At 43.3% G+C, this 115,343-nt stretch carries 106 protein-coding genes and 1 tRNA gene (1 of these 107 running past the window's edge); 53 read left to right on the forward strand and 54 right to left on the reverse strand.

Annotated elements, in window-relative coordinates:
• From L0B18_RS03245 to L0B18_RS03260, 4 genes are all read left to right on the forward strand, one after another.
• Positions 1–910, forward strand: the 3' portion of a protein-coding gene (locus tag L0B18_RS03245) for an EboA domain-containing protein (RefSeq protein WP_234567819.1). Its footprint begins 5 nt before the window's first position; 910 of the gene's 915 nt are visible here — the last part of the coding sequence; its start codon lies beyond the left edge, outside the window; its stop codon occupies positions 908–910.
• A 119-nt stretch (positions 911–1,029) separates the two neighbouring features.
• Positions 1,030–1,953 (forward strand): TatD family hydrolase, encoded by a 924-nt coding sequence (locus L0B18_RS03250; RefSeq protein WP_370647523.1) that lies wholly within the window; start codon positions 1,030–1,032, stop codon positions 1,951–1,953.
• Between the two features lie 11 nt (positions 1,954–1,964).
• Entirely contained in the window at positions 1,965–2,891 is a 927-nt protein-coding gene (eboC, locus tag L0B18_RS03255) for a UbiA-like protein EboC (protein ID WP_234567824.1), read from the forward strand.
• A 277-nt stretch (positions 2,892–3,168) separates the two neighbouring features.
• Positions 3,169–3,777, forward strand: a complete 609-nt coding sequence (locus tag L0B18_RS03260) for a collagen-like protein (protein ID WP_234571412.1) — start codon at positions 3,169–3,171, stop codon at positions 3,775–3,777.
• Positions 3,778–3,865: 88 nt separating this feature from the next.
• On the opposite strand, the gene L0B18_RS03265 is transcribed toward L0B18_RS03260, so the two are convergent.
• From L0B18_RS03265 to L0B18_RS03275, 3 genes are read right to left on the reverse strand one after another with little or no spacing between them, the layout of a single operon-like run.
• Complete coding sequence (locus L0B18_RS03265) at positions 3,866–4,414, reverse strand: YfiT family bacillithiol transferase (protein ID WP_234567825.1); 549 nt, start codon at positions 4,412–4,414, stop codon at positions 3,866–3,868.
• The gene (locus L0B18_RS03270) at positions 4,407–4,811 is read right to left on the reverse strand and encodes a hypothetical protein (protein ID WP_234567827.1); all 405 of its coding nucleotides are present in this window, start codon (positions 4,809–4,811) and stop codon (positions 4,407–4,409) included. The genes L0B18_RS03265 and L0B18_RS03270 overlap by 8 nt, the downstream gene beginning before the upstream one ends.
• 39 nt (positions 4,812–4,850) lie before the next feature.
• Positions 4,851–5,777, reverse strand: coding sequence for a prenyltransferase/squalene oxidase repeat-containing protein (locus L0B18_RS03275; RefSeq protein ID WP_234567829.1), 927 nt, complete (start codon positions 5,775–5,777; stop codon positions 4,851–4,853).
• A 205-nt stretch (positions 5,778–5,982) separates the two neighbouring features.
• Between L0B18_RS03275 and L0B18_RS03280 the strand changes: the two genes are divergently transcribed.
• A complete protein-coding gene (locus L0B18_RS03280; RefSeq protein ID WP_234567830.1) occupies positions 5,983–9,417 on the forward strand; it encodes a HEAT repeat domain-containing protein in 3,435 nt (1,144 codons plus the stop codon).
• A gap of 173 nt (positions 9,418–9,590) precedes the next feature.
• Here the strand turns inward: L0B18_RS03280 and L0B18_RS03285 are convergent, their stop codons facing one another.
• From L0B18_RS03285 to L0B18_RS03300, 4 genes are all read right to left on the reverse strand, one after another.
• Positions 9,591–10,316 (reverse strand): hypothetical protein, encoded by a 726-nt coding sequence (locus L0B18_RS03285; protein ID WP_234567832.1) that lies wholly within the window; start codon positions 10,314–10,316, stop codon positions 9,591–9,593.
• Between the two features lie 65 nt (positions 10,317–10,381).
• Positions 10,382–11,173: a DUF4097 family beta strand repeat-containing protein gene (locus L0B18_RS03290; RefSeq protein WP_234567834.1), complete on the reverse strand. Its 792-nt coding sequence runs from the start codon at positions 11,171–11,173 to the stop codon at positions 10,382–10,384.
• Between the two features lie 159 nt (positions 11,174–11,332).
• Positions 11,333–12,172: a HEAT repeat domain-containing protein gene (locus tag L0B18_RS03295; RefSeq protein ID WP_234567836.1), complete on the reverse strand. Its 840-nt coding sequence runs from the start codon at positions 12,170–12,172 to the stop codon at positions 11,333–11,335.
• Entirely contained in the window at positions 12,153–12,677 is a 525-nt protein-coding gene (locus L0B18_RS03300) for an RNA polymerase sigma factor (RefSeq protein ID WP_234567838.1), read from the reverse strand. The genes L0B18_RS03295 and L0B18_RS03300 overlap by 20 nt, the downstream gene beginning before the upstream one ends.
• Before the next feature lie 310 nt (positions 12,678–12,987).
• On the opposite strand from L0B18_RS03300, the gene L0B18_RS03305 reads away from it, so the two are divergent.
• From L0B18_RS03305 to L0B18_RS03325, 5 genes are all read left to right on the forward strand, one after another.
• The gene (locus tag L0B18_RS03305; RefSeq protein ID WP_234567840.1) at positions 12,988–13,581 is read left to right on the forward strand and encodes an RNA polymerase sigma factor; all 594 of its coding nucleotides are present in this window, start codon (positions 12,988–12,990) and stop codon (positions 13,579–13,581) included.
• A complete protein-coding gene (locus L0B18_RS03310) occupies positions 13,578–14,378 on the forward strand; it encodes a HEAT repeat domain-containing protein (RefSeq protein ID WP_234567842.1) in 801 nt (266 codons plus the stop codon). The genes L0B18_RS03305 and L0B18_RS03310 overlap by 4 nt, the downstream gene beginning before the upstream one ends.
• A gap of 13 nt (positions 14,379–14,391) precedes the next feature.
• Positions 14,392–15,432: a DUF4097 family beta strand repeat-containing protein gene (locus L0B18_RS03315; RefSeq protein WP_234567846.1), complete on the forward strand. Its 1,041-nt coding sequence runs from the start codon at positions 14,392–14,394 to the stop codon at positions 15,430–15,432.
• 78 nt (positions 15,433–15,510) lie between these two features.
• Positions 15,511–16,308, forward strand: a complete 798-nt coding sequence (locus tag L0B18_RS03320) for a DUF4097 family beta strand repeat-containing protein (RefSeq protein ID WP_234567848.1) — start codon at positions 15,511–15,513, stop codon at positions 16,306–16,308.
• 150 nt (positions 16,309–16,458) lie between these two features.
• Positions 16,459–19,218 carry a DUF5916 domain-containing protein gene (locus L0B18_RS03325; RefSeq protein WP_234567850.1) on the forward strand — a complete coding sequence of 920 codons (2,760 nt, stop codon included), beginning with the start codon at positions 16,459–16,461 and terminating at the stop codon, positions 19,216–19,218.
• Between the two features lie 6 nt (positions 19,219–19,224).
• Here L0B18_RS03325 and L0B18_RS03330 read toward each other — a convergent pair whose 3' ends face one another.
• The 4 genes from L0B18_RS03330 to L0B18_RS03345 form a co-directional block, all read right to left on the reverse strand.
• Positions 19,225–19,860: a class I SAM-dependent methyltransferase gene (locus tag L0B18_RS03330; RefSeq protein ID WP_234567851.1), complete on the reverse strand. Its 636-nt coding sequence runs from the start codon at positions 19,858–19,860 to the stop codon at positions 19,225–19,227.
• Between the two features lie 76 nt (positions 19,861–19,936).
• Positions 19,937–21,235 carry a metal-dependent hydrolase family protein gene (locus tag L0B18_RS03335; RefSeq protein WP_234567852.1) on the reverse strand — a complete coding sequence of 433 codons (1,299 nt, stop codon included), beginning with the start codon at positions 21,233–21,235 and terminating at the stop codon, positions 19,937–19,939.
• Between the two features lie 78 nt (positions 21,236–21,313).
• On the reverse strand, positions 21,314–21,979 hold the full coding sequence (locus L0B18_RS03340) for an HAD family hydrolase (protein ID WP_234567854.1): 666 nt from the start codon (positions 21,977–21,979) through the stop codon (positions 21,314–21,316).
• A gap of 159 nt (positions 21,980–22,138) precedes the next feature.
• Positions 22,139–23,383: a DEAD/DEAH box helicase gene (locus tag L0B18_RS03345; protein WP_234567855.1), complete on the reverse strand. Its 1,245-nt coding sequence runs from the start codon at positions 23,381–23,383 to the stop codon at positions 22,139–22,141.
• Positions 23,384–23,581: 198 nt separating this feature from the next.
• On the opposite strand from L0B18_RS03345, the gene L0B18_RS03350 reads away from it, so the two are divergent.
• Both L0B18_RS03350 and L0B18_RS03355 read left to right on the forward strand, forming a co-directional pair.
• On the forward strand, positions 23,582–23,803 hold the full coding sequence (locus tag L0B18_RS03350; protein ID WP_234567856.1) for an AbrB/MazE/SpoVT family DNA-binding domain-containing protein: 222 nt from the start codon (positions 23,582–23,584) through the stop codon (positions 23,801–23,803).
• Complete coding sequence (locus L0B18_RS03355; RefSeq protein WP_234567858.1) at positions 23,800–24,186, forward strand: type II toxin-antitoxin system death-on-curing family toxin; 387 nt, start codon at positions 23,800–23,802, stop codon at positions 24,184–24,186. Before L0B18_RS03350 ends, L0B18_RS03355 begins: the two co-directional genes overlap by 4 nt.
• A gap of 37 nt (positions 24,187–24,223) precedes the next feature.
• Here L0B18_RS03355 and L0B18_RS03360 read toward each other — a convergent pair whose 3' ends face one another.
• The gene (locus L0B18_RS03360) at positions 24,224–24,763 is read right to left on the reverse strand and encodes a DUF6265 family protein (protein WP_234567859.1); all 540 of its coding nucleotides are present in this window, start codon (positions 24,761–24,763) and stop codon (positions 24,224–24,226) included.
• A gap of 213 nt (positions 24,764–24,976) precedes the next feature.
• Between L0B18_RS03360 and L0B18_RS03365 the strand changes: the two genes are divergently transcribed.
• Positions 24,977–25,504, forward strand: coding sequence for a hypothetical protein (locus L0B18_RS03365; RefSeq protein ID WP_234567860.1), 528 nt, complete (start codon positions 24,977–24,979; stop codon positions 25,502–25,504).
• Complete coding sequence (locus L0B18_RS03370; RefSeq protein ID WP_234567862.1) at positions 25,501–26,478, forward strand: IS1595 family transposase; 978 nt, start codon at positions 25,501–25,503, stop codon at positions 26,476–26,478. Before L0B18_RS03365 ends, L0B18_RS03370 begins: the two co-directional genes overlap by 4 nt.
• A gap of 105 nt (positions 26,479–26,583) precedes the next feature.
• On the opposite strand, the gene L0B18_RS03375 is transcribed toward L0B18_RS03370, so the two are convergent.
• The 7 genes from L0B18_RS03375 to L0B18_RS03405 form a co-directional block, all read right to left on the reverse strand.
• A complete protein-coding gene (locus L0B18_RS03375) occupies positions 26,584–27,582 on the reverse strand; it encodes an aldo/keto reductase (protein WP_234567863.1) in 999 nt (332 codons plus the stop codon).
• A 232-nt stretch (positions 27,583–27,814) separates the two neighbouring features.
• The gene (locus L0B18_RS03380) at positions 27,815–29,113 is read right to left on the reverse strand and encodes a PQQ-dependent sugar dehydrogenase (protein WP_234567865.1); all 1,299 of its coding nucleotides are present in this window, start codon (positions 29,111–29,113) and stop codon (positions 27,815–27,817) included.
• Positions 29,114–29,384: 271 nt separating this feature from the next.
• A complete protein-coding gene (locus L0B18_RS03385) occupies positions 29,385–29,726 on the reverse strand; it encodes an AtuA-related protein (RefSeq protein ID WP_234567866.1) in 342 nt (113 codons plus the stop codon).
• 105 nt (positions 29,727–29,831) lie between these two features.
• On the reverse strand, positions 29,832–30,695 hold the full coding sequence (lgt, locus tag L0B18_RS03390; RefSeq protein ID WP_234567868.1) for a prolipoprotein diacylglyceryl transferase: 864 nt from the start codon (positions 30,693–30,695) through the stop codon (positions 29,832–29,834).
• Positions 30,696–30,876: 181 nt separating this feature from the next.
• A complete protein-coding gene (locus L0B18_RS03395) occupies positions 30,877–31,596 on the reverse strand; it encodes an SIMPL domain-containing protein (protein ID WP_234567869.1) in 720 nt (239 codons plus the stop codon).
• Positions 31,597–31,872: 276 nt separating this feature from the next.
• Entirely contained in the window at positions 31,873–33,162 is a 1,290-nt protein-coding gene (locus tag L0B18_RS03400) for a prolyl oligopeptidase family serine peptidase (protein WP_234567871.1), read from the reverse strand.
• A gap of 127 nt (positions 33,163–33,289) precedes the next feature.
• Positions 33,290–33,925 carry a 2OG-Fe(II) oxygenase gene (locus L0B18_RS03405; protein WP_234567873.1) on the reverse strand — a complete coding sequence of 212 codons (636 nt, stop codon included), beginning with the start codon at positions 33,923–33,925 and terminating at the stop codon, positions 33,290–33,292.
• A 207-nt stretch (positions 33,926–34,132) separates the two neighbouring features.
• Here L0B18_RS03405 and L0B18_RS03410 point away from each other — a divergent pair, with 207 nt between their 5' ends.
• The 5 genes from L0B18_RS03410 (at position 34,133) to L0B18_RS03430 (ending at position 37,056) form a co-directional block, all read left to right on the forward strand.
• Positions 34,133–34,360 (forward strand): DUF3820 family protein, encoded by a 228-nt coding sequence (locus L0B18_RS03410; RefSeq protein ID WP_234567875.1) that lies wholly within the window; start codon positions 34,133–34,135, stop codon positions 34,358–34,360.
• A gap of 189 nt (positions 34,361–34,549) precedes the next feature.
• Positions 34,550–35,320 (forward strand): SDR family NAD(P)-dependent oxidoreductase, encoded by a 771-nt coding sequence (locus L0B18_RS03415; RefSeq protein ID WP_234567877.1) that lies wholly within the window; start codon positions 34,550–34,552, stop codon positions 35,318–35,320.
• A gap of 10 nt (positions 35,321–35,330) precedes the next feature.
• Positions 35,331–36,218 carry an SMP-30/gluconolactonase/LRE family protein gene (locus L0B18_RS03420; RefSeq protein ID WP_234567879.1) on the forward strand — a complete coding sequence of 296 codons (888 nt, stop codon included), beginning with the start codon at positions 35,331–35,333 and terminating at the stop codon, positions 36,216–36,218.
• Positions 36,219–36,394: 176 nt separating this feature from the next.
• On the forward strand, positions 36,395–36,844 hold the full coding sequence (locus L0B18_RS03425; protein WP_234567881.1) for a hypothetical protein: 450 nt from the start codon (positions 36,395–36,397) through the stop codon (positions 36,842–36,844).
• On the forward strand, positions 36,844–37,056 hold the full coding sequence (locus L0B18_RS03430) for a helix-turn-helix transcriptional regulator (RefSeq protein WP_255695547.1): 213 nt from the start codon (positions 36,844–36,846) through the stop codon (positions 37,054–37,056). The genes L0B18_RS03425 and L0B18_RS03430 overlap by 1 nt, the downstream gene beginning before the upstream one ends.
• Before the next feature lie 13 nt (positions 37,057–37,069).
• Here the strand turns inward: L0B18_RS03430 and L0B18_RS03435 are convergent, their stop codons facing one another.
• The 3 genes from L0B18_RS03435 to L0B18_RS03445 form a co-directional block, all read right to left on the reverse strand.
• The gene (locus L0B18_RS03435; RefSeq protein WP_234567882.1) at positions 37,070–38,161 is read right to left on the reverse strand and encodes a DUF2914 domain-containing protein; all 1,092 of its coding nucleotides are present in this window, start codon (positions 38,159–38,161) and stop codon (positions 37,070–37,072) included.
• A gap of 60 nt (positions 38,162–38,221) precedes the next feature.
• Positions 38,222–39,226, reverse strand: coding sequence for a phosphoribosylformylglycinamidine cyclo-ligase (gene purM, locus L0B18_RS03440; protein ID WP_234567884.1), 1,005 nt, complete (start codon positions 39,224–39,226; stop codon positions 38,222–38,224).
• A gap of 73 nt (positions 39,227–39,299) precedes the next feature.
• Positions 39,300–40,004, reverse strand: coding sequence for an endonuclease/exonuclease/phosphatase family protein (locus L0B18_RS03445; RefSeq protein ID WP_234567885.1), 705 nt, complete (start codon positions 40,002–40,004; stop codon positions 39,300–39,302).
• Between the two features lie 564 nt (positions 40,005–40,568).
• Between L0B18_RS03445 and dtd the strand changes: the two genes are divergently transcribed.
• Together dtd and L0B18_RS03455 are read left to right on the forward strand one after the other, a co-directional pair.
• On the forward strand, positions 40,569–41,009 hold the full coding sequence (gene dtd / locus L0B18_RS03450) for a D-aminoacyl-tRNA deacylase (protein ID WP_234567887.1): 441 nt from the start codon (positions 40,569–40,571) through the stop codon (positions 41,007–41,009).
• Positions 41,009–41,908 carry an alkaline phosphatase family protein gene (locus tag L0B18_RS03455; RefSeq protein ID WP_234567889.1) on the forward strand — a complete coding sequence of 300 codons (900 nt, stop codon included), beginning with the start codon at positions 41,009–41,011 and terminating at the stop codon, positions 41,906–41,908. Before dtd ends, L0B18_RS03455 begins: the two co-directional genes overlap by 1 nt.
• 13 nt (positions 41,909–41,921) lie before the next feature.
• On the opposite strand, the gene L0B18_RS03460 is transcribed toward L0B18_RS03455, so the two are convergent.
• From L0B18_RS03460 to ffh, 7 genes are read right to left on the reverse strand one after another with little or no spacing between them, the layout of a single operon-like run.
• Entirely contained in the window at positions 41,922–42,395 is a 474-nt protein-coding gene (locus L0B18_RS03460; RefSeq protein WP_234567891.1) for a hypothetical protein, read from the reverse strand.
• A 51-nt stretch (positions 42,396–42,446) separates the two neighbouring features.
• On the reverse strand, positions 42,447–43,001 hold the full coding sequence (locus L0B18_RS03465; RefSeq protein ID WP_234567893.1) for an adenylate kinase: 555 nt from the start codon (positions 42,999–43,001) through the stop codon (positions 42,447–42,449).
• Between the two features lie 59 nt (positions 43,002–43,060).
• A complete protein-coding gene (gene rplS, locus L0B18_RS03470; RefSeq protein ID WP_234567895.1) occupies positions 43,061–43,417 on the reverse strand; it encodes a 50S ribosomal protein L19 in 357 nt (118 codons plus the stop codon).
• 24 nt (positions 43,418–43,441) lie between these two features.
• A complete protein-coding gene (gene trmD, locus L0B18_RS03475) occupies positions 43,442–44,137 on the reverse strand; it encodes a tRNA (guanosine(37)-N1)-methyltransferase TrmD (RefSeq protein WP_234567897.1) in 696 nt (231 codons plus the stop codon).
• A gap of 2 nt (positions 44,138–44,139) precedes the next feature.
• Positions 44,140–44,679 carry a ribosome maturation factor RimM gene (rimM, locus tag L0B18_RS03480; protein ID WP_234567899.1) on the reverse strand — a complete coding sequence of 180 codons (540 nt, stop codon included), beginning with the start codon at positions 44,677–44,679 and terminating at the stop codon, positions 44,140–44,142.
• Between the two features lie 18 nt (positions 44,680–44,697).
• Positions 44,698–45,717 (reverse strand): 30S ribosomal protein S16, encoded by a 1,020-nt coding sequence (gene rpsP, locus L0B18_RS19810; protein WP_370647493.1) that lies wholly within the window; start codon positions 45,715–45,717, stop codon positions 44,698–44,700.
• A 43-nt stretch (positions 45,718–45,760) separates the two neighbouring features.
• Complete coding sequence (gene ffh / locus L0B18_RS03490; RefSeq protein ID WP_234567901.1) at positions 45,761–47,101, reverse strand: signal recognition particle protein; 1,341 nt, start codon at positions 47,099–47,101, stop codon at positions 45,761–45,763.
• A 412-nt stretch (positions 47,102–47,513) separates the two neighbouring features.
• Here ffh and L0B18_RS03495 point away from each other — a divergent pair, with 412 nt between their 5' ends.
• The 7 genes from L0B18_RS03495 (at position 47,514) to L0B18_RS03525 (ending at position 58,299) form a co-directional block, all read left to right on the forward strand.
• Entirely contained in the window at positions 47,514–48,242 is a 729-nt protein-coding gene (locus tag L0B18_RS03495; protein WP_234567903.1) for a ferritin-like domain-containing protein, read from the forward strand.
• 27 nt (positions 48,243–48,269) lie between these two features.
• On the forward strand, positions 48,270–49,082 hold the full coding sequence (locus L0B18_RS03500) for a ferritin-like domain-containing protein (protein ID WP_234567906.1): 813 nt from the start codon (positions 48,270–48,272) through the stop codon (positions 49,080–49,082).
• Positions 49,083–49,500: 418 nt separating this feature from the next.
• Positions 49,501–50,625, forward strand: a complete 1,125-nt coding sequence (locus tag L0B18_RS03505) for an aldose epimerase family protein (RefSeq protein ID WP_234567908.1) — start codon at positions 49,501–49,503, stop codon at positions 50,623–50,625.
• A 33-nt stretch (positions 50,626–50,658) separates the two neighbouring features.
• The gene (locus tag L0B18_RS03510) at positions 50,659–52,209 is read left to right on the forward strand and encodes an alpha-N-arabinofuranosidase (RefSeq protein ID WP_234567910.1); all 1,551 of its coding nucleotides are present in this window, start codon (positions 50,659–50,661) and stop codon (positions 52,207–52,209) included.
• 19 nt (positions 52,210–52,228) lie between these two features.
• Positions 52,229–52,945 (forward strand): NUDIX hydrolase, encoded by a 717-nt coding sequence (locus L0B18_RS03515; protein WP_234567912.1) that lies wholly within the window; start codon positions 52,229–52,231, stop codon positions 52,943–52,945.
• A gap of 425 nt (positions 52,946–53,370) precedes the next feature.
• On the forward strand, positions 53,371–56,490 hold the full coding sequence (locus L0B18_RS03520) for a SusC/RagA family TonB-linked outer membrane protein (protein ID WP_234567913.1): 3,120 nt from the start codon (positions 53,371–53,373) through the stop codon (positions 56,488–56,490).
• 27 nt (positions 56,491–56,517) lie between these two features.
• Complete coding sequence (locus L0B18_RS03525; protein ID WP_234567915.1) at positions 56,518–58,299, forward strand: RagB/SusD family nutrient uptake outer membrane protein; 1,782 nt, start codon at positions 56,518–56,520, stop codon at positions 58,297–58,299.
• Positions 58,300–58,751: 452 nt separating this feature from the next.
• On the opposite strand, the gene L0B18_RS03530 is transcribed toward L0B18_RS03525, so the two are convergent.
• A complete protein-coding gene (locus tag L0B18_RS03530) occupies positions 58,752–59,774 on the reverse strand; it encodes an arabinan endo-1,5-alpha-L-arabinosidase (RefSeq protein WP_234567916.1) in 1,023 nt (340 codons plus the stop codon).
• 531 nt (positions 59,775–60,305) lie between these two features.
• Between L0B18_RS03530 and L0B18_RS03535 the strand changes: the two genes are divergently transcribed.
• From L0B18_RS03535 to L0B18_RS03550, 4 genes are read left to right on the forward strand one after another with little or no spacing between them, the layout of a single operon-like run.
• Complete coding sequence (locus tag L0B18_RS03535; protein WP_234567917.1) at positions 60,306–62,000, forward strand: ribulokinase; 1,695 nt, start codon at positions 60,306–60,308, stop codon at positions 61,998–62,000.
• The gene (locus tag L0B18_RS03540; RefSeq protein WP_234567919.1) at positions 61,993–62,700 is read left to right on the forward strand and encodes an L-ribulose-5-phosphate 4-epimerase; all 708 of its coding nucleotides are present in this window, start codon (positions 61,993–61,995) and stop codon (positions 62,698–62,700) included. Before L0B18_RS03535 ends, L0B18_RS03540 begins: the two co-directional genes overlap by 8 nt.
• Positions 62,701–62,727: 27 nt before the next feature.
• Positions 62,728–64,128, forward strand: a complete 1,401-nt coding sequence (locus L0B18_RS03545) for an L-fucose/L-arabinose isomerase family protein (RefSeq protein WP_234567920.1) — start codon at positions 62,728–62,730, stop codon at positions 64,126–64,128.
• Positions 64,129–64,155: 27 nt separating this feature from the next.
• Positions 64,156–65,910 carry a sodium:solute symporter gene (locus tag L0B18_RS03550; RefSeq protein ID WP_234567922.1) on the forward strand — a complete coding sequence of 585 codons (1,755 nt, stop codon included), beginning with the start codon at positions 64,156–64,158 and terminating at the stop codon, positions 65,908–65,910.
• Here L0B18_RS03550 and L0B18_RS03555 read toward each other — a convergent pair whose 3' ends face one another.
• Positions 65,911–66,357 (reverse strand): MBOAT family O-acyltransferase, encoded by a 447-nt coding sequence (locus L0B18_RS03555; RefSeq protein WP_234567923.1) that lies wholly within the window; start codon positions 66,355–66,357, stop codon positions 65,911–65,913.
• Positions 66,358–66,393: 36 nt separating this feature from the next.
• On the reverse strand, positions 66,394–66,945 hold the full coding sequence (locus tag L0B18_RS03560) for a DUF7010 family protein (RefSeq protein ID WP_234567925.1): 552 nt from the start codon (positions 66,943–66,945) through the stop codon (positions 66,394–66,396).
• Between the two features lie 385 nt (positions 66,946–67,330).
• Here L0B18_RS03560 and L0B18_RS03565 point away from each other — a divergent pair, with 385 nt between their 5' ends.
• A complete protein-coding gene (locus tag L0B18_RS03565; protein WP_234567927.1) occupies positions 67,331–67,549 on the forward strand; it encodes a cold-shock protein in 219 nt (72 codons plus the stop codon).
• A gap of 272 nt (positions 67,550–67,821) precedes the next feature.
• Positions 67,822–68,040, forward strand: a complete 219-nt coding sequence (locus tag L0B18_RS03570) for a cold-shock protein (RefSeq protein ID WP_234567928.1) — start codon at positions 67,822–67,824, stop codon at positions 68,038–68,040.
• A 119-nt stretch (positions 68,041–68,159) separates the two neighbouring features.
• Here the strand turns inward: L0B18_RS03570 and L0B18_RS03575 are convergent, their stop codons facing one another.
• Positions 68,160–68,627 carry a hypothetical protein gene (locus L0B18_RS03575; RefSeq protein ID WP_234567930.1) on the reverse strand — a complete coding sequence of 156 codons (468 nt, stop codon included), beginning with the start codon at positions 68,625–68,627 and terminating at the stop codon, positions 68,160–68,162.
• Positions 68,628–68,734: 107 nt separating this feature from the next.
• On the opposite strand from L0B18_RS03575, the gene L0B18_RS03580 reads away from it, so the two are divergent.
• The 5 genes from L0B18_RS03580 to L0B18_RS03600 all read left to right on the forward strand — a co-directional run bounded on the left by L0B18_RS03580 (position 68,735) and on the right by L0B18_RS03600 (position 77,563).
• Entirely contained in the window at positions 68,735–72,472 is a 3,738-nt protein-coding gene (locus L0B18_RS03580) for a BamA/TamA family outer membrane protein (RefSeq protein ID WP_234567931.1), read from the forward strand.
• Positions 72,473–72,620: 148 nt separating this feature from the next.
• Positions 72,621–74,585, forward strand: a complete 1,965-nt coding sequence (locus L0B18_RS03585) for a tetratricopeptide repeat protein (RefSeq protein ID WP_234567933.1) — start codon at positions 72,621–72,623, stop codon at positions 74,583–74,585.
• A gap of 77 nt (positions 74,586–74,662) precedes the next feature.
• Entirely contained in the window at positions 74,663–75,301 is a 639-nt protein-coding gene (locus tag L0B18_RS03590; protein ID WP_234567934.1) for a Pycsar system effector family protein, read from the forward strand.
• A gap of 31 nt (positions 75,302–75,332) precedes the next feature.
• Positions 75,333–75,947, forward strand: coding sequence for an HD domain-containing protein (locus L0B18_RS03595; protein ID WP_234567935.1), 615 nt, complete (start codon positions 75,333–75,335; stop codon positions 75,945–75,947).
• Between the two features lie 68 nt (positions 75,948–76,015).
• A complete protein-coding gene (locus tag L0B18_RS03600; RefSeq protein ID WP_234567937.1) occupies positions 76,016–77,563 on the forward strand; it encodes a M20/M25/M40 family metallo-hydrolase in 1,548 nt (515 codons plus the stop codon).
• Between the two features lie 121 nt (positions 77,564–77,684).
• On the opposite strand, the gene L0B18_RS03605 is transcribed toward L0B18_RS03600, so the two are convergent.
• Positions 77,685–78,329, reverse strand: coding sequence for a hypothetical protein (locus L0B18_RS03605; RefSeq protein WP_234567939.1), 645 nt, complete (start codon positions 78,327–78,329; stop codon positions 77,685–77,687).
• Positions 78,330–78,603: 274 nt separating this feature from the next.
• Between L0B18_RS03605 and L0B18_RS03610 the strand changes: the two genes are divergently transcribed.
• Positions 78,604–78,801, forward strand: coding sequence for a type II toxin-antitoxin system VapB family antitoxin (locus L0B18_RS03610; RefSeq protein ID WP_234567941.1), 198 nt, complete (start codon positions 78,604–78,606; stop codon positions 78,799–78,801).
• Entirely contained in the window at positions 78,798–79,193 is a 396-nt protein-coding gene (gene vapC, locus L0B18_RS03615; protein ID WP_234567943.1) for a type II toxin-antitoxin system VapC family toxin, read from the forward strand. The genes L0B18_RS03610 and vapC overlap by 4 nt, the downstream gene beginning before the upstream one ends.
• Before the next feature lie 216 nt (positions 79,194–79,409).
• Here the strand turns inward: vapC and L0B18_RS03620 are convergent, their stop codons facing one another.
• The 6 genes from L0B18_RS03620 to L0B18_RS03645 all read right to left on the reverse strand — a co-directional run bounded on the left by L0B18_RS03620 (position 79,410) and on the right by L0B18_RS03645 (position 89,488).
• On the reverse strand, positions 79,410–80,402 hold the full coding sequence (locus tag L0B18_RS03620) for a hypothetical protein (protein ID WP_234567944.1): 993 nt from the start codon (positions 80,400–80,402) through the stop codon (positions 79,410–79,412).
• 207 nt (positions 80,403–80,609) lie between these two features.
• Positions 80,610–83,642, reverse strand: coding sequence for an efflux RND transporter permease subunit (locus tag L0B18_RS03625; protein ID WP_234567946.1), 3,033 nt, complete (start codon positions 83,640–83,642; stop codon positions 80,610–80,612).
• Positions 83,643–83,651: 9 nt separating this feature from the next.
• Entirely contained in the window at positions 83,652–86,933 is a 3,282-nt protein-coding gene (locus L0B18_RS03630; protein ID WP_234567948.1) for an efflux RND transporter permease subunit, read from the reverse strand.
• A 12-nt stretch (positions 86,934–86,945) separates the two neighbouring features.
• Positions 86,946–87,998: an efflux RND transporter periplasmic adaptor subunit gene (locus L0B18_RS03635; RefSeq protein WP_234567949.1), complete on the reverse strand. Its 1,053-nt coding sequence runs from the start codon at positions 87,996–87,998 to the stop codon at positions 86,946–86,948.
• An 84-nt stretch (positions 87,999–88,082) separates the two neighbouring features.
• Positions 88,083–88,877 (reverse strand): anti-sigma factor, encoded by a 795-nt coding sequence (locus L0B18_RS03640; RefSeq protein ID WP_234567951.1) that lies wholly within the window; start codon positions 88,875–88,877, stop codon positions 88,083–88,085.
• Entirely contained in the window at positions 88,877–89,488 is a 612-nt protein-coding gene (locus L0B18_RS03645; RefSeq protein WP_234567952.1) for a sigma-70 family RNA polymerase sigma factor, read from the reverse strand. The genes L0B18_RS03640 and L0B18_RS03645 overlap by 1 nt, the downstream gene beginning before the upstream one ends.
• Before the next feature lie 227 nt (positions 89,489–89,715).
• On the opposite strand from L0B18_RS03645, the gene L0B18_RS03650 reads away from it, so the two are divergent.
• The 6 genes from L0B18_RS03650 (at position 89,716) to L0B18_RS03675 (ending at position 94,927) form a co-directional block, all read left to right on the forward strand.
• A complete protein-coding gene (locus tag L0B18_RS03650) occupies positions 89,716–90,558 on the forward strand; it encodes an enoyl-ACP reductase FabI (RefSeq protein ID WP_234567954.1) in 843 nt (280 codons plus the stop codon).
• 90 nt (positions 90,559–90,648) lie between these two features.
• Positions 90,649–91,224 carry a crossover junction endodeoxyribonuclease RuvC gene (gene ruvC, locus L0B18_RS03655; protein WP_234567956.1) on the forward strand — a complete coding sequence of 192 codons (576 nt, stop codon included), beginning with the start codon at positions 90,649–90,651 and terminating at the stop codon, positions 91,222–91,224.
• A gap of 68 nt (positions 91,225–91,292) precedes the next feature.
• Entirely contained in the window at positions 91,293–91,883 is a 591-nt protein-coding gene (ruvA, locus tag L0B18_RS03660; RefSeq protein WP_234567958.1) for a Holliday junction branch migration protein RuvA, read from the forward strand.
• Positions 91,884–91,965: 82 nt separating this feature from the next.
• Positions 91,966–92,643: a response regulator transcription factor gene (locus L0B18_RS03665; RefSeq protein WP_234567959.1), complete on the forward strand. Its 678-nt coding sequence runs from the start codon at positions 91,966–91,968 to the stop codon at positions 92,641–92,643.
• Positions 92,640–93,722: a sensor histidine kinase gene (locus L0B18_RS03670; RefSeq protein ID WP_234567961.1), complete on the forward strand. Its 1,083-nt coding sequence runs from the start codon at positions 92,640–92,642 to the stop codon at positions 93,720–93,722. Before L0B18_RS03665 ends, L0B18_RS03670 begins: the two co-directional genes overlap by 4 nt.
• A gap of 128 nt (positions 93,723–93,850) precedes the next feature.
• Positions 93,851–94,927, forward strand: coding sequence for a mannose-1-phosphate guanylyltransferase (locus tag L0B18_RS03675; RefSeq protein WP_234567963.1), 1,077 nt, complete (start codon positions 93,851–93,853; stop codon positions 94,925–94,927).
• Between the two features lie 47 nt (positions 94,928–94,974).
• Here the strand turns inward: L0B18_RS03675 and L0B18_RS03680 are convergent, their stop codons facing one another.
• The 3 genes from L0B18_RS03680 to L0B18_RS03690 are packed head-to-tail and all read right to left on the reverse strand — an operon-like array spanning position 94,975 to position 96,772.
• A complete protein-coding gene (locus L0B18_RS03680; RefSeq protein ID WP_234567965.1) occupies positions 94,975–95,733 on the reverse strand; it encodes an MBL fold metallo-hydrolase in 759 nt (252 codons plus the stop codon).
• Positions 95,734–95,737: 4 nt separating this feature from the next.
• A complete protein-coding gene (locus L0B18_RS03685) occupies positions 95,738–96,025 on the reverse strand; it encodes a hypothetical protein (protein ID WP_234567967.1) in 288 nt (95 codons plus the stop codon).
• 6 nt (positions 96,026–96,031) lie between these two features.
• Entirely contained in the window at positions 96,032–96,772 is a 741-nt protein-coding gene (locus L0B18_RS03690; protein WP_234567968.1) for a hypothetical protein, read from the reverse strand.
• A 57-nt stretch (positions 96,773–96,829) separates the two neighbouring features.
• Here L0B18_RS03690 and L0B18_RS03695 point away from each other — a divergent pair, with 57 nt between their 5' ends.
• Together L0B18_RS03695 and L0B18_RS03700 are read left to right on the forward strand one after the other, a co-directional pair.
• Positions 96,830–97,372 carry a glutathione peroxidase gene (locus tag L0B18_RS03695; RefSeq protein ID WP_255695549.1) on the forward strand — a complete coding sequence of 181 codons (543 nt, stop codon included), beginning with the start codon at positions 96,830–96,832 and terminating at the stop codon, positions 97,370–97,372.
• A gap of 156 nt (positions 97,373–97,528) precedes the next feature.
• Positions 97,529–97,602 (forward strand) — tRNA-Asp (locus L0B18_RS03700).
• A gap of 574 nt (positions 97,603–98,176) precedes the next feature.
• Here the strand turns inward: L0B18_RS03700 and L0B18_RS03705 are convergent.
• The 7 genes from L0B18_RS03705 to L0B18_RS03735 form a co-directional block, all read right to left on the reverse strand.
• Complete coding sequence (locus L0B18_RS03705) at positions 98,177–98,506, reverse strand: hypothetical protein (protein WP_234567970.1); 330 nt, start codon at positions 98,504–98,506, stop codon at positions 98,177–98,179.
• An 11-nt stretch (positions 98,507–98,517) separates the two neighbouring features.
• Positions 98,518–98,835: a hypothetical protein gene (locus L0B18_RS03710; protein WP_234567972.1), complete on the reverse strand. Its 318-nt coding sequence runs from the start codon at positions 98,833–98,835 to the stop codon at positions 98,518–98,520.
• A 139-nt stretch (positions 98,836–98,974) separates the two neighbouring features.
• Entirely contained in the window at positions 98,975–99,142 is a 168-nt protein-coding gene (locus L0B18_RS03715; RefSeq protein ID WP_234567974.1) for a hypothetical protein, read from the reverse strand.
• A 31-nt stretch (positions 99,143–99,173) separates the two neighbouring features.
• Positions 99,174–99,929 carry a hypothetical protein gene (locus L0B18_RS03720; RefSeq protein ID WP_234567976.1) on the reverse strand — a complete coding sequence of 252 codons (756 nt, stop codon included), beginning with the start codon at positions 99,927–99,929 and terminating at the stop codon, positions 99,174–99,176.
• A 12-nt stretch (positions 99,930–99,941) separates the two neighbouring features.
• The gene (locus L0B18_RS03725) at positions 99,942–100,148 is read right to left on the reverse strand and encodes a helix-turn-helix transcriptional regulator (RefSeq protein WP_234567978.1); all 207 of its coding nucleotides are present in this window, start codon (positions 100,146–100,148) and stop codon (positions 99,942–99,944) included.
• 108 nt (positions 100,149–100,256) lie between these two features.
• Positions 100,257–101,033 (reverse strand): hypothetical protein, encoded by a 777-nt coding sequence (locus L0B18_RS03730; RefSeq protein WP_234567980.1) that lies wholly within the window; start codon positions 101,031–101,033, stop codon positions 100,257–100,259.
• A gap of 1 nt (position 101,034) precedes the next feature.
• Positions 101,035–102,261: a tyrosine-type recombinase/integrase gene (locus L0B18_RS03735; RefSeq protein WP_234567982.1), complete on the reverse strand. Its 1,227-nt coding sequence runs from the start codon at positions 102,259–102,261 to the stop codon at positions 101,035–101,037.
• A 290-nt stretch (positions 102,262–102,551) separates the two neighbouring features.
• Between L0B18_RS03735 and L0B18_RS03740 the strand changes: the two genes are divergently transcribed.
• The gene (locus tag L0B18_RS03740; RefSeq protein WP_234567984.1) at positions 102,552–102,824 is read left to right on the forward strand and encodes a GIY-YIG nuclease family protein; all 273 of its coding nucleotides are present in this window, start codon (positions 102,552–102,554) and stop codon (positions 102,822–102,824) included.
• 113 nt (positions 102,825–102,937) lie between these two features.
• Here the strand turns inward: L0B18_RS03740 and L0B18_RS03745 are convergent, their stop codons facing one another.
• Both L0B18_RS03745 and L0B18_RS03750 read right to left on the reverse strand, forming a co-directional pair.
• The gene (locus L0B18_RS03745; RefSeq protein ID WP_234567985.1) at positions 102,938–103,603 is read right to left on the reverse strand and encodes a C40 family peptidase; all 666 of its coding nucleotides are present in this window, start codon (positions 103,601–103,603) and stop codon (positions 102,938–102,940) included.
• Positions 103,604–103,701: 98 nt separating this feature from the next.
• Positions 103,702–106,131: an Ig-like domain-containing protein gene (locus L0B18_RS03750; RefSeq protein WP_234567987.1), complete on the reverse strand. Its 2,430-nt coding sequence runs from the start codon at positions 106,129–106,131 to the stop codon at positions 103,702–103,704.
• Positions 106,132–106,424: 293 nt separating this feature from the next.
• Between L0B18_RS03750 and mnmG the strand changes: the two genes are divergently transcribed.
• The 3 genes from mnmG (at position 106,425) to L0B18_RS03765 (ending at position 110,093) form a co-directional block, all read left to right on the forward strand.
• On the forward strand, positions 106,425–108,314 hold the full coding sequence (gene mnmG, locus L0B18_RS03755; RefSeq protein ID WP_234567989.1) for a tRNA uridine-5-carboxymethylaminomethyl(34) synthesis enzyme MnmG: 1,890 nt from the start codon (positions 106,425–106,427) through the stop codon (positions 108,312–108,314).
• Positions 108,315–108,321: 7 nt separating this feature from the next.
• Positions 108,322–108,960, forward strand: coding sequence for a 16S rRNA (guanine(527)-N(7))-methyltransferase RsmG (locus tag L0B18_RS03760; protein ID WP_234567990.1), 639 nt, complete (start codon positions 108,322–108,324; stop codon positions 108,958–108,960).
• A gap of 179 nt (positions 108,961–109,139) precedes the next feature.
• A complete protein-coding gene (locus tag L0B18_RS03765) occupies positions 109,140–110,093 on the forward strand; it encodes a helix-turn-helix transcriptional regulator (protein ID WP_234567992.1) in 954 nt (317 codons plus the stop codon).
• A 55-nt stretch (positions 110,094–110,148) separates the two neighbouring features.
• Here L0B18_RS03765 and gyrA read toward each other — a convergent pair whose 3' ends face one another.
• Complete coding sequence (gene gyrA / locus L0B18_RS03770) at positions 110,149–112,620, reverse strand: DNA gyrase subunit A (protein WP_234567995.1); 2,472 nt, start codon at positions 112,618–112,620, stop codon at positions 110,149–110,151.
• A 100-nt stretch (positions 112,621–112,720) separates the two neighbouring features.
• Entirely contained in the window at positions 112,721–114,658 is a 1,938-nt protein-coding gene (gene gyrB, locus L0B18_RS03775; protein ID WP_234567996.1) for a DNA topoisomerase (ATP-hydrolyzing) subunit B, read from the reverse strand.
• Positions 114,659–115,343: the final 685 nt, after the last annotated feature.

Genomic DNA, 115,343 nt, shown 5'->3' on the forward strand with positions numbered 1-115,343 from the left:
TGACTCTCAGAAAGGCCCCGATACAGAGCAAATACGGACCGCAATTTCTGACTGGCTGAAGAAACGTATCTCACCGGAAGCTCACGAAAAAATCCAAACTACCGCTCAAAACCTTGCCGGTGATGCCGAAGACTGGGAGGTTTTTTCATCATTCAGCAAAGTCCCCCGCACCACTGGGAAAGAATATCTCAATCTTAGTGATGAAGAACTTAATGAAGCAGAGAACCTCCGACCGGGTTGGAATCCGTCGCAGTGGCGAATGGATCAGCTTGCACGAACGCTCCTGGTTCTTTCACTTGCTGAACGGGACAAAGACGAATTTCTCGACAAGCTGGAAAAAATGTTTGTCTCCAGCGATATGGGTGAGGCCGAAGCACTGTATCAAAGCCTGCCGATTTTGCCTTGGCCCAAATCGCTGAAAGCCCGTGCGGCCGAAGGAATCCGAAGTAATATCACCTCTGTGTTTAATGCCGTGGCATTGAGAAATCCCTATCCGGCTGATTATTTTGATGAGGATGCCTGGAACCAGGTGGTTCTCAAAGCGCTGTTTGTTGGAAGCCCGTTGTATTTAATTTCGGGGCTTGATAAGCGCGCGAACAAAACGCTTGCAAACATTCTGATTGAATACGCCCACGAGCGATGGTCGGCCGGAAGGGTAGTATCGCCCGAGCTTTGGCGGCCGGTGGGAGCGTTTATCGACGAATCGAATATCGGCGAACTTAAAAAAGTGTTGGAGAATCCTGATCCCATTCAACAGAGAGCAGCCGTTTTGGCTCTTCAGTCTTCTGATTCTACTGCCGCATCAACTTTTTTGGATGATTTTGAAAAAACGGCCGCGAACATTGATTTATCCGCTGCTGATTTAAATTGGAATGAGATCGGGAAAATCTGGGATGAAAAAGAATCCTGAAAAGAAAAAAGAGTCCCCTTTCGAGAGGGGATTTAGGGGTGTGTTGAAACGAGAAAAAACTCCAAGAAACGCACAGAATTTTAACATTTAAAAAAACGAAGTTTATATCTATGGACGACATGTTTTTTATCGACCCTCATATTCACATGATATCCCGAACTACCGATGATTACCGGGCTATGCGAAAAGCCGGTGTAGTTGCTGTGATTGAGCCGGCTTTTTGGATCGGTCAACCGCGAACCGACTCCGCTTCCATGCTCGATTATTTCAGTATGATTGTGGGATGGGAGCGATTCAGGGCAAGTCAGTTTGGAATCAGTCACTATTGTACGATCGGATTGAATGCGAAGGAAGCGAACAACGAAGCTCTTGCGGAAGAGACGATGGAATTGCTTCCCCGTTTTGCCAGCAAGGAGGGGGTCGTAGCTATCGGGGAAATCGGTTATGATGATATGACCGATCTTGAGGAAAAATATTTTCACCTACAGCTCGATCTTGCCAAAAAGATGGATATGCTGGTTTTGGTTCACACACCTCACCGAAATAAAAAACAGGGAACCATTCGCAGCATGGATCTGTGTGAAGAACACGGACTCGATCCCACCAAAGTAATTATCGATCACAACAATGAAGAGACTGTCAAAGATGTGTTGGATCGTGGATTCTGGACAGCTTTCACCATCTATCCCGGCACCAAAATGGGAAATGAACGAATGGTAGAGATCGTAAAAGGGTACGGAACGGAACGCATTTTCGTCGACAGCGCTGCCGACTGGGGACACAGCGATCCGCTCGGGGTTCCCAAAACCGCTCAACTGATGTTGCAGCGTGGCATCCCAAAAGAAGATGTGAAACAAATCTGCTACCAAAACGCACTCGATGCCTACAGCCAAAGCGGCGAGATGAATGAAGATGACTGGCTGAACCGCCCGCTGATTGACCAGCGCAAAACCTTCTCTGGAAATACTGTTCTCCGCGGCGGACATAAACCTTTTGTTGAAGAGGAAAAAACCGATAAGGATGATGACCTCATCATTGAATAAAATTCAGTCGCTTGAATCCATCAACGCCTTCTTCTGAAATCACTTTTAGAACACGGTTTCGTGCGGCTCTCGAGCTGATGCGGCCTGCCAACATCATCACTGCATTTGCAGATATTTTGGCGGGTGTAACTATCGCCGCCGGTTCCCTGGTTTCGTCAGATCTTCCGTTTTCTGAAATCGGGTGGCTGCTCCTTTCCACATTTGGCCTGTATGGTGGCGGTGTGGTTTTAAATGATTTTTTTGATGCAGAACTCGATGCCAAAGAACGCCCCGAACGAGCCATTCCAAGTGGACGCATTTCCGCTTTTACAGCCGGAGTATTTGGCTTTTTGCTTCTTTTGGCAGGAATTGTATCGGCCTTTCTGGTGAATATCACCGCGGGTTTTCTTGCAACAGGCATCGCGATCTGTGCGGTTTTTTATGATTCCAAAGCCAAGCATTCCGCATTCTGGGGTCCGTTATTTATGGGAAGCTGCCGGGGTGGAAATCTGCTCCTGGGAATCAGTCTGATTCCGGCAGTTGTACCTGAAGTTTGGTTTCTTGCATTGATTCCACTCCTTTATATCGCGTCCATTACGTTGGTCAGCCAGGGAGAGGTTCACGGTGGCTCCCAAGCTTATGGATTTACCGCACTTGGATTTATTCTGTTAATTGTCACCGCTTTCCTGCTCCTTCCACTTTTTGAGCTCCCTTTCTCGCTTTCAACCGCACTCCCGTTTCTTGTTGTATTTGGTGTATTAGTGATTCCACCGTTTTATAAAGCGGCCCAAAACCCGGTTCCGTCACTCATCAAAACAGCCATTAAACGAGGTGTTCTTTCACTGGTAATTCTGAACAGCGTATTTGCAGCAGGCTTTGGAGGATTCTGGAGTGGAATGATTGTTGTCCTTCTCTTCTTCCTTTCTGTAGGAACCGCAAAACTATTTCAGGTAACCTGATTTTTACTCTATCCCTTTACGAGAGAATACCATCAATAATGAATGGTTTTTTTAATGTAACTGCTTTTTTAAAAAACAGTTTGATACCTGATCGCCATATCTACGATTTACAAACAAATATGAGATAGCTTTACACCACGCATCAGAAAAAGTATTTGATTGATTTAAAATCGCTCTTCTTTGAAATATGGCAGTCGACAAGGTTTTTCCGCGTATTAATTATTGAATCCCTGGTATTTCCAGGTTAAGTAAAAACACTCATCAAAATTTATTTAAAATGATTACTTCAAGACTTCACTATCTCATCTCCATCATTCTTCTTCTTTCTTTCATTACTATTGGTTGCGAAGGTCCGGCAGGCCCGGATGGAGATTCGGGCCCTCAAGGTGAACAAGGTCCCGAAGGCCCCATGGGCGAACAAGGACTCCAGGGAGAAGAAGGTCCGCAGGGACCTGAGGGGCCTGAAGGACCTCCCGGAACGGCAAACGTTATCTATTCCGACTGGATGGACATTGATTGGAATCGGGATGACGATCCCACATACAAGGCAATGTACATCCCTGAATCCCGTGTAATGGGCGACTTTATAGCGGAGGGGACTCTCATGGTTTATGCAAAAGAAGAAATTAGCGGTGATGCAATTGTTGTCCCTTTACCTTATGTGAGTGGTTCGGATTTTCTGTCCTTCGCTATTGCAGATCTTCCAAGTGATGGGGCTCAGGGAATTATAGTGGTTCTTACCTCAACGGATGGTAGCAATGTTTCTGACTTTACCGGTGCACAGGTTCGCTATGTGATGATTCCCGGCGGCGTACCAGCTAAAATGAAAAATGATTTCATGGAAGATTACCAAGCCGTAAAAGACTACTATGGCATTCCAAACTGAGATTCAGAATACCCATTAGATATATTTCTGAGTCTTGTTTCTATTTGAAACTCATCGGCAAACACCCCAATGTTTGTTGATGGGTTTCTTAATTGAACTCTCCTTCGTTTTCCAGCGCCTGTTCAATGTGGGCCAGATGATGCCGGCAATGCCAGGCATATAATCCGAGCATAAATGTCAACGTCAGCTCGCGGCCTTGCTCCGGGTGAAAAAGCTTCCTCTTGAAATCATCTTCACTCATCGATTTCAGTAAAATTGCCCAGCGGGCATGAACGCCTTCAAGCAATGAAATGGATTGAGAAACAGGCGCTTTTGAGTCTTCCAGCTCCGCCCATTTATCTTCAAAATAGGGTTTGATGGTTGGCACATCTTCCGTGAGTGCCAGTTTAAAACGGATAATTGAATTGATGTGACTGTCTGCAACATGATGAACCACCTGCCGAATGGTCCAGCCTTCCGGGCGATATTTCCAATCCAGTTCTTCGGAAGAAAGATTCTCGGTCAGTGCTCGCACTTTTGAAGGGAAGGATTCGATCGTTTCAATCCACTCGGAAACCTGTTCTTTCGATACATCTTTTGGGACATTAAGTTTGCCGATAGGATAGCGGAGGGATTCTAAATTGAAGTCTTTATTCATTTTTTATAAACCAATTGAAATGATTCTTAATTTGTGAGTGGTATAATATTTGATCTTCAATCTGTTCTTGTAATGAGTTTAGATGAGTAATGTTCACATTTGCCCTTTTGATATTTTTCTCATTCTGCTCTGTGAACAGTAAAGATCTTGCTTTTTTTAATTCATTAATTCCTTGTTGAAAAGTTAAACCCTGCATAAAAATGTGCTGACTTGCGTGATGTTCCTTCACATATTTTTCTAATTCGACAATGAGTTCGTTATTAACTTTTCTCCCAAGTTTAAATGTTTCTAAAAGACGATTCTTTGTTTCCTCTGGTTCAATGACATATTTCTGCAAATATGTAAAGAAGGCTACCAAAGAACCTATAATCGTAAAAAAGAGCAGCGTAGTTTCCATCCCATATGATTTAATCCACCAATCGAATTTGTAAAATAGCTACCAAATTCCAAAATGCTTCAAAACCCGCATGGCTCTCAGCGTATTCCATCGGCCGGGTTTGCCGGCTTGGTCCATCGTAAAGTGAGTGAGGCCGGAATATTCCGCGTATTGATTCCACGTTCCGTCTTTGTTCTGTTTTTTCAGGAGTATGTCGATTGCCGGCTGCATTCGGTCATCCCATTCGGCTCCGGAATACCGGAAGTAGTCGAGGGCTTTCAAAATGTCATATTTCCATCGCGGCGGATAGGGAAATTTCAGGAAACCCTGTTTGATGATCTCTCCGGTTCGGTCAGATATAAAAAGTTGGTGCATCAGGATAAACTCCTCGGCCGATTTTCGCGCTTTTTTCAGTTCATCAGACCGATACAAATAGCCATTCTTTTCATACTCGAAAAATCCTTCTGCAACTGAAAGCGTGGAATGCAGCGAACTGTGTTTTGCACCCGACCGGTTAAACTGACAATTGAATCCGCCATCCGGCAGAGTCTGATCCAGAATAAAATCAATAACCGATTTCAAATCCTCTTCATCCGCACCAAAAAAAGCCGCACAATTCAGCATCATTCCGTTCATGCAAACATCACTCTCTTTGATATGTCCCGATGGATTGATTCCGCCGTCCGAACCTTTTTCATTCTTTAGAATCATGTCTATTGTTTCTCGTACGAGTGGATGTTCAGCCGGAAACCACATGTTTCTCAAATCAAGAATAGAATAATGCGAGGAAATCCATTTGGGTGAATAATAGCCCTTGCCCCAGTGTTTGTTCGGTTTTCTTTTTGATAAGATCTCCGCTCCCCAGCCTTCAGTTGCAATTCGTTTTCTCAAGTCATCACGTTCTTCAAAAAGCAGGTCCCGATGCACCTGGTATTGAATGGAAACATCTCCGTTTAGCAGCCACTTGATTCTCTCATCGGTTTTCATACCAAGCCATGTACTTTATCTTTTTCTTTCGTTTAAAAAACACATCACTTCTACACTTTAATATAGATTCACCTATAAAATCGTGCAAAACCACCTTTCATTTCTTCTGAAGGCCGATTTGAAAATTCAGTTAATTTTTTGGATTCAAGAGGTTACATTGGGTAGTCTCTCTTCAATAACCTCAATGTACCATAATTCTGAACCAATGATTTTTCCTTATTTATTTTCCAGTCATAACAGAGGGTTTTTACTTTTCATTAGTTTTTTCATTATCACATCTTTTTTCATCAGTTGTTCAGGAGAAGAAGAAAATGCCGGGCCGGTCAGTTTCGATCCGCAGGAGATTCGCATTGAAGGCGATCAGGCGGCCACTGAAGCCAGCGAAGTCACTCAAAATATCCAGGCAGTGCCGGCCGACGGATTGGAACTTTCGCTTTGGGCCTCCAATAAATTATTGGGCGATCCCATTGCCATCCATATGGACAACCAGGGACGGGCACTTATTACCGTGACCGACCGAAGCGGCAACTCGGAATTTGATATTCGCGGAGTAGATGACAGCTGGCGAATTGAATCCATGAAATGGGAAACCCTTCAAGACAGGCGTGAATTTCTCCATACGGAACTGGCACCGGAAAAAAGCGAACAGAATACGTGGATTCCGGACAGAAACGAAGATGGTTCGCACGACTGGCGAGACCTGGCTGTCATTAAGGAAGAAGTCTGGAGAATTGAAGATACCTCAAATGACGGCGTGGCCGACTATGCACAGCTTTTTATTCAGGATTTTAATACCGAAGTAACCGATGTTGCCGGTGCAGTCGTTGAATATAATGATGATGTGTTTGTAGGAGTAGGCCCCGATCTGTGGCGAATCCGGGATACAGATAATGACGGTATGGCCAACACGAAAGAGTCTATCAGCCACGGTTACAATGTTCACATAGGTTTTAGCGGTCATGGCATGTCGGGTTTGACGGTAGGGCCGGACGGCAGAATCTACTGGGGAATCGGGGATATGGGATTTAATGTGGTAGACAAAGAAGGCATTCGATGGTATTCTCCGAACCAGGGCGCAATCCTGCGGTCTGATCCGGACGGAAGTAATTTTGAAGTCTTTGCATCAGGAGTCAGAAATACCCACGAATTTGATTTCGACAAATACGGCAATCTCATTTCTGTAGATAACGACGGCGATCACCCCGGGGAAGAGGAGCGGCTGGTTTACCTCATTAATGGTTCAGACAGCGGCTGGCGAATCAACTGGCAGTTCGGGAAATACGGCGATCCAAAAAACAACGAATACAAAGTGTGGATGGATGAAGAATACTTCAAACCACGATTCGAAAACCAGGCGGCTCACATTTTACCGCCCATTGCCAATTATCATGCAGGCCCGGCCGGATTTGCCTATAATCCCGGCACGGCTTTAAGCGAAGAATGGCAGGAGCATTTCTTTGTGATGTCCTTTCGCGGATCCATAGCTAATTCACCTATTTATGCGTTTACTCTAAACCAAAAAGGAGCCGGGTTTGAACTCGAAACCGACCAGGAAGTGCTAACCGGAATTCTGGCCGTTGGCCTCGACTTTGGTCCCGATGGTGCACTTTATATGACCGATTGGATTGAAGGCTGGGGACAAAATGAAGAAGGCAGAATCTGGAAACTCGATGCTGCCGGTCAGTCAAATTCCGCAATCCGAAGAGAGGTGAAAGATCTGTTGGCGGAAGATTTTGGTGAGAAAAACGAGAACGAATTGTCATCACTATTGGAGCACGAAGATATGAGAATTCGCCAGAAAGCACAGTTTGAATTGGTCAGCCGAAAGGCAAATGATGTATTGCTTTCCACAATCGAAAACAGTTCCAGCCAACTGGCCCGAATTCATGGAGTTTGGGGATTGGCTCAACTTGGCCGGGAGAATACAGATGCGGTTGAACCATTAATTGAGTTTTTGGACGATGAAGATTCTGAAATCCGGGCGCAATCCGCAAAAATGCTCGGAGATGTTCGGTACGAGCCGGCTGCTGAACATATTATTCCACTTTTATCTGATGAAGGTGCACGGACGCAGCTTTTCGCTGCGGAAGCCCTTGGAAGAATCGGTTATGAAAACGCCGTTAATCCAATTGTTGAAATGCTGGAAGCCAATAATGACGAGGATGTTTACTTGCGCCATGCCGGAGCAATTGCATTGGCTCGAATTGGGAATGGCGAGGCCGTCACCAACCTGGCCGATCATCCGTCTCGTGCCGTTCGAATTGCTGCGGTCGTTGCTCTGAAACGAATGGGCGAGGCCGGTATCATCGAATTCCTGGATGACGAGGATGAGTATATCGTCACCAATGCGGCGCGGGCAATTTCAGATGATCAGTACATCGAAGAAGCGATCCCGGAACTCGCCAAACTTTTGGACAATCCACGATTTACAAATGAACCTCTCATTCGCAGGGTCATCAACGCCAATCTTTACAGCGGAACAGCAGAGGATGCCGAACGACTTGCTCAATTCTCTCTGAGTGAAACCATTCCTGTTGAATTAAGAATGGAAGCCCTCAATACATTGGAATACTGGGATAATCCGTCCATTTTTGATCGCGTAACCGGACGACATCGCGGCCAAATTTCCAACAATCTGAATGATGCACAGGAAGCCATCGCCGGAGTAATGGAAACGCATCTCTCATCAACCAATGAAAATCTGAAATTAGCTGCATTAAATGCCATTGGAAATCTTGAAATGCCAAATGCGGCTCCTCAAGTTTTAACCCTCGCTCAGAAGGATCCTTCTGCTGAAATTCGAAGCACAGCCCTCCATACACTTTCTGATTTGAATTATGATGAAATGGACGAAGTACTCGCCTCCACCATTGAAGATTCAAACCTTGATGTTCGAATGAAAGCACTGGCTCTTTTGGTGGATTCAAACCTGTCCGTCGAAACAAAAGTCGCTCTCTTTACAACTGTAATTAAAGGAGGATCTGTTGATGAAAAGAAAGCGGCTTATGATGCCTTATCCCGTTTGGATAGCCCTGCCGCCGAAGAGCTTCTTTTGGGAGAGATGAATGAACTTATGAATGGAGACCTGAATCGGGAAATTCAACTCGATTTGATTTTGGCCATAGAAAATAGTGGCTCAACAGATCTGCAGCAGGCGCTTGATGAGTATAATAATCAAAAACCACAAGGTGAGATGGCGCAATATCGAGAATCTCTTTATGGTGGAAATGCGGAAAACGGAGCACAAATATTCTATTCGGATGTTTCTGCCCAGTGCACTCGTTGCCATATGGTAAGAAATTTTGGCGCTGAAGTTGGACCTGATCTGACAACAGTAGGAGACAGGCTAAACCGCAATGAGCTTTTGCTTTCTATTATTGATCCCTCGGCCCAACCTTCCGCCGGATATTCACCCGTGACTGTAACAAAGACAAACGGTGAATCTGTCAGTGGTGTATTTCATAGTGAAACAGACACCCAATTAACTTTGACGGTTCGGGGCCAACAGATGAATATTCCCAAATCTGAGATTTCCGAAACACAACTGGCGCCATCCGCCATGCTGGATATGAGTGATCGCCTGACCAAAAGCCAAATCCGGGATTTGGTTGAATTTCTTACAACCCTTCACGAAGAATAAAAGAACTCCCCGGCCGAATTCAATCGGTGGGGAGTAGGTCATTTCGGCTGAACAGCCGAGGCATCTTTGATTATCTTATAATGTCATTGCGAGGGAATGTAACAACTGCGGCAATCTCCTAACTCTGGTTTCTTCGCAACAACCACTTTTCCGGGCATTCTTTTAAATCTTGCTTACCCTTTTCGTTTTCGCAGGTACACATCACCGCTAATAGATTCCAGCCGAAGCATGGGGCCGCCGCTTCCAATCTCTCCGCGAAGTTCATATCCCACATGAGGAAAAAACTCCTGGCGATTTTTAAAGCTCAGGTTTTCAAGATCGCTGTACGCTTCACCGGTAATTGTTTTGAGGGATATATCCGCACCGTTTCTGTCAGGCCAGCTTAAATCCACGAAGCCGCTGATGGATTTAGCATCAATCGGCCCGTTGAGGTCATAAAGCTCCACATCAGCGGAAATTGTTTCCAGTTGCAAATCGCTGTTTCGGGGCACATACAATTCAAATGTAATATTGCTGCAAACCACTTTATGTTTTTTGCCATCATTCCACGAGTAGGAACCATAGCTTCTGTCCGGGCAATCTTCTGCCCGGCCATCTTCCAGTTTATCTTTATCAAAATCTGTATCAATGCGGATTCCACTGTTGCCGTCGGAGTAATTTGCAACAAATGCATCATTCAGCTTGCCGCTATTAACTTCTACTACCGCACGAAAAGATACTTCATTTCGGTCCCAGCCTTTTACAACAATACTATCACCAAATTTAAGATTCAGCCGAATCTTTTCTTCTGAATTGGCAGAGAATGTTTTTTCCACGATTCGCTGTTGAGCAAATATTTCCCCTGCCATCCATATACAACTCACAAAAACTGTAACGAGTAAAATCGCTGCCTTTTTCATATTCGTTCTCCTTTAGAGAAAAGCACAGATGGCTATTTGATCCGTGCTTTTCAGATTCATTTTCGTTACTTGCCTCTCAGGTAAATATCTCCACTCACCGACTTCAGCCTTACCTCAACGCCCCCGCCATTCAGCGTTCCGTTGATTTGTCCACTGCCGCCGAGACGTGTCATGTTGGTATTATTTTCGCGGCCTTCCAGTGCAATATCCAGGTCTGTGTAAACCTCCCCCGAAATGGAACCCAGGTTAAAATTTGCGCTGGCGTTTGCAGGAAGGGTGATGTCAATAAATCCGCTCACAAGAGAAATTGACGTTGGATTTGCCTGGCTGAGTTGCGAAAAGTCAATTTCCACATCGCCGCTTACACTACTTGCCGTTACCGGTCCGGTAATATTTGATAAATTGATATTCCCGGTTTTGGATTGAATTTCAATTTCTCCGCTGTGGTCGCTGATTTCAAAATCGCCACCGCCAAAATTTACCTGTTCAATCATCAGCCGAACACGATTGGGAATCTTGACTCGGTATTCGCTGTCATCCCGTGACGCAGGAATAATTTTAAGGATTCCGTTTTCTTCTTCAACAGACAGGCCAATACCGGTGTTGTCTTCTGCAGAGTAGTAAAGTGCCCGTAAACCTTCCGCCCGTTCGGGTCTGCTGTTCTGTTCATAATCAAGATTTTCGATAACCAATTCGGAGCCATCATATCCTTCGATAGACACATCACTCTGGCCCACGGAAAATTCCACTGTCATTTCCGCGGAGTTTCCCAGGTCGTATCTGTATTCCTGTGCATTCGCTTGTTGTACCAAAAACATCAACAATACAGTTGCAATAAGTTTGATTGATTTTTTCATGATTCTTCTATTAAGTGTTTGTGTTTTGAATTTGTTTTTTGCGACCTGTCAGCGCCACGCCACGAATACCGTCCCGAACTCTGACAGAACATTGATGGCGCAAGCATCCTGCTTGTGACACGTGTTAGCACAAGCGAGACGCTTGCGCTATCCATTTATTTACACTTTCAACTCGGCGATACTGCTTTCTAATCTCTGTTTTACAACGTCCTGCGTTTCTGTCCGGAGAAGCATTTTCTGCATTTCATTGACGGCAGATTTTTGCTTCATCTCTACCAGCATATCAATGAGGGTGATCTGCATGAGCGGGTCATTTTGTTGCGTTAAAGAATTTGTCAGGGCTTTCCCAATTCTCGGTTCATTTCTGAATTTGAACAGGGCTTCAGCCGCAGCCATCCGCACATTTACATTTTGATCATTATTCATCGTATAGATCAGGATGTCGGTAATTTCTGCATCCAGTTGAGGATTGCTTTGTTGCAATCTTGAACTGGAGAAGACTGCTGAAATTCGTTCACTCGCCGAAGCATTCTGAACCGAACCGTACATCAAGGCATTTTTCATCTGGCTGATTTCTTCCTGCATCGCCGCCAGTTGTTGATCAGACGCTCCTTCTTGTTGGTTGAGCAGGAGCCCTGCGGTTAATCCGGTTAATACCAGGATGATGGCGGCGGCGGCGCGAAGGGTCCAGGTTATGAACGTTGACCGAGTGGTCATCAACCGACGACCGGCTGATGCCGAACTCTCTTCCTCCCGACGTTTCGGGACAGGCTCCTCAAAGGGAGATTCATTTTCCTGCTCTTCAATTTTGGCGAAGGGATCAATATTCGTTTCGGCTTTTTCCAATGTGTTCATGTAAGAGAACTGGTCGGTATAGCTCTTCAGGTGCGCCGGAATCTCTTCCTGCCGAAAGAACTCGCGCAGTTCCTTTTCTTCTTCGAGGGAGGATTCTCCTTCGAAGTATTTATCAAGCAGTTGTTCAATTCTTTCGGTGTTCATAATTCTGATGCTTTAAGTATTCTTCGCGTACGGTTTTTCGGGCCCGCGAAAGATTAACCCGGATGGTGTTGACGGTCAGTCCCGTCATGTCACTAATTTCTTCGTATTCATAATGCTCCACATCCCGCAGGTGAATGATGAGCTTTTGCTGCTCGGGCAGCGTTTCAAAAATGGTGTGGATCGTTTTCAGGCTTTCACTGAGTTCCGTTTCCTGCGCCGGATCGGGACTCCCGGAATGAAGCGTCAGCGTTTCCACCTCTTCATTATTCTGATTACGATGTTTGTAGGATCGCAATTTATCCAGGCAGAGATTTTTCGTCATTGTCATTCCCAATGCTTCCACACTGTTATATTCTGATAACCGACTCCGCATATTCCACAACTTCAGGAACGCATCCTGTAGCGTATCTTCGGCTTCCTGGCGATTCCCAAGAAGCGAAAAAGCTACTCTGAAAAATTTGTCCCGCGAAGGCAGAACCAGGTTTTTAAATTCTTGCTTTGTCATTTCTGTTGATCAGACGAGTGGAATAGAATTTCATTACAGGAGAGTACGAAATTTTTTCTTAGTCATTGCGAGTGAGCCTGCGATCGCGGCAATCTCTTGGTCTTAATTAGGATTCGGAAATTGCCGCGTCGTCGCTTTCACTCCTCCTCGCAATGACAGGAAGTGGTTTCATGGGATTAATTTTGTCATTGCGAGCAAAGCGAAGCAATCTCCAAACTATAGAGGCTGGATATTATTACAGATACACGCCCCTTCGCAATGACTTTAAAATTTTTTCTGTAACCTTTCACTACAGCAACAGTGTATCCTCATGAACAGGCTAACAAAAATATTTGATCGGTTGGATTCGAATTCGGATAACGCTTTAATGATGAAAGTAAGAGACGGCGATCTCGATAAACTCGGGTTGCTGTTTGAGCGATACAACCGTCGCCTGTTCGGGTTCTTTTACAGATTGACACACCGCCGCGATATCAGCGAGGATCTGGTTCAGGGTGTTTTTGAACGGATTCTGAAGTACCGCGAATCCTATAAAGGAGACGGCGCTTTCTCAACATGGATTTTCCAGATCGCCCGAAATCTTCATATCGATTATTACCGGAAATATTCAAAAACCGATACGGAAGATGATTTTAGCGACTGGGATTCTCTCGAAGCCGATGATTCAGAAATCAAACTGAAATCAGAAGATGAACGAAACCGGCTGCTTCTGAAACGGGCTTTGGATCAGTTGGATGAAGAGAAAAAGCAGACGCTTATTCTAAGCCGTTTCGAAGGATTCAAATACAAGGAGATCGCTGAGATTATGGATTGCACGGAAAGTGCCGTAAAAGTGCGGGTGTTCAGGGGCATTAACGAATTGAAGGAGATTGTTTCTGATCTCAAAAAAGAGGAAGAATTATGATTGATGAAAAATATATCGACTTAGTGACCGGATATCTTCAGAATGACCTGAATCCGGATCAAAAAAACAAACTGGAGGAGCTGATTGAGTCCGGCGAGATCGATCTGCTGGATCTGAAAGAGATGGAAATGATGTACGGAAAAATGAGCTCAATTGATATCCCCCAAGCAAGTCCGGCCATGCACGATCGGTTTTATGCTATGCTGGAAAAAGAAAAACAGACTCAATCGGTCAGCTGGTCTCATAAACTGAATACCTGGATGGATCAACAGAAAAACCGTTTTGAGTTGCGTTATGTGGTTTACGCCGCAGCCATTTTTCTGGCAGGCATTTTCCTGGGGGATTTATATGCTCCGTTCAGTAAACAAGATGATCAGATTGACCAACTCAGCGCCGAAGTTTCCCAAATGCGTGAAGTGATGATGATCAGCCTGCTGGATAATTCTTCTCCAATGGAACGGCTTAAAGCCGTCAACATCAGCACCGAAATCCAATCTGCGGATGACCGAATTGTGAATGCTCTTTTGAAGACCTTGAATAACGACACTAATGTGAATGTTCGCGTAGCGGCTGTAGAAGCACTAACTGCTCACGCTGCGAATCCGTCTGTACGAACGGGGTTGATCAATTCGATTGCCAACCAGGAATCGCCCATCGTTCAGGCCGCTTTGGCTGATGCAATGCTGGCCCTGCAGGAAAAACAGTCGGTGGATGAATTCAAAAAACTCCTTGCCAAAGACGAATTGGATATGAACGTCCGAAACAAATTGGAAAATACGATTGCGGCATTAAACTAAAATCGGAGCCAAAATGAAATTATACAGCATAACAACACCTTTTCTACAATTATTCTGTCCCGGCCGGGACAGTAGGTTTGTAGTAACAAACAAACCGAATCAAACCCCTATTGTCCCGGAGGGGACAGTATATTTCCGTGGGATTCTGAAGAATATCGCAGATTATCGATTCCAAATCTTAAAAATGGTTCTTCTCATTTCAGGATTCGTATTCATGTTTTCTCCATCAGCATCCGCCCAAACCTTCTCTGAAACCATAAAGGAAACAGTCCGATTCCAAAACATAAATAGTTCAGAAAATGAGCTATACATCCACAACATTAATGGAAATGTGACGGTAGAAGGCTACAACGGCGATGAGATTCAAATCACCTATCACAAAAAAATTGACGCGGATACCCAGCGCGATCTTGACCGGGCTATAGAGGAAGTAGAATTTATCCTCGAGGAAGAAAGCAATCGCATTCTGATTTACCTGGATGCCCCCTTTATTTGTGTAAAAAAACGCGATGGCAAGATCAGTTATAACATCAATGACTGGGATGATGATTACGATTTTATGTTCGACATCTCCATTCGGGTTCCACAAAATACAAACCTGGATGTATCTACCATCAACAATGGAAGAGTTCTTGTAGAGAACATCCATTCAAAGTGGCTCGATGTCTCGAATATTAATGGCTCAGTGGAACTTGGGAATGTAGCCGGCATTACGGACGCCAAGACTATTAATGGAGATATCACGGCGAGTTATAGAGAAAATCCTTCCGGCGATTCATCCTTTGAAACCATTAATGGCACCATTGAAGTGATGTTTCCGGAGAATCTTTCCGCAGATATCACCTTCAAAAGCATGCACGGAGATCTCTATACCGATTTCAAAAATGTGCAACGCCTCCAGGCCCGGGTGGAATCGAGCGAGGAACGGGGTCACGGAAAAACCACGTATCGCATCGACAAATTTGCACCGCTTCGCATCGGTAACGGCGGACCCACTTTCAAATTTGAAGTATTGAATGGGGATGTCTACGTCAAACGAAACAGAGCAACTTAATAAACAGATTCGCAAGACCTGAGAATATAATGACAAAGCACTCAAAAAATTCAATATCAATAACACAACAGCAACATTATGAAAACGTATAAACTTTTATTCACCCTTTTATTGACCTTTGTTCTTGGTGTGGTTTCATCCTTAGCTCAGGAACGGGTTGTGATTCCTTTAAGCAATCCCGGAGAGCCCGGCCAGCTTGAACTTGGAATTGTGCGCGGTTCCATCAGCGTAGTGGCTACCGATGGAGAAGAAGTGGTTATCAACTATTCATCCGGCGAGAGCCGTAATGATAGTCCACAAGAGAAAAACGGGCTTCGCCGAATTTCTGATAGCTCCGTGGGATTTGAAGTCACCGAAAACGATAATGAAATAGAAATTGGCGGAGCGTCTCCTCATGCAGATGTCAATTTCTCCATTTCTGTTCCGCGAAATTTCTCGCTCTATCTTTCTACCGTAAATGGCGGTGATGTGAATGTAGAAGGCGTTCGCGGCGAGATGGAAATCAGCAATGTAAATGGGGATGTAACTCTATCCAACGTAGGCGGCTCGGCATCTGTCAACACTGTAAATGGGGATATTGCCGCTTCATTTAACAGTATCGGGGATAACCCTATGGCGTTTACCACTGTCCAGGGCGATATTGATATTACACTTCCGGCCAATGCCAAAGTAACGGCAAAGATGCGATCGGAGTGGGGAGAAGTGTATACGGATTTTGAAATGAATATCGACCGCTCGAACAGGGAGAGTATTGAAGCGGATTCGGATGTATACAAAGTTTCCGTCAACAACTGGATAAATGGCCGGATAAACGGTGGCGGACCGGAATATATGTTCAAAACCCTTCGGGGCGATATTTATATCAGGAAGCAATAACCAAATTGTCCTCTAATCCTTGCAGGATTCCCTTGGCTTTTTGGGATCCTGCAAGGTATTCAATCTAATAAATTCAAGGCGTGTGTAACAGAACCATCCTTCACTCGTCTACCCAATAGTCATCCAACTAATCTCAATCGGGTCATAATAATGCTATCAGCCAAAGCTGTATCATTCACACTTTTTGCTCTCATTTTGATACTCCCGTTCAGTGCCGCTTTCTCCCAGGAAGTTTCCACGATGGATACTACCGATGAAAACATCAGCTCCATTCCAATCAAATCCATCCGAAGCCTGCGTGTACCTGCTTCTGAGGCTATACATCTGGATGGCAAGCTGGTTGAAGACACCTGGCAACAAACGCCTATAGCTACAGATTTTGTGCAGCGAGTCCCTAATGATGGTATGCCGGCAACGGAAAGAACAGAAGCCCGGGTGATTTATACGGAAGAAGCCATTTATGTGGGAGCCCGCGCTTACGATTCCGCCATGGATTCTGTGGCCGCCACACTTTTCCGAAAAGATGGTACAGCTTACAGCGATTGGTTTTATGTGATCATCGACAGTTATAACGACAACCGAACCGGTTTTTCGTTTGCCGTAAACCCTAAAGGTGTAAGAAAAGACATATTGCTTTATGATGATAACAACGAAGACATCCGCTGGGATGCCGTTTGGGAAGCAGCCACTTCCATTGATGAAGACGGCTGGACGGTTGAGATGAGGATACCGCTTTCTCAACTCCGTTTTAGCCCCACACAAAATGGCGAAGAAACGGAATGGGGAATCAATTTTCAGAGGCGCGTTGCCCGAAACGAAGAAATCTCATTTTGGTCACCCACACCCCAAACCGAATCCGGTTTTGTTTCGCGGTTCGGTCAATTGGAAGGAATTCGTGAACTTGAATCGCCGCGCCGGTTAGAGGTCAACCCCTATGTTTCATCGAACCTGACCCGAACACCGGGCGAAAGCTCAAACCCGTTTTACAATCAAAATGATCTTGGAGGATCGATTGGTGCAGATATCAAGTATGGGCTAACATCCGACCTGACTCTGACGGCTACAATAAACCCGGACTTTGGCCAGGTAGAGGCCGATCCGGCGGTTATTAATCTTAGCGCTTATGAAACATACTTCGATGAACAGCGACCTTTCTTCCTGGAAGGAAATGAGATTTTCCAATTTGGCCGCACCCGAACATACAACACATTCGGGAATCCTCTCACATTCTACTCCCGCCGGATTGGACGGGCGCCACAGGGAAGTCTGGACAGCTACAACAGCTACCAAAATGAATCGCTTTACAACCCTGATGATGTTGATGATCTTTATACAAATCTGCCCGATCAAACCACCATTGCCGCTGCTGCAAAAGTAAGCGGAAAAACCAGATCCGGATGGTCGGTCGGTTTGCTGAACGCCTTTACCACACGTGAATCATCCCCTTATCAAATAGAAGCCAATGGACCGGATGGAGATTTTACGGTAGAACCGACCACGAATTACCTGGTTGCCAGAACAAAAAAAGATATCAATGGCGGTAACAGTGTATTCGGAGGATTTTTCAGCGCTGCCAATCGTGATGTCAGCAATACCTATTTTGAAGATTTTCTTCACTCCTCCGCTTACCTTGCCGGGGTTGATTTTGAGCACAACTGGAACGATCGGGACTGGGTTGCCAGCGGTACTTTTTCCGCCAGCCAGGTGAACGGTTCGGCCGAAGCGATCGAGGAAACCCAAAAATCATCCGCAAGGTATTTTAACAGGGTGGATTCGGATAAGCTGAATCTCGATCCCGAAAAAAACAGCCTCAACGGTTTTGCCACAGAAGTTAGTTTGCAAAAACGCGGTGGAGAACACTGGCGGTCATCACTCACCTATTCGGAGGTAAGCCCCGGTTATGAAGTAAACGACCTTGGTTTTGAAAACCGCGCAGACTACAGGGCCCTGGCCGGTGGGCTGATCTACGTAGAGAGTGCTCCCTCGTTTATGCGATACTACGAATTCTGGACATTTGAAATGTTTGCATGGAATTATGATGGAAACATCACTGGAAATTATTACAATACCGGTACTTTTATGAGGTTCAAGAACCTGTGGACATTCAACTTTAATTTCAATTACACGGGGAAAACTTACAATGACCGCCTCACCCGTGGCGGACCTATTGCCAGCCGGCCGAAAGACTGGAACTTCAACTTCAACATTCGTTCCGATCAAACAAAAAAAGTCTCGTATGGCATTGGCGGATTTTACAGGAATGAATTTAACAGTTACGAAATCGACCGGCGGTTTTGGGGTTTCATTGAGTTTCGGCCAACCACTTATATCCAGCTGGAAATTTCTCCGGAATTCGGGTGGGAAATTGAAAGTGATCAATACGTAACCGATGTGGAAGACGAACTTGCCACCCATACATTTGGGACACGCTACGTTTTTTCAGACCTGGATTTGACCTACCTTTCTACCAGCATCCGTCTGGATTGGACATTTACACCGGATATGAGTCTTCAGTTTTACGCACGGCCGTATATCAACTCCGGGAATTTCTATAACTTCAAAGAGTTCTCCACCCCAAGAGAATATGAGTTTGATGTGTACGGAGAGGAGAGGGGAACCATCACCTATTCGAACGAAGATGAAGAATATACCGTCGATCCGGATGGTGACGGAACGGCCGAATCATTTACCTTTTCAGAACGCGATTATAATTTCAGGTCCATCCAGGGAAATACGGTTTTTCGATGGGAATACCGGCCCGGATCCACACTCTTTCTCGTTTGGCAGCACGACCGATCCAGCGACGGCAGTGAAGATAACTTCCGGTTTAGCCGCGATTTCCGAAACCTGTTTGATTCCGAGCCTACCAATATTTTCCTTGTGAAGCTGAGTTATTGGTTTGGGAGTTGATTTTTCTTACTCCGGCTTCTGAAAAAGAAGGTAAAAATTTCTGCCGGATGCATTTTCACTGCTAACGAGAGTAAACCCTGCACTCGTTATTTCATTAATAACTGTCTCCGTTGTCACACCGTGTTGTCCTCCCGAGGCTCTGCCACCCGGTTCTGCTTCCTCATTGCTCGGTTCAAAATCAATGATGGCGAGGCGTCCGCCGGGTTTTAACGATTCCAGAAGACTGACATTAAATGAAGACGGATTGCCAATATGATGATACACCCGCCGCATGTAAATAGCCTGGCAACACTCTGCAGGAAGATTGGCCTGATCGGGTAAGCCTTCAACGATGGTAACATTGCCAACGCCCGCCCACTCAATGTTTTCTCTGAGCTCCTGCAAGGATTCTTCACCAAGTTCTGTGCTGTAGATCTGTCCGTTCGGGCCAATATGCTCTGCTATGGCCAGGGTTTGATCGCCGTCTCCCGCGCCAACATCAGCTACTACCGAACCTTCCGTAAGCTCCAGCGCATCTATTAACCACTCAATATCTTCTGAGTTTTCCTGGGCTGTAACACAGGCTGTCAGTATCAATCCCAAAAGCATGGGAAGCAGACAATATGTTGTACCGATTCGGGGTAATAATCTGAGAGTTTTCATTGGAAAAATCTTTGTTATGGTTTACTTATAATTTTTAACGGGATTTTATGTGAATCTATTCCGCAGGTAAAAAACTTTATTTTTCACTCTTATAGATTTTTCCGCCTTTCATGACAAACTGAACATTTTCCAACAGGCTGATATCCTCCAACGGGTTTCCCCGAACCGCTATCAAATCGGCCCATTTACCCGGTTCAATACTTCCTGCATTCTTCTCAATTCCGATTAGTTCTGCTGCCCAAATCGTGGATGACCGGATACCATCAACCGAGCTCATCCCGGCATCAACCATCATCTTAAATTGTTCTGCATTTCGTCCATGTGGATACACGCTCGCATCCGTTCCAAATGCCATTCTTACACCGGCATGATAGGCTTTATTAAACCTCATTGTATAGCTTTTAAACTCATTTTCGTTGTCGCTGTTCAGTTCCTTATCTGAATAATCCTGATCTACTTCGATAAGATCATAATGAGCAGACAGAAGATCCATCACAAGGAAAATATCTTTTTCTTTGATACGCGTAATCACTTCTTCATCTAAAAAAAATGCATGTTCAATGGAATGAACTCCCGCTTCAACAGCATTCAGCATTCCTTCTTTTCCATGTGCATGAGCTGCTACTTTGAATCCCCGCTTTCCTGCTTCGTCAACGGCTGCCTGAATCTCTTCTACACTGTAAGATGCCGCTCCGGGAATGCTTTCGGGAGTACCAAATCCACCGGTAGCTGTTATTTTGATGAGATTCACTCCATGTTTAATATGGGTTCGGACCGCTTTTCGTACCTCGTCGGGGCCGTCGGCAACCATGTCGGCTTCAGTTTCTACATTGTGCTGTGGACCGATCCAATTGCCCCAGTTTCCATGGCCACCGGTCATTGTTATCATGGGTCCGCTCACATACATTCTCGGACCATCTATCCATCCTGAATTGATGGCGTCTCTGAGTGCAACATCTGCGTAAAATGCCTCCGATACATTTCGAACTGTTGTAAATCCAGCTTCAAGGGTTTTCTTTGCATTTACGGTTCCAACAATACCGAAGGTAGCGGCCGGATACGTCCAATGATCAAAATCCGCTCCCATGTACGTATTGTCACAAAGATGGGTATGAACATCCATCAACCCTGGCAGAACCGTATAATCCGACAGATCGATTATATTCTCAAAACTGGCTTTATTTGCATCTCCCTGAATTTCCAGAATTAGGCCATTATCAACCGTAATTAGCACATTCTCAAGGAGAACTCCATTCTCCACATCAAGGAGCTTCCCTGCGAAAATGTGAAGCGGAGCTTCCTGTGCTTTTATCAAGCCGGTCCAAGCAAGAAGAAATATAAAACTACAGACGAGTTTTTTTACGGGGATGTGCATTGTCTTCTGATTTTCCTCAAATAGCACAATTTGGAAATCAGAAACAAGTATCGCTGTAATTTGTTACCGTGAGAGCAATTAAAACAGCCAGTATAACTTTTCGACTGACATATCCTCAAAATCCTTAATCACCATATCAGCGCCGTCAAATTCTTCCGGTGAATGTGTCGTTGCCACAGCCACCACTTTCATTCCGGCGTTGAGGCCTGCTTTTACGCCGGCAATGGAATCTTCAAAAACAACACATGATTTTGGTTCTATCCCCAGGCGATCAGCTGCTTTCAGGTAAATCTCCGGATTCGGTTTTCCTTCAGATACATCGGCCGAGTGCAGGAAGGCATCGAAATATTTTCGAAGATCCAGCGCTTCCATTACAAAGTCGAGATTCTCGACCGGAGCCGAAGTCCCGACTGCGGATTTAATTTCCGCCTTCTTCAGTTCTTCGAGAAAATCGATTAAGCCGGGGACCGGTTTTGCATCATCTTTATACAACTCCCGAAATAGCGACTCTTTTTCATTCGCCCACTCTTCACCTTTTTCCTCCGTATACTCATCTTTGAAGATATAGGGAAAAATCTCCGCATTTGTCCGGCCATAGACGTGTTCTTTCAGCTCTTCGTCAGAGAGCGAAACATTGTGTTTCTCAAGGAAAATCTTAAAGGCTTTTTTGTGATAGGGATTGGTGTGAACGATTACGCCGTCCATATCGAATAATACGGCGATGGATTTTGGGGTTTTTGGCATTTTTGAGGGTTTGTTCTTAGTCCTGGAAAAGGTACTTCATATCAAATAGGTTATAAAACAAGATATGTACTTAAGAAGGGTAAGGAAAGCCACAGAGACACAAAAGTCTCAGAAAACTTCGCGCTTCCGTGGCAAGATTATTGATTGATTTTACTCGAATTACCTTCTGCTTCTGAATTTTCTCTTTCGGCCTGAAGGTCGTTTTTTCTTGTTACGCCGGCTTGAATTTGAAGATTGGTGATTGCTTTGTGATACGGCCGTATTATGATTCGCAGTAGCAAACTCATGCTCATCCATCACCGGAATCTGTTTCCCGATCAGTTTTTGAATATCGCGAATGTACGCTCGTTCAACGGAATCTACAAATGACAATGCCGTTCCGTCGGATCCCGCTCGTCCGGTTCGTCCAATTCGGTGAACGTACGTTTCCGGCTCATTCGGAACTTCGTAGTTGATCACATATTTCAATTCATCCACGTCAATTCCACGGGCTGCAATATCAGTCGCCACGAGTACGCGTGTTTTCTGGTCTTTAAAATTGCCCAGCGCCCGTTGCCGTGCGGACTGAGATTTATTCCCATGAATCGCTTCTGCATTGATATTCTGCTTATTCAACAACTTCACAACGTTGTTGGCATTCCGCTTGGTTCGCGTAAACACCAGGGCGGATTCAATTCCTGCATCCTGCAAAATATCAATCAAGAGAGCTTTTTTGTTCTTCTTTTCTACAAAGTAAACGCCCTGTTTGATGGCATCAACTGTAGGGGATTCCGGCTCCACTTCTACTTTTGATGGATTATGCAAAATTGAGTTCGAGAGTTTTACAATTGCTCTTGGCATCGTGGCTGAAAAGAAAAGCGTTTGATGCTTTTTCGGCAGAGCTTTTCTGATTTTTTTAATGTCGTGAATAAAGCCCATATCGAGCATTCGGTCGGCTTCGTCTAATACAAAAACTTCAACATCTGAGAGCGAAATGTGTCCCTGGTTCATCAGGTCCAGCAGTCGTCCGGGAGTGGCTGTGAGAATATCCACGCCTTTTTTCAGTTTCTTTACCTGTCGTTTTTGGCTTACTCCGCCGTAGACAGTCGTTCCAATCAGTCCTGTGTAGCGACCGTAATTTCTAAAACTTTCGTCGATCTGAATGGCTAGTTCCCGCGTTGGGGTTACCACCAAACTCCTGATTTTCTTCTGGCCTCTTTTCTGTGGATTGGCTCCCAGGTTCTGTAATACAGGGATTGCAAACGCGGCCGTCTTGCCGGTTCCTGTCTGTGCACTTGCTAAAAGATCATTGCCTTTAAGGGCAATGGGTATCGCTCTTGATTGAATTTCTGTGGGGGTAGAATATCCTTCTTCGTTTAGAGATCTAAGGATGGGATCTGTGATATTCAATGATTTAAATGACATAATATGTATAAAATGAAAAAGCCCGCGCTTAAAACATTTAAGCCGGGCTAAGAAATAAATGAACCTAAAGGTACGGATAATATGCGTGGTGTGTGCTATTTAGTTTTTTTGGGTGATATTACATCTGATCTCCTTTCAAAATCGAAAGAATAGATTTAAATTATAACATTGTTATAACAAAATGATTTAAGCAGAGCTATGGAAACAAAAATCAGAAAAATTGGAAACAGTTTGGGAGTCACTCTTCCTAAGCAGTTGATTGAAGAACTTCATTTAAAAAACGGAGATACATTAACGATTGAAAAACAGGAAGGTAATATTAAACTGAAACCGATTGATCCGGAGTTTGAGCAATGGGCAGAAGCGTACCGTCAGGCAAATGTAGATTATAAAGAAGTATTGAAAGAGCTGGCCAAATGATAAAATTCCTGAATAAGGAGACTCTGCTGACTTTTCATGAAGATCAGGTCAGAATGTATGGCGGCAAACAAGGCATTCGGGATGAAGGGCTTTTAGAGTCAGCTTTAGCGCAACCTGAGGCGAGCTTTGGAGGGGAGTATGTTCACAAAACCATTTACGAAATGGCCGCCGCTTATGGATTTCACATCTGTCAGAATCATCCATTTTTTGACGGTAACAAACGAACGGCATTGATTGCGATGTACACGTTTCTGTTTGTAAACGGATATCGATTGCAAGCCGATAAAAAAAGTTTATATGCTATTGTGATTGATCTAGCCAGTGGGAACGTAGAAAAGAAGGAGTTGGCTGCTTACCTGGAGGAGCATTGCCTTGAGAAGTAAAAATATTCTCTATCCAAATCCGTATCAGATATTTCTTTTACAACGGTTTGCGTTCCTGGTTCACGACGATAATTCTGCCCGCCTGCTCACCCTCCGGAATTCGAAAATATACGATGTGTTTGTCTGAACCATTCTTCACAAACGTGATGCCGTCGAAGTAAAACGACTTGTCTGAATAGTCCACCAACCGATGGCGAACATATCCATCCTGTCCCTCCCAGGCTGAAAGGTTTGAAGACAAATGCTTCACGTGATATTCGAGACAACCCTCAACTTCTGTAAAAACGTTTATCTCATAAAACATTACGTCTCCCGTATTTGTCCAGCCCCGGGCAAACCCGGGCATTTGGGTGCCTGATTGGGAAAAGACAACGTGTTGTTGATTGTTCCCCTCAAGAGATCCTTCCCAGTTTCCTGTCAGCCATTGAACAAGTTCGAGTCCTGCTTCGGGACAATCCATTCCCTCGCTCCACGTCAGCACTTTTTCCGGCGAACCGGATTCCTGCTGAGCCATACAAAGGTGTGTAATTCCGAAAAATGTCAAAAACACCAAAACGGTAAAGAGTATTTTTTGCATACTGAAAGTAATTTGAGGAAGGGTTCTCTCATCCGGAAGCTTGTGGATGCTACAACATGTAGAACGGGATTTAAGCTAAAAAGTTACCTGCGACGGTAAGTCCTCATGCGGAATCCCTGAGAAGCGGGCTAAAAGTTTCGGAATTAGGGACTTAATGGCATTAATACACGCCCGCGCATATATTAGAGTTTTTACTAACCTACCTCTAATACAATGGCAAAAATTAAAAAGCGCACTCGCCAATTACTTGGCTTCGGCACATTTACAAGTGCCTCGGTTCTAACATACATAGCAAGAACTGAACATACTATAACTTTTTTTAACAAAATTAAATCTATCGGAATCATGGAATATGCAGACATCTTCGTGCCAATTATTGTTGGACTAATTGCCTTTTTGCTCTACTTATTTGGGCTGAAAATCTATGACTGGATACATTTACAATTAGTGAAAATTAGTCTTATAAAAAGTATTTCAAAGAGAGAATCTGACAATAAAACAAGAATTATGAGAATTGAGAATAATCTGGTTATTCAAGATTCAATAAATGATCAGATCATTAAATTTATAGCAGAAAAGAGTGACGAAGAACTTGAGGTGCTTCTTAATAAATATGACGCTGAACACATAAAAACAATAAAATCGAGAAATACCACTCTTTCAGACGGGCAAGCCTCTACAGGATTGAATAAGTGCAAAGGATCAAAAAACCATTTTCACTTAATCCCTGATAAACCATGAATCTAATAGAAGTAACCGAAAAATTTCCTGATGAACTGACGGCTACCAAGTTCTTTGAGAAAGCCCGATGGAAAGAAACGAAAAAGTGTGCGTACTGTGGATCGGACAGTGTGAGCAGTCGAAAAAGTGATTATCGCTTTACCTGCTTCAATTGCAATAAGTCATTCAGTGTAACGGTAAACACCATGCTTCACAGAACCCGAATTCCGTTGCGTACGTGGCTGATTGCGTTCTCTCTTGTAACCGATGCAAAGAAAGGAATCTCTGCCAAACAGTTGGAACGCAACTTAGATGTGAGCTATAAAACCGCTTGGCGTATGGGAATGAAAATGCGAAAGCTGATGCGTGAACCTGCTGGCAAGCTGGATGATGTTGTCGAAATGGATGAAACCTATGTAGGCGGTAAACCAAGACGGGGCGGTCTTTCCACTCTTACCAAAGCAGAGAAAGCCTACTACGATAGAACTGTCGAGCGATTGGATAAACGCTTTGACATATCCGAAGGGAAAGAAAAAAAGAAATGGATTCCCGCTCACTTAGTAAAACGTGGAAGGGGAACCCGAAAAGTGCCAGTAGTGGGAATTGTGGAACGAGATGGAAACGTAGTCGCCAAAGTGATGGAGAAGTTAACCCATGACAATTTGAAAGCGATGGTTCAAAAGAACGTGGAAGAAGAAGACGCGGTACTGATCACAGATAAATATTCAGGCTACAACCGCCTAAGCAGAATCATAGATCACATCAAAGTCGATCATGAAAAAATGTACTCCTATCGTGGAATCAACACCAACACGATAGAAAGTTTTTGGGCAATCATTAAACGTGGAATCATTGGTCAATACCACAAAGTTTCGCTTAGATATTTGCCCGAATACATCACAGAATTTGTCTTTAAATACAACAACCGAAACGATGATGACATGTTTAAAACCCTTGTTCTCAACTCAATGCAAACCCAACGCGCGCGTGCATAATGCCAATAAGTACCTATATCCGAAAAGTTTTAAAAAATGGAGGCTGAAACATCGAAAAGTAGTGATGGAAAAACGGTCTTAACCCATTAACCAAAATGACTATTATTACGTCTCCGCCAACTCAAACTCATCCGCAGCTTTCGTAATCATCTTCAGCTCCTCTTCAGTTAGTGTGAAGTCCATTGAACCGGCATTGTCTTTTACTTGCTGGGGATTTCTGGCACCGACCAGTACGCAGCCCATTCCGGGTTGGCTTGTAGTCCAATTAATCACGAGTTGAGCCAGCGTGGCGTTGTGTTGCTCGGCAATGGGGCGGATTTTGTCGAGGAGATTGTTCACGCGCCGAATGTTTTCATCCGTGAAGTACTTGCCTCCTTTTCGGGTGTCGTATCCGGTGAATTCGTAGCCGGGCGTAATTTTTCCGGTCAGCAGACCTCGTTGCAGCGGACTGTAGGGCAGGATGTGCATCCCATTCTCAATCGCTTGCGGAATAACGTCTTTCTCATTTCCCCGTTTAATCATGCTGTAAGGAACCTGGTTCGATGCCAGGTCAATGGTTTTTAGTGCTTCCTCTACCTGATCGGTATTGTAGTTACAAACGCCGGCGGCCCGCACTTTGCCTTCGTCAATCAGTTCCTGTACGGCTTCCATGGTTTCGGAGATCGGTGTTGTTGGATCGGCCCAGTGAATCTGATATAAATCTATATAATCAGTCTGCAGCCGGCGAAGACTATCTTCACACTCTTTTTTTACGCGCTCTTTAGCCGCCCATTTGTAAACATCTACCGGATTTCCCTCTTCATCCTGGCTCTCGAAATAAAATTCACCATCGTCACTTTCCCAGTTCAACCCATACTTGGTAAGAATTTGGTAGCTGTCCCGCGGCCGGTCTTTTAGCGCTTTGCCGATCAACGTTTCACTTTTTCCATAGCCGTACATAGCGGCCGTATCGATAGTAGTGATGCCGAGATCAACGGCAGTTTGCACGGCTTTGATGGCATCGTCTTCATCCGCGCCGCCCCACATCCATCCGCCGATGGCCCATGCCCCAAATGCAATGGGAGTTACTTTAATATCTGAGTTACCAAGTTGTCTGAGTTTCATTTTTGATATTGATTTTATAGGTCATTGCGAACGGAAGTGAATGGAGTGTTGCAATCTCCGTACTATACCCCCGAAAGGAGATCGCTTCACTTTATTCGCGATGACAGTTTCTATTATAATCTGTTATTGCGAGAAATCCCGTAATTTTGGTTCTCCATTTTTTTGAATGATACTTCAATAAAAAAGGGTAATGAGATAATACCCATTACCCAAAAATTTTAGCCAAAAAAGATTACTCTCCGGTATAAAAAACTCTCCAGATTTTCCCCTGTTTGGAATCGACGATATAAACGGAACCGTCTGTTCCCTGGCTAAGGCCCATGGGGCGATATTCTGCATTTCCAGGTGAGGACAGTGAATCGGTACCGGAAAAACCATCCGCAAATGTTTCATAACTATCCGTGGCAGGATTGGCTCCATCCATTGGCACGAAACTCACACGATAGCCTTCCTGTGGAAGCGGCGCACGGTTCCATGACCCGTGAAATGCAATCAATGCTCCGCCGGAAAATCTTGAAGGATACTGGTCGCCAGTGTAGAAAATAAGGTCATTAGGCGCCCAGTGACCGGGAAAAGCCATAATCGGATTCTCGTATTCATCGCCGGTATAAGGCGTTTCACCGTCGCCGCCATATTCCGGGTTCATCATTTTTTCACCTCTGCTTTGGTCGTAATAGGTGTACGGCCAGCCAAAGTTATCTCCATCATCCACTTTAAAAAATTCTTCTGCCGGAAGAACGGCATTATCTTCAGCATCAAAATAATCCGGCCACAGTGTATTTAACTGGTCACGTCCGTGTTGAACGATGTACAGGTTATCCGCGGCTGAATTCCACTCCAGGGCTACTGCGTTTCTGTAGCCTGTGGCGTATTTATATCCGTCTTCCTGAAGAGTTTGTCCGGTTGCATTCGCATCAAACCTCCAGGCGCTTCCCTGCAATTCCAAAAACGGACACGGGTCCATTCCAGGAGATCCCGGTGTGCGCCCTTCTTCCTGGCATGCATTGGATGGAGCCCCGATATTTACATACATGTTTCCGTTTCCATCAAAAGTAATGGGTTTCGCAGCGTGACTGCCCTGATCAGGAAACCCGGTAACAACCATTTCGGGTTCGGCCGTTGGCACAAGGTCAACTCCTTCCATCGAGTAACGAACCACAGCCGTATCCGGCGCGAAGTAGAGGTACCCGTTGTACAGGGCGATTCCCGTTCCGGTATATTCACCAAAATAAGCAGTGCTATCGGCAACGCCATCGCCATTGGTATCGCGCAATGCGGCAATGCCATTTCCGTCATGATCACTACTCAGCGCAACATAAATATCACCATCATCATCAACGGTAATATGACGAGCGCTTCCAACGCCTTCAGTCACAACAACGGCCTGAAATCCGGCCGGGAGAGTGATTCCTCCATTATCATCGGCAAACTGAATATTTTCGAAGTCTGAAGAGGATTGGTTTTCTGAAGAGCATGCAACCAAAAGGGTTAAAGAGAAAAGAAGTAAGGGAAATGTCGATTTTCGAAGCATGGTTTTGTACTAAATTAAAATTGAGAGCGATTGAATTTGAAAAGGTCCTGATTCTATCAATACAATCGTTTTTATGATAAAAGAATTCACGCTTCTATTCGAGTCTAACTTCGATAAAAATCTGAGGCTAGAGGCATGTGATGACTGTTTCCTTCAAAAGGATTTTTCCTATATGAAGTTTTGTACGTCATTGCGGGCGGAGCGAAACAATCTCATGCCAGTATACATGTTGGAGATCGCTTTACTCCGTTCGCGATGACAGTAACATTGTTTACTTCACTAATTCCAGTAGCTCTTCAGGAACATCCAGATCCATTCGTAGAAGAGTGGAAGCGTGTGTTTTTCCCTGGGCGTCAAGTTTAAGAGAAACCGTTCCGCCGCCGCCAAGACTTTCATGAAGCAGGAAATTTAATGCCCCGATGTTTGGGAGCTCATACCGCTCGACCTTGCCTTTGCAGATGTGCTTCATGTGGTCTTTTACCCGTTTGGCCGTCAGGTTCTTTTCCAGGAAAGGGTAGATGTCAGGGTGGCGGGCAATAATCCCCACATTGCTGGCATTTCCTTTGTCGCCGCTGCGGCCGTGGGCAATTTTTAAGAGCTTGACTGTGGGCATGTTTTTTTTGGTGAAAAGTGAAAACGCAAAAGTAAGAAGGAAAATGTATGCCTCTGAATGTATCTAACCAGACGAATAACAGAAAACTGTTGAAATAAGAATCAGCTACTCTCGCATTCTCTTTTTATAGTAATGTATCGTATAAAGTATGGTAAAAATTCCATAACTCAGTAATACTACTTGCAAATTCGTCATATTGCTGAAGGCTATAAATTCCCTGTCTCCCCGGATAAATTCAAGGCCAAATCGTAATAGTGAATAGCCGCCGGTATGAATAAAGAAAATGAGCGGGGACTTTTTATCATCCGGCCAGATTTTCTGAAATACCCAGATGATAATCCCAAAAAGGATAAGGTCTCCAAACATTTCATATAACTGAGTGGGATGAAGCGCTGCACTAACGGTGGAATCAAGCCCCACCAACCCGTGTTCGTAAGACCATTGCCAAGCTGAGCTTGAAACTGAAAAGTCTGTTTCAAATGAAGGAAGCGACGTGCCGTATCTTGGAAAATGAACGCCCAGTGGAGAGTCCGTTGCAACTCCATAAGCATCGCCATTCAAAAAACAACCGACTCGCCCCACTGCCTGAGCAAACAGAATGCCGGGTGATAACAATGAAAAATATTCGAAATAGTTGAGTCCTTTCTTCCGTGTAAAAAACATCCCGCCAAGCATTCCTCCAACCAGCCCGCCAGTAATACTGTTACCCCCACCGGAAAGATTAAACAACACTGCCGGATTATCCAGAAACAGATCTAAATTCCAGAAAAGATAGTGAGAAAGCCGGGCCCCAATAAGCGCTCCAAGAATTGACCAGGTAATCAACCCATCAAAAAAATCTACTTCGCCTTTGTATTTTTGAACACGTTTGTAGGATATAAATATTCCTATGGCGATAGATATGAGAAAGTAGATCCCTTCATAGAAATGAATTTCATTAAATCCGAGATCGATATGGATAGGGAGCATGAAAAAAATCTGTTTTAGCGTTAGCCGCTAAAGGTACAAATTTAACTTCATAGCTGTCACGCATTAAATTCTGGAAAAAATTCAGAATGGCCTTACTCAATACTCAATACTCAATACTCAATACTCAATACTCAATACTCAATACTCAATACTCAATACTCAATACTCAATAAAAATATATCTAATCAGACAAGTAATAGACAATCGTAGAAACTACTCTCACATTTTTGATGTGCGGATTGTTATTATCCCTGTTATAAATAGAAAATTGTCCCTGGGAAGCTGTTTTTATTTTGCCGAGTTTGCTGTTGGAATCTTCTGCAAACTTCTGAGCTACTGCCCGTGCCTCTTTCGTGGCCTGTTCAATCATTTCCGGCTTGATATCATTCAGCCTTGTGAATAAATATTCCGGCCGAACCTGGTATTCATCACCACTAAGAGTAACGCCCTGCTTTCCGAGATCAACCAACTGACTCATAATTTCCCGTACCTGTTCTACATTCTCTGAATAAACCGTGGCTGTTTGGGAGGCCACATACCTGAACTCAAAATTCTCATTTCCACCATATCGCTGGGCGGATTTATCCGTCAGGAATGGCGTAGAAAAAGTAATTTCTTCCGACTCTATTCCATGATTTTCCAAAAAAGACCGGACCAAATTTGCGCTATTTTCCAAAGAAGTATATGTGCCGTCGAGTGTATTACCGGCTTCGGTGAATTGAATCGGCCAAATAACAATATCCGCAATATGCTCCTGTTCAGACAGGCCTTTAACCGTTACCGAGCGTTCATACTCTTTTACAGAAATAGCTGCATTGCTGGCAAAATATCCCACCACAAACAAGCCTAAGAAAATTGAAATCCCAATAACGATAAACCCAAGTTGACTTTTTTCTTTCATGAAATGGTTGATGAAGTTTTTTTAAACTAAATGATCTTGAAATTTACACACCGCTTTGTCCTCTCTCAAGTTCGACTTTATTCCGAACCAAAAAAGAAGAAAACTGCGTCTAAACCGTCGTTGGTTTTTTAAAAACCCGAACTCATATTCTTTAATGATTCTAAACCTGATAAATTGTTCCTGACCCCTATTAAATACAAACATTTTTGAGATAGCATAAAAAAAGCCGGGCATTGACCCGGCTTTTCAAACTTCATTTCTTAAAGGTCACCACCCTTATTTTGATTGGCCGGCCATCCATTCCATAATACTTACAGGACGTCCATCCAGTTTTACCAGGCTGCCGTCATAATCCCGCCTGGCTTCATTGGCGTGGGAATAAATCCAACTCCAGTGGCCCGGGTAATGATAACCTTCTCCGCCAAAAAAGCCGGTAATATCCACCACGTGATCATAATAGGTAAGATGCACATTTGGCGCTCCCGCCTCTTTCAATCGATTATAGACCGGCAATACGGTTTGATCCGGAACCGTGGTTCCATCATCTTCTGAATGAATAAACCAGATCGGAATATTTTTTACCCGATTCACTTGCGCATCTGTGAAATATGCTCCGCGATAAGCCAGGGCGCTTGGAAATGCAGCAGCAAAAAAATTGGGATATTCAATGAGCAGTTTAAAGGTCAAATAGCCTCCGTTCGAACATCCGCCAACATAGATACGATCTGTGTCAACATTCGGATGCATCGAAATATAATAGTCAACAAGCTCCTTCACTGCTTCGAAGTAAATGTCGTCTACCTGGCCACTGGTTGATCCTTCGCCACTGTCCATCCAGCGTGTTGGTGTTTGTGGAACCAGAACAAAAGCTCCATCAAAAATGGCTTGTATTTCATCTGATGCGTAATTAGCGGCCCGGTTAGCAATAAGCGGAATAGATGGATCCGTTCCCCCTTCACCACCGCCGTGCAGCCAAATAATGAGCGGAGATTTTCCATCGGCCTCTTCAGGCACATAGGAAGCGTATGACATGTTTATTCCTTTTCCATCTGAAAATTTTCCTGAAAGATCGAATCGATCAATGATCGGCATAATTCTATTCACTTCCTGGTTCCACACCTTTCCGTTTGCTTCATCCCTGATGGTCATATCATAATTGATCCAGCTGTTTCCTCTGCAACCTTCTGCCTGTGAATATTGAATAGGTGAGCCGATGGGTTGATTGGGAGCCACCGCTAATACCAATGTAGCATAATCGCCTTCTTCCAGCCTGGTTCCTTCGGCATCGGATACATACCCTGCAATTACTGTCCGGCTTCCCAAAACCTGACCGGCAGGGATTGATGCACAATCATCTGATCTTTGGACCATTACTTTATAATCGTCTGTATTCACTGTCGTGGCGGGCTCATCTAAGGATAAAATGACCTTGCTTACAGCCGGGCCCCAGTCATAGCCTTCAATAACAATACCGTACTCGCCGCCGGCTGGAGATATTGCAGCAAAAACTCCATTCGATACGGCAAATAATACAATGACAAATAATAGAAGTATATTTTTTTTCATAAGATTTTTTGGATTTAATAACATCGATTTCACTCTTTAATCTAAGTAGGCATATTTATAAAAGCCAAAAATAGCCTCCCGGTTTCCGAGAAACTGTTATTGTGTCTTTTACTTTTTTTGAACCTGTCTAGCGAAAGAAATAACCCACGGTTGCAGGTTGATGAAGCAACCAGCCCGTAAGGCTGTATCTTGACACATTTGTTGTTAAAACTTCATGCTCAATGATATCGCTCTTAAATAATAAGAGCCGTCTGGCAATGGGTTCTACTAATATTTCGCCACCATCTTTATAGATTTTTAACTCTCCTCCATCTCCGTTTTTCCAGTGTTCATTCAGGTAGATAAGAACGGTAATCTGCCGGTTCGATCGTTCATTAAACTGGTCCAGGTGCCTGTCATAGTGGGAACCTTTTGGATATTTGGCAATGTGAAATTCCGATCCGGAAAGACTCAGAAAACAAAACCGTTTTAACGATTGAATCAACTCTTCCATCAAACCAAAAAACGGGTCCAGTTTTTTATCGCGGTCTTTTTCAAGCCAATAAATAAAATCACCGCGAATGGATGCATTCACCTTAAATTCGCCCGAAGACCCGATTCCCGCCTTTTTCAGTTGATCACCCTGTTCTTTTTCATGAAAGAAATCCATAATAATTGTGAATAGCTCATTTGATATAAAATCATCCACTATCACAAAATCATTCAAAGCCAGTTTATCCATCCATTGGATCCACTGTTCTTCGGTATAATGTACTTGATGCATTTACTCCAAAATTTATTTTTTTAGAAAGTTGGTAAGCTTGTTTTGTTTTCAGCTTCACTTGGTTCGGCTTCTCATTATACTCAAACTGACGTCATGTTTTGCACAGTGAAGTAAACCAAAATATATCCGGACTCAATACTCTCCCATAAAGGCTGGATGCCAAAATTATCACTTTCTCCGGTTTTTGGGAATAGTTAGTTTAACGTCATGAAATCCGATTTTCTTATTAAACTTGTTCGCGCCCGTATGCCTTACGGCCAATATAAGGGGCGTTATATCACGCAGCTGCCGGTACATTATTTAGAGTGGTACAGCCGAAAAGGTTTTCCAAATGGACAGCTTGGCCAATATCTCTCCACCATGTTCGAAATAAAAACAAACGGACTGGATCATATTCTAAAACCCATCATAAAGCAGTATCGAAATTGGGAGTAATTGTCTTAGAGAGCCTCCGAAGCAATCTCTTTTCTTAATATTCTCTTGATTTATATTCACCACATCTTTTTTAAATACAGGGAATATTTCGTATTAATGAATATAAGTATTGGAAAAGGGGAGATTGCGATTCCCCTCTGGCCATATCAAATAGCTGCCTGATAATTTTTAACCATAACTTGAGGAGCCATGTCTTTTGAGGGAAAAACTGTAGTTGTAACAGGCGGGGCAAAAGGAATTGGCGCCGGATGTGTAAAGGTCTTCCATCGTGAGCAGGCACAAGTTGTGATATTGGATGTGGATGAAGAAGCCGGCTCAAAAATAGAAAACCAATTGGGTGACCGGGTACTTTTTCTTTCTTGTGATATTTCTGATGAAAAGCAGGTCTCCAAAGCGATGAAGAAAGCCGCTGATCATTTTGGAGGGATTGATGTGTTGGTAAATAACGCGGGAATCCTGCACTATGCAACGGTTACGGAAACAACCGAACAAGCCTGGGATTCGCTCATGAATGTGAATCTAAAAGGTGCCTTTCTCTGTGCAAAACATGCCATTCCATACATGCAAAAAGCTGGCAGCGGAGTTGTTGTAAATATGTCCAGTGTTCAGGCTTATGTCGTTCAGGAAAAAGTGGCTGCTTATGTAACGACCAAATCAGCATTGATTGGCCTCACAAATAGTATTGCGGTTGATTATGCTCCCAACATTCGAAGCGTTGCCATCTGTCCGGGCGGTGTGGATTCAGAACTGAACCGTAACGCTTTTCAACAGTCGGCCGATCCCGAAAAAGCCCGACAGGAAACCATAGATATCCATCTTGTAAAACGGATGGCTCAACCCGAGGAGATCGGGGAAATGGTTGCCTACGTAGCCAGCGAGAAGGGGTCATTCATCACGGGACAAGCCCTGCGGATTGACGGCGGAATTGGACTGCGTGTAGCCGGAAGTAAAAACGACTAACCGGAGGAAAATGAATATTCCAACCATTGAGGCTGAACCTGTTTTAGCACAAAATGCCGTTTTGGGTGAATGCCCGGTTTGGGATGACCGGCAGAGTTTACTCTTTTGGGTGGATATACTTTCGGGTAATCTTTTTCAATACGACCCGCGGCAGCATAAATGCAGAGTTATTGATATTGGAGAACATATTGGTTCTTTTGCACTTCGTGAAAAGAATGGTGCTATCTTAGCTCTCAAATCCGGATTTGCCTTCTATGATTTTTATTCGAATAGAATTGAGCGCATGATTAACCCGGAATCTCACCTTTCAAATAACCGGTTTAATGATGGTAAATGTGATCCATACGGACGATTTTGGTCAGGAACTCTTTCCTATAATGTAGAAAAAGGTGCCGGCAGTTTATATACGCTTTCAACGGCAGATCATATCGAAACAAAACTGAAAAATCTCACGATTCCAAATGGTATGGCCTGGCATCTCGGTCGAAAAAAATTCTATTTTATTGATTCGACCGACCGAAAAATCTGCCAATTTGATTACGACCCGGCATCCGGCTCTATCAGAAATCGTTCTGTTTTATTTGAATTCCCCACGGACGAATCACTTCCAGACGGCATGACTCTTGATGCCGACGGGCATTTATGGGTAGCTCTTTACAACGGATTCAAAGTAGTCCGTATCAACCCTGTTTCTGCTCAAATAGAATTTCAAGTGGAGCTTCCGGTTCCCCAGGTAACCTCCTGTACTTTTGGAGGTTCAAATATGAATGAACTTTACATTACAACTGCCCGCGAGCATATGACCAAGAAAGAAATTGCTGAAGTTCCCCTTTCAGGATCCTTGTTTCGTGCGGTCGTTCCATTTCGCGGATTAAAAGCAGACCGCTTTAAAGGCTGAACGAATTTATGCTTTTCTGGTCGTTGTCAGGCTAATTTTTTAATTAATAAATCTCCGGAATTTGCTGCTCTAAAAGATCCATCATCTTTGAAGAGTAAAATTTTTTATACTTTTTGTAACATTTATTTTACATCACGTAAGAAGTACTATACACTAAAATTAATCTCTGATGTCATATGTCTAAACAAGAAATATTATCGTGGACTTCTTTGGGTACAGCGCTTTCCGTCTTATTCTTTTATGTTCTGTTCGTATTTGGCTGGCCTGGTTTCCTGCCGGATTATTCTGATCAGCTTTATAATCTTTTCTTTAAGATTTTCTGGATCGCCGTGGCCATTGAATTGGTGCTGGATTTCATCGATAAAAAAAATAAAGTAGATAAAGACGAACGCGATTTTATGATTGAAGCATACGGAGTTAAATATGCCTACAATTTTTTGATGATCGCCATCGTCTTTATTCTTGTACAAATTCCATTGTCAGAAGTTTTCGGACAAGTAAGCGAATTGCATGAGTTACTGGGAAGCAAAAGAGTCATTTTTCACGCACTCTTCATCATCATTCTCACAGCAACTCTTATCAAAAGAGGAACTATGATCTATTACTACCGAAAAGACTTTGTTTGATGGGAGAAGGAGAAATAACCAATAATATTCGGGTACTTCGATTTCAGCATAATGAAATGACGCAGCAAGAGCTTGCCGATAACGTTGGGGTCACCCGTCAAACCATTAATGCGCTGGAAGCTGCAAAATACAATCCTTCGCTGGAGCTGGCTTTCAAAATTGCCGATGCATTTAACAAGCCGCTGGAAGATGTTTTTAAATACCGAAAGTAAAGAATCCTTCTATTTAAAAAATTCTCGTTACCAGGCGTTCATCTTGTCGCGTTGAATCAATCTCAATTTCAAAATTGATGATTCCCAGAACCAACCCTTCTTTGGTAATCACATCCACTTCCCATAATCCCTCTCTTACATTGCTCTTGTAAGTGAATCCTCTGTAACCCCGATCTCTGCCGCCGGTAATTTCATAACCGATATTGTCTGCAACTTGCCACTCTTCCAGGTCGGGATTGTACCATTTCCATTGGTGTGCCACTTCTTTTTGAAGATTGGTTGGTGCAAAAATGGAGGTGAAAACAAAAACATTCGTTCCCGGCTTCTGGCTGTATGTATAGCTGTTATCTCTCCAAAATTTATACCATTCCGTTTGCTGGTAGGTTACAACATAGTTTCCATCGGCTTTTTCCACACTGTGTGCAACAATTCCGGTTTCGAGTGCCAGGGGAACGGGAGGAATCAGATTAAAATAATAGAAGATGTTGATCATCAGGTAGATTCCAGCTACCAAACCAAGTGTTTTTCCCTCGTTAATTTCTCTGCGGGTTGATGGGCTGACAGCATAAATGTATATGATAAGGGCCATCGTGGTGCCGAGGCTAACCAAACCCGACACTATAAAAATAAAAGTGCTCATCTGCTTGATCAGCACCGGGATGAAAAACGTACAAAACGTAAAATTTACAAAGAAATACGCGCTGAATTGCAGGTATTTGTTAGATATTCGTTGTTTCAGCAATTCATTACCAAACAAAAGAATCACCAAAATGACGAAAAATGAAATGGTTTTTGAAAACGATACACTTCGGGAATAGTAAATCACAAAAGCACTGCACAAAGCTCCCAGGAAAAATTGAATGGCCAATGGAAGGTACTCCTCATATTTTTCAAAGAAGGTTTGTTTCCATTTGCCATCATCTGCCACATTAAACATGTAAATGGACAAACTCAGCATCACCATATAAGTGGAAAGAATGGTTCGGTCATAAAGGCGATCAATGCGGCCGAGGGTAAGTGAATCCCAAATAAAACCACCAATAAAGAAGAGCACCGGTAAAGATTTTTGATGCCTCCGAACGAAGGCTCGAAAACGGCTGATCATAAATCAATCTCTCTTTTATTGATTTGATAACAACCGCTTCTAAATTTTTTGTTTGGAAAGTCAGGAAACCACGCCAATTCTAAAAACCTCTTCTTCAATTTCATTACATAATTTTTCAACTTTGTCTACAGCCTCTCTGGAAACTACTATTATTAAACCGATGCCGAGGTTAAATGTTGCACGCATATCTTCTTCAGGTACATTTCCGGTTTTTTGGATGAGTTTAAAAATATCCGGCCTTTCCCAGCTCTCCCAATTTACATCCAGTTTTAATCCGTCGGGGAGGATTCGTTTTGTATTCCCAACAATTCCACCACCGGTGATATGAGAAAATCCATGTACACCATCCACATCTTTCAGCTTGGAAATGATATCCAGGTAGGAGCGGTGCACCTGCAACAGTTCTTCCCCGATGGTTTTTTCCAATTCTTCGGGCTGATCATTTACATCAAATTCACTAAACAATACGTTTCTGGCAAGCGAGTATCCATTGGTGTGAAGGCCTGAACTTTTTAAACCGATAAGTAAATCTCCTTTCTTAATTTTATCACCGGTAATAAGTTGATCTTTATCAACCACACCAACAATGGTTCCGGCCAAATCAAATTCTCCCTTGTCATAAATGTCCGGCATTTCAGCGGTTTCTCCTCCAATCAGGGCCACACCATTTTCTTTACAGGCTTTGGCAAATCCTTTTACCACATCGAACCCAACCTGTTGTTCCAGTTTTCCGGTTGAAAAATAGTCAAGAAAAAAGAGAGGTTTGGCTCCGCAGACAGCAATATCGTTCACACAATGATTTACCAGATCCTGGCCAACCGTATCATACACTCCAGCTTTAAAAGCAACAATCAGTTTCGTTCCAACGCCATCCACACTGCTGACCAAAACCGGATTTTTCATGGATCCAAAATCGGCCGAAAAGAGCCCGCCAAATCCTCCAATATTACTTACCACATTGGCATTGTGTGTTTCCTTCACAACATCTTTTATGGAATTAACCAGTTCTTCACCGGCTTTGATGTCTACTCCCGAGTCTTTGTAAGTAAATTTTTTATCTGACACTATAATTCTGGATTTGTTTCTTTTCTAATTCAGAGGTTTTTTTCTCTACACCGCTTTACTGTGTTCGAAATATCTATTCATCTTCAGCCAAAATAAAATCTGCTACAACCGGCAAATGATCCGATGCTTCAGTCTTGGGTATCCAAATGGAATCGGGTTGAATGTTCCCTGAAAACAAGATGTAATCAATTCGTTTTATGGGTTGATCCGCCGGAATGGTCATTCCATCACCCTGACCGAAAATCATCCATGTATCTTGAAATTTTTCATTCAGTTTCTGATACATTTGGCTGGTTGGAATATCGTTAAAATCCCCTCCAAATAGAACCACATCTGCGTTGTATTTCGGTAAAATCTCATGGATTATTTTTTCAGCATTGAGAATACGTTCGGCATCGTCCTGGCTGTGATCGAAATGAGAGTTCAAAACCAAAATTTCTCTTCCATGTAATGAAATCTCCGTTGCCAGAATACCTCTCTGTTCCGAACCAATTCTTTCAAATTGAAAGTTCTTGGAACTGGCAATCAGATACCTGGAAAGAGTTGCATTTCCATAACTTCCTGTGTCTATATCGAGATTCTTTCCAAATACTACGTTCTTTAATCCTGTTTTTTTGGAAAGCAATTGAGGTATATCCATATTTCCGGATCTGTTTAGATTGATATCTACTTCCTGCAAAAGAAGGATATCGGGATTTTCTTTTTTTATTACATCTGCTATTCTTTCAAGATTCACTATTCCATCCATTCCCTCTGCGTGATGGATGTTGTATGTCATTATTCTAAATGCAGATTGGTCTTTAACTTGTTTGGAACCAATTTTTTCTGCTAATGAAAAGACTGCAAAAACAGAGGCTAAGAAAGCAACAAAATAAATAAGGAATCTTAAAAGAGAGAGCGTTTTATAAGAGAGTAGATTTTTCATTTATCTATCAAATAGATAAGGTAGAATGGTACTGAATTTTTAGTTTTCCCATAGGTTATCCACAAGTATATACAATAAGAATGAGATTTTTAATCTTGTTGTATTGTAGTAGGGAGTGTGGAGAAGTGTATAACTTTTTTATCAGGGAGAGAAAAAAGATTCTGAATGAATTGTTAATAATTTTGTTGATAATTTAATGAATAAAATCAATGGCTTATAAATTTGAGAATGGAGTAATCAACATTCCATATTTTTTACACCTATAGTTACACATCATCTTTTCAACAGTAAAAGTTATTCTTTTTGGCTGTGGATAATTGTTTTTAATTGTGAATTGATGTGGATAGATTCAGTATAAAATATCATTAGTCTCCAATTAACATTTAATACAAAGGTTTTCCACACAGTTACCAACATATGAGAGTTGTTATACAAAGAGTTACAAAAGCGTCTGTTACCATCAATGAGAAAGTATCAGGAAGTATAGAAAACGGTTTATTATTACTTGTGGGCATTCACGAATCAGATACAAAAAAGGAGGTGGATTGGTGCTGCAGAAAAATACCAGGTCTCCGTATTTTTGAGGATGAAGAAGGCAAAATGAACCGTTCAGTAACGGATGTGAACGGCGGAATTTTAGTAGTTTCACAATTCACTCTTTATGGTAATGCAAAAAAGGGAACACGGCCAAGTTTTATTGAGGCGGCCCGCCCTGAAGACGCGGAACCTTTGTATGATTATATGATTGATGTTCTGAAGAGGGACAGCGGACTTCAAATAGAATCCGGAGAATTTGGGGCCATGATGGATGTGGAACTCATTAATAGCGGACCTGTTACCCTGATCCTGGAGAAGTAATGACTGTCTGTTTTCTTTTTGTGGATGGAATAGGAGTGGGGCCAAAAACAGGGTACAATCCGCTGGCTTCATCTGATTTGAAATCTTTTTCTTTTTTTACCGGAAGGGACGGACTTCATGATGGATGTGAAGAGAGAATTGAAGAATCCATCCTATTTAAAAAACTTGATGCTAACCTGGATGTTGAAGGCTTGCCTCAAAGCGGAACCGGCCAGACAGCTTTATTTACAGGAGAGAATTCCTCAGAGTTGATTGGAAAGCATTTTGGACCCTTTCCGCATTCAAAAATAAAACCGCTGCTTAAGAAGAAGAGTCTGTTTCATAAAGCAATTGAGCTTGAAAAAAATCCCCATTTCTTAAATGCGTATCCGGATCTGTTTTTTGAAAAATCAAAGGAGAGAAACCGATGGAGTTCTACAACTCTAATGGCCCGATCGGCAGGAGTTGAATTGAACCGTTTGCAGAATGTTGTAGAAGGGAGTGCTGTGACAGCTGAGATTATCCAATCAGCCTGGAGAAGTAAACTGAACTTAGATGTTCCTGAAATTGAACCGGAAGAAGCATCCGGAAGAATGTTAAAGGCTTTGGATGAATATGATCTGGTTCTTTTTGAATACTATCTGACAGACAAAGCGGGACATGAACAAGACGAAGAGATGGCAAATCGGGTTTTAAAAGTGTTGGATAGATTCATCATGAATATTCTCAATAACCTGAATAAGATGGATACGCTCGTTCTTTCAAGCGATCACGGAAATTTGGAAAATCTTTCCATAAAAACGCACACAAGAAATCCGGTTCCGCTTTTTGTAAAAGGAAATACGGAGCCGTTTATAAATGCAAAAAGCATTTTGGATGTAACTCCGGGGATATTGGAGATTTTAAAAGCTAACGTGTAAGGAAAGGCAATGTTTATAGATGATAACGAATACCGCCGCGAATGATTGGATTTTCGTAGGGAGAGTTTTCATCCTGAACAAGATCGTATAAAATAGTGAATGTGGTATACATTCTGTCAGAAATGCGCTGAAAATAGCCGGCTCCAACCGGTACGGAAAGCACCCATTCCCTTTCGGAATTATAATACTCGGTGTTAAGCGTTTCTACTTCCGCATGTAGAAAAAAGCTTTCAAAAAGATCATACTGACTGAAAACACGTGCCCCGTAATGAATTCGAGAATCACCACTTCTGCGAACGTAGCTAAAAATACCACCGACTCCTATTCTTAAGTCATCTATTTGATATCCAAGAATAGGAGAAGCGTCAATATATGTTCGGTTATTCCAGAAGTTTAATCCCACAGAGCCTCCTGTATAAACCTGAGCCCAGGAGGTTACAGGGAAAAAAAGAAACCCAAAAACGATAAGAAAATATCTGGCCTTCATATGAATGGAAGCAGATTGTTTTTATCTGTTAGTTTGGAATAGAAAAAGGGGTTAAGAGACCGCTTTTTTTATCCGATCAAAAATCTCGTCAACATTCCCTACTCCATCTATCTCTTCAACAATACCGTGCTCTTTGTAATAATTAAGAACAGGCTCTGTCTCTTTTTTGTAAACTTGTAAGCGGGTTTTAATTTTTTCAGGCGTATCGTCCGTGCGTCCTTGCCCTCTGCTTAGAATTCTATTCACCAATTCTTCTTCAGGAACGTCGAGCGTAACGAGTGTATCAACCTTTTTTCCATTGGCTTCAAGGTATTGATCTAACGCTTTAGCCTGGCCAACGGTTCTTGGAAAGCCGTCGAAAATCACACCGTTATCATACTTTTCGTTGTCCAGTTCATCGGCAACCAGTTCTACAACGGTTTCATCAGGAACGAGTTTTCCTGAATCGAGAATAGATTTAACCTTTTTTCCGAGAGGGGTTTCATTTTTGATGTTTGCCCGAAAGATATTCCCGGTTGAAAGATGGGGAAGATCAAAATGGTTAACCAGTTTTTCTGCCTGTGTTCCTTTACCTGCCCCTGGAGGCCCAAATAAAATGAGGTTCATAAAAATCTGTATAGATGATAAGATGTATTGATTACGGTAAGATAACCAATTGAGGAATTTTATTTCTTCTCTCTTGTATCTTTTTCCTTAATTCGGGCAGCTTTTCCTTTTCTTTCTCGCAAGTAGAAAAGTTTGGATCGACGAACTTTACCGCGTTTCTTCACTTCAATTTTTGCGATAAAAGGAGAGTATAGCGGGAAGATACGTTCCACTCCAATGTTTGAAGAAATTTTTCGAACGATAAATGTTTTATTGGCACCTGAGCCACGTTCGTTAATTACAACGCCTTCATACTGCTGGATACGCTCTTTCTCACCCTCACGAACACGATAATGCACATTCACAGTATCGCCTGCAGTAAACTCGGGCAGATCGTCTCGCATTACGGTTTGTTCAACTAATTTCATTTTATCCATTTTGATATCCTCGTTAGTGGGCTTTTAGTGTTTCTTATTAAATTTTTTGTATAAATCGGGTCGTTTTTCTTCAGTGCGTTTTTTTGCTGTTTCGAAACGCCATTCTTCAATTTTTTTATGATCGCCGGATAACAATACCTCCGGAACTTTTTTTCCTCTGAATTCAGCCGGCCGTGTATAAACCGGGGCTTCCAACAAATCTTCCTGGAAGGAATCATTCAGGGCGCTTTCCGCATCCCCCAAAACACCGGGCAACAGGCGGACAATCGCATCGGTCATAACCAGTGCCGGAAGTTCGCCGCCGGAAAGTACGTAATCACCAATGGAGTACTCTTTGGTAATCAGTTCATCCCGAATGCGTTGATCGATTCCTTTATAATGGCCGCAAAGAAAAATAAGGTTCTGTTTGATGGATAACTCATTCGCATCTTTTTGCTCAAATGTTTCTCCATCTGGAGCGGTAAAAATGATTTCATCATACTCGCGCTCACTTGTCAGCTTTTCGATACAGTCGAAAATTGGCTGAGCGGTCATCACCATTCCGGCACCACCGCCATACGGATAATCATCAATTTTACCGTGTTTGTCGGTTGTGTAATCCCGCAAATCATGTACGTGAATTTCAACCCGCTTTTTCTCAATCGCGCGTCCAACAATGCTGGTTTCCAGCGGACTTTTCAGCAGATCGGGAACACCTGAGATCAGGTCTATTCTAAGCATGATTATTCTTCAGTCAGTTGATCGAGATTGATACAGAAGATGATCCTGTTATCAGGGTCGGTTTCTTCCACATATTCCTCAACCATCGGGATTAAAATTGTGCCGGCACCATGTTTAACTTCGAGAATGGGATGCGCGGGATTCATCATTACATCCAGAACTTCACCAAACTCTTCGCCATCGAATTCTATGGTATAACCCATGTACGAATCAGCGTCATCGGCAGGCTCTGCAATTTCATCAAAAATATCAGTTTTAATGAAAACGGCTTTATTCTGAGCCTCCTCCGCATCCGTGCGGCTGGCAATCATATCAAATTTTACAAAGAACGATTGATGATTTCGTTTGGTCTCCACATGTAAGGATTCAATCCGGGATGGAACCAGATCGGAGCGTTCATTCTTCGTGTAAAAAAGATCTGCCCGATCAAATAAATCATCATTAAAATTTTGGTTCGGCATAAAACGGACAATACCATCCAGTCCGCGAGGCCTGCCTATACGGCCTATTTCCACAAACCGGTTTTCAATGGAATGTACCATAACCGGTTCTTTTACAATTTATTCTGAGTCGGTTTGTTTGCTTTCCCAGGCACGCTGTACAGTTACGCGATCTTCATCTTCCGGTACAAATCCCTCGAGTTCTTCAAGAGGTGTATTTTTGATGTGATCGATGGCCTCGTTAGCATTCATTTCCGTAGAAACAGTCGCGGCTTTTTCTTCCTCATCTGATTCTTCAGAGTCAGCTTCAGCTTTTGTCTCGTAGGCCGCCTCTTCATCAGAAGCAACTGCTTCTTTCGTTTCTTCTTCAGCCGGCTCTTCTTCCTCGGCTGTTTCGGCTGCTACTTCTTCGGTATCCGGTTCATCTGCCTCAGCAATATTCTCTTCTACTTCTTCGGCTGCTTCTTTTGCAGTGGCTTCTTCCGGCTGAATGTCGTCTTCGGCTGTGGTTTCTTCTTCAGCGACAACTTCATTTTCTTCAGCTTCTGCAACCGGAGCTTCGGCTTCTACTTCTTCATTGGAATCTTCAGCAGCAGCTTCTTCAACTTGTGCTGTTTCTTCTACAGACTCTTCAGCGGTTGCTTCTGCTTCCTCGGCTGCGTCCTCTTCTTCAGCCTTGGCTTCCTCAAGTTTTTTCTCACGCTCTAATTCTTTGGCTGCTTTAGCGGCTTTCTCTTCAAGCTGCTTCTTGTATTCTTTCTCTTCAGATTTTAGCAACTCTTTTTGTTGAGCCTTTCTGCTGGTGTCGTCTTCAGATTTCGCTTCACGGGCTTCTCTCCATTCGGTGAGGGCAGCTTCAATTTCCTCTTCAGATTTGCCCCATCGGATCAGGTGCATTTTGTAGAGGATGCCTTCATGTTTGAGGATGTTGCGGACCGTATTGCTTGGCTGGGCACCGATCTTCAGCCAGTGGATAATTCGCTCTTCGTCATAAGTGAGTTCTTTGCTTTCACTCACATTGTCGAAACGGCCGAGCTGCTCAATAATTCGTCCGTCACGCGGAGCGCGGCTGTCGGCAACCACGATATGATAATAGGGTCGTTTTTTTCTTCCTTTTCGTTGTAAACGTAACTTAATCAATGATGTACTCCTGTATTATTATGTTGGTAAAATTGGTTTATTGTTATTTGCCGAACGGCAGATTTTTGAGCCCCTGCATAGCGCGGCCCATTTTGCCCATCTTGCTCATGGTCTTCATCATTTTTTTCATCTGGTCAAACTGTTTCATCAGTTCGTTAATTTCACGAACGGATGTGCCAGAACCACTTGCAATTCTTCGGCGGCGGGTTCCATTTAATAATTCCGGATTTCGTCGCTCTTCCGGGGTCATGGAATTAATAATCGCCTCGATGGGCTTGAATGTATCTTCACTTAAATCTGCATCCTGAACGGCTTTTCCTGCTCCGGGAATCATTCCTACAAGTTCAGAGATGTCTCCCATTTTTTTAATTTTCTGGATTTGCTCGTAAAAGTCTTCCAGATCAAACTTGTCAGACGAAATTTTTTGCTGAAGCTTTTTCGCCTGGTTTTCATCATATTCCTGCTGTGCTTTTTCAACAAGCGAAACCACATCGCCCATTCCCAGAATCCGCTGGGCAACACGGTCGGGATAAAAAGGTGAAAGGGCATCGAGTTTCTCACCCGTACTTAAAAACTTGATAGGCTTTTCAACAACCGACCGGATGGAAAGTGCTGCACCGCCCCGGGTATCTCCATCCATTTTTGTGAGAACCACGCCATTAAAGTCGATGGTTTCGTTAAAAGCTTTTGCTGTGTTTACCGCATCCTGGCCGGTCATGGCATCCACCACAAACAGAATTTCATCCGGCTGCACCGCTTTTTTGATTTCAGCAACCTCGTCCATCATTTTTTCATCTACATGGAGGCGGCCGGCGGTATCAATAATAACAGTATCAAGCGCCAGGCTTTTTGCCATGGAAACGGCTTCTTTTGCTACGCGAACCGCATCTTTCTGTTCGATGGAATAGACCGGTACGTCAATATCGCCGGCGAGTGTTTTGAGCTGATCAATCGCAGCGGGACGATAAACGTCGGCCGCAGCTAAAATAGGATTGCGGTTATTTTCTTTTTTGAGATACCGCGCAAGTTTGGCGGTGAAGGTAGTTTTCCCGGAGCCCTGCAAACCTGCAATTAAAATTACGGTAGGGGGTTGATGAGCAACGGTGATATCCGAGCGCTCTTCGCCCAGGATTTTGACCATCTCATCATAAACAATCTTTGTAAACTGCTGCCCCGGATTGACGCTATTTAATACGTCGGATCCCATAACACGGTCTTTTACTTCGGCAGTAAACTGGCGGGCAACTTCAAGGTTTACGTCTGCATCGAGAAGGGCTCTTCGTATTTCCCGAACAGTCTCGGCGATGTTAACGTCGGTAATCCGTGACTGACCTTTCAGGGACTGTACGGCTGATTCTATTTTAGAAGACAAATCTTCAAACATTACACAGGTACATTAAGTAGTAGAATTTCAAATGATGCAGAGTCTCCAAAAATACGGACATCCGGAAGTATTATCAACACCAATGTGGATAATTTTTTCTTGAATGATTTTGAGAGCTTTTCCTTCAAGGGGAACAAGCAGGTTATTTGCTATACTCGATATTTAGGTCATTCTGAGCTGGACTCAGAATTTCATACTTATAAGTGTTGATTGGCTGAGATCCTGAATCCCCCACCGGGATCCCTTCGGGAAAGTTCAGGATGACTTTAAATCAGATCATCAAGCAGAGAAAATTAAGATTTTTTAATTTTTTTGCTCCAAATCCAATCTGCTTCTCTCTTCACTTCGTACCTATTCATGTAGACAGCTAAAAATCAAATAACTAATAATGAAAGAATAGAGGATTAAGATTATGTCTGATGCAAATAATAGCCTTTTGGATCAAACGAAGAGCAAGGGATTATCGAGGAAGAAATTCCTTAAATATGCCGGGACATCGGCGGTAACCTTGTTTGCTTTTGGTCTTGTAGCCTGTGAAGACGATAACCCCATGGGTATGGACAATGATGATGACGAGATGGTTAATCTCGGGTCAGGTGATGTTGGTGTCCTTAATTATGCCTATGCACTCGAGCAGTTGGAAGCGGCATTTTATATCGCCGTTCTGGATTCACCTTATAACGGAATGAGTTCGGAAGAAGGACAAATCATGGAAGATTTGCGAAATCATGAGGTGGCTCACCGCGACTGGTTTATGGCGGCAATCTCATCCGTAGCACCGAATGCCATTATTCCCGGCCTGACACCAGATTTCAGTTCTGTTGATTTTGCCGACCGTGCAAGTGTGCTTCAAACCGCACAGGCTTTTGAGGATTTAGGAGTGTCGGCTTATAACGGGGCAGGTCAGTTAATTGAGAATACAGATTACCTCGTTGAAGCCGGAAAGATTGTTTCTGTCGAGGCAAGACACGCAGCGGCAATCCGGTCGATCATCGGAATGAGTAACACCTCTTTTGCCGGCGATGATATTATTGACATGAATGGACTGGAGATGACCAGAACCCCGAATGATGTTCTTGGAATTGCTCAAAACTTCATTACCGAGCAGATCGACGGAAGTAACCTGCCCCAACCTCAATAGAAATTTTTAGCCTAAACAGACAAAACTATGAGTTTGATAAAATTTTTAGACCAATTCAACGACAAAGAATTAGACAATGAAGCCAAGGATAAATTCTTAAGCAGAAAAGATGCTTTAGGAAAGCTGACAGATTTCAGCAAGAAGCTTGCTCTTTCTGCAATTCCGCTCGGAGCGATGAGTGCACTTTCGAGTCCGGCCAAAGCGCAATCCACCGATGATTTGATTGGTGTGCTGAATTATGCCCTGACGCTGGAACATCTTGAGAATGAATTCTACGCGATGGGAAATGCACAATCAGGTTTAATTCCAGGTGGAAAGGACGCCGATATTTTTATGCAAATCGGCAAGCACGAACAACAGCATGTTGATTTCCTGATCGATACCATCGGAACTCTTGGCGGAGATCCCATCGACAAGCCCGAGTTTGATTTTACTGTGGGCGGAGCGTTTGATCCGTTCAATAATTACGATCAGTTCCTGGCTCTTTCGCAGGCATTTGAAGATACCGGCGTGCGTGCTTACAAAGGCCAGGCGCCGGCCGTTCAGGGAGTTCCGCAGGTATTAACGGCTGCCCTGGCGATTCATTCCGTTGAGGCCCGTCACGCATCCGAAGTTCGGAGACTTCGAGGCCTGAAGGGTTGGATTACGCAGGATAATCGCGGTGCAGGTATGCCGGAAGCTACACAAGCTGTCTACAATGGAGAAAATCAGACTTCACAATTAGGAGTGGATGTTACATCTGTAACCGATGTTGGTGCTGACGGCGTAACCGAAGCCTGGGATGAATTCCTGACAATGGACGAAGTGACAACGATCGCCAGCTTGTTCATTTCTTCTTAAAACTCATGTGAGCTTTCCATATCGGGAAGCTCACTTTCTCACTTTTCTGCTGCGTTGAAAATCAATGAATAAATAATTTCTTCTCAACCCAAAGATTGGGTTAACAATGTGTTGTTTGGGATTGTTGAACCGGGAGATTCTTTGTCATAGAACTTTAAGGCGACTTTTCCCGAAACATCACATACGTCCGAAGGTCCATGGAAAGCCAGGTTTGATCTGCCTGGCTTTTCCTTTTCCTTGCCTTAGAGAATCTGGGATCTTTAGATCACCGATATGAAAATGATCTGGAAGACTGAACTTTACCCAAACAATTGAAATTCAAACCTTTGATGAAAACAGTAAAACTATTTTTGTAGATTGTTGTAGTAGTTCAATTATTTAAAGCTAGAAATGCAGAAGCTATAGATTGGTGGAAAGAATGAATTTGCAATCACAGAAAATCCTGTTTCTTTCAGGCTTGCTTATTATTGCGTCATGCTCGTCAAATACAGATCAGGAACAGAATAAAGAAATTATAACAGAGGAGTTTGGAACGATGGATGACGGGTCACCTGTGCAACTATTCACGCTGGAAAATGCGAACGGGATGGAAGTATCCGTCACCAATTATGGTGGGATTGTAACGTCTATCAAAGTGCCGGATAAAAATGGCAATATCGAAAATGTAGTTCTCGGCTTTGACGATCTTGAACAGTACAAATCCGGCCATCCGTTTTTTGGAGCCATTGCCGGCCGCTACGCCAACCGAATTGCAGAGGGGAGATTTGAGCTGAATGGAGAAGTGTATGACCTGGCAACCAATGACGGGGAAAACCACCTTCATGGAGGAGTTGAAGGATTTGATAAAAAACGTTGGAATGCCGAAGTAAATGAAGAAGAAAATTCAGTCACGCTCAGTTATCTAAGCCCGGATGGTGAAGAGGGGTATCCCGGAAATCTGGATGTGGAAGTTACATATACTCTTACGGATGATAACGAACTGCAAATAGATTACCACGCCACGACCGACCAATCAACCGTCGTAAACCTGACCAATCACTCCTACTTTAATCTTAGCGGAGATCCTTCCGAGGGAATTTTGGATCATTTGTTAACCATCAATGCCGATCGGTATACTCCCGTTGATGAAGGCTTGATTCCCACTGGAGAGCTTCATCCGGTTGAAGGAACGGCTTTCGATTTTACCCAGCTGGAAACGGTCGGCGCCAGAATAGATTCCATTCCGCCGGGATACGATCACAATTATGTGCTGAATAATCCCGATTCAGGATTAAGAAAAATTGCCACGGTTGAACATCAACAATCCGGCCGGATTATGGAAGTATATACCGATCAACCGGGCGTACAACTTTACACCGGTAATTTCCTGGATGGGAGCCTGAGGGATCGCCAGGGCAACCCGATTGAACAGTATGCTGCCTTATGCCTGGAAACCCAAACCTTTCCCGATTCTCCCAATCAACTTGATTTTCCCTCTCCTGTTTTAAATCCCGGAGATACGTACAAAACCACCACCATCTATCAATTTAAAGTAAGTGAGTAGTATTGAATTTTTCTAAAATGAAACCAGTTTGCCATGAAAAAAAACATATGCCTTTCACTTCTGCTCAGCCTTCTCGTATTTTTTCCGGTCGGGGCACAGGATAATAAAATTGTCATCAATGCCGACCAGGAACTGAGTACTATCAGCCGCCATATATACGGACATTTTGCCGAGCATTTGGGTGAAGGAATTTACGGCGGCGTTTGGGTAGGCGAGGACTCCGACATCCCAAATAGAAATGGATATCGTACCGATGTGCTTGAAGCCCTTGAACATCTGGAGGTTCCCAATATTCGCTGGCCCGGTGGCTGTTATGCGGATGAGTATAACTGGCGAGACGGAATTGGCCCGATGGATGACCGGCCCAATACCATCAACACGCATTGGGGAATGGTTATTGAAGACAACAGTTTTGGAACGCACGAATTTTTGAACTTTACCGAAATGCTGGGCGCCGAACCTGTGGTGGCAATGAATGTTGGAAGCGGCACTCCAAGGGAGATGCAGAATTGGATTGAGTACATGAATTACGGCGGTGATAGTGATCTGGCAAATCTGCGCCGGGAAAATGGCCGTGAAGAACCTTGGGGAGTGAAATATGTTGGCATTGGAAATGAAAGCTGGGGATGTGGCGGAAATATGGATCCTGAGTACTATTCAGACCTTTATAAACGCTTTGCTACATACGTCCGCGATTATAGCGGAACCGATGTTACAAGAGTGGCAAGCGGCTTTTCTAATGAACAATATGATTGGACGGACAAGGTCATGGAAGAAGCATCTCATATGATGGATGCTATTTCACTTCATTATTATACCATCGCCGGAGAGAGTTGGGGCCACAAAGGTACTTCTGTAGATTTTGGGGAAGAGCTCTATTTTGACGGCCTTCGCAAAGCACTTAGGCTGGATGAATTTATTGAAGGCCACACCAACAGGATGGATAAATATGATCCTGAAAAGCGGGTTGCACTTTTTGTGGATGAATGGGGGATTTGGACCGATCCGCTTCCCGGGTCCACGCCGGGATTTTTACAACAGCAGAATTCACTTCGCGACGCTCTTATCGCAGCTATTTCTTTGGATATCATGAACAAACACAGCGACCGGGTAAAGATGGCGAATATTGCACAGATGGTGAATGTGTTACAAGCTGTAATTTTGACGGATGGCGACCAGATGGTCAAAACGCCAACCTATCATGTGTTTGATCTGTACCGGGTTCACTTTGATACAAAGCTGCTTCAAACAAATTCTAATATTTCAAGCTACGGGTACAATGGTGAGGAAATTCCGTCCATCAGTTTAACCGCTTCAAAAAACGATGATGGACTGATTAACCTCACCATTACTAATCTGGATCCGAATAATTCGCAGGAAGTTGAACTCGATTTCCGTGGAATAGATGAGTTGGGAAGTGTTTCTTCCGGGAAAATTCTTACGGCCGATGAAGTGAGTTCAATCAACACATATGAAGATCCGGAAAATGTGGTTTTGCAAGACTTTAGTGATCACGAACTGAATGGGAATAAGCTTTCAATAACACTGCCTTCAAAATCAGTCGTGATGTTGACAATGGATTAAAAATTTAAAGAGGAGTTAAATGCCGAGCCCGAAACAGTACGAAAACATTGATCGGTTTCCAGTGGCACTGGATACAATCATTTTTGGATTCGACCGGCAAAACCTGAAACTACTGCTGATCAAAAGAGATTTTGAGCCGGAAAAAGGTAATTGGTCATTAATGGGAGGTTTTCTTGAAGCGAATGAAAGTTTGGATGATGCAGCTTCGCGAATTCTTACAAAACTGACCGGTCTGAAAAATATCTACCTAGAACAGTTATATGGATTTGGAGAAATTGATCGTGACCCGGTGGAACGAACCATTTCAATTGCCTACTACTCCCTGATTGATATCCACGATCAAAACAAAGATTTTGTTAAAAAATACAGTGCACGTTGGTTCCCGATTGACGGCCTGCCGGAGTTGATTTTTGATCATAAGAAAATGGTGGAAGCGGCAAAAGCACGTCTCAGATATAAAGCAGCTCGACAACCCGTTGGATTTGAATTACTCCCGGAAAAATTTACGCTGCCGGAATTGCAGCATTTGTATGAGTCTATTTATGAAACTGAACTTGATAAGAGAAATTTCAGACGCAGAATTTTATCCATGGGTGTACTGATTAAAACAAAAGAAAAACAAAGAGGATTTTCCAAGAAGGGTGCTTACCTGTACAAATTCGATAATGAAAAATTTAAAGAGTTGAACGCAACTCCCAACGATGCCAATATAGTTTTCAAACCTCCGAAAATTTAATTTTTTCTTTAAGCTTTTCTATGATCAGGTAGCGAAACAGTTGCAATTATTCTTTAAAAAAAGATCAGATCATAATTTTTTTACTTATGCGCGAGCTCTCCACCGCTAAGTATTCTTACCTTTCTAGTTAGATTTGGTTTAAGCCGAATACTATTTACTTGGCACAAATATCGCCAAAAAAGGGCCTTTTTTTCTGTTTAATTACTCCTCAACCTCAAAAAAAATAATTCTTTACAAAAGGAGCGCTTTAAAAATTTGCATATTAGCATCTATTTAAGTATTTAAAATAAGTGTGAAAAACACACTTAGTAAAAACCCCTATCATAACCTGCTGTTCTAATCCTGTCCTCGTCAGATATGGAAGATTGTTATTAAATCTTTCATACAAGCGCAGGAATGATATTCAATAAAACTAAGGAGCTATAATGGACAAACTGCTACATACCAAACCGAAACCTTTAATTCTTATGGTAGCGCTTTTTTTGTGTCTGACTCATACTGCTTTAGGGCAGGAAGTTTCAGGCATAGTAACGGATGCCGAAACTTCTGAACAATTACCAGGTGTTAATATTGTGGTAAAAGGTACTACTACAGGAGTTTCAACTGATATTGATGGTAACTTTAACCTGATTGTACCTTCGTTATCAGACACATTAGTCTTTACCTTTATTGGGTATGGAATGCTTGAAGTACCCATCAACAACAGAACCGAAATAAATGTTGAATTGAGTCCTCTTGTTTTACAAGGAGACGAACTTGTCGTGGTTGGGTACGGCACACAGCGGGCCGAGAATCTGACCGGATCAGTCGCATCCGTTTCAACCGAGGATATGGCTGATATACCTGTTCCCACAGTAACTCATGCCCTTCAGGGAATGGCTCCAGGTTTACAACTACTTGATGGTGGTAATCGTCCTGGACGCAACAGCCTTGATCTTTTAATTCGTGGACAAGGTACTTTGGGGAGAGAGGATAACCCTGGCGCTGCCGATGCATCAAGACCCCTCATACTGATCGATGGTGTTGAAGGAGATCTTGCCACAGTGGATATGGATGACGTTGCGAATATATCTGTTTTAAAAGATGCTGCATCAGCAGCCATTTATGGTTCCAGAGCTGCTAATGGTGTAATTTTGGTAACGACTAAACGTGGAAATGCAGGTGAGCGTCTTCAAATAAGTTATAACGGGTATTGGGGAATGCAGGATATTACCGCATGGCCTGAACGTGTAGATACGGAAACACACATGCGGCTGGCAAATTTGGCTCGCTCAAACTATATGCAGTGGTGCCTGGACGGAAGGAATCCCAATGTTCCGGTTAGTGAATGCGCAAGCTATGATAGTTATCAGCCACGCTATACTGAGGAGTATATTCAAAATACAATCGCCGGAAATGACCCCGATGCTTATCCTGATAACGAATGGGTAGATGCCCTATTTGATCCAGCACCAATTCAGGAACATACTCTCAGAATTTCAGGAGGAAGTACCTCTGCCCGGTATGCACTTTCCTTGAATTATATGGATGAAGGAGGGATGATGGCGAATACAGGCGCTAACCGATATGGTGTACGCCTCAATACAGATTTTCAGCCCTCAGAAAAATTAAGCGCAGGTTTAGACATTTCAGCTAACCGGCGTTGGGATATTATACCTGCCCAGAATGGAGATGCTACATTCTTTCTTGTTCATGATACACCTCCAACTCGCAGAACAAAATATTCTGATGGTACATATGGGCTGAATTTATTTGGACGAAGTCCCCTGGCTTATGCTGAAATCAGTGGTGATGAACAACGTATTTTTTGGGAAGCGAAAGTGACCGGCCGCCTTAATTATACAATTGTTCCAGGTTGGTTAGAAGTCAGAACATTGGCCTCTTTCGACTATGGAAATATGGATTGGGAGTTATTTCGCACCGATCCTAATTATATTGATGCGTATCCCGATGCCGGAAATTACTGGGGGCCAAATTATGGCGAGAATCGAACCAACGGTGAGATACAAACCACCCTTCAGGCAATCCTCGATTATGGCCACACATTTAATGATACTCACGATATTTCCGGAGTGGTTGGGTACGAACAAATTGATTACGATTTTGAGGAATTTCGAGCTTCCCGAGATCAGTTCTATAGTAATAGCCTTCGTTCGTTAGATTTAGGAAATACGGTAAATGATGGAACACGTGGATACGGTAACGAATGGGGCTTAAGGTCCATGTTTGGCCGTCTGAACTATTCCATTCTTGATCGTTATCTCTTTGAATTTAATGCGCGATACGATGGCTCCAGCCGATTCGCCGAAGGTCATCGTTATGGATTCTTTCCCTCCTTTTCTGCAGGATGGAGACTTTCAGACGAACCCTTCTTTAATGTAAGCTGGGTAGATGAACTGAAAATAAGAGGTTCCTGGGGGCAGCTTGGAAATCAGAATGTGCCTCTCTATTCCTATTATTCTTCCATTAATTTAAGTATTCCATATTACCTGGGGAATTCAGGGGGGACCCAGGCGGTAGGTGGGGCTGCAACCAGCCTGGTGAATGAAGATTTATCATGGGAAACCACCACCGTTACCAACTTTGGAGTGGATGCTACATTTCTTGCTGGAAGACTGAATTTTACGGGAGAAATCTATAAGCGGCTAACAGAGGATATTCTTTTGGATCTTCCAATTCCCGATATGGTTGGCTTGGATGCGCCTTTTCAAAATGCAGGTTCGGTTGAAAACAAAGGTTGGGAATTATCTCTCGGCTGGCAAGATATTGTTGGCGACTTCAATTATGGGATTAAAATGAATCTGTCCGATAACCGAAATGAAGTGGTCGACTTGGTAGAAACCGGACCGTATATAAATGGTGAACGGGTAATCCAGGAAGGCAGTCCCATTAATGCCTGGTATGGATGGGAGGCTGAAGGGCTTTTCAGTTCTTATGAACAAATTGACAACTCTCCCCAACCCGCTGGCCAGGAAACTCATTTAGGGGATATTATTTTTAAAGATCAAAATAATGATGGCATCATAAATGATGAAGACCGGGTAATAATCGGTGACCGTAATCCGCGCTATATTTTTGGTGTTAATCTGAATTTCGGATGGAAGAATTTTGATGCCACAATGTTCTTTCAAGGGGTAGGAAAGCGTGATCAATACCTGAGTCTCGGATTTATACAGGGACCGGTTTGGGAGAATTACACTTCAGAATGGCATAAAGATTACTGGACGCCCGAAAACCAGGATGCCCGTCATCCCGCATACTATTCCAATTATAACCGGAATTACTATGCAACAAATTCATGGTGGGTTCTTGATGGAAGTTTTGTGAAACTGCGCAATGTTCAAGTAGGCTATACACTCCCGCAAAATCTCTTAGATAACCTCGGCATACAAAATCTAAGATTATATGTTACTGGTAAAAATCTGTGGACGCACCAAAATCTGGGGATAGGTCTGGATCCAGAATATCCAAGTACTGGGAGTACAAGAGGAGATTATTATCCTCAGACAAAAGTAATAAGTCTTGGTGCTAACATTAGCTTCTAAATCCCCGGAAAAATGAATTTTAAGACTATGAAGAACATGAATTTTTTGATGAATAGAATAGTGAAGAAACTCCGATCCGTTTTAGTGATGGGAGTTATCGTCGTCATTGCTACGGGTTGTAGTGATGATTTATTGAATACATCACCCACAGACCGCGTTTCTTCTGCAACTTTCTGGAGCACAGAACGGGATTTCAGAACCGCACTCAATGCTTCATATGAGCAGATGGTAGGCGTGGACTTAAATCCAATGTATTTTGATGGAGCAACTGAAATTGCATATTCCCATGCCGATTGGATGCGTCAGCATGAATATGTAATGGGCCGGGCCGATGCCTTGTCTGGCTGGTCTTCCGGAATGTGGTCACGAAGCTATACAGGAATAAGCCGGGCAAATGAAATTCTTTCCCAATTAGACGGAATAGAAGATGGTATATTGTCTCCCGAAGCTGCGAATGAAGTACGCGGCCAGGCATTATTCTTGCGTGGTTATTACTATCACGAATTGTTATGGATGTTTGGTGGGGTGCCTATTTTTACAAATGTACCCACAGTACAGGAAGCGCGAGAAATAGGCCGATCTTCACGAGATGAGGTATACAGCCAAATTATTTCAGATTTATCAGAGGCGGCAAATTTATTGCCTTCAAGCTGGGCATCTGATCAATATGGGAGAGCTACAAAGGGAGCTGCCCTGGGCTATCAGGCTCGTACAGCTTTGTATGAAGCCAGCTGGAAAAAGTATCATGAAGGTGATGCCTCTGGTGCAAATCAACTTTATCAAACCGCTGTGGCCAAAAGCCAGGAAGTGATGGATCTTAATCAGTACAGCCTGCATCCTGATTTCCGGGAACTTTTCACCTATGCGGGTGAGAAAAGTGCCGAAATCATCTTTGATTATCAAAAAGTTTCTGGTCAGAACGGATGGTGGGCCTGGTTAGGATTTGCTCCCAGCTCTATGGGAAGTAATGTAGATGTGGAACCTACACGCGAGCTGGTGGATCGGTTTCCTATGAGTGACGGACTTCCAATTGATGAATCACCTCTATATGATCCGGCTGCACCACGAATCGTGTATAGCGATTACGCAACTGGTGAGAATCCGACCGTCGAAACGTTAGGGATGTACGCCAATAGAGATCCGCGCTTCTATGGAACAGTTCTATTTCCCGGCGCCGAGTTTAATAATTCTATTTACAACTCCTATCCGTTATGTGAAGAGGCTGCGGCAGTGCGTAGTGAGCCGTATGGCGGTGCCCCTCACGGATACTGTAGCTCGACATCCGACCGAATTCTGTTGACGGATTATAACAACACATACACCGGCTATATAGCCATGAAGTATGTGGATCCACAGGATGAATCCTCACCAGGTAATAGCGGACTCAATATCATCAAAATGCGGTTTGCCGATATTTTATTGATGTATGCTGAGGCGAAAACAGAACTGGGTGAAATGGATGAATCCGTGAATCAGGCTTTAACACAACTCAGGGATCGTGCAGGTATTCCACTACCGATTGATACTACGACCATGTCTCAGAATGAAGCTCTCGATTTTATCCGAAATGAACGGACGATTGAGCTGGCTTGGGAAGGTCTTCATCTTGCAGATATCCGCCGGTGGGGTACTGCTGAGAATGTTCTGAATGGAGCTACTCATGGAATTGATATTGCCACTGGTAACGGAATGCAGCCGGTGCCCGGACAGCACGTTCGTTCATTTGCTGGCCCCCGGGATTATTTGTGGCCAATACCCGCCAGTGAACGTGATTTGAATGCAAATTTAGAACAAAATCCTGGCTACTAAAAGACTTGCCAAACATACTTCTTAAAGGGGGACTAATTAAAAAACTGGTTGCAGGCTATAATTGTCTCAGCCAGTTTTTTTTGACTTTGATCCAAATAGGGCTGTTATTTCTTGAAATTGGCTGACTATAATTTTGTTGGTACTCTCCACTCGATGATGGCATTGATCCTAAAAAAAGTAATACCAAGCAGTTTTAAAAATAAGCGGGGGTCTCAGTAGCTCACCAGCATCCCGTTCGCCCAGCTTCCAGTAGAGGTTGTGGGCGGTAATCGTTTGCCACGTTTCAGATGTATCGGTTATTATTTCAGCCAGATTTTGCTTCAGCTTTACAATCTTTATTCCCATCCAGAAGTCACTAAAGCTCAGCGTTGGGGTTCTTTTGTCCCGTTGTTCATCTTTGTGGAAGATTTCACCGAAATGCCTTGATAGGTATTCTCTTTTTTATGATTGGGTCAATCAAGAGAAACATGAGGCCAGCCCTCTTTATCCCATTCAATTTCAAGCATAATTAACTTCGAACGCCCCTCATCAGAAATATCATATCCGTGGGCTATCAAATAATCGATTCCATTAAATGTATAGGCCGAGTTGTGTCCTATTCCAGCCCAATCTTCATTACCTTTTATAACCAGAGTTCCCCCGCCATGACGCATATCCGTGTTTGTGCGATCCAAGTAAGGCCCCGTTATTTCTTTGGAGCGTCCAACAACCACTTTGTAAGTACTTTCTTCACCAGCACAGCATCGGTCCCAGGATGAAAAAAGGTAGTAATATCCATTCTTTTTGAAGATGAACGGAGCCTCAATATCACCATTTTCAGTATCTCCGGCATCGCGTTCATCCAGTTTCCAGTAGCGGTGGCGGGCTGCAATCGTATGCCATTCCGCAGAAGTATCCACGGCAACTTCAGTGAGATTTCCCTGTAGTTTTACCAGCTTCATTCCCATCCAGTAAGAACCAAATGTCAGCCACGGGGTTCCGTTCTCATCAATGGCTAGATTGGGGTCAATCGCATTCCACATATCACGGCCGGGTACCGATTTCACAACCGGACCATGGTCGGTCCATTCAAAATTGGGGTCATCCGGATGCAATGTTTGATTCGTTGCTACCCCTATGGCCGAGGTATTTTTTCCAAAAGCAGAGACAGAATAATAAAGATAGTACGTACCATTGTGGTAGGCGATATCCGGTGCCCATATGTGATTCCGGAAATCCGGAACAGTTTCAAAGGTCCATTCGGGGGCTGAATCGAAAACCGGTTCTTCTTCTGTCCAATGAATTAAATCAGTAGAAGATTTTACGGATATACCCCGCCCGGTATGAAACAGATAATAGGTTTGGTCCTGTTGAATCATTACAGGGTCATGTACACGTACATCCCGTAATTGGGCATTAGCGAATCCTATAAATATAAAAGTGGATGCAATTACTGTTGTAAAGATTGTAATTAAATTCTTTTTAAAAGAAATCATATTAAATCGTTTTTATCCTTTGTGGTGTAAGGGTCCCCTGAAATTTCTGGAAAAATATGGCTGCCCAGAGCTTTATTGATAATAATACTCATCGAAATGTTACTCTGCATTATTCAGAAAGTGTAGTTGACAGGGTCTGGATAAGCTATCAATTTGATCAAAAACTTGATTTAATCACAAATAGAACTTATTAAGACAACTGTAACACTTTTATAGAATTTTGCCAAATTTCATGCGATGATTGGCTTAAAAGGGAAAAGCCAATCTTTTTGGATTTAAGTTGAGTTGTTTTTCGGTCTGGTGATTTAAAAAGCCTGATTAGAACAAAATGATTAAGAAAAGTCAATTATAGTTTTGGAGCCAGAAAACGTGATTAGCCTATATATAAATGATTATTGCCTTCTAAATATTTGATCTTATTCTGTTTATAGGGTAATTATACTTGTGTGTTGCGTCGCGTTTTAAAAAGTGTTAAGATAACACTTATAGTAACGGTTGTATCCGAAATCTTCCCGGAATCAATTTTATAACATGAGCCGTGACAAAGACAAACATGTCATTGGAGTCGATTTTGGAACGGATTCAGTTCGGTCTGTTCTCATCAGCTCGAGTGGCAATTACATAGGTGATGCCGTACACTACTACTCCCGTTGGAAAGAGGGAAGGTATTGCAATTCATCAGCGAACCAGTTTCGACAGCACCCGTTAGATTATTTGGAAGGATTGACCGAAACCATCACCAGGGTTTTGAATGAAGCGGGTAGCAATATCAGAAATAACGTTGCCGCCATTTCTGTAGATACAACCGGATCTACTCCTGTCGCTGTTAACAAACGAGGGACGCCTTTGGCTCTGACGGATGGATTTGAGGAAAATCCCAACGCGATGTTCATTCTCTGGAAAGATCATACCGCCATTAAAGAAGCGGAAGAGATTAACAATCTGGCGGCGAAATGGGACATCGACTATACAAAATATGTGGGTGGTGTTTACTCTTCTGAATGGTTCTGGGCAAAGATCTTACACACGGTTCGGTCGGATGAAAAAGTGAGGAAACACGCCTGGAGCTGGGTGGAGCATTGCGATTGGATTCCGTTTGAGTTAACGGGGGGAGACGATATTTCAAAAATGAAACGCAGCCGTTGTGCCGCAGGCCACAAAGCGATGTGGCATGAAGAGTTTGGCGGCATTCCCGCCCAGGATTTTTTAAGTGCTTTAGACCCATTATTGGATGGAATCCGCGAACGAATGTTCAGAGATACATACACGGCTGATCAGCCGGCGGGAAAGCTATCAAAAGAATGGTCAGAAAAACTTGGACTGCCTATGGGAGTTATGGTGGGTACGGGCGCATTCGACGCCCACATGGGTGCAGTTGGAGGAGAAATAGAGCCCTATTATCTGAGTAAGGTAATGGGCACCTCCACCTGCGATATGTTGATCGCTCCAAAGGAAGATATGGAAGGGCAACTGATTAAAGGAATTTGCGGTCAGGTAGACGGATCGGTTATTCCCGGAATGATGGGGCTTGAAGCGGGCCAATCAGCTTTTGGGGATGTTTATGCCTGGTTCAAAGAAATCCTTCTGTGGCCTGTTAGAAACAGTCATATTCTTGAAGATCATTTGCGGGAAAAATTACTGGATGAGCTGAATGACTCGCTAATTGGAAATCTGGAAAAAGCCGCCGCAGAAAATATTTCTGTTGAGAATGATAAATATCTAACCGCTCTCGATTGGCTGAATGGACGGCGAACTCCGGATGCAAATCAGAACCTGACCTCGGCGATTGAAGGAATGAGCCTTGGTACAACAGCGCCGGATATCTACCGGGCGCTGGTCGAATCGACCTGTTTTGGTGCTAAAGCCATTGTGGACCGGTTTGTCGAGGAGGGAATTCCGATTAAGGGAATTATCGGGATGGGTGGAGTTGCCAAAAAATCATCGTATGTAATGCAGATGTTGAGCGATGTATTGAACATGCCTATCCGGATTGTGAAATCAGAACAAACCTGTGCACTGGGTGCTGCGATGTTTGGTGCTACGGCTGCCGGACTTTTTCCAAGGGTAGAGGAAGCCGTTGAAGCAATGGGATCGGGATTTGAAAAGACGTATGAACCGAATCCTGATATGGTTGGTCATTATCAGAAAAAATATGAAAGTTATTGTTCACTGGCTCTGACAGTAGAAGCACGTATCTCTAACCGGAGATTGGAGAATAATGGGTAAATACGATTCTATAAAACAGGCTGCCTACCAAGCCAATATGAAGATTGAGGAACTGGGTTTGGTTCTTTTCACTTTTGGCAATGTAAGCGCTGTTGACCGGGTCGAAGAAGTGTTTGCCATCAAGCCGAGCGGTGTGCCGTATGAGGATTTATCACCGGAAAAAATGGTGGTGGTGGACTTTGATGCAAAAACAGTTGAAGGTGATTTGCGTCCCTCATCCGACACGAAAACCCATGCCGTTCTTTACAAACACTGGCCGGAGATAGGCGGCGTTGCCCACACGCATTCAACGTATGCAACCGCCTGGGCTCAGTCGCTAAAAGACATTCCCATTCTTGGAACCACTCATGCCGATCATCTGACAGTGGATGTACCGTGCGCTCCGCCAATGGCTGATGAGATGATCAAGGGAGATTACGAGTATCAAACCGGTTTCCAGATTCTCAAACTGTTTGATGAACGGAATTTATCCTATAAAGAAGTGGAAATGGTGTTGGTTGGAAGTCATGCGCCGTTTACATGGGGAGAGTCGGCCGAGAAAGCCGTTTACAACAGTGCGGTTTTGGAGCAAATTGCCGAAATGGCATTCCTGAGTTTACAGATTGATCCGAAAGGTTTTAGAATGAAAGAGTCGCTCATTCAAAAACATTATGAGCGAAAACATGGAAAAGACGCCTACTATGGACAGAATGGTGATTAAATAATAAGGGGAAAAACGATTATGACAATGCTGCCGAAAAGCAAACCAAAAATTGGAGTTCTGGGCATCATGCAGGAACTATATGATAAATCACTGCCGGGGATTACGGAACGGCAGGAAGAGTATGCCCGGAATGTTTGTGAAGAATTATCTGATGTGGCCGACTGGGATTTCCCGAAAGCCGCCCGAGACCGGGATGACATCGAGAATATCCTGGGAGATTTCAATCATAAAGGCCTGGATGGAGTGATGATTATAATGCTGACTTACGGACCGGCTATGCGAACGGTCCGGGCTCTTCAAAAAAATAATCTCCCGATTCTCCTGGCCAATATTCAACCCGAACCGGAAATTGCCACCGATTGGGACATGGCCGACCTGACTTACAATCAGGGAATCCATGGTGCGCAGGATATGGCAAACGCAATTCTCCGAACGCATGGCGATAATTTTGAGGTGATCTCCGCCGACTGGAAAAGTGATGAGTTTAAAAATTATGTATCCGATTGGGCGAAAGCGGCTCAGGCTGCGACAGCCCTGAAACGAATGAGAATCGCGGCCATTGGAAAAATGCATGGAATGGGAGATACGCTTTCGGACGAAGCAGCTTTTACCCGGGTCATCGGTCCGGAAGTAAACCGTGAATATATCGGCGAGATCTATCGCTTTATGGAAGTCATCAGCGAGGAAGAGGTTAACGAGCGTGTGATTGTTGAACGGAATAGGTTTGATGTGGATGAGGATATGCCCGAAAAAAATCTGCGCTATGCCGTTCGTATGTATCTCGGCTTCAAACATTTTTTGGAAGAGTACGATTACCAGGGATTTTCCGCCCACTTTGACACGTTTAAAGGCGATGGCCGGTTTGAACAGATTAATATGCTGGCCGCATCCAATTTGATGGCAGATGGTTATGGATACGCCGCTGAGGGTGATACCAACACGGCGAGCATGGTATCTGCGGGACATATTTTGGAAGACACCGCTCACTTCACTGAAATGTATGCGATGGATTTTAAAAGAAAGTCTATGCTGATGAGCCACATGGGAGAAGGCAATTGGAGAATTGCACGGAAGGATAAACCGGTTAGGCTGGCAAATCGCGTGCTTGGGATTGGTGATCTGGGCGATCCGCCCACCACAGTTTTTATGGCAGAGCCGGGTCCGGCAACGATTGTTTCACTGGTTCATCTCGTTGGCGAGCACTTCCGCCTTGTGGTTTCGTACGGAGAAATCCTCGACACCGAAGAATACCCGACCATTGAAATGCCCTATTTTCACTTCAAACCTGCAAGCGGTCTTCGAGCATGCAATGACGGATGGCTGAAAGCGGGCGGGACGCATCACCAGGTTCTGCATCTGGGCGATCAGAGACAGAAATGGAAGATGCTGTGCAATATTCTGGGTATTGAGTTTACAGAGGTTTAATGACACCAAACACTATATCATACGCTCATGGGAATACTATCATTCATTGACTGGGTCGTCGTTGGCTTATATTTTCTGTTGATTCTGGGAATCGCCTGGTGGGTGATCAAACAGAAAACGGAAACAACATCAGACTTTTTTCTTGCCGGTCGACACTTGGGCTGGTTTGTGGTAGGAACGTCCATTTTTGCATCCAATATTGGTTCCGAGCATCTTGTCGGGTTGTCGGGTACGGGGGCTACGGACGGTATGGCACTGTCTCATTACGAACTGCAAGCGTGGTGTTTGTTGATTTTAGCCTGGGTCATGATTCCGTTCTATGTACGTTCCAAAGTGTTTACAATGCCGGAGTTTTTGGAGAGACGCTTTTCACCACTGGCAAGAACACTTCTTTCCACGGTTTCTCTTGTGGCGTATGTGCTTACCAAGATTGCCGTTGGAATCTTTGCCGGTGGTATTGTATTGAGTGTGCTGCTTCCCGAACTGCAATTTATGGGGATGAACAGTTTTTGGCTGGGATCCATCATCGTGATCATTTTGACGGGTATTTACACAGCTCTTGGCGGACTTCGGGCGGTGGCCTACACGGAAGCTATCCAGGCTATTGTTTTGATTATCGGTTCTATGTTTGTTCTCTTTTATGGAATTCAGGCCATCGGCGGTTGGGGGTCATTGGTAGATACAGTTGGCTCAGAAATGTTTAACCTCTGGAAACCGATTGTCCCTGATGGTGTCAGTGCAACATGGGCACCGATTATAACCGAAAGCCAGATGGCATGGTATTTCAATGATCAGTATCCATGGCTGGGAATGCTTTTTGCCGCCCCCATTGTAGGCTTGTGGTACTGGACTACCGATCAATACATCGTTCAGAGAGCACTCGGCGCCCCCAATGAAGAGCAGGCTCGTCGCGGAAGTATCTTCGCCGCGTTCCTGAAATTGCTGCCTGTTTTCCTATTTATCATTCCCGGTATCATTGCCTTTGCATTGGCGAAATCCGGAACCATTGCCGAGATGCAGCAACACATGATCGGAGCGGATGGCGAGGTGATCCGTGAAAATGCACAGGCGGCTTTCCCAATGATGGTAGCTTACGTTTTACCTGTTGGAATTCGAGGATTGGTCGTTGCCGGGTTGTTAGCCGCTTTAATGAGCTCACTTGCCGGGGTTTTCCACGCTTCTTCCACACTGTTTACGATGGACCTTTATACCAAGATGAAGGAAAAGACCACCGATAAAGAACTTGTTTGGGTGGGGCGTATAGCCGTTGTAGCCATGATTGTCATCGGTTTGCTATGGATTCCGGTGATCCAGGGAAGCCGTGGTCTTTACGATTATCTACAGGGCATCCAGTCTTATCTGGCCCCGCCGATTTTCGTGGTGTTTTTTATGGGGATTTTCAACAGCCGGTTAAACAAACAGGGTTGCTTATCTGCGCTGATTGTTGGAATTATACTCGGTCTGTTCCGGCTGGCAGTCGATACACCGGCATTCTTGATGGATGATTTTTCATACACCGAGGGTTCTTTCCTTTGGATTGTCAACAACATCTTCTTCCAATATTACAGCCTGGGAATGTTTGTAATTTGTATCGCCGTCATGGTTGGAGTGAGTTACGCAACAGCCGCACCCGACAAAGAGAAAATCTCCGGACTGACTTATCAAACATTAACCGAAGAAGACAAACGAGAGTCAAGGGCAAGTTGGGGAATGAAAGAAGTTATTTGGTCGGTATTGCTGATGGTAATTATTGTCGTGATTTATCTTTATTTCCGTGGATGATTACGAGTTTGTTGAAAGGATGAAAATCACTCCATAAGCAAGGCCAAGATTAAGAATCAGGTAGAGAAGGTTAGATAAAACACGAACGGATTTTCTCTGTTGTGGCCACTCCACGTTTGCTATTTCGCCGATAATCACACCCAATCCTAAAAAGAAGAACCACGTTGTAAACAAGAATCGGGTTGAGCCTCTTACAAAAATAGTTGCCAGGTCATGAATAAAACCACTGACCAAAAAAGTCAGAATAGTTGCCACGGAAACCGGCAGGATTCTTTTGATGGGTGAGTGAATGTACTTGCCCAAATAGTAGCTGAAGACAGGGTTCCAGTATTGCCAAAAAACCTTGGGTGATTTGGCGCTAAATGATTTTGAAAACATCATTATGAGCGAGCCGGAAGCTCCCAAAGGAATTCCTGTCCGCCGAAGGACATATTGGCCCAGGCTCATATTTTTCCTACTGGATTTCAATATCACTCTTTTTTATCAGGTAATTTGTATACGCGGATCGTTCGATTTTGATATCTGAAAGACAAGAACTGATGAAACGAGTTCTATCGCCCCGCCCAAAAATGCTCCGGTAATAAACGGCAGTTGCATGACCGTGCAAAAAATCCCAGAGACGATTAAAAATCCGCCAATCCCCCAGTAAATCCGTAATCCATACAGGGTTGAAAATAACAGGTATCGGCTGCCGATGATCATCATCATAATGGGAAAGAATAACCCGGCGTTAAAGAGCATGGCCGCATACGCAATGAAAAATCCTACAAATAATAAAACCGTACTTTCGAATACCAGGGCAGCCAGGGGATTCCCTTTTTTGTGTGATCCGGGCCGCTTTAATAATTTGCAGATAACTACCGAGATGGGATGAATAAACATTCCGCCTACAAATAATGCAATAATACTGGCTTGGGCAGAGCTAAGCTGACCGAATAGCCCGGCGACGACCCAAACCAGTCCGGATGCAAGCAAGCCCGGTGCTCCCCCGAAATAACCAAATCTCATATTTTCCTGTGCTTCAGCGATTGTCATACAACATCTTTTTTATTTAAAGGTTTTAGGTCTGTCTATGGAAAAAGGAGGCAAAAGTTGCAGAATTTGATTGCCTGAAACAAGAATAGTGGTTAAATGAAGAATCACCGACCTGAAAGCACAGGGAGTTTTAGGTCTTTAAATTTGAAGAATGGCAGTTCATCAAAATTCGAGAGAACGCGAAAAGCCGGAAACACTACCCCAAAAAAATCCCCAATTTACATTCCGCCTAAATCCCCTTATCTTAAAACTCAATTTAATTCACACCTGCGAGAGGGTGTTTTAGTAATCTTCTCTGGAAACGACTTGGTAACGCAATTCTTTTTAGTAGTACGGATGAATGCCTGATCGTACGTGTAAAACTAACTATTACTACACTATTATTATGCCACAACAAGGAAAAGTTAAATTCTTTGACTCACAAAAAGGATTTGGATTTATTAAGCCGGAAGACGGCGGAAAAGATATTTTTGTCCACAGAAACAATGTAGATGGTCTTGGACCCAACCAGGGTTTGGAAGACGATGAAAATGTAGAATTTGAAGTTGAAGATACTCCAAAAGGCCCAAGCGCAATAAATGTTGTTAGCCTGGATTACGTATAAACGTAATAAACTACCTTTTTAAAAGCCGCATCTTACCGGATGCGGCTTTTTTTATGCCCGGACGGAGTTTCGTTCCCGCGTTCACCCCGTTTTTATCTTCTTAAAATCATTAATAGTTATTTTCCTGAAAAGCCTGTAACTTACGATTCAATTTAATTCACACCTACAAGAGGGTGGATAGTAATCTTTCTGAAATGGTTTGGTAACGCAACTCTTTTTAGCACGGATGAACACCTGAGAGTACGTGTATAAAACACTATATTACAATCAATATGTCACAACAAGGTAAAGTAAAATTCTTCGACAAAACAAAGGGCTTTGGTTTTATCAAACCCAATGATGGAGGAAAAGATATTTTTGTTCACAGAAACAATGTTCCCGATCTTGGTCCTAACCAAGGTTTGGAAGATGATGAAAACGTAGAATTCGATGTTGAAGATTCCCCTAAAGGCCCTACTGCAGTAAATGTTAAGAGCCTGGATTACGAATAAGCGATCAGATTCAACTGATTTTAAAAACAAAGCCGTATCGTAAATGATGCGGCTTTTTTTGTTTCTGTGAGGAGTACGCTAATGATTGATCGGGGAAAAGAGTTTTTCTGAGTTCGTCATTAATTTGTATCGCCTTCGGATAAGGTAAGTTTATAACGGGCAGAACCATCTTCCCCATAAAGATTTTTTGATTCAGGATCTATTTCGTTCAGATCCTCATCAACAATGATCCAGTCTCCATCGGTAACGGGGTCAATGGTTAAAAAGAGAGATGATTGATTTTCCAAAAGCTGGTAAACCGTAATTTTACCTAATGCTTCAGATGGTTTTGGCGGGGCGCCGATGTCTCCGGCCTGAAAGATTTTTAAAGTGGTGTCGGCAGGAACAGTAACGGTACTGTCCATCTCAATAAATGCAATATTATAGGTTACCTGCATATCAGAATCGGTTTGATTGTTTACGTAGAAGTAAGACGAAGCGCCATAATCAATAATTATTTCGGGTTCCGTGCTACTTTCAAGACAGGCAGCCATTGTGAGCACAAATGCTGAGCAGGCAAAAAGGAATGCAATTTTCATAGTTTTCATGATAATACGTTCTATATGTAAATGATACTTTTCCCTATAATACACGGGCGTTTTCAGGTACACCTACTTTCATTTTATTATTATCTTAAGCCTCAATATTTTGATGAATGTTTAAGAAGTTTACTCTCATACCCCTCCTGCTCTTACTGGCTTCCTGTACGCAGTCTGTATTGTATATTGATAAGGATGATGATCAGCAGGTTCCACAAACTCCTCCGCCGGAGGAAGATTTGGTCTACCGTGTTTTTTTGATTGGTGATGCCGGTAAGCCCTCGCTGGACGCCCATGAACCGGTTCTTAAACTTTTGCAATCATTTTTGGAGGATGCAGGGGAGCAGAGTTCAGCCATTTTTCTGGGGGATAATGTGTACGAAGTGGGCCTTCCCGATTCCACGGACCTGGACCGGGAATTGTATGAACGCCGGCTGATTGAACAGTTAAAAACAGTGGAGAATTTTCCGGGCCGTGTGGTGTTCATTCCCGGAAATCACGACTGGGATAACGACGGGCCTGAGGGCTGGGAGAAGGTAAAGCGGCAGGAACAATTCATCGAAGAATATCTAGATCGGGGCAATACTTTTCTTCCTGATGGCGGATTCCCGGGGCCGGTTACATTCAAACTCCTGGATAAAGATGATGATGAACGCCTGCGAGAAGACATTCGCCTGATTGTGCTGGATACACAGTGGTGGCTTCATCAACACGAAAAACCATACGGCGATACCGGCGATTACGAACTTTCTGATGCGGGAGACATTCTCATTGAATTGGACGACATCCTGAAGAAGCAGCGAAATGATCACTTGTTAATCGCAGCTCACCATCCGCTTATCACACATGACAATCACGGGGGCTATCTGCCGCCATCAACACATTTAAAGCCGCCTGTTTTTGGAAGCTTGTATATGTTGTACCGCCGTGTTTTCGGGTTCCGGCAGGATGTGCATCACCATCGATATCGGGGAATGGCCGATGCTCTGCAAAAGCTGTTCAACACTTACGAACTTGAGGATTTGATTTATGCCTCCGGCCATTCTCACGGGCTGCAATATCATCGGGAAGAAGGTTCGAGAATCAGCCACCATTACCTGGTCAGCGGAGCCGGCAGTAAAGAAACCTATATCGCGCACGGCCGGGGAGCCGAGTTTACTTATGGAAACAGTGGTTTTATCACGGTTCAATATTATGCCGACGGATCTGTTTGGATGGAAGGCTGGGCGCCGGAGGGCGATGGTTCAACGGGAACATTGCTTTACCGAACTGAAATGAAGCCTCCTCATGAGGATGCTTTTCCTGATGAAATTATCACTGAATCCATCCCCGATAATGATTATACCGACAGTACGAAAACCGTTGCGGCAAATCCCGGATACGATGGAAAGAGTTTTCTTTTTGAATGGATTATTGGAAAACACAATCGCAAATACTGGTCGGTAAAAAGCGAATTTCCGGTGTTTGATGTAACTGAAATTGAAGGGGGATTAACCCCGGTACGGATTGGCGGAAAAGGTCAATCCACAACGGTGCACTTAGAAAGTGAGGAAGGACGGGATTTTGTTCTCCGGTCTGTAGATAAAAGGGCAGGCCGTATCTGGAGCGACGATCTTCGCAAGACCTTTGCCCTGGATGTGGCACAAGATCAGTTTTCCATTATCAATCCGTATGCCGCACTGGTGATTCCCGATCTGGCCGATGCCGCGGGTGTATATCATACCAATCCAAAAATCTATTTTGTTCCGGATGATCCACAACTTGGCGCTTATGCCGAAGAAATCAGTGGAGAGTTAGCGCTTTTTGAAGAGAGGCCCAACGGAGATATGAGTGATGTGGCAAGTGTTGGACATTCAGAAGAAATCCTGAGTAGTGTAGAGCTGTTGCGGGAAGTGGATAACGATATCGATCATCGGGTGGATCAGGACGCATTCGCCCGGGCGCGCCTGCTGGATATGCTGCTTGCTGACTGGGATCGCCACAGCGATCAGTGGCGCTGGGCATCGTTTGAACCGGAAGATGAGAAGGGCAAAATCTATAAACCCGTTCCCCGTGATCGTGACGTGGCCATGATGCGCATGACCGGTTTGATTCCAAACCTGGCCCGGTTTATGGGGCCTTTTTTCCAGTATCAAAACTTTTCGGAGAGCTATGGAAACCTGAAGGGATTGAATTTCAACTCGCTGGATATGACCCGCCGTTTTACTAATCAACTTACGCAGTCGGATTGGCTGGAGATTGCCCGGGATATTGAAACATCACTTACTGATGAGGTAATTGAAAAAGCCATTCGAAATTACCCTGAGCCTGTTTTCGAGAAATATGGTGATGAGACAATACGGATTTTAAAAGCCCGTCGGGATAAGCTGATTGATGTGACGGAAGAGTATTACGGGTTGATTTCGGGAGTGGTGTCCATTCCCGGAAGCAACAAGCGGGAACGGTTTGAGGTAGAGGTTCTGAGTAATGAGGAAGTGAGAGTGAAAGTCTCCAAGTTATCCGGCAAAGGCGAATTGCGGGAGCAGTATTTTGACCGAACTTTTCAGGCAAGCGAAACCAGGGAGTTGTGGCTTTACGGGATGGGAGACAGCGATCAATTCCGCTTGTCCGGCGATTCATCCAACCCGATTAAAATCAGGGTGTCCGGTGGTTCGGGAGAAGATGAATACCTGGATGAAACTCCAAGAAAAGGGTTGGGGCGTACCGTTGTAATTTACGATACGGAATCAGGGAATCATATTGAACCCGGCAACAATACAAAAACCAAACTGGAAGATATTCCGGGCAATATCCGGTATAATTACAAAACCGATTTCCGCTGGAATACAAACCGGCTTGGGCTTTACTTCGACTATAATTCTAACGATGGCTTGTTCTTTGGCGGCGGCCCGCAAATCACCCGTCACGGGTTTCGGAAGCATCCGGCTTCCCACCATTTTGCGAGAGCCAATTTTGCTCCGCTGACCGGCGCAGCGAATATCCGGTATGATGGAACTTGGTACCAAATATCAGGGGATTGGAGGGCTGAACTGGATGCCCAATTTCACTTCCCAAAAAGCTATAAGAACTTCTTCGGGTTGGGCAACGAAACCACACTTGAAGACCGTTCGCTAAACTATTATCGCGCCAGATTATACCAATATTCGGTGGCTCCGCGGTTGGCCATCCAAAGAAATATCATGGATTTTTATACCGGCGTGCGGCTTCGGGCAACAAATGTAGATGCAGATCCCGATAACATTGTTTCTGATCCCGATTTGAACATTCCCGCCGGCGATTTTCGAGAACAATTATTTGGCGGAGTCACGCTTGGGGTGAGGTTTTCTGATATCGATAATTCGTTGAATCCACGGCACGGTTACCGGTTTCTTTCAGAAGGGGAAATTAATTTCGGGCTGATGAATACGAGCGATAACTTCACACAACTCCATTCAGAGCTGGAACTCTATTTTTCACCGTTTACGGAATCTCAAATCACGCTTGCCAATCGTACCGGTGGCGCGCATAACTTCGGGGAGTTTCCTTTTTATGAAGCCAATACTCTTGGCGGTACCACCAATCTCAGAGGTTTCAACAACAGGCGTTTTTCCGGGCGATCCTCCTTTTTCAACAACACGGAATTGCGCCTGGAACTGTTCGATTTTTACAGATATCTGCTCGGTGGAAGTGGCGGCATTAATGGATTTTTTGATACCGGACGGGTGTGGTCCGACGGTGAATCGTCCTCCATGTGGCACATAGGATATGGCGGGGGAATCTGGTTTAATGCTTTTGATTCGGTTTTAATAAATGCAGCAGTCGGCTTTTCTGATGAAACCACGATTTTCACTGTCAAAACAGGATTTTTATTCTGATTATTATTAGCTAATCGACGATCTGGCTTGTAACAATAGAAAAGGAATTTCGTTCGAAAAACTTCATATATTATTTAACTGCTGAGGAATAATTACGTAAGGACAACTCTTTTCAAAATCCTCGAGAATTAGTGTTGTAAAAACCGGGATGACACAACAGACCAACATAAGAATGCTTGCCGCTGTAATGTTTGCTGATATTGTCGGCTATTCGAAAATGATGCAGCAAGATGAACAGAAAGCTAAATTTTTGCGTGACCGCCAGCGAACCGTCATCAATAAACTCCTGCTGAAATATCATGGGCAGGTGATGCAGTATTACGGCGATGGAATTCTCATCATGTTTGGCAGTGCGTTGGATGCTGTTAACTGTGGGTGGGACATTCAGAAGAAATTGAAAAAAGATCCGGCAGTTCCCATGAGAATTGGCATTCATATGGGAGATGTAATGTACGACGATGAAGGAATTTATGGCGATGCGGTAAACATTGCCGCACGGGTTCAGTCGCTTGGTATTTCCGGTTCGGTTATGATGTCGGGCAAAGTGGTGGATGAAATTAAAAATCAGCCGGGTTTTCGGGTTGAGTCATTCGGCGAACTGGAGCTCAAAAATATTTATATGCCCGTGGGAATTTATGCTCTTGCCAATAACGGGATTGATGTACCGTCGCAAAGTTACATTCGCAGGCTTACCGGTAGCAACCTTAAAAGCATTGCGGTTCTTCCATTCAACAATTTTAGCTCCGAAAGCGATAATGAATATTTTAGTGACGGAATCACCGAGGAAATCATAAATGCCCTGACAAGAATTAAGGATTTACAGGTGGCCTCGCGCACGTCCGTATTCACCTATAAAAAAGACATCAAAGATATCCGGGAAATCGGGAAGGAGTTGAATGTAAGTACTGTGCTTGAAGGGAGTGTGCGAAAGGCAGGGAATAAGATTCGTGTAACGGCCCAGCTCATCAATACGGAGAATGGTTTTCATATTTGGTCTGAGAATTTTGACGGGGAGATGGAAGATATCTTTACTGTGCAGGATGAGATCTCCCGAAAAATTGTAGATAAGCTTCAGGATAGTTTCAGCCATGAAGAGCAGAAGCAGAAAGTTTATGAATCGTCTACCGATAGTGTTGAAGCGTACAATTATTATCTGCAAGGTTTATACTACTGGAACAAGAGAACTCCGGAAGCTGTTTTTAAAGCCATCGATTATTTTGACCGCGCTATTGGCGAGTGCGAAACGTACACAAACGCGCTGGCTTTCTTGGCAAACTGTTACACGTACCTCGGCACCATTGGGCACATGGCTGGCGAACGGGCATTTCTTATTGCGGAAAAATATGCTTTGCGCGCAATTGAGATTAACAATTCCCGGGCCGACTCCTATATAGCGCTGGGATATGTAAATCTGCTTTTTAAATGGGAGTTCAGTAGTGCGGAATCAAATTTCCGGAAGGCAATAACGCTGGAACCGGATAACAGCGAAGGACGCCAGGTTTTGGCCCTTTATTATCGGATTATCGGCAGGTATGACAAGATGCTGATACAGGCTGAATCGGCTGTTAAAATTGATCCGTTGTCGTTACCGGCGCTTCTCGAATCGGGCCGTTCTCATATGATTTTAGGAAATTATGAAAAAGCCCTGAATGCATTCAATGAAGCGTTAGAGCTGGATCCGTTATTCAGGTCAGCTTTGGAGGGTAAAGCGATGGTTTATTTGGTTCAGAAAAAGTACGACAAGTCCCTTCGTATGATTAAGAAATATGCCAAATTGATCGATTCCAAATACAGGGGAGCTACACAGCTTGCTTTTATTTATGCTATGATGGGTGATAAAGATCTTGCCGGGGAGTACCTGGATCTGATGAAAGAACGGGAGAAAGAGGAGCCGGACCGAAATCTTACGCTGGATTTTGCAATGGTTTACGCGGCACTTGGAGATAAAGATCGTGCTTTTGAATATTTACAAAAAGCTGTAGATATAAAACTGGGATCCATCCTGTTGATCCATTCACTCCCGATTGCGGATCAATTAAAGGATGATCCCCGGTACAATCAAATTGTGGATGAAATTGGATTGCCAAATGAAAATATCAGCGCAGATCATTAATCGTAAGCATTAAATTTGATTCTCTCTACCTTTCAGGGGAGAAAGTTCTAAAACCAAAACATCAATAAACCAAACACATGTCAGATAAAACAGAAGAACCGGATTTACCCGGAGAACCGGGGAATGAGGAGAATTCAGATCCTAATGATCAGCCCAAAAAGAAAAAGCTGGGATCGCGCCGGCGAGGAGTTTCGGATATGTTCCGGACATCCTACCGGACTCATGTTGAGCTGAGCGCCATTGCAGATAATAAGTCCAATATCATGATCAGTATTAATGGTATTATTATTTCCATTACTATTGCATCCATTTCACCCAAGATTGATTCAAATCCGTGGTTGTTAATTCCAACGTCCATTTTGTTGATTACCTGTATGGTTGCCTTAGTCTATTCAATCCTTGCGGCGCGTCCGCGTGTAAGCAATGAAAAAGTAACGCTGGATGATGTACGGGCAAATCGATCCAATATTCTTTATTTCGGCAATTTCTTTAAGCTAAGCCGGGATGAATATGTAACCGGGATTGAGGAGTTGATGGCCGATAGTCAACGCCTTTATAATACAATGGCGAGGGATTTGTATGGATTGGGAACCGTTCTTGAAACGAAATTCAGGCTGCTTCGGATTGCATACAACGTATTTATGTGGGGGCTGGCCCTGTCCGTAAGCAGTTATATTTTGGTGTATTTTCTCGTTTCCGGGGGAACGTTTTTTTAGCTGATATTGGTAATGACTTTAAAGTAAATGTATGGATCACAATGGCATTGTGAAAAATGCGGAGACGCACGTCCGGGAACTCTATCAAACACATTTCAAGCCAGAATTTGTGTATCACAACCTGGATCATGTACAAAGCGTGGTAAAAGCTGCCGGCCAGGTTGCCGGGCATTACCAGCTGGAAGGCGAAGATAAAGCTGCTGTTCTGATTGCCTCGTGGTTTCATGATACGGGATACCTGTTCAACAGTAATGACCATGAAGAGAGGAGCGCTGAACTAGCTGTCTCTTTTTTGAAACAGGAAAAGGCAGAAGAGAGCCTTATCACTAAAGTAAAAGAGTGCATTTTAGCCACGAAAATTTTCAAGAAGTCTCCTTCATTAATTGCAAAAATTGTTTCTGATGCGGATTTGTTTCATCTGGGCACCTCAGAATTCTGGAAAAGTAATAAGAGGATGAGAGAAGAAATGAATCGGCGTTTTGGAAAGGATATTTCAGCAGAGAAATGGCAGAGAGGTACGTTAAGCCTGCTAAAAAGACATCGGTTTGAAACAGATTTTTGTAAGAACCGACTTCGGGAAGGGAAGAAAGAAAATATTACCCAGCTGCAAGAGTGGCTGGAAGTTGAGAAACGTAAAAGAACGTAAGCACTCTTTCTTTTTATGCATTTAATAATATATTCTGCGGGTAATTTTAATAGAAAAAATGAATGGTCATGAAACGAATTCTGCAAATCTCTTTAGTAATAATACTAGTCTTTTCGGCAAATTTATCGGCTCAGACAACCGAAGACGTAGTGGACGCCATTGTCAGGGAGGCGACTGAAAACTCTCAACTTGAATATTTAGCCCATCAGCTGACCGACGTGATTGGTCCGCGCCTTGTGGGAACTCCGCAAATGCAACATGCGCACGACTGGGCGGTACAGCAATTTGGCGAATGGGGCATCGAAGCCGAAAATCAGCAGTTTGGCGAATGGCAAGGCTGGGAACGAGGTATCACGCACATTGACCTGGTTTCTCCACGAGTGGTTTCCCTGAGTGGACAGCAGTTGGCATGGAGTCCATCAACGGGTGAAGATGGAGTAACAGCAAATCTGGATATTCTGCCAACGGTTGAAAATCAGGAGGAATTTAACGAATGGCTTACTACGGTGGAGGGTAAAATTATTTTGATTTCAGAGCCGCAAATTACGGGCCGTCCGGATGATAACTGGGAAGAGTTTGCTACGGAAGAATCGTTTGAAAAAATGAAGAAAGAACGCGATGAACAAATGGCGGCTTGGCGGGAAAATATGGAGCATATTGGCTATGGCCGCGACCTTAATAAAAAACTGGAAGAAGCTGGGGCGGCTGCCATCTTTCAATCCAGATGGTCGCGGGGATTTGGGGCGAATAAGATTTTTAGCGCCAATACAGAAAACATTCCGGTGATCGACCTTTCTCTGGAAGATTATGGAATGCTCTATCGAATGGTGGAATATGGCGACGAACCGGAAGTGTATGTGAAAGCGGAATCAAAAGATCTTGGCAAAGTACCGACTTTCAACACGATCGCAACGATTCCGGGCACGGAAAAACCGGAGGAGTATATCATTCTTTCCGCTCATTACGATTCCTGGGATGGAGGAACCGGTGCAACGGATAATGCGACCGGATCTATTACTATGATGGAAACCGCACGTATTTTGAAGGAGGTGTATCCAAATCCTAAACGGACGATTATTGTCGGTCTTTGGGGTAGCGAAGAACAAGGGCTGAATGGATCCGGCGCCTTTGTTGCAGACAACCCTGAAATTGTAGACAACCTGCAGGCCCTCTTCAATCAGGATAACGGAACCGGACGCGTGGTTCGCATTTCCGGCCAGGGATTCCTTCATTCCTATGAATTTTTGCAGCGATGGCTGTCGGCTGTTCCAAGTGAGATTACCAGTCATATCGAAACCACGTTTCCCGGCACGCCCGGCGGCGGCGGTTCTGACTATGCTTCTTTTGTATCAGCCGGTGCTCCCGGATTTTCGTTGAGTTCGCTAAGCTGGAGCTATTGGAATTACACTTGGCACACCAATCTCGATACCTATGATAAAATTGTGTTTGACGATGTTCGTAACAACGCCATTTTAACGGCTATTTTAACTTATATGGCCAGTGAAGATCCGGCAACATTTCCACGCGATAAAGCCGTGCTTCCGATCAACCCAAGAAATGGAGAACAAATGACCTGGCCCGAACCACGGACGTCTAACCGTACCGGTCTCGATTGATTTCAATTGATTGGTTATAAGGGAAAGATAGTAAAGCCATTCCGGATTTTGGGGTGGCTTTTTTATGCGGATTGATATGAGAGATGGACGAATTATGGTTACCCATTGTTGTCTACAGTTTTTATTTCAGTTCATAATCTCCATTGGCCCATTTTATCGTTGGTTCAATCCATTCCTTTAAGGGCTTGAATAAAAATCCGTGTCCCATTCCTGTATTTAATTCAATTTCTTTGAAATGCGGGATTTCACAAGTTGAATTATTTTTCCGTTCAATGGACGATTCCCCGAACGGATCGGTTTTTTCATAAATAGTTAAAACATTTCCGCAGTAGTTTATGTTGGGAATATTCTCTATATCGCTATTCCTAAAACTTGCCACAAACACGAAATTCAAATCAGCATTTGCGGCTACTGTTGAAACGTATTGGGCAATATATCCGCCTTTAGAAGTTCCTACGACAGTTATTTTTTGAGGGTCGATTCCTTTTGAAAGTAAGCTGTCAATTTGGTTTACAATTCCGAGAGCATATTCACGAGCGTTCACATTTCCATTTCGTTTTTCGCTAATAACGGTCAGGCCACTTTTTTCAAATTCCGCCAGAATTTCTTTGTATTCGGTGCGCCCATATTCCGGATGCGATTCATGAAGGGCATGTTCTTCTAAGAAACGGTTGTGAAGAAAGAAAACATATCGGTCATTGTTTTCTTTTGTACAAGCAAAAAATGTTGAGTAGAAAATAATTACAGTTACTAAACCTATTTTCATCGGAAGCGGGTGTATGATATGTAAAGTTGAATAGCTACATCATGATAAAGATTGATAAAGATTTTGATCGAATCACTGGAGGGTTCAATTTTTGGGTTGATGTGCGAGTGGAGATTCCAGATTAGCGATATCAGAATTCTGTTTTATTTGATTTTTGATTGAGGCTCTTAAAATTCAACGTAATCCAATGCGGACAGACGCATAACCCAATTTAGGATTTAGCTTATTTTGTGTATAAATTATGAAATAATACACATTAATAATTTATATGATTATGCGAACAAATGTAGTAATTGATGATGATTTGATGGATGAAGCATTGAAAGTCAGTCGTTTAAAAACCAAAAAGGATGCTGTTGAAGAAGGGCTGAAATTATTGGTTCAGCGAAAAAAACAGGAAAATATTCGAAATTTACGAGGAAAATTATCCTGGAGTGGTGATCTGGAAAAGATGAGGACTGATACACCGTGATTTTAGTAGATACGAGTGTCTGGATTGATTATTTCAACGGAGTCGAAAATTGGCAAACGGATAGTCTCGATCGCCTTCTCATTCAGGAAACGGTGCTAATTGGAGACATTATTCTCACCGAAATTTTACAAGGATTTGATTCGGACAACGACTTTAAAAAAGCGAAGGAAGCTCTTGATCCTTTAGACTGCGTACATTTGGGAGGAAAAGAATTAGCCATTCAAGCGGCGTCGAATTATCGGTTGTTACGCGCAAAAGGAATTACCATTCGAAAAACCGTTGATATGCTCATCGCAAACTGGTGCATTTCCCATACAGTAGAATTGCTGCATAATGATAAAGATTTCGAGAGGATTGCAGGGGAGTTGGCATTGGGTATTTATGGGGCTTAAAAGAGTGGTTATCCTGTTTTTTGGATTAATGGGGTTCACCTTTAGTAGGTTACCTAATAAATTGGAAGGCGGCATGACCGGAGGAGGATGGTCCGTTGTATAGACTGATTATGCTCCTCTTTCATTTAGATTTTTAAATAAATCACTAAAAAGGCGGTTTTCAACTTCTAAGACAAAGTCTATAGGATCTAAATATTTTGAGTTAATTTCATTTATTTATGATCTGGTAGTTCTGAAAAACATTGTTTGAGGCTTCATATCATCAATATTGATATGAAATGATAGGACAAAAGTATTAATGTCGACTTGCGATTTATTTAAAAGTGAGAGTATTTCATAAGCATATCTACAAACGGAATCATGGATTTCAAAAACATTCGAATTTGAAGTATTAATATGAATATTGAACCAAGCCTCTTCACCTTTTCTTTTGTCAAAAAAATTTAATCTAAGTTCCCCATCTAAGAATTCTTTGGTTTCAAAAGGATTTAACTCTTTCAATTCATGTGATTCTAGATACTTTTTTAGTGCCTGCTTCTCTTTTGTAAAATCTTCTTTTGATTCATTTGATTGGATCGACCCACTCTGAATTTCTAGCTGGGTATATTTAAAAAGGTTCGGTAAAAAATTAATTATGCGATAGATTGAATAAAGCAGAATTAATAAGGTCGAATAGAATAAACCCTTGCTTGTTAATTGAAAACTTCTATTTGAGTAGAAAGAAATAGCAACTGGATAGAGAACAAAAATGATGATGGAAAAAAGTAAAAGAAGATTTCTGAAGAATCCCAGATTGCGTATGAAATGAAAATAGCTTCTAACGCTGCCATAATTTTGGGGTACAAATTTCTCCGAAAAAATTGTGTGTATATAACCTAACTGATTGTAGTAATCCATTAGTGTTTTAATAAAGAAGAACGCAAATAGATAAAATAAACTCGATAATAGGGAAGGATATATTGATAAGTATAGTGCAGAAATAGGAATTATTGTTAAGTAGGCTAACGAAATAAGTAAATTTTGCCCAAACTTAACATAGTATTCTAAAAACATATTTCGGCTAAACTTGAAGGAAGAGAAGCCATCTTGGATAACATATATTAAACCAGCAAAAGCTAAACCAAGTAATACACCTGATATTGATAATAAAGTTCTATAGTAATTAGAGTAATTATTTAAGCTAGCTGGGTCTAATAAATTTTCAATCATGAATTATGATTTCGTTGGAGAAGCCTAACATATCTACTACCAATTAAAAACAATGGTAGATAATCCTCAAATCGTTTAAAAATTCTAATTCGAGGAAGGAAACTTTTCTCAAAATATTTGCGAATGCAGACTTCAGAGTAGCGAGTGCAGAAGTGTTGATATTGCCCTGAAATCGCATATCGAATCTCACATATCTCCAATCAAAAATCACTCATCATTTCCGGAGGCACGAATAACACGTCTCGACCAGATACTGATATCATCCAGGATTACATAGATAGAAGGAAGTACGAGGAGTGTAACGATGGTGGAGAATGTCAGTCCGCCGACGATGGCGCGGGCCATGGGGAAGTAGGGAGGGCCATCGCCGCCGATTTGGGTGGTTCCGATACAGAGTGGAATCAATCCGAGAACGGTAGTTCCGGCTGTCATTAAAATGGGGCGCATGCGGTCGCGTCCGCCTTGCACAACGGCTTCTCGGCGGGAGAGTCCTTCGCTTCGCAGGTGGTTGATGTGATCAATCAGTACAATTCCGTTGTTCACGACTATTCCCATCAAAATCAGGATGCCGATAAAAGCCATCAAATCAAAACTGGTGCCGGTGATGAAGAAGAACCAGAAGATGCCAATCACACCAAAAAAGATACACGAAATAACACTGGTTGGATAAAGGAGTGACTCAAACAGGGAAGCCATAATCAGGTAAATCAAAAAGAACGCAATTCCGATGTTGAAGAGCATCACATTCATGGCTTCCGCGTCGTTCCCGAAACTCCGTCCAAAACTCCACGAATATCCGGCCGGATAGACAATTTGATTCATCACTTTTGAAATTTCCGTGCGTGCTTCGTCTGAAGTAATATCATCCAGATTGATATTGATTCCCAGGGAAGTTTTGCGGTTTTCACGGAAAATTCGACCGGCGCCGGGCCGTTGCTCAAAATCGGCAAGAGTGGCCAGTTTAACGGTTTGTTCTTCGTTTACCGTAATCGGCAGGTTTTGGAGATCTTCCATCGTTTGGCGATTTACATCCTGGAAGGCAAGAACCACATCAATTTCACTCTCGGGTCCGCGAATTCGCTGGACGGTTTGGCCCCGCATGGCGTTCGAAACCATATTGGCAACGGCATCTGATGTGAGTCCAAAATTGCGGGCACGATCGTGATTTACAGTCAAACGCACTTCATCGCTTCCGGTTTCGGCTTCGGATCGAACATCGGCAAAACCGTCAATCTGTCCCAGCCTCCATTCTACCTGTTCGGCGAGATCTTCAAGTACATCCATGGCTTCTCCCTGCACAAAAACCTGGACCTGTTCGGAGCTGTTCCGGCTGATGTATTCAAACCCGGGTTGACCAATAGCAATTTTTGGCAGGTTCGCTTCTATCTCTTCCTTGATTTGAGTGACCGATTTATGGGCTTCATCGTCAGGAATCAGGTTGATTGTAGACGTGGCATTTTCGGGTTCGTAATAGGTATAAACGGATTCAATCTCGAAATTTTCCTGGTTGTTGTAGAGGTATTCTTCGATTCGGTCTACCGACTCTTTCACTGTTTCCAAAGTGTACGAGGCATTCAAATTGTACTGGAGATAGAGCTGCCGTTCTTCCACTCTCGGAAACATATCAACATTCATAAAAGAGAGAGGAATAACACCGCTGAAAAACAGGAGGGTTATCAGAAATACAGACAATTTTCGACGTTCCAGAAGCCAGTCCAACAATTGAGAATATTTTATGGAAAGCTTGTCGATAAGCGTTTCTTTCTTTGATTTTTCCGGCGGGGTGATTTTTGACGCAAGCAGCGGAATGACCGTGAGTGAAATGAGAAGAGAGGCCAGCAACGATATAATGATGGCCATCCCGATGTAATACATGTGCTGCGAGATAAAACTTTCGTTCACCACATTTGGCAGAAATACGATGATAGACGTCAGGGTTCCGGCAGTTACGGCAATGGCAACCTGTTTGGCCCCGAGAACAGAGGCCGTTTTAGCGTCATTCCCTTTTCGCTGGAACCGGTGAATGTTCTCCGTCACCACCACGGCATTATCCACCAGCATACCAATGGCCAGCATCAATCCCATCATCGAGAGAATATTCAGGCTGATATCAAGAAAGAAGAAAAAGCCGAGTGTAACAATCAGTGAGAACGGTACGGCGGTGGCCACGATCAACGTTGTACCGACCTGTCTCAGGAAAATATAGAGAACCACAATCGATAAAAGTGCACCAATCATCCCGGCATTAAACAGTTCCCGTAATGAGCTGAGAATGCCATCGGCCTGGTTGAACATCTCGTAAATTTCGATGCCTCTCATTTCAGGAAGCTTGCTGATTTCATCGATTTCAGCGAGAACGGCATCCACGACCTCTACGGTATTTGCTGTCGATTCTTTGGTGATGTCGAGCCCAACGGCATATTTTTTATCAAGATGGCGGGCGTAATTTCGTTCAGGTTCGGTGTATTTAACCGTTGCAATATCTTTTACCCGAATATTTCGGTCGGCAATAATGAGATTTTCAATATCCTCCACTCCGTTCAAATCTCCCATTGGCCGAACCATATATCGCATTCCGGAATCCGTAATTCTTCCGGCAGAGATGGAGAAATTGGCCTGGCGGAGCTTGTTGCTCAATTCATTCAGGTTGATATTATAAGCGGTGAGCCGATCGGGATCGAGCTCTACCCGGATCTCTTTTTTCTCAACGCCGTAGAGTGTGACTTGCCCAACACCCGGAATTCGTTCAATGCGTTGTTTTAAATTTCGGTTGAGAAGTTCATAAGCATCAGAGAGGTCACGGTCGCTCGAAATTCGGAGCAAAAGGGTGGGGGCGTCGCCATCCTGGAATTTAAAAATCTGGTAATACTCAAAATCTTCAGGAAGCTGATTTCGAACACTCTCAATTTTTTCCTTGATTTCAATCGCCTTCAGATTGATGTCATTTCCCTGCTTGAAAATCACAACTACGCCGGCGTTGTCTTCACCTGAATTGGAGTTGATTTGTTCTACGCCGCTCAGGGTTGCAAGAACCTCCTCTATCGGACGGGCAATGTTTTCGTTGATTTCTGCCGGTGTGGAATTGGGATATGGAAGTTGAACAAACGCACCCGGAAAGGTGATGTTGGGCATAAACTCAAGCGGAACCAGGCGTGTGGCAATCAACCCAACCACCACCAAACTGACAAAAATCATCAGTGTGGTAACCGGCCGCCGTATGGAAAGATCTGTAATATGCATGGTTTCCGGTCAGGCCGTTTCTGTTTCGGTTGAGTAGGTTTTTCGATCCATAATCGAATACATCACGGGTATTACAACAAGAGTGAGCAGAGTGGATACAAGCAGTCCGCCGATGACGGTAATTCCCATTGGAGCCCGAAGTTCAGCCCCATCGCCAAATCCGATGGCAAGTGGAAGCAATCCAAGTGTGGTTGTCAGTGTTGTCATCAAAATGGGGCGGAGGCGGGACCTGCCACCTTCCATAATGGCTTCAATTTTATCGGCTCCTTTTTGTCTCATCTGGTTGATCAGGTCAATCAAAACAATGGCGTTGTTTACCACAATTCCGGCCAGCAAAATCAACCCGATAAATACCACAACGCTGATCGTCGTTCCGGTGAGGTAAAGAGCTAAAATGGCTCCGACCAAAGCAAGTGGAATCGTAAACAGAATGATGAACGGATGAAGGAGTGATTCGAACTGAGAAGCCATGACTAAGTAGACCAAAAACACAGCCAAAGAAAGTGCAAACAGCAGTGATTGAAACGAGTCTGACATTTCCTCATTTTGGCCGCCAATTTGTGCATACACACCCGTTGGCATCGTTACTTCTGAAAGAATTTCCTGTACGTCTTCGGCTGCTTCTCCCAAATCGCCATAGTTCAGATTCGCTGAAACAATAGCCACTCGCTGTTGGGAAACCCGGCGAATTTCACCCGGGCCATTCGCAATTTGTACGTCGGCAATGGCACTCAGAGGAATTGGTCGTTCGCTTCCGGGATTCACAACCAGCCGTTGAATTTCCTCGATGGAAGCCCGGTCTGATTCCTGCGCACGAACCAAAACATCAATCTTTCGATCTCTCCACGAATAGCGGGTTGCCACATCTCCGCGGACATTACTCACGATCCGATCGGCCACTTCATGAACCTGCAAACCAAGCGCGGCGGCACGATCCCGATCAAACATAATCTGAACTTCCGGACTGCCTGTTTCCATTGTGCTCTTCACATCCGCAAAACGGCCGTTGGCGGAGAGGCGCCGGGTAACGGCATCGCTGGCTCTTTTCAGGTTATCCAGGTCAAATCCACTGATTTCAATTTCAACCGGTGTTTTAAAGCTGAACAGTTCCGGCCGGGCAAATTTGTATTGAAGTCCCGGTACGTTTTGAAGAGATGAACGCATTCTTTCCATCGTCTGCTGTTCTTCAGATGAAGATGCTCCGGATGCAAGGGTTACGTTCAATTCGCCCCAGTTTTCACCGCCTTCATCAGGATTGGCGTCCATTCGGTTTCCGGTTCCGGCAACGGCAAAAGTTGTATGCACGCCTTCATAATCTTTAGTTGTGTTTTGAACAGACCGAAGTGCCTGGTCTGTTTTTTCGATGGGCGTTCCGGGAGGAAGTTTAAACTCAACTGAAAATTCACCTTGAGAAAGTTGTGGAATGAGTTCAATTCCGATTCGCGGAACCAAAGCAAGCGATCCGGCAAAAATCAAAATGGCGGATACAAGAACCAACGCTTTGTGGTTAAGAGACCAATTCAAAAGACCTGTGTATCTTCTCTCGGTGAACTGGTATCCTTTATCAAACGCTTTTACAAAAGGAGAGAATATGGCTTTTGTGATTTTTGCAATCCAGCCGAAAATAAACCGAATGGCTTTTGTGATAGCCGTTGGAATCGTATAAAAAAGGAACATTCGTACGGCACGGAGTCCGCGGCCAAATTTGGTTTTTGGTTCTTTCAGCTCAAGCGGTTCAATTTTTTTCTTATCACCACCCAGTGATGAAAGCATGGGAATCAATGTGATGGCCACAATCAGGGACGCCAATAATGAAAATGTAACCGTAAGTGCCTGATCGCGGAAAAGTTGACCGGCGATGCCCTGCACAAATACGAGCGGGAAGAAAACAGCGATTGTGGTCAGGGTGGATGCAATTACAGCCATTCCAACTTCACTGGCACCTTCGCGGGCCGATTCTACAATTCCTTGGCCCTGTTCCCGATGACGCGCGATGTTTTCAAGAACCACAATGGAATTATCAACAAGCATACCGATTCCAAGCGCAATTCCACCGAGCGACATGATGTTGAGGGAAATATCATTCCCGTACATCAAATTAAACGTGGCGATGATAGAGACTGGAATGGATACAGAGATAATAACCGTGGTCCAGAAATTCCGAAGAAAGAAATAGAGAACCAGAACCGCCAAAATACCGCCGATAATCCCTGCATTTTTTACTTCGTTGACTGCGGAGGCAATGAATATGGACTGATCATAAACTTTTTCAAGCTTCATGTTTGATGGGAGAGCGACCCGGATTTCATCCATTCGTTCATTAACCGCTTCGGCAACGGCAACGGTATTTGCATCGCCTTCCTTGTAAATAGCGATTTCCACAGCCTCAGAACCATTCAGGCGGGTGATGGCTTCTCTTTCTTTGTAGGACTGAATTACTTCGGCCACATCTTTCAGGTAAATCACATTTCCTGAATCACTGGCTACAACTACATTTCGGATCTGGTCTACATTCTGAAACTCATTAAGTGTTCGAACCAGGTATTGCTGCGGGCCGTCTTCAAGACGACCACCCGAGAGATTCACGTTTTCTGCCCCAAGGATTTGAGTAATGGTTTCAATCGGAATGTTGAGATAGGAAAGGCGCTGCTGATCGATGTTTACCTGTATCTCTTCTTCCAATCCACCGCTGATTTTTACAGAAGCGACGCCAAGGGAAGATTCAAGATTCTTTTTGAGCTGTTCATCCGCTAAAATCCGAAGTGTCTTCAGACTGGCAATGGCATCGGGACTGGAGAGATCTTCATAACTTGCATAATTAACAGGCGCATCATCTTCAGACTCGTCAATCTCTTCATCATTATAAAAGAGTGCATATCGGAGAATGGGATCGAGAGTTGGGTCGAAGCGAAGTGTGACCGGTTTTTCTGAATCGAGGGGAAGCTGAACGGCATCAAGTTTGGCCATCACATCGAGGTTGGCAATGTTCATGTCCGTTCCCCAGGCAAATTCCAAAACCACATCCGATTGGCCTGCTCTTGAAATCGAGCGCACCTGCTGAACTCCTTTTACAACCCCGACGGCTTCTTCCACAGGTTTGGTGATCAGGTTTTCAACTTCAACGGGGGCAGCACCTTCAAATTCGGTTCGGATGGTGAGAGTCGGATAACTCAATTCAGGAAGAAGATTCACATTCAGCCGGGAAAGAGAAACCATCCCGAACAGGAGCACTCCAACGGTGAACATCGCAATTGTGACTTTCCGGCGAATCGAAATATCGATGATTTTCATAATGGCTCCGCCTTACAGACTTTCGATAACGCTTACTTTTGAGCTGTCTTGCAGGCTTCCCTGCCCGATGGTAACCACCATTTCTCCGTCATCAAGGCCATTTATTACTTCTACATTTGAGCCGTTGGTATACCCGGTTTGAATTTCTTTTTTGAAGGCGAGAGAATCTTTAATCACGTAAACACTTTGTGCAAGGTCTTCCGAGATAACAGCCGATTTTGGAATCATACGCGTGTTTTCTCGGGTATCGTACACAATTTTTACACGACCAAACATTCCGGGACGGAGCATGTCTTTCGTTTCATCCACGTAGATTGTGACTTTGAATGTTCCGGTTTCAGAATCCACCACCGGGCTGATACGCTCCACATGGCCAATAAACATTTCATTTGGAAGAGCGTCCACGCGAAGTTCAGCGCGTTGGTTATTTCTGATTTTCGACATCTCATGTTCGGGGATGTGAAGAATGGCCTGAAGCGGAGTAAAATCCGTTACCCGATACATGGGTTGATCCGTGCCGATCATATTTCCTGCTTTCACATGCCGGCGCGAAATCACACCACTTATAGGTGATCTTACAGAAGTATATTCCAGGTTGAGTTGAGCCAGATCATATGTCGCTTTTTGAGACTCGTACTCAAATTGTGAATTCTGAAAAGTTTCCGCTGCGATCAATTCACGATCAAAAAGCTCTTTATTTCGTTGATAGTCATTATATAATCTGTCGAGAGTAGCTTTTGCCCGGTCGGCTTCAATCTGGTATTGGTCATCTTCAATTTTGGCAATGACCTGCCCGGCCTGAACCATGTCGCCTTCTTCAACATAAATTTCTTCGATAATTCCACGGACTTTTGAAACGACGGTTGCTTCCTGCTCGGCTTCGAGTGTCGCCGTGTTTGAATAGTAAGCAGAAATATTCCCCCGGCTAACACTGCTGACTTCGACCGGAATAATTGGGGTGTCGTCTTCACTGTTTTCACTCATTTCTTCGCCGCCGCAGGCTTGAAGAGTAAACAGAATGACTACCGAAGACAAAAGTAGCTTGAGAGATGTAAAAGATTTCATGAGCTTAAGACCGTTTGATTAGTACCAACGGTTTGCTCTACGTGTGGTCAAAAAAAAATGTTACGGAGCGAGATTGAGAAATTCTTACTGCTGCTCACCCAAAAGGAACATATCACCGGTAGGTTGTGGAACGCCGCCTTTGGGTTCAAGCGTAACAGCAAATACATTGGATTGCGGCGATGGCTGTTCATTTAACTGTTCAACCCGGAAAAACAGATCGGTAGATGGTTCCTCAAAATTAAACACTCCCGCCGGAATTGGATTCTCTCCCTCTTTAATCAACCATAATTGATAGTCCTTATCTTCGGGCGGGGCGGGAAGATTGGCCAGTTGCAATACGGCTTCACCTTTTTCGGGATCCCAAAGAATTTTTCCATATCCGTCAGGGCTGGGTTCCTGGCCGTTCATATTAACTAACGTCACCTGGCGACCGGAAAGAACCGTCAGCAGTTGCTCTTGTCGGTCGAGTTGGCTTTCAAGTTCTGTTATTTGAGCCTGCTGATTTTCTATCGTTTCATTCAGATCCATTGTGAGATAACCAAAGACCAACGATGCAATTAATAAGATGGCGGCCGCAACTTTGTACCCCCAAATCGGGATGATATTGTTGGGTTGGGTTGATTCTGCTTCAGGTTCTTCCCCAACCGAAGAAATTGAATTCATGATGTTTTTCTCAACCTGCGGCGAGGGTGTCATTGGGTCCACAGCCAGGGCCAATTCATCACGAATCTCCATCATCTCCTCAAAAAGCTGAATCTGCTCGGGATCAGCATCGCGCAGCATTTTTTCAAACTGACGATTTTCTTCATCAGAAAGCGAATCCAGCACATAGCCTGCGCAAAGAGATTCAAAATCGTTATGTTCTTCTTCGTTTGTCATTATTTATTGTCGGGTACAAGCATGTCTCGCAGTTTAATCATTCCCTGGCGCATTCTGTATTTAACCGTTCCAAGAGGAATATCCAGCTTTTCGGATATTTCTGATTGACTCATTCCATTGAAATAGGCAACGTACAGTACTTTCCGTTCTTTTTTACTGAGTTGATTTAGTGCCCGGCGAACCATTTCAGCCCGTTCAGACAGTTCAAGATCTTCATGCGGATTATTGAATTCACCTTCAAGCGTGATCGAAAAATCAGCGTTGTTAACCAAATGGTCTTCCTTTTCCGAATCTTTAAAAGCCCGTGAGCGGGTTCTGTCGATAGCTTTATTGCGTGCCATGGTTACTAAAAAGGTATAAACCCTTCCTCTGGATTCATCAAATTGACCGGCTTTTTCCCAAGCTTGAGTAAAGACTTCCTGCAAGCAGTCTTCGGCTTCCTCCCTGTTTTTCAAAATAGATACAATCAACCCGAAAAGAAGATTCTTGTACTTATTATATAAAAGCTTCATTGCCGCTGTATCCCCGTTTTGGATGCGATACATCCATTCCCGTTCCTTTTCGGAATGTTTTGCAAAAGCGATAAAGGTTACAAGCCAGTAGACTATCACTTGCTTTTAACTATACGTAATGTTGATTGTCCCCGGATGGGAATTATTGCAGTTGTTAAGTCTAAACATAATACAGGTTTAATTCTCTCCCAAATGATAAATGTTTGTTTTAGGGAGAAATGAAACTGTTCTGAATGCGAGAACCAATTTCTTTTTCTATTTCGATGTAATGGGTGAAGGTGTTATTTTCAAATCAAACAACTGATGAACTCTTAATTGCTTGATGAATGTCTGAACAACAAGGATACGGTTTACTAAAAGGGAAGAAAGGAATTATTTTTGGCGCACTGGATGAGCGTAGTATTGCATGGAGAATTGCTTTGGCCTGTAAACGCGAAGGGGCCGATTTTGTACTGTCGAATGCGCCTATTGCTCTTCGGCTCGGTGTACTAGATGCCCTGGCTGAAGAAACCAACTCAAAAATTCTGCCTTGCGATGTGAGCAAAGAGGATGAAGTAGAAGCGCTGATGGAAGATACGAAAGAAGAGCTGGGAAGTATTGACTTTATTCTGCACGCTATCGGAATGTCACCAAATGTTCGCAAGAAAAAAGAGTACAGCGATCTGAATTATGCGTGGTTCAATCAAACGCTGGATATCTCGGCGATTTCGCTTCATAAAGTGCTTCATTTTGCTGAAAAGACAGATATTCTGAATGACGGCGCCAGTGTTGTGGCTCTTTCCTACATCGGTGCGCAACGCATTTTTTCAAAATATTCTGATATGAATGATGCCAAGGCACTTCTGGAAAGCATCGCAAGAAATTATGGAAGCCGGCTGGCGAAAAGAGGAATTCGTGTGAATACCGTTTCACAGGCACCGACTAAAACCTCTGCGGGAACAGGAATTAAAGGATTTGACGGCATGTATACCTTTGCCGATAAAATTGCACCGCTTGGAAATCCCAGTGCGGATGAATGTGCCGATTACTGCATCACACTCTTCTCCGACCTGACCCGAAAAGTAACGATGCAAAATCTCTATCACGATGGTGGATTTGCAACCTCGGGAATTTCCGAAGAGATGATAGAAGGGCTGGCGAAGCTTTACGCAGAAGACGAAAATGAATGATGAATATTGAACAAGGATTTTAGAATTTAGAAGTAAATAGACCTTTCGTTATTCGTCATTCCTTGTTCAGTATTCGATATTCCAAACTTTATGTCCAAGAAGATTCTCGGTATCGACCCAGGTTCCCGCACTACGGGGTATGCTGTCCTCGTTCGGGAGAATACTTCTTATTCTGTTGAGGCGTGCGATGTGCTTCGAATGAAGAAAATGGATAATCATAACGATCGTCTCCAGTTTATTTTTGATGAAGTAACCCGGCTGATTAAAGAGTTTAAACCGGATGAATGTGCAGTAGAAACACCGGTTTACGGTGTTGATCCTCTCGCAATGCTAAAACTTGGCCGGGCACAGGCGGCAGCGATTTTAGCCATTACCAATCAGGGACTGCATGTTGCCGAGTACTATCCTAAAATGGTGAAGAAATCAATTACCGGAAACGGGAATGCCAGCAAACAACAGGTGGCATTTATGCTGGATAAACTACTGAAAATGCCTGAAGGTAAATTGTCGAAGGATGCGACGGATGCCCTGTCTGTTGCCTGGTGCCATTTTACTCATGCAGATGTGAATTCATCTCAAACCGGATCAAAAAAAATGCATCAAAACAACAGCAAATCGAGCTGGGCAAAGTTTGTAGAAGACAATCCGGATCGGGTAAAGAAGTAAGAAGTTTCTCTTCAAAGGGATGAGAAACGCCGATATTTTAAGTATCAAACCAAATAACCAAGGACATAATGATTGCGTATCTAAACGGCACTCTTCAACAGAAAACAGAAGATGAGTGTATCATCGATGTAAATGGAGTGGGATACCGCGTAGAGATATCCACCCAAACGTTAGAAACGCTGCCGGATACCGGAGATAAACTGAAGCTTCTGATTTATCACCATATTACGGATAATGATCAGCGGCTTTTTGGGTTTGCATCAAGTAAAGAGAAGAATCTTTTTGAGAGATTGATAACTGTGAAGGGAATTGGCCCGAAGCTTGGTCTGACAATTTTATCCGGAATGCCGGCACCGGCGCTAATGGAATCGATTGTGACGCAGGATGTTAAGTCGCTTTCAACCATTTCGGGAATCGGGAAGAAAACAGCTGAGAGAATGGTACTGGAATTGAAAGACAAGCTGTTTGATGAATCTCAGCCGTCCGTTATCTCCGGTTCAACAGAAAGCCGGAGTAAGCGCGAAGAAGCAACCTCAGCCTTGGAGGCCCTTGGTTTTTCCAAAACACAGGCGACTCAAACGGTTAATCAAATTGCCGGAAAAAATCCCAAAGCAACGGTTTCAGAGATTGTGAAAGAGGCCCTGGCGAAGCTGAAATGATAATATTTTGTTAATCTTTATTGGTTATTATTAAGGACTAAGCCGTTAGCTTTCATCTAATCAAAAAACAAACTGACGTATTTTGTCCAAACAAACCATTCTTGTAGTCGACGACGAACAGGACCTGCTGGATCTAATTGAATACAATCTTCGTCAAGAAGGTTTTAACGTATTAAAGGCCGAAAACGGGAAAGACGGTATTCAAATGGCCAAAGAGAATATGCCGGATCTTGTGTTACTGGATATCATGATGCCGCAAATGGACGGTATTGAAGTGTGCGACCGCATGCGCGAAGATTCAACGTTAACTCATATCCCCATCATTTTTCTGACCGCCCGAAGCGACGAAAAAACCGAGATTGAAGGATTGAATAAAGGAGCGGATGATTTCATTACGAAACCGATCAGCACCTCCAAATTGATTTCGCGGATTAAAGCCGTTCTTCGAAGGTTTGAAGAAACGGAAGAGAAAGTTCAGAAATTAAAGGTACACGATCTGGAAATTGACAAGGATCGTTATATCGTAACGCGCGGCGAAGAGGAATTTCAGCTTCCCCGAAAAGAATTTGAGCTACTCTATTATTTAGCCAGCAAAAAAGGAAAAGTTCGGGATCGCCAAACTCTTCTCAATAAAGTGTGGGGCGATAACATTTATGTTGTGGACCGAACGGTTGATGTTCACGTGAGAAAAATCAGAGAAAAACTCGGAGATCATTATATTGAGACCGTAAAGGGTGTCGGTTACAGGTTTAAAGAATGAGTCGTTCTGATTTAAAAAAAAGAAAAATATCGTCCATATCACTCAGAACGGCTTTTCCGTCTGCGCTGATGATTACTCTGGTCGGTTTTTGTTTCCAGTACCTCTTCCTTTCAATTAGCCTATCGCAATCCATCGGGTTTGTTCTGGCTCTTTTTATTTCATCTTTTGGGATTGTTTACTTGGTATCGGCACGGCTTCACAATAAACGGGTGCGGACGTTGTATGGAATTGTTAAAAATATATCCCGGAAAAAATTCAAAGAATACAACAACAATCCCGACCAGAAGAATGATGAGCTTGATTATTTAATTGAACGCTCCATTCAGGCGAGTGATACGGTTAGCAAAGAGCTGGCCCGGCTCAATAAAATTGAAAATTACCGCAAGGAATTTATCGGTGATATTTCTCACGAGCTGAAGACGCCCATTTTTGCCATCCAGGGATTTATTGAAACCCTTTTAAACGGAGCCATTCACGATAAAAATGTGAACGAAGTATTCCTCAAAAAAACAATGCGGAACGTGAACCGGCTCATCTATCTAACCAATGATTTGATGGAAATTTCGCGCCTGGAGACCGGCGAGCTGAAATCGAATATCAAAGAGATGTATTTGCGTGATGTGGTTTTGGATGTGGTGGAGAGTCTTCAGTACAAAGCTCAAAAAGAGAATATTGAAATCCGGGTGAAGGATTTTGACAAAAATATCCAGGTTCGGGCAGATCGCAATCAGGTAAAACAAGTACTGATCAACCTGATTGAAAACGGAATGAAGTACAATAAGCCCGGCGGTTATGTTGAAATTGGAGTGACGGATTTCAAAAAATTGAAGGACAAACTTCTTCTTTATGTTCGGGATACGGGAATCGGGATTGAGAAGAAGGATTTAAAGCGGGTTACCGAACGGTTCTTCAGAGTGGATAAATCGCGCTCAAGAGAAAAAGGAGGGACCGGACTCGGCCTGGCCATCGTGAAACATATTGTAGAAGCACATGGCGAAAAATTGTTTATTGAAAGCTCGCCCGAAGAAGGTTCCACATTCAGTATTACACTCACAAAGACCAATCCCGTTTTGGTTTGATTTGGTTTTGCCTACCTTTCCCTGCATCCAAAATCATTTGGGACGAGTTTTAACATAGCCACAAAACGTCGAGAGTTTTATGATTTTGTGGCTCACCATAATAAAGGTTAATTCAAAAAAATTATAGAATGGTCTATGCAGTGATTATGGCTGGCGGAGTGGGGACGCGCTTTTGGCCGAAGAGCCGTAAATCTAATCCCAAACAATTTTTAAACCTGTTTGGCGAAACTACCATGATTCAGCAAACGGTAGAAAGATTGAATGGATTCATCGAGCCGGAAAATGTGGTGGTGGTTACCAACCGGGATTATGTTTCGCTTGTGAAAGAACAGTTGCCTGCTGTTGATCCTTCTTTCATTATTGGTGAACCGATTGCGCGAAATACGGCGCCATGTATTGCCTCGGCGGCAGCACTTTTACACAAACAAGATCCTGATTCTGTGATGATTGTCCTGCCGGCCGATCACAGGATTGGAAATCCCAAAGCATTCAAGCAGGTACTAAAAACGGCAGTTAAAACCGCAAGGAATGAGCAGAGCCTGGTAACGCTGGGTATCAAACCACACCGGCCGGAAACCGGTTATGGATACATTCAGAGATCTTTGGAGCCGGTGATTGACGATTCTGAACTTCCGGTTTTTAAAGTTCAGAAATTCACCGAGAAACCAGATGCAGAAACGGCAGAACGGTTTTTGGAATCGGGTGATTACCTGTGGAACAGCGGTATTTTTATCTGGAAGACGAGTGTAATTCTTGAAGCTTTTAAGCAGCAAATTCCAGCAATTTATAAAGAAGCCAAAGCTCTTGAATCTTCTGAATTTTCTGATGAAGATGTTCATGAATTTTATCAAGCCTGTCCGTCTATTTCCATTGATTACGGAATTATGGAGAATGCGGATAAAGTTAATGTAGTGCCGGGTGATTTTGATTGGAATGATGTGGGAAGCTGGAAGGCCGTTCACGAGCTCTCTGATAAAGACGATAACGGAAATGCCTCGGTTAACACAGACGCTCTGTTTGTGAATTCCGACGGAAACTATGCATCCACCAAGGGAAAAAAACTGGTAGCTTTTGCTGGGGTAAAAAACATCGCCCTTGTTGAAACGGATGACGCCATTTTAGTTGTAAACCTGGATGAAGCGCAGGATGTAAAAGAGGTTGTTGAAGAACTAAAGGAAAACGAAGAGACGAATAAATACCTTTAAGCTGAACGTATTTTCGGGCAGAAGTAAAGCCATCTCCATTTCCCGGTTCAGATTTCAATCTCAAGCTGATCGTATGCCAAACGGATGTGTTTTGGCAATTTCTGATTTGTCTTCTCATGATCAACATAAGAATTCATGTGAATGAGATATGTTCTTTGCGCGCCGATTTCGTTCGCTATGTCCACAGCTTCGGGGATGGTAAGATGAGTTGGATGCTTCGGTTCCCATCGTAGTCCGCTAAGTACAAGAACTTTGCTGCCCTTCACTTTTTCCATTGTGGAGTCGGGAATTTCCTTTACGTCCGTCATGTACGAAAAGTCATTCACCCGAAATCCCAGAATTTCAATACTGCCGTGTTGGTATGGAAGGGGAGTGATTTCGAGATCCCGGAATGTTTGATTTGATTCAATCACTTCCATATCGAGCGAGGTGGATCCGGGGTACTTTCCATCTCCGAACATATAATCGAAACGGGTTTTGATAGATTGGATGGCCCGTTCAGAACTCAGGAGAGGGATGGAAGTCTTCTGGGCATAATTATAAGACCGAAGATCATCCAGACCGGCAATATGGTCCATATGTTCGTGGGTAATTAAGACCAGGTCAATATGCCGAATGTTTGACCGAATGCTTTGAATACGAAATTCAGGCCCTATATCAATCACAACAGAGGTTTGATCTGTTTGAAGCCAGGCCGAACAGCGGGTACGTTGATTCCTCGGGTCGTTGCCAATCATCTCGCGGCCAAAACCACCGGCAACAGGTACGCCCATGGAAGTGCCGGTTCCAAGAAAGGTGCATTTCATTTTTTTAAGATTCATCTTCTGCCTGGTCAAACCGCTCTAACCGTTCCCAAATTATTTCGAGCTCTTTTCGGACGGCTGGTTTTATGAAGAGTGTATCGGGGCCAATGTGGTCAATCACCCGTGCTAAAATTACAGCTTGAGATTCGGCAGGACGGTTTTTGTTGATCACCACGAGTTTTTCGCCCTCTATGATGCATTGGTCTCCCCTGAATGTTCCGCGTTCTTTTCTGATGGTGAAACCACCCCGCTCGCATAAACTTTCAAGTTCCAGTAATAACTTCTCAATCTTCATTCCTAACTAAAATGCGTATCCGATTGTAATGGAGTGCGAAGTATAATCATAATCATTCAAATCTCCCTCAATTCGATAGCGGTTATAATCAAAATAGTAACCGAGTGTTAGAGCATTTGACCCAAATAAATTGTTGATATGGAGTAATGCCTTTCCATCAAATTTAAAAAGATTTCCACCAAAAAGTGACCCTTGCGAGAAGCTGAATCCATAATTCGGAGTTGATCTTATATCTAAAGTCACAGCATCTCCAAGATTAAATATGGTTGAAAGGCCTGTACCAATAGACAGCGAGCTTTGCAAAAACTCGGCATTCGATTGATTTTTGCGAATCTGCTTCAAATCAGATGTTATTTGAAGTGGAAGCATCAGTAAAAAATTTTGAGCCCGTGCAATCGGGAAACCATTATATAAACGTCCGTTAAGATTTAAAAACGATGCATCGTCCATGCCTGTGAGCGTTCCCCCAATGGCAAAACTCAAATCGAGGCCCGGGCTGTCGAGCCGAAGGCGGATGATACTGTCGTTGAAATCGACGCGCTCCCGATCTGATATCCCTTCACCCTGATAAGAAAAATCGGCAAGTTCCCAGCTTGCGCCTATCATCGTGTAAAAGTAGATCCCTTCCCGGCGCCCGGGTTCGTCATCACTAATGGAAAACATTTGGGCTTGAGATGAAATCGGTAAAAGAATGAAAATTGTGCCGGTGAGAATAGCTGTAAATAAAAATTTTAAATAATATTTCATCTTCGGAATGATATGGTGCAGAAAATCAGTTAACCCTAAAAATAGTTGGATCACCTTATGAAAACAATAATACTGTTACTTACTTCAATTTCTTTCCTGATGATAACGAACGAACGCGCAGATAGTGTCTATCAATATGAACTTAATTCATTAGACGGTGAAAACATTTCATTGTCTGATTTTGAAGGCGATTTACTTTTGATTGTAAACACAGCATCCGAGTGTGGGTTTACACCGCAATACGAAGGGTTGCAAGAGCTTTATCAAACATATTCCGGCCAGGGGTTCAAGGTTCTTGGATTTCCTGCAAATAATTTTGGCGGACAAGAACCGGGAACGGATAAGGAAATCGCTCAGTTTTGTCAGGCGAATTATGGAGTTTCATTCCCGATGTTTTCAAAGGTTTCTGTAAAAGGTGATGATCAACATCCGCTTTTTAGCTATCTGACAGACGCAGAAAACCCGGATTTTACAGGAGATATCTCATGGAATTTTGAAAAATTTCTCATTGATCGGAACGGAAATGTCGTGAGAAGATTTAAAAGTAATGTTGAACCCATGAGCGAAGAACTGATTGCTGCCGTAGAAGGGAATTTATAGATCGTTTTTCCTTACATACATCCCATCCCGATAAAGGGCTCCGGCTGATCCTGGAGCCCTTATTTATTGAAATAATTAGAAAGGAAATTCTATTGACTTCATGCACAGAACGTCTTTATATTTAAGTCTCTCAAAAAATTGAGAAATTGACATATTGGTCCGGTAGTTCAGTTGGTTAGAACGCCTGCCTGTCACGCAGGAGGTCGAGGGTTCGAGTCCCTTCCGGATCGCTTTCCTATAAGCCCTTAACTCCCATCGAGTTAGGGGCTTTTTTGTTTCCTTAAAAACCTTCTTTTGTGTAACCTTCATTTTTTCGGGGACAACATAGGGACAACAAAAAATGATCTGCCTCCCTTATTTTTGAAGATATTCACACTCACATTTTGAGAGCAAACTCCCCCCTTACTACAGGTTGACAGATAAAAACATTACTTAAGCGAACGGTTTCCAGTATAGGTGTATAAAAGGTGTCGAAGTAGGGGGGGAGCTATACACAAAGGAGGGGCTTCCTCTTGGTGCTGGTATTTAGAGGCCGGTGCGGTTGCGGCCTTGCCCCCTGGAATGAGTGAACGTGTACGCCGTAAGCAAGGCCAACAGGTCAACGCTCCCCCTCTGGCATTGCGAAGGCGAACTTTACATAATTTCTGTATATACGACAGCCGGACAAGGGGAAACAGTTAAGTGAGGAGAGCTGTTGTATAACATCAATTATGTAAAAGTGAGTGAATGAAAGGGGGCTGGAAGGCCTCTGACTGTCGATTATAGACAATGGAAAGCGCCGGTTTTACCGGCGCGTTACCTCCATCAAATCTTAAGAACCTCAACTAAGCTGTGAAGGTCATCAAGTAGGTTCTGTTGTTTCTGCAAGGTTATAGGCTTCCTGGTAGCTCTTCTCTTTGCACGCTCCAGAAAATCCATAACTCCAAGAAATAAGGCTGTCTGGAATCGGTCACTGGATACAAGTTTTTTATGAACGGTGGATAGTCTATCCAGATAGACCTCATCCTTTTCGGGATGCTCTTCTAATACTGAATGTATATTTTTCAATGTACGCTGGAGGTATTCGATTAATTCCAGATCCGTATTGAATTGAGACTTTTTGCTCTTCATAGGTACTGTTTTTGTTTCTGGCATGGTAGATGGATTTAAGGTTTATCTGTATTAGTAAAAAATAGCCGGTGGACTTGATCGACTAAATTCTTTGCCTGTTGATAATCGGAACTGTGACACTTCCTCTGCATTTCTTCAAAGCGGTTGTCCAGCTCTTCCAGCATGGCTTTTAAATTGCGAAAGGCATGGTAGATACCGGCGCCGGAATAGTTGGCTTCGTTCTGTTGATTTGCTATATCGAGGCCATGTATCAAGTCATCAAGTACAATGATCTGGCTGTCGATACTGTCTCTTAGATCAATGTTGCTGACATGCGAATATTCACCAATGGTTGTTCTGTTCTCATTACTCATGGTTTATTGTTATTTTGTGTTTGGGTTAAACTTTGAGGGGGTTACTGATTGATCTCGGGATACCCCCTCCCCCCTTGGGGGTATATTCCTTTCAGAGAGAAAAAGACTCTTAAGGCATCGGTTTCACGGGTGTAACTTCTTAGAGATTTTGACCGCCCCCCTTTAGTGCTACTGCAAAGACGGTGGCGCCGGTAGCAAAGGTTCCCTTCACGGTGTCATGTATCGTTACCTGGTCTGCCTCTCCATCTGATAGCTCCTGTCTAATAGCTTGCTGGCTCGAAGCATAGAAGAGAGTCCGGCCGGTCATGGTGTGGATAACTTTAAAGCGTTTGCCCTGGTTACTCATGGTTCACCTCCACATAATTCTCATAAAAGATTTCAGGCGGTTCTCCATGCTTTCCATCCAGCTCACTTGCGTACTCTTCAATATCAGATACAAGGGTATCGTAGCTAATACCTTTCTCCAATATCTTTTGAAATATTCCCTCCTCTATATGATCGGGGTACTCGTGCTCATACCGGATTAAGCGCCGGTAATCATTAAAGAGTTTTTCAGCTTTATCGAAGTTGGAAGAGGGAGGCTTCTCCTGCTCTGTCTCCTGTTCTTCTTCCTCTTCCTGCTCTTTTTCCTTATGCCTTTGGGAGTCCCCTTTTAGAGGTCTCTTAGGGGTCTGTTCTGATTCCTTCCATTCAACAGCCTTTGTCATTACACGTGAATGATTCTGACAGAACCAATCGAATAGGTCATGTTCAATCATCAATTGAGTGTATGATCTGTGAGCATTGTTATTGAATGGGTCAAGAGGCTTTCGGGGGCAATATTGATCCGGTACGAAGCTGTAAAGGAGTATTCGATCTACCTTCTGGAGTACCCTTTTTTCATCTTCATTTATGTTCTGCAGGAAGCTCTTAAGATCAATCGAATCAATACCGATCTGATAACATGCAAAGTCAAGATCAATGATCCAGACTCCAATATTATCACAGTTATCATTGATATACTCCCAAAAGAGTTTATGGCTCGGATGAAGAATCCTATACCAACGCTCCTGCCATCGGTTGGCATTATGAAACCGTTTATGTGACTGTTGCATCGGTACTCTCCCTTACTGGCTTTCAGAAGTTCCGGCGCGTTCATCCAGCATCTTTTCTACGTCTTTCAAACGATAGCCGACAGTCCTGGAAGAGAGTCGAATTTTAGGAGGGAGGTCGCCTCTCTTCTCCATTCTCCAAAGGGTCTGTTTAGATACGGAGAGTTTCTTGGCCAAATCTAACGGCCGGATGATTTCGATACTGTCTGTTGAATTACTCATGGTTTCTACTGTTTGTTTGCGGTTCACATTGAATACAGTAGAAACCTAAAGAGGAGGGAGAACTAAGAACAGGTAAGCAATTTCGTTTTATAGGTAATTACTTACCTATTAATCTGGTCTATTGTTGTATGCATTTCTATAAAATTTTTCTTCATCATTGATTGGTACTCCCTTGTCAATGATCTCCTGAACAGAGTAACGCATTTCCTTTATCCAGCCTCTTAGCTTACTATAAGATTCAGGCCTTCCAAGTCCTGCATTTCTATATTCCCAAAATTTTTCATAGAACAGCTCCCTGTATATTGGCTTTCTCTTTTCAGTATCCGGCGCCGGTGCGTACTCCTCTTTTAGCTTTTCTAATTCACTTAAATAGCCAACTAATTTGCGATAAGTAAAATCTACATTCGTTTGAATCTTTGATTTATTCTTAGATTTGTCATAAACATAGTAAGTAAGATTGATAACCGTGTACCCTCCCTTTTTATAGTTTTGATAGTACTCTTGAAACTTGTAATATTTTTTTGAGTCGATTCCTAAAACCGACATTTTCTCCATATCAAAACGGTCTTTAGTTACCTTATCAATTTCATTGATTCGGTTTTGAATATCTGAAAACTCTCTTTGATAAAAGACATTTTTCTTGTCCTCTTTCACTTTCCCTATTTTCTCAAAAAAGAATCTTATATGACCGTGAACAGCTACCTCTATAGCTTTATCTAAAATATCGTATTGAGCATCTACTATTTTTTGATACTCTTCATCCGGCAATTGTCCCTCCATATTCAACACGAAAGGTTCCTGGCCTGTTGCTGGAGTTGTCCAGTGGTCTAATCCATCCAGCTTGCCATCTAACCAATCCTGAAAGGTATATGTATCCTCTCCCATTTTAAGCCCCAATCTGAATGATCTTACCCTGTTCCTCTTCCTCTTCATCCAATATCATCTGCAACTTAGAAGCCCAACGGTTTAACGCGGTTCGCTTCTCTTCCAGATAGTCGTACCGATCATAGATAGCCGTTACCTGGTTGTCTCCAGCAATGCCTTTATGATTGAGGAGTTTCCCTAATGTGGTACGATCTACCTTCAATCCGGCAAGGTAGGTGGCAACAGTCCGGCGTAAGTCGTGAGGCCGGAAGTCCTTCACTTCTGCAATTTCCCGGACATCGTCAACGGGTCGTTTTATTCCTTCCAGTGGTGCGTTGTCATTAACAGGAGAGGCAAAAACATACTCTTTGGCGCCGGTTATAGGCTTCAGATTTTTAAGCACGTCAACGGCTAAATTTGATAACGGTACTTGATGTTCACGCTTTCCCTTTGCCAACTCTTTGGGAATAGTCCAGACTCCATTTTTAATGTTCTCCCATTTCATGTGGCGCGTTTCCTTAGATCGTTGACCGGTTAACAGAAGCAGCTTTAAAACCGATTTAGCTGGCTCTTGTACCTCTTCAAAAGCTCCCCAAAGGCGCCGGATCTCTTCCTCTTCATAGTACCTCTCCCTTTTGTTTTCTCCCCCTTCGTATTTTGTTGTATGGCTTACAGGATTGCTCTCTGTAACTGCTTTCTCCATTCCAATGGTGTAGATTCGAGACAGCAAAGAGCGAACGCGGTTTGCCATCGTCTTACTCCCTCTTTTATATGCAATGTTATCCAGAAATTTTATGATAAGGTGTCGATCAATCTCTTTGATTTCCTTATTACCAAAGACCGGTTTAATCTCATTGTCTATGATGCGTTCATACTCATCGGCTGTTTTCTCTCGAAGGGTTGGTAAATGGTACTGTTTGAATGCCTCCAGTAGTTCGGAAAACATTTTGCCTGGCTTCATACGCTCTTTTTTCTCCTGGAGGGGGTCAATCCCTTTATGGAGTTGGTTTGATATGCCTCTGGCTTCATCTCTGGCAATAGAGAGGCTCATATTCGGATAGGTGCCAATGGTGAAGCGTTTCACCTTATCGTTATACCGGTATCGGTACACAAAGGATTTATGACCGGTGGGAGTAACTCGAAGGGCAAGGCCGTTAACAACAGTGTCGTAAACTTCAATTCTCTTTTTTTCCGGCGCCGGATGGTGACGGACAAAGGAGTCTGTTAGCGAAAGTTTGCTATTAGACATGGCTGGGTTGTTGGGTTAAACTTTTGATCTCGGGGACAACAGGGGGACAACAAAAATTGGAATGCCTCTGTCGTTTGCGTTACCTCAAGTTACTTCAAAACCCTATGATATACAACACTTTACGGAACTTTTTCGGGGGTGCTGAAACCTTTAGCTATTTTTATAAAAACTGACTGTCACGCAGGAGGTCGAGGGTTCGAGTCCCTTCCGGATCGCTCAAAAAAAAGCAAAGCTGCTCATATAAAAATGGGCAGCTTTTTTTGTTTGAAAGGTATATCAAGATTAAAAGGATGCACTATTTATACATTATATATAGTGAGAAAAGGGGTAGCTACTATTCAGGTCAGACAAAGGATGTTAAAAATAGATTATCCAAACATAACAGAGGTCACTCCCTCGCTACAAAAAATGGCATACCTTGGGTTCTTAGAAAAGTTGTAGAATTTGAAACCAAATCTGAAGCAATTAAAGCTGAAAATTGGCTTAAAAGAATGAAAAGTAAAAAAGTTATTGAACGAGTTATTCGAGGTAAAATTGATATGCGAGAGGTCATTGCCGATTAGAAAGCCTGTCCCGACCCCTCGGGAAGGTCGAGGGGTCGAGTCCCTTCCGGATCGCTCAAAAAAAAAGGCAAAGCTGCTCATATAAAAATGGGCAGCTTTTTTTGTTTTGAGTTCTATGCATTCAGCAATTCAAGCATATGCTCTCGGGTTGGCGCATCAAAGATTCCTGAAATTTCCAGTTCAAAGTTGGTTGCCTGGAATTGTTTGAGGGCTCCTTCGGTTTTGGGGCCAAAAATACCATCGGATGTTCCTGCGTTAAATTGAAGCAATTTAAGTGCGTTTTGAAGATTTACGACATCCGTTCCGGTATCGCCTTTCTTTAAATCCTTATCTTTTAACTCAAACTTATTATCTGGCTGGAGCCGCCTAAAGGAGAGGACTCTTTCAGCAGGGTAGGCAGAGATGGAGACTGAATTATTTTGATTTCCGCCTAAGGTATAGACTCTCGATTTATCGCTGGAATATCCAAAGAAAATACCAACATGGCCTTGATGAGAGTTCGGATCGCCGCGCCAGTATACAACGATATCACCCGGCTCGGGATTTTCTACCGGTAAACCTACCGTCAGCCACGAACGCGCAGCTGCTGAGCCTGACCGTTTAACGCCGCATTTCATCGCTACCCAATTCATGAATACGCTACACCAAGGGGTTTCGTCATCGTCAATCCATGAAATTCCGATTTCATTTGAATACTGAAGTATTCTTTTATTATGCTGGCTTCCGCTTATTTCAGATATACCTAACTCTTTGGTGGCTACTTGTATGATTTTATCCATTTCTCTCGGGGCTTTTTGGTGTTAAAGGATTTTAATACTTCTCTCCTGTTGATAATAACTTAGAAATCAGGATGATCTACAACTACTTTTTAAAATATTTACTTGGCCAGCAGCATCTTTTCAACCCGAACCCCCTGGTTTGTGACCATCCTGTAAAAATACACGCCTGAAGCTAAACCGGATGCATTAAAAGGAATTTCGTAGTATCCGATATTGAACTCTTCATCGAGAATCGTTTGAACAAGTGAGCCCATCGAATTATAGATATCCAGCCTCACACGGGATCGTTGTGGAATTACAATAGGGATTGTGGTTTGATGGTTGTACGGATTCGGATAATTATTGCCGAGCGTTAACTCGCCATCAGAAAAGAGAAACTCAATTTCGATGTCTTCTGAGAGGTTCAGGCCAGCGGCAAAAACGTTGTACTGAACAACTTCTTCTGTGTTGCCGGTAATTGAAAACGTTGCCTGGCCTTCGCTGTCGGTTGTTGCTTCATCGGGTGAAATTTGGGATGAACCATTATCCTGTTCAATTTGAACCTCAATTCCTTCAAAGGGTTCTCCATTGCTGTTTTCAACCCGTACGATTATTAAACTTTCCTGGATGCCCGTGGCTAAAACTCTGTCTCTGGAAACCTCTACGCCAGAATTTTGTAAGCTAATATCAATTGTGGATGCTGTTTCAATATTTGAATGATTGCTCTGAGTGGTTTCCACGCCGGACCGAACACGATAGTAGTAGTCCGTACCGGGTGTAAGATTGGTTATTGTAAAAGATGTTACATCGCCAACATCTTTGTTTTCAAATCCGGAGAGAATGGATGTGAAATCCGGGTTGAGTGAAACATCCAAAAAATAACGCTCGGCAGCTGAAACATTTGTCCAACGGGCAGTGAATGACACGGCATCTACTTGTATCGGCTCCAAGGCACTTGGGCTTGTGAGAGCGGGAGTGCTGAATGATCGCTGATTTCCAAACGAAGTTCCAACTGAGTTTGTAGCATAGGCCCTGACATAATAGTCTCTGTTTTGTTCAAGATTTGTTATTTGGATTTGAAACGGGCCAAGGCCATCTCCGGCAACTGCGCATTCGTCAGCGAATGAGGGATTTGGTTCCGTATCCCAGCAGAATCCATTTTCGAAGATTGAGCTGCCGCCATCATCCGTTGAATGACCATTCAGTTGTGCAAGGGAATAAGAGATATTGGTAACCGGATTTGTTGTAACGGAGGGCAGATCAAATTCCGTTGCGGTTGTTCTGTACTGTTCAACCACGTGCTGTATTTCTCTCATGCTTCGGGCATTGTCGGCAGGAGAAAATTCCCCCGAGTATGAACCAGTAGGAACGCCTTCGTAATTGATGTCCGGATTTGAAAATACAAGAACTTGGCTGGATCCATCGAGATATGTCATAACAGATGCGTATGAAATTCCATCATTTCCCGTCCATCTCCAGCCTGTTGAGTAGGGAAAGATTCCCCGCCGGTTCGTATTGTTAGCGGCATTTTGATTTTGGTTTCGACTATGAGCATTGCCGAAGTTATGCCCCATTTCATGGCCGTGTGTTCTTCCGTTCGCCTGTTGTACGCGTGTAATTGAAAATGCATATTGTGGTAAGCCACTCTGGGCGGTAATCACCCATGCAATGCCGCCTGTATCTTCCGTTTCAGAGAATAGAGCAACAAGATCGGCTCCATACTGATCTCTTAGCTGATGAATCTCATCCATATGACCTGCGGTTTCTTCTCCCCAGGGATTAAATAAAGCGGAGGCGGTTAATCGCCGCAAATCCAATTCAGAATCTCCTGTCTCGGTGTATTGTGTGCGATGAGTATGGACCAGGCGAAATTCGAGATCCAGGTTTGAATTATCAGCAGAAACCTGCGCGACAGCCATAGCCTGATTGATAATGTTTTGAATGCCACTTGAATTTGTTGCCGCCCAATTTTCTGCGTTTGGAGTGTAAACAATCATGACGTCAATAATTGATGTTTCATGATCATGAGAAACCTGTGGCTGAGAGTTGTTTTTGTTTGAGTGGGGATTTTCATTTGTTACAACGAGTTGATCATCATGATTGCAAGCAAGCTCATCAGATTGATGCGGATCTTTTTCAACAAGTATATGTTGACTTTGGAATGAGTCGTACCTGATCTCTAAATAAGTATGATCATTCAGAATATTAACCGTAGATAAAGCCTGGCCGGTTGAGGGGGAGTAAGAAAAGATGAATGAGTTAAGTTGGTTATTGTTTGTGTGGCCGACAGCAGACCATCCTCCGTTTGGTGAGTGAATAATCTTTTGAATTGCAACGTTGTAGAGTTGATCGTCTGGTCCCGGAATGGAAATCTCTTGAACTTCATTTTCTCTTAATGCTGAGAGAACGGATTGATTGAGGTGGATTGACGAGGCGTTTAAATCAGACGGTTGTTTTGCATTCCAGTTTGTAGTTTCAAGACCAGTCTTCTCAAACAAAAGAGGGGAATCATTTTGTGCGTGTATTGAGGCCGGCAGGAATAATGCCAACACAATAACCAATGTTGTGATATTGTTTTTTTTTAATTGAATGATTGACCTCGGGGTTATTGTTAAGAAACTTCCAAAGTATAATTACAATTTCTGAGAAGGATGATAACAGAATTGTACGAAATAAATGGTGAATTCTCTTCAGTATCTATTTATGCTTCGTAAGATTGGTGATTACTTATCGTTTTAGCCACTGTCAGTGAGCATTTATAAATTCGCTGGAAAACGTTATTTTTAAAATCACAGGACAATACGAAATTAATTCGTTATAAATAAAGTAAAAACAAATATTTATGGATAGTTTGTATCCCGCATACGATGTGATTGTAGTGGGCGCAGGCCATGCTGGAAGCGAAGCTGCAGCCGCGGCCGCAAATATGGGAGCAAAAACGCTGCTCATTACAATGAACCTGGATGCAATTGCAAAAATGTCTTGCAATCCCGCAATGGGTGGGGTAGCCAAGGGGCAATTGGTGAGAGAGATTGATGCTCTTGGTGGTTTAAGTGGAATGGTTGCTGACAAGAGCGGTGTTCAGTTTCGAATGTTGAATCGCAGCAAGGGGCCGGCAATGTGGAGCCCGCGGTGCCAAAGTGATCGTGCACTTTATTCAAAAACAATGAGAGAGGAGCTTGAGAGGATTCCGAATCTCTATTTTCGTCAAGACAACGTTGTAGAAATTCTTACTGATGATTCCGGAAAAGTAATTACAGGCGTGGTGACCCAAACGGGGCAGAGCTTCCAGTCTAAGTCCGTTATTTTGACTAGCGGTACTTTTTTGAATGGAATTATTCATATCGGCGAAAGTCAATATGGCGGCGGACGATCCGGAGAAAGAGCGTCTGTTGGTATTTCTGCATCATTAGAAAAACTCGGGTTTGAAATTGGTCGTTTAAAAACGGGAACACCTCCGCGGCTTGATGGCCGTTCTATTGATCTGTCTAAACTGGAAATTCAATACGGCGATGAAAATCCGAGTCCGTTTTCTTTTATGACGGATGAATTGCCAGATGTAAATGATCAGCTAACTTGCTGGATCGGATATACAAATACGGAAGTTCACGAAAAGTTAAAAACCGGATTTGATCGCAGCCCCATGTTTAATGGCCGGATTAAATCTGTAGGTCCGCGTTACTGTCCAAGTATCGAGGATAAGATTAATCGTTTTGCTGATAAAGACAGACACCAACTATTCCTGGAACCGGAAGGGTGGGATACTTATGAGATGTATTTAAATGGGTTTTCAACATCTTTGCCCGAGGATGTACAATATCATGCACTTCGAACTATCCCGGGTTTTGAAAAAGCAGTGATGTTACGCCCCGGGTATGCCATTGAATACGACTATTTTCAACCATACCAGGTAAAGAGAAGTCTTGAAACCAAACTCGTTAACGGTCTCTTTTTTGCAGGCCAGATTAATGGAACAACAGGTTATGAAGAAGCCGCTTGCCAAGGATTAATGGCCGGCATTAACTCTGCTTTATTTGTGCAGGAAAAAGAACCTTTTGTCCTGAAGAGATCAGAGGCATACATTGGTGTTCTAATTGATGACCTTATTAATAAAGGCACGGAAGAACCTTATCGAATGTTTACCTCACGAGCTGAACATCGAATTCTGCTTCGACAGGATAATGCAGATCTTCGCCTGACGGAGCTGGGCCGAAGAATTGGTTTAGTAGGGGATGCACGATATGAAAGATTTAGCAAAAAGAAAGAGGAGATAGATCAATTATATGATCTGATCAGTGATTACACAGTTTATCCGGAGAAGATGGATCCGATGCTTGAGGCAAACGAAACCTCGACTCTTTCCCAACCTGTGAAGGCAAAATCATTGGTGCCCCGACCTGAATTACATCTTCGGGATATTTTAGATGCAGATGAGGAACTTAATTCTAAAGTAGCTGAAATTACAACCAATAATTATGTGATCGAACAGGTTGAGATTCAGATCAAATATGATGGCTATATCAAACGGGAGTTTGAGATGGTAGAGGAGATGAGCAAACAGGAAAATACTCAGATCCCGGACAAGATTAACTACGAAAAAATTAAGAGCCTTTCCTCAGAAGGGAAGAATAAACTTGCTAAAATTCAGCCGGAAACCATTGGTCAGGCATCACGAATTAGTGGTGTTTCTGCAAGTGACGTTGCTGTTTTAATGGTTTATCTGAAAGGATAGGTTTCACGTGAAACATTCTATAAATACGGTTGAAGTTGATTCAGAGGTACTTTTCAAAGCAAGAAAACTCTATTCGGCCCACAATGATCAGCTCGAAAAGTATATTGATTTACTTCTCGAGTGGAATGAAAAAATCAACTTAGTAAGCCGTAATGTTTCACGTGAAACAGTGAGGGAGCACGTTGTTCATTCCCTGCTGCCTATACCGCTTGGATTGGTTCAGTGGAACAACAAATGGATCGATTCGGGTACGGGTGGAGGACTTCCCGGCATTCCATTGGCTATTTGTGAGAAAGAAAAAGAGTGGCATTTGAATGATAATGTCCGTAAAAAAATGCGGGCAGTGGAAGATATTTCTCAGTCAATGGGGCTTGAAAATGTAGAGGTCATCGCCAAAAGTATTTCACTCATTCAGTTGGAGAAAGGTACCGGGATTGTAACGAAACATGCTTTTAAAATTAAAGATTTACTCAAACATTTGGACTCCCAGCCATGGGAAACTATTCTGATGTGGAAAGGTGTGGGGGATGTAGAGGAAGAGGTTCGGCGGTCTCGAGAAAACTTACATGTGACTATCTATGCTTTTGATTTTGGAAAAGACGAGCCATTCTATGAAGGTAAAGGAATTGTCAAAATTGAAAAGTAACAAGTGCATTTACTTCACTATCTGTTCATTCGCTGAAATTCACAAGAAACAATTCTGAAAGACAGTCTTTTTTATAAGATAGTGGTCTGATTTTTAAAATTAGGTCGATGAATTTCTTTCAAAATGAGAGACATTTCTTACCTTAAAAATGGTGCAATAACAAAACAAACTCTATCAAAATGTCCCGACTTAAAAGCTCTGAACGGCGCATGAAATTGATTCTCATTCTACAGGATTCAAAAAAAAGACTGACTGTAGACGAACTGGCGGAAACATTTGGAGTCAGCAGGCGCACTATATTCAGAGATTTCAATGTTTTATCGGAAATAAATGTGCCAGTCACCTGGGATAAATACAGCGGTTACGGAGTAATGGAAGGGTACAAGGTTCCGCCATTGATGTTTACAGCTCAGGAGCTTGCCACAATTATGGTTGGTCTGAATTTTGTTAAATCACAAGTGGATAAACAGCTAGTGGATGATGCGAAAGGAGTGGAGTTGAAGATCAAAAATACAATTCCCGATGAGTTGAAAGAATTTATGAGTTCTCTGGATGACCGAACCGTTGTGGATCCGTTTCTGCATTTTGGCCACGAAAAAAAAGAGGGTGGAAACTGGTATTTGGTTAGCAGCGCTATCTCACAATCAAAATCACTGGGTTTTTCGTACCTAAGCAAAAGTGAAAATGAAATTACGGAACGCACCATCGATCCATATCTTTTGGTTTTTTATCGAGACCATTGGAATGTGATCGGGTTTTCTCATAAAAGAGAGGCTATTCGAAATTTTGTTCTCGACCGGATGGATGCAGTCAAAATTTTGGACAAAAAATTCGCCCGAAAAACCGAAATGGACGTAGAGGGTTTAATTTTTGGATCTAACGAGTCCGGCCAATTAGTGGAGGTGTTAGTCAATGAATCGGCTGATCGTGCGTTTAGGGCCAATCTCCCAACAAAAATTTTTAAGCAAAACCCTGTTTCGGATAAAAAAAATAAGGTTGGCTTTCATTTTGAAAATTTAGACTATATCAACGAGTGGCTTCTTCAATTTGGTAACAAGGTTGAAATTCTTTCTCCAGAGGAGTTGAAACAGAAGAGGAAGAAAATTTTAGCTTCCATGATGAAATCTCTCTGAAATAAAAAAGGCTCTCGAAATGAGAGCCTTTCAAAATCAGATTTATTTATGAAGATCAACTGACAACCGGTGCGTCAGCTTCGTCATCGTCTTCATTCACTACTCTTGTGACGGCGCCGATCTTACCGTCATCATCCAGCCGCATGATTCGAACTCCCTGAGTATTTCTGCCCATTGTTCGAATTCCTTTACACTGCATTCGGATTACTTTGCCTCGTTCGGTAATTACCATTAAATCGTCATTATCCGAAACTTCTTTTAGTGCAATCAGATTTCCGGTTTTGGGAGTCACTTTCAATGTAATTACACCTTTACCGCCGCGGCTTTGCTCACGATAATCATCGACTAACGATCGTTTGCCATATCCATTTTCTGAAATGGCGAGCACCGTGGCTTCGTGAGTATTTTTAATGACAACCATATCAACAAGTTCATTATTCTTGCCTAAAGTCATTCCGCGAACGCCGGATGTATTTCTGCCCATTTCACGTGCTTCCTCTTCATGGAAACGGATGGCACGGCCTTTTTTATTGGCAAGAATGATGTTGCTTTCACCATCTGTAAGCGCAGCTTCTAAAAGACTATCACCTTCACGAATGTTGATGGCAATTATACCATCTCTACGTGGTCGACTATACGCTTCAAGCGAAGTTTTCTTAACCTGACCTTCCTTGGTGGCCATGATTATGGAGTGGCTGTTGATGTAATCTTCATCCTCCAGAGTTTTAACAGGCACAAATGTTTTGATACTGTCATCTTTATCAATATCAATAAGATTGACAATGGCACGGCCTCTCGCTAAACGTGAGCCTTCCGGAATTTCGTAGACTTTCAACCAATAACAATTTCCTTTTTCGGTGAAGAAGAGGATGTAATTATGGTTGGTCGCTACAAAAAGATGCTCTACATATTCGTCATCTTTGGTAGTCGTACCTTTCATTCCTTTTCCGCCTCGGCGTTGTCGTCGGTAACCACTTACAGGCATTCGTTTGATGAACCCTTTGTTTGAGATCGTTACTACAACATCCTCATCGGCGATCATATCCTCGACACTGAAATCTTCAGCAGAGTATACAACCTGGGTTCGTCGTTCATCACCGTATCGGTCTTTCAATTGCAGAAGTTCCTCTTTAATGATTCCGTTTTGTTTCTCACGACTGGAGAGTGTTTCTCTGAAATCAGCAATTTTATCAACGATATCACGGTATTCCTGGTCAACTTTTTCACGTTCCAGGCCTGTAAGTTTTTGGAGCCGCATATCCAGAATAGCTTTAGCCTGGATGTCCGTAAGCGCAAACTTAACCCGAAGTTCTTTATTCGCTTCCTGAGGATTATTAGAAGCCCGAATCGTTTTGATCACTTCATCAAGATTATCGAGAGCAATCTTGAGTCCTTCTAAAATATGAGCTCTTGCCTCGGCCTGATCGAGATCATAAATGGTACGGCGAATAATAACTTCAATCCTGTGCTCAATAAAGTGTTCTATTAACTCTTTGACAGACATGACTTTAGGGCGTCCTTTAACCAAGGCAAGATTGATCACGCCAAATGTTTGCTGCATTTGAGTGTACTTGAAAAGCTGATTCAGGACGATGCCAGCATTGGCATTTCTCTTCAGGACGATAACAATCCGCATTCCTTCTCTATCCGATTCGTCTCGGATCTCACCAATTTCAGTGATTTTTTCAGAGTGAACGAGGTCCGCAATTTTTTCAATCAGGGTCGATTTATTTACCTGGTACGGAATCTCAGTAACAACAATCTGTTCTCTGTTTCCGCGTAATTCTTCTACATTGGCACGGGCCCGCATTGTAATTTTTCCACGCCCGGTATGATAGGCTTCCTTAACGCCTTCATATCCATAAATAATACCACCCGTTGGAAAATCAGGAGCAGTGATGTGTTCCATCAACTGCTTAATTTCAATATCCGGATTTTCAAGAACGGCAACTGTTCCGTCAATCACCTCATTAAAATTATGTGGAGCCATGTTTGTAGCCATTCCCACGGCAATACCTGATGCTCCATTCAATAGAAGCTGTGGAAGCATGGCCGGAAGAACAGTCGGCTCAGTGAGAGTATCATCAAAGTTTTCTTGGAAATCGACCGTATCTTTGTTGATATCGGTCAGAAGCTCCTCCGCAATACGCTGCATTCTCACCTCAGTGTAACGCATAGCCGCAGCTGAGTCACCATCAATCGAGCCGAAGTTACCCTGGCCGTCAACAAGCGGATACCTCAACGAAAAATCCTGTACCATCCGAACAATCGAATCATAGACAGCAGAATCCCCATGCGGGTGATATTTCCCCAAAACCTCACCTACAATACGGGCACTCTTCTTGTAATTTCTATTATGAAGCATTCCAAGATCACTCATTCCGTAAAGAACGCGCCGGTGAACGGGTTTCAAACCGTCCCGCACATCCGGAAGTGCCCTGGATACAATCACCGACATCGAATAATCGATGTAGGACGATTGCATTTCGTCTTCAATAGTTATAGGTATAATCTTTTCACTTGCCATATATAGTAGATGTTAGTCTTGAGTAGTGAGTATTGAAGTTTGTATCGCAAATAAATGAGACAAAAGGGAACTTTTCACCTTTGTCATTTCAGTTTTCACTCTAAATATCAAGTGTAGCGTACCTGGAATTTTTCTCAATGAATTCCCGGCGTGGTTCTACATCGCCGCCCATCAGGGTTGAGAACATTTTGTCAGCCGCGGCCGCATTTTCTACAGTAACCTGCTGGAGTGTTCTGGTTTCCGGGTCCATCGTTGTTTCCCAAAGCTGTTCAGGATTCATTTCACCCAACCCTTTGTACCGTGAAACATCAAATTTCTTTTTCGACTTTTTAAGTTCTTTGATGAGTTTATTACGCGTGTCATCATCCCAGGCATACTGGATTTCCCCACGGCTTTGCGTAATTCGATAAAGAGGAGGAGTGGCAATATAAATATGGCCATGCTCAATGAGCGGATGCATATACCGATAGAAAAAGGTGAGCAGAAGGGTTCGAATATGCGAACCATCCACATCGGCATCCGTCATAATGATAATCTTGTGATAGCGAAGTTTGTCAAGCTCGAACTCTTCTTCATGACCAACGCCGGTTCCAAGAGCGGTAATCATTGCCTGTATCTCTTTGTTTTCAAGGATCTTATTAATTTTAGCTTTTTCCACATTCAGGATTTTTCCACGAAGCGGAAGAATTGCCTGAAAACTACGATTTCGCCCCATTTTGGCAGAACCACCGGCAGAGTCACCCTCAACAAGATAAACTTCACTATGTGCGGGATCTTTGATAGAACAATCAGCCAGCTTTCCTGGAAGTCCGCCACCACTCATCACACTTTTACGCTGGATAAGCTGGCGAGCTTTTCGGGCAGCTTCTCGCGCTTCGGCAGCAACAATTACTTTCTCAAGAATCTTCTTGGCTGTCTTAGGATTTTGTTCGAGATAATCATTCAGCTTTTCGTAAAGAATAATCTCAACAGCACTTTGAACCTCAGAGTTACCCAATTTTGTTTTAGTCTGGCCTTCAAACTGAGGTTCAGAAACCTTCACGCTCAAAACACAAGTCATGCCTTCCCGGAAATCTTCTCCGGAGACATTAATCTTGCTGTTCGATTTAATGATATTATTCTTGTCTGCGTAGTTTTTAAAACACCGCGTTAAAGCCCGCCGAAATCCGGATATGTGTGTTCCACCTTCCCGGGTGTTGATATTATTTACGTACGAATGGACATTCTCGGTATAGCTGTCATTATATTGGATGGCGACTTCAACCGGCACGTTATCCTCTTCGCCCTCAATATAAATAGGCTCATCCATCAGCGACTGACGGGTTTCATCAAGATAGGCTACAAAGTCTTTTACGCCTCCGGCAAAATGAAATGAAACATGGCCTTCATCCTCTTCTTCAGCGCGCTCATCAAGAATATCAATCGTAATTTGCGGATTCAGAAATGCCAGTTCGCGCATTCGGTCGGCAATAATATCAAATTTAAACTCGGTGGTTTGAGTAAAAATCTCGGGGTCGGGTTTAAACTTGATTATAGTGCCCGTATCCTTTGTTTTCCCGGTTTCTTTAAGCGGAACTTTTGTGACACCCCTCTCAAACTCCATCACATAAATATTGCCGTCTCTGTGAATTTCTGCACTGAACTCGGTGGATAAAGCGTTCACACAACTTACACCTACACCGTGCAGTCCACCAGAGACTTTGTAGGAATCTTTATCAAACTTACCGCCGGCATGAAGTTTGGTGAGTACAACCTCAACAGCGGGCAAATTAAGTTTGGGGTGCATATCAACGGGAATGCCACGTCCATTATCAGAAATGGTTATGGAGCCGTTTTCATGGATCAATACTTTAATATAATCGCAGTAGCCGGCAAGGGCTTCATCAATAGAATTGTCTACGACTTCGTTGATGAGATGGTGGAGACCACGTTGTCCGGTGTCTCCAATATACATGGAGGGCCGTTTCCGTACAGCCTCGAGTCCCTCTAATACCTGAATATTCGATGCTCTGTAATCGGATCCTTGTTTTTTCGCCATAAATGGGGGTTGAGTAATGTTGTAGATAGCCTCTGTAACGCTTAAATTTACCGTTTATAAGCGCAAAATCCAAAAAGGAATGATTTTTCTTCAAAAAAACAGGATCGGCTAAACAGGGGTGATTTGCTGTGCTGATGGGAGTGCCTGTTGATCACAGAAAATCTAGATGAAAATAGACAATTCTCACAAAAAATGTAAGATTTTTAAGTGGTTTTTGGCTGACTAAAACGAATTGATTTTAAAAGTCCGGATATTTAAAAAAATGCGCTTCAAGTAACTAATATGAATACCAGTCTATCCATATTCTCTTAATGTTCAGATATATAGAAATGTAATCTTTGGAAGAGCTTATGCTTAAGCAAGCAGTAATTCCATCACATGTTAATGCGATACACTGTATGAAATAGATCGTTAGCGAGATAATCTGAAATAAGAATCAGTTGCGGCTTTCTGTAGATAGATAAATCACAAAGCGGCCTCTATAGGAGGTTGAGAAGCCGGGGTCGTAATGGGAGCCTCCATGGTTTGACAATCAACCAGGGTAGAGGTGGAATATTCTTGTATGTTATAATAAGGAAGGCTTACAGGAAAGATTTCTTAAATAAGAATGATGGCGTTGCTATTATCAAATATGAAATAGCATTGAGTATTCAGTGAGATAGCATGAAGTTCAAAAATGGGAAGA

This window comes from Rhodohalobacter sp. 614A (assembly GCF_021462415.1).
Lineage (GTDB): Bacteria > Bacteroidota > Rhodothermia > Balneolales > Balneolaceae > Rhodohalobacter.

What these genes read in the sequence shown, in the direction of transcription:
- L0B18_RS03315 (WP_234567846.1), top strand. Translation starts at nt 14,392, where the DNA reads ATGAAATTATACAGCATAACAACACCTTTTCTACAATTATTCTGTCCC.
- L0B18_RS03340 (WP_234567854.1), bottom strand. Translation starts at nt 21,979, where the DNA reads ATGCCAAAAACCCCAAAATCCATCGCCGTATTATTCGATATGGACGGC.
- L0B18_RS03380 (WP_234567865.1), bottom strand. Translation starts at nt 29,113, where the DNA reads ATGCTTCGAAAATCGACATTTCCCTTACTTCTTTTCTCTTTAACCCTT.
- L0B18_RS03330 (WP_234567851.1), bottom strand. Translation starts at nt 19,860, where the DNA reads ATGAAAACTCTCAGATTATTACCCCGAATCGGTACAACATATTGTCTG.
- L0B18_RS03460 (WP_234567891.1), bottom strand. Translation starts at nt 42,395, where the DNA reads ATGAAGGCCAGATATTTTCTTATCGTTTTTGGGTTTCTTTTTTTCCCT.
- L0B18_RS03250 (WP_370647523.1), top strand. Translation starts at nt 1,030, where the DNA reads ATGTTTTTTATCGACCCTCATATTCACATGATATCCCGAACTACCGAT.
- L0B18_RS03590 (WP_234567934.1), top strand. Translation starts at nt 74,663, where the DNA reads ATGTCAGATAAAACAGAAGAACCGGATTTACCCGGAGAACCGGGGAAT.
- L0B18_RS03745 (WP_234567985.1), bottom strand. Translation starts at nt 103,603, where the DNA reads ATGGATAAAATCATACAAGTAGCCACCAAAGAGTTAGGTATATCTGAA.
- L0B18_RS03405 (WP_234567873.1), bottom strand. Translation starts at nt 33,925, where the DNA reads ATGCATCAAGTACATTATACCGAAGAACAGTGGATCCAATGGATGGAT.
- L0B18_RS03465 (WP_234567893.1), bottom strand. Translation starts at nt 43,001, where the DNA reads ATGAACCTCATTTTATTTGGGCCTCCAGGGGCAGGTAAAGGAACACAG.
- L0B18_RS03540 (WP_234567919.1), top strand. Translation starts at nt 61,993, where the DNA reads ATGGGTAAATACGATTCTATAAAACAGGCTGCCTACCAAGCCAATATG.
- mnmG (WP_234567989.1), top strand. Translation starts at nt 106,425, where the DNA reads ATGGATAGTTTGTATCCCGCATACGATGTGATTGTAGTGGGCGCAGGC.
- gyrB (WP_234567996.1), bottom strand. Translation starts at nt 114,658, where the DNA reads ATGGCGAAAAAACAAGGATCCGATTACAGAGCATCGAATATTCAGGTA.
- L0B18_RS03705 (WP_234567970.1), bottom strand. Translation starts at nt 98,506, where the DNA reads ATGCCAGAAACAAAAACAGTACCTATGAAGAGCAAAAAGTCTCAATTC.
- L0B18_RS03545 (WP_234567920.1), top strand. Translation starts at nt 62,728, where the DNA reads ATGCTGCCGAAAAGCAAACCAAAAATTGGAGTTCTGGGCATCATGCAG.
- L0B18_RS03720 (WP_234567976.1), bottom strand. Translation starts at nt 99,929, where the DNA reads ATGCAACAGTCACATAAACGGTTTCATAATGCCAACCGATGGCAGGAG.
- L0B18_RS03300 (WP_234567838.1), bottom strand. Translation starts at nt 12,677, where the DNA reads ATGACAAAGCAAGAATTTAAAAACCTGGTTCTGCCTTCGCGGGACAAA.
- L0B18_RS03260 (WP_234571412.1), top strand. Translation starts at nt 3,169, where the DNA reads ATGATTACTTCAAGACTTCACTATCTCATCTCCATCATTCTTCTTCTT.
- L0B18_RS03535 (WP_234567917.1), top strand. Translation starts at nt 60,306, where the DNA reads ATGAGCCGTGACAAAGACAAACATGTCATTGGAGTCGATTTTGGAACG.
- L0B18_RS03640 (WP_234567951.1), bottom strand. Translation starts at nt 88,877, where the DNA reads ATGACAAACGAAGAAGAACATAACGATTTTGAATCTCTTTGCGCAGGC.
- L0B18_RS03305 (WP_234567840.1), top strand. Translation starts at nt 12,988, where the DNA reads ATGAACAGGCTAACAAAAATATTTGATCGGTTGGATTCGAATTCGGAT.
- L0B18_RS03625 (WP_234567946.1), bottom strand. Translation starts at nt 83,642, where the DNA reads ATGCATATTACAGATCTTTCCATACGGCGGCCGGTTACCACACTGATG.
- ffh (WP_234567901.1), bottom strand. Translation starts at nt 47,101, where the DNA reads ATGTTTGAAGATTTGTCTTCTAAAATAGAATCAGCCGTACAGTCCCTG.
- L0B18_RS03595 (WP_234567935.1), top strand. Translation starts at nt 75,333, where the DNA reads ATGGATCACAATGGCATTGTGAAAAATGCGGAGACGCACGTCCGGGAA.
- L0B18_RS03495 (WP_234567903.1), top strand. Translation starts at nt 47,514, where the DNA reads ATGTCTGATGCAAATAATAGCCTTTTGGATCAAACGAAGAGCAAGGGA.
- L0B18_RS03500 (WP_234567906.1), top strand. Translation starts at nt 48,270, where the DNA reads ATGAGTTTGATAAAATTTTTAGACCAATTCAACGACAAAGAATTAGAC.
- L0B18_RS03320 (WP_234567848.1), top strand. Translation starts at nt 15,511, where the DNA reads ATGAAAACGTATAAACTTTTATTCACCCTTTTATTGACCTTTGTTCTT.
- trmD (WP_234567897.1), bottom strand. Translation starts at nt 44,137, where the DNA reads ATGCTTAGAATAGACCTGATCTCAGGTGTTCCCGATCTGCTGAAAAGT.
- ruvA (WP_234567958.1), top strand. Translation starts at nt 91,293, where the DNA reads ATGATTGCGTATCTAAACGGCACTCTTCAACAGAAAACAGAAGATGAG.
- L0B18_RS03575 (WP_234567930.1), bottom strand. Translation starts at nt 68,627, where the DNA reads ATGAAAACTATGAAAATTGCATTCCTTTTTGCCTGCTCAGCATTTGTG.
- L0B18_RS03675 (WP_234567963.1), top strand. Translation starts at nt 93,851, where the DNA reads ATGGTCTATGCAGTGATTATGGCTGGCGGAGTGGGGACGCGCTTTTGG.
- L0B18_RS03350 (WP_234567856.1), top strand. Translation starts at nt 23,582, where the DNA reads ATGGAAACAAAAATCAGAAAAATTGGAAACAGTTTGGGAGTCACTCTT.
- L0B18_RS03560 (WP_234567925.1), bottom strand. Translation starts at nt 66,945, where the DNA reads ATGACAATCGCTGAAGCACAGGAAAATATGAGATTTGGTTATTTCGGG.
- L0B18_RS03630 (WP_234567948.1), bottom strand. Translation starts at nt 86,933, where the DNA reads ATGAAAATCATCGATATTTCGATTCGCCGGAAAGTCACAATTGCGATG.
- L0B18_RS03335 (WP_234567852.1), bottom strand. Translation starts at nt 21,235, where the DNA reads ATGCACATCCCCGTAAAAAAACTCGTCTGTAGTTTTATATTTCTTCTT.
- L0B18_RS03345 (WP_234567855.1), bottom strand. Translation starts at nt 23,383, where the DNA reads ATGTCATTTAAATCATTGAATATCACAGATCCCATCCTTAGATCTCTA.
- L0B18_RS03690 (WP_234567968.1), bottom strand. Translation starts at nt 96,772, where the DNA reads ATGAAATATTATTTAAAATTTTTATTTACAGCTATTCTCACCGGCACA.
- L0B18_RS03550 (WP_234567922.1), top strand. Translation starts at nt 64,156, where the DNA reads ATGGGAATACTATCATTCATTGACTGGGTCGTCGTTGGCTTATATTTT.
- L0B18_RS03740 (WP_234567984.1), top strand. Translation starts at nt 102,552, where the DNA reads ATGCACTATTTATACATTATATATAGTGAGAAAAGGGGTAGCTACTAT.
- L0B18_RS03585 (WP_234567933.1), top strand. Translation starts at nt 72,621, where the DNA reads ATGACACAACAGACCAACATAAGAATGCTTGCCGCTGTAATGTTTGCT.
- L0B18_RS03455 (WP_234567889.1), top strand. Translation starts at nt 41,009, where the DNA reads ATGACTGTCTGTTTTCTTTTTGTGGATGGAATAGGAGTGGGGCCAAAA.
- L0B18_RS03265 (WP_234567825.1), bottom strand. Translation starts at nt 4,414, where the DNA reads ATGAATAAAGACTTCAATTTAGAATCCCTCCGCTATCCTATCGGCAAA.
- L0B18_RS03505 (WP_234567908.1), top strand. Translation starts at nt 49,501, where the DNA reads ATGAATTTGCAATCACAGAAAATCCTGTTTCTTTCAGGCTTGCTTATT.
- L0B18_RS03515 (WP_234567912.1), top strand. Translation starts at nt 52,229, where the DNA reads ATGCCGAGCCCGAAACAGTACGAAAACATTGATCGGTTTCCAGTGGCA.
- L0B18_RS03555 (WP_234567923.1), bottom strand. Translation starts at nt 66,357, where the DNA reads ATGAGCCTGGGCCAATATGTCCTTCGGCGGACAGGAATTCCTTTGGGA.
- L0B18_RS03685 (WP_234567967.1), bottom strand. Translation starts at nt 96,025, where the DNA reads ATGAAGATTGAGAAGTTATTACTGGAACTTGAAAGTTTATGCGAGCGG.
- L0B18_RS03280 (WP_234567830.1), top strand. Translation starts at nt 5,983, where the DNA reads ATGATTTTTCCTTATTTATTTTCCAGTCATAACAGAGGGTTTTTACTT.
- L0B18_RS03445 (WP_234567885.1), bottom strand. Translation starts at nt 40,004, where the DNA reads ATGACATACAACATCCATCACGCAGAGGGAATGGATGGAATAGTGAAT.
- L0B18_RS03735 (WP_234567982.1), bottom strand. Translation starts at nt 102,261, where the DNA reads ATGTCTAATAGCAAACTTTCGCTAACAGACTCCTTTGTCCGTCACCAT.
- L0B18_RS03520 (WP_234567913.1), top strand. Translation starts at nt 53,371, where the DNA reads ATGGACAAACTGCTACATACCAAACCGAAACCTTTAATTCTTATGGTA.
- L0B18_RS03725 (WP_234567978.1), bottom strand. Translation starts at nt 100,148, where the DNA reads ATGAGTAATTCAACAGACAGTATCGAAATCATCCGGCCGTTAGATTTG.
- L0B18_RS03435 (WP_234567882.1), bottom strand. Translation starts at nt 38,161, where the DNA reads ATGATCAGCCGTTTTCGAGCCTTCGTTCGGAGGCATCAAAAATCTTTA.
- L0B18_RS03400 (WP_234567871.1), bottom strand. Translation starts at nt 33,162, where the DNA reads ATGAAAAAAAATATACTTCTATTATTTGTCATTGTATTATTTGCCGTA.
- L0B18_RS03600 (WP_234567937.1), top strand. Translation starts at nt 76,016, where the DNA reads ATGAAACGAATTCTGCAAATCTCTTTAGTAATAATACTAGTCTTTTCG.
- L0B18_RS03620 (WP_234567944.1), bottom strand. Translation starts at nt 80,402, where the DNA reads ATGATTGAAAATTTATTAGACCCAGCTAGCTTAAATAATTACTCTAAT.
- rplS (WP_234567895.1), bottom strand. Translation starts at nt 43,417, where the DNA reads ATGGATAAAATGAAATTAGTTGAACAAACCGTAATGCGAGACGATCTG.
- dtd (WP_234567887.1), top strand. Translation starts at nt 40,569, where the DNA reads ATGAGAGTTGTTATACAAAGAGTTACAAAAGCGTCTGTTACCATCAAT.
- L0B18_RS03525 (WP_234567915.1), top strand. Translation starts at nt 56,518, where the DNA reads ATGAAGAACATGAATTTTTTGATGAATAGAATAGTGAAGAAACTCCGA.
- L0B18_RS03325 (WP_234567850.1), top strand. Translation starts at nt 16,459, where the DNA reads ATGCTATCAGCCAAAGCTGTATCATTCACACTTTTTGCTCTCATTTTG.
- L0B18_RS03715 (WP_234567974.1), bottom strand. Translation starts at nt 99,142, where the DNA reads ATGACCGGCCGGACTCTCTTCTATGCTTCGAGCCAGCAAGCTATTAGA.
- L0B18_RS03290 (WP_234567834.1), bottom strand. Translation starts at nt 11,173, where the DNA reads ATGAAAAAATCAATCAAACTTATTGCAACTGTATTGTTGATGTTTTTG.
- L0B18_RS03710 (WP_234567972.1), bottom strand. Translation starts at nt 98,835, where the DNA reads ATGAGTAATGAGAACAGAACAACCATTGGTGAATATTCGCATGTCAGC.
- L0B18_RS03670 (WP_234567961.1), top strand. Translation starts at nt 92,640, where the DNA reads ATGAGTCGTTCTGATTTAAAAAAAAGAAAAATATCGTCCATATCACTC.
- L0B18_RS03310 (WP_234567842.1), top strand. Translation starts at nt 13,578, where the DNA reads ATGATTGATGAAAAATATATCGACTTAGTGACCGGATATCTTCAGAAT.
- L0B18_RS03285 (WP_234567832.1), bottom strand. Translation starts at nt 10,316, where the DNA reads ATGAAAAAGGCAGCGATTTTACTCGTTACAGTTTTTGTGAGTTGTATA.
- L0B18_RS03605 (WP_234567939.1), bottom strand. Translation starts at nt 78,329, where the DNA reads ATGAAAATAGGTTTAGTAACTGTAATTATTTTCTACTCAACATTTTTT.
- L0B18_RS03650 (WP_234567954.1), top strand. Translation starts at nt 89,716, where the DNA reads ATGTCTGAACAACAAGGATACGGTTTACTAAAAGGGAAGAAAGGAATT.
- L0B18_RS03565 (WP_234567927.1), top strand. Translation starts at nt 67,331, where the DNA reads ATGCCACAACAAGGAAAAGTTAAATTCTTTGACTCACAAAAAGGATTT.
- L0B18_RS03570 (WP_234567928.1), top strand. Translation starts at nt 67,822, where the DNA reads ATGTCACAACAAGGTAAAGTAAAATTCTTCGACAAAACAAAGGGCTTT.
- L0B18_RS03375 (WP_234567863.1), bottom strand. Translation starts at nt 27,582, where the DNA reads ATGAAACTCAGACAACTTGGTAACTCAGATATTAAAGTAACTCCCATT.
- L0B18_RS03765 (WP_234567992.1), top strand. Translation starts at nt 109,140, where the DNA reads ATGTCCCGACTTAAAAGCTCTGAACGGCGCATGAAATTGATTCTCATT.
- L0B18_RS03360 (WP_234567859.1), bottom strand. Translation starts at nt 24,763, where the DNA reads ATGCAAAAAATACTCTTTACCGTTTTGGTGTTTTTGACATTTTTCGGA.
- L0B18_RS03275 (WP_234567829.1), bottom strand. Translation starts at nt 5,777, where the DNA reads ATGAAAACCGATGAGAGAATCAAGTGGCTGCTAAACGGAGATGTTTCC.
- L0B18_RS03425 (WP_234567881.1), top strand. Translation starts at nt 36,395, where the DNA reads ATGTCTAAACAAGAAATATTATCGTGGACTTCTTTGGGTACAGCGCTT.
- rimM (WP_234567899.1), bottom strand. Translation starts at nt 44,679, where the DNA reads ATGGTACATTCCATTGAAAACCGGTTTGTGGAAATAGGCCGTATAGGC.
- L0B18_RS03365 (WP_234567860.1), top strand. Translation starts at nt 24,977, where the DNA reads ATGGCAAAAATTAAAAAGCGCACTCGCCAATTACTTGGCTTCGGCACA.
- L0B18_RS03295 (WP_234567836.1), bottom strand. Translation starts at nt 12,172, where the DNA reads ATGAACACCGAAAGAATTGAACAACTGCTTGATAAATACTTCGAAGGA.
- L0B18_RS03410 (WP_234567875.1), top strand. Translation starts at nt 34,133, where the DNA reads ATGAAATCCGATTTTCTTATTAAACTTGTTCGCGCCCGTATGCCTTAC.
- L0B18_RS03385 (WP_234567866.1), bottom strand. Translation starts at nt 29,726, where the DNA reads ATGCCCACAGTCAAGCTCTTAAAAATTGCCCACGGCCGCAGCGGCGAC.
- L0B18_RS03610 (WP_234567941.1), top strand. Translation starts at nt 78,604, where the DNA reads ATGCGAACAAATGTAGTAATTGATGATGATTTGATGGATGAAGCATTG.
- lgt (WP_234567868.1), bottom strand. Translation starts at nt 30,695, where the DNA reads ATGCTCCCTATCCATATCGATCTCGGATTTAATGAAATTCATTTCTAT.
- L0B18_RS03580 (WP_234567931.1), top strand. Translation starts at nt 68,735, where the DNA reads ATGTTTAAGAAGTTTACTCTCATACCCCTCCTGCTCTTACTGGCTTCC.
- L0B18_RS03415 (WP_234567877.1), top strand. Translation starts at nt 34,550, where the DNA reads ATGTCTTTTGAGGGAAAAACTGTAGTTGTAACAGGCGGGGCAAAAGGA.
- L0B18_RS03680 (WP_234567965.1), bottom strand. Translation starts at nt 95,733, where the DNA reads ATGAAATGCACCTTTCTTGGAACCGGCACTTCCATGGGCGTACCTGTT.
- L0B18_RS03395 (WP_234567869.1), bottom strand. Translation starts at nt 31,596, where the DNA reads ATGAAAGAAAAAAGTCAACTTGGGTTTATCGTTATTGGGATTTCAATT.
- L0B18_RS03730 (WP_234567980.1), bottom strand. Translation starts at nt 101,033, where the DNA reads ATGGGAGAGGATACATATACCTTTCAGGATTGGTTAGATGGCAAGCTG.
- L0B18_RS03355 (WP_234567858.1), top strand. Translation starts at nt 23,800, where the DNA reads ATGATAAAATTCCTGAATAAGGAGACTCTGCTGACTTTTCATGAAGAT.
- L0B18_RS03635 (WP_234567949.1), bottom strand. Translation starts at nt 87,998, where the DNA reads ATGAAATCTTTTACATCTCTCAAGCTACTTTTGTCTTCGGTAGTCATT.
- gyrA (WP_234567995.1), bottom strand. Translation starts at nt 112,620, where the DNA reads ATGGCAAGTGAAAAGATTATACCTATAACTATTGAAGACGAAATGCAA.
- L0B18_RS03430 (WP_255695547.1), top strand. Translation starts at nt 36,844, where the DNA reads ATGGGAGAAGGAGAAATAACCAATAATATTCGGGTACTTCGATTTCAG.
- L0B18_RS03370 (WP_234567862.1), top strand. Translation starts at nt 25,501, where the DNA reads ATGAATCTAATAGAAGTAACCGAAAAATTTCCTGATGAACTGACGGCT.
- L0B18_RS03270 (WP_234567827.1), bottom strand. Translation starts at nt 4,811, where the DNA reads ATGGAAACTACGCTGCTCTTTTTTACGATTATAGGTTCTTTGGTAGCC.
- L0B18_RS03530 (WP_234567916.1), bottom strand. Translation starts at nt 59,774, where the DNA reads ATGATTTCTTTTAAAAAGAATTTAATTACAATCTTTACAACAGTAATT.
- L0B18_RS03420 (WP_234567879.1), top strand. Translation starts at nt 35,331, where the DNA reads ATGAATATTCCAACCATTGAGGCTGAACCTGTTTTAGCACAAAATGCC.
- L0B18_RS03510 (WP_234567910.1), top strand. Translation starts at nt 50,659, where the DNA reads ATGAAAAAAAACATATGCCTTTCACTTCTGCTCAGCCTTCTCGTATTT.
- L0B18_RS03695 (WP_255695549.1), top strand. Translation starts at nt 96,830, where the DNA reads ATGAAAACAATAATACTGTTACTTACTTCAATTTCTTTCCTGATGATA.
- ruvC (WP_234567956.1), top strand. Translation starts at nt 90,649, where the DNA reads ATGTCCAAGAAGATTCTCGGTATCGACCCAGGTTCCCGCACTACGGGG.